We start from the raw sequence: 115,343 nt of genomic DNA on the forward strand, positions 1-115,343 counted from the left end.
CTAAAAACGGATTGAATATCGTATTTTCATTTATTCCGAGAGCGATTAAATATTGCTGTAATTGTTGCAATTCGTTTACTCCATCGGCAACGAGTTGGTTATTGAAAGCTTCTTTAAAGTCAACAATTGTAAGCTTTAGACAAGATAATACAGTATTACATATTGTATCAGCCATTTCTTCAGAAATGCCGCGCTCTAATACATCTTTTCGTACACCATCAATCCCAATCTTTTCGATTTTGTCTAATGATAAAATGACGTCACTTGTTAATTCAGTAGGGATGTTAATGGCCTGAAGAATACCATTTAACAATTTTCGGTTATTATATTGGATCGTTATCTCTAAGTTTAATGTTTGGAACAGCTCAAACGCCATGCTCATGAGTTCCGCTTCTGCCATGACTGATTCTACACCGACTATATCAACGTCGCATTGTATAAATTCACGAAATCTTCCTTGTTTAATTGGCCCATCTCGAAATACTTTCCCAATTTCATAACGTTTAAAAGGGAGGCGAATATTCGGATTCATTGCCACAACTTTTGCGAATGGAATAGTTAAATCGTATCGTAAGGCAAGCTCACGTTTTCCCTGATCCTCAAGTGTATATATTTCTTTTAAAATTTCATCGCCACCGCCGTACTTGTAAGACATAAGCTCATACATATTTAACGTCGGTGTCTCTAACGGTTTGCATCCGTATCGTTCAAACGTATCTTCACAAGCCCTTTTAATTTTATTTCGCAGCACTTGCTCCTCTGGTAAATAGTCTTTTGTGCCTTTTACATTTTTCATTTCCATTGTAATCACTCCTATTTTAAAATTTAAAAAAGCTATGCGGGTATAAAAATACCCACATAGCTTTATGAACGCTTCGTGGGTCAACAGGAAAAGCCCTGTACCCACGAAGAAAAATTTTTCTTCGGATACACGGCGTTACGTATGATGATGAAGTTGGAAAGAAGTATTAAAATTTCGCATTACAAATCTCTCCTTAACATAAGTTTTTCCAAATTATATCAGATGATTTTTGAATTATCAATATTTTTAGTTTTGAAATATACGTGAAGTTATGTAGGAGAAATGGAAAAGGGTGTATAATAAAACTTAATAATATGAAATAACCTTTTAAGGAGAACGTTATGAAAAAAGATAAAACAAATGCGATGCGAATATTAGATAAAGAAAAAATTGAATATTCGATGATGTCATATGATCCAGACGATGGGAAAATTGATGGCATATCAGTAGCCGAGAAAATTGGACGAGAAGTGAGAGAAGTATATAAAACGTTAATCGCTCAAGGGAATAGTAAAAATTATCATGTGTTTATTATTCCGGTAGATGAGGAACTAAATTTAAAAGCTGCCGCAAAAGCAGTAAGTGAAAAGAAGATTGAAATGATTGCTGTGAAAGATATTACGAAAGTGTCAGGATATATTCGTGGCGGTTGTTCACCAGTCGGAATGAAGAAGTTATTTTCTACATGTATTGATGAAAGTGCCCAATCACTTGAAACGATGATAGTAAGTGGCGGGAAAATTGGAATACAAATTGAGCTTAAAGTAGATGACTTGGCGAAAGTGACGAGAGCGCAGTTTGGTGAAGTAACGAAGTAAATATACGTAGGAAAAGAAGTTCTGGTTTTATCCCGCTATTCGCCGGGCAATAAGTAAGACCCTCACCTCAAAATTCAGCGGAAGCAAAGAAATTAGGTGGGGATTAACTGCCCGTAAAAGCACGATTGGTGAGGGCTGATAATCAGTGGGGATGAACAAAACCCCCACTGATTAAAGTTTCACTTTATTGAATTTAGATAATAATTTATAGGATAGTTAGTCCATTATGGGGCTGATTGTCCTTTTTTATTTACAAACTGGATAAAGATTGAATGTTTAGTTTGATATAGGCATGTAATCTGAATTGTTTGTTTGGCTTTGGGAGAAGGTAAATCCTCGATGTAAGAACTTGAAATAAACAAGCAGAGTTTATTCTTAAAGATAGACAAAGAACCGGAGAGTGTTTTAATAAGGGGTCAAGAAATATCCATAAGAAAGCACAAGTTGGGGGATGCCAGTATTTTTGAAAAAGCACGCTAAGAGTATGAAAGATTTTATACAGTTTTTTGGCTAATCCAGTAACAAACAAGAACACTAAAACCGCGTTAGGATAGGAATGTATAAAAAATGTCTAGATTCATAGAACTAAAAAAGAAGTTTCACTTGTGAGAGCAGGGTTCTCCTTTTTCATTGCTACTGATAATGAGACGTTATGTTAACTATTTTTGAATATCGTATACAGACTAAAAACAGAGAAAACTTCCTGTTGTGTAGGGTATTTTTTCTGTTTTTTTGATGATAGTTGTTAGCTGATGTCTCACATTTCAAAAAAACAACTTTTTTGTTTGCTTGTCCACACCATTTCACCTCTTTGTGAATTTTATAGTATTAAAGGAGGTGAAAAGAATGAATGAAGATATTATTTCAATTGGAGCAAATTGTATAGTGAGAATTAGAAACAGATTCTTTCTTCTAGTAGAAATTGAAGTGGAAGTTGGAAATGTAGCCATAGAGGAATTTGTTTTTATTCGAATATCTGAGCAAGAAGCTAGAACATTGTTAGCAGGGGGTATTCAACGTTGTACTATTTCCAATTGTATTCCTAGGTCTCATGATGATTTAGAAGTAGAATTCATTTGTGTTTTAATCGTAGGTGGGGAAGCATTTGCGGTTTTTGATGTAGAAGACGATGTTGATGAAGCTGTACTTGTTCCAATTTCATTAAGAGAAGCCGAGCGTTTAATCTGTAGAGGAGCAAGACGATGTACAGTTATTAATAGATAAGAGTAAGCCTTTTGGGTACTAAAGAGGTTTCATTTTGTGTGGCTTCTTGTAAGAATGATTATGTAAATATGAATATCCTCCAGAGTACTTAACTGGAGGATATTTTTTAGACTTCTAGATGTATTAACTACTGATAATGAGACGTTATATTAATTAGGTTTGGATATTGTATACATCGTCTTTTCTTCAACTAAGAGTGCAGATTCATACAGTAAAAATTACTTTTTTAACTATAAAATAAGAAGAAATGAACCTATATTACTACTGATAGAGCTATGTTATAATGAAAATAAGGGTTTTATCCTTATTTTCATTATATAGGAGAGTGTTGAACATGATTATCAAGTTCATTCGTTTACGTTAATTTTAAACACAATTCGTTATGCCTGACTATTTTTTTCAAAATGTGTGGGTTTATTTGGTTGTGTCTTTTTTATTAACTAAATACGAATGAAATGAGGAGTTAATCATGACTGAAAAGATTATTAAAATTAATAAAATTGATATATGTACAGAGAGCTTTGGAAATTCAGCAGATCCAGCAGTCTTACTAATTATGGGAGCCATGTGTTCAATGGTTTATTGGGATGAGGAATTTTGTCAACAATTAGCTGATACGGGCCGATATGTTATTCGTTATGATAATAGAGATGTCGGACGGTCAACTACTTATGAACCGGGGAGTTCCCACTATACTGTGGTAGATATGGCTGATGATGCGATTGGGGTACTCGATGCATATCATATTGACGAAGCACATATTGTTGGAATGTCATTGGGTGGAATGATTGCTCAAATTGTAGCCTTAAGGAACCCTGAGAGAGTTATAAGTATAACTTTGATTGCATCAGGTATTTTTGGTTCTGAAGATAACGACCGAAATTTGCCTCCGATCGATGAAAAGATACTCGCTTACCATACTAATGCGGCCAAACTAAATTGGTCGGATGAAGAATCTGTTGCAAATTACTTGGTTGCAGGATCAGCATTACTTTGTGGTTCAAAGCATAAATTCGATAAGAAGAGGGCTTATAAGCAGGTAGAAAACGAAATAAAACGGGCAAATAATCTACTCAGTATGTTTAATCATTCCCTTCTTAAAGGTGAGGATTCTTATGAGGGGAGATTAAAAGAAATCAATATACCTACTTTGGTTATCCATGGTACAGAAGATACAGTGCTTTCATACGAGCATGGTCTTGCTCTTGTTAATGAAATACCGCATGCTGTGTTACTACCCTTAGAAGGATCGGGTCACGAGATTCACTGTGACGATTGGAATCATATAATCAACGCTATTTTGAATCATACTTCAGTCCTGTAATCATTATAGAAATCGTATAAAACAAAAAATATTTGGAAAAAGGGTTACAATCGAATCTGTAACCCTTTTTTTCTATTAAAAATCAATTTTAGAACTGTTACTCATGTAAAGAATAGTAATACGCTTGGTTATTGGTATTCACTTCCAATAATGAAAATTATGTAAATAAGCTGTTCACTGGATTCCCATAGAAAACTGTGGTGAGATGAGATTTTTGATTTTGAAGTACTTCAAAATCTTAGCTAGATGGCTATGTAGCGGTACCCACATTAAAAATGCAGGAACATATCAAATATGTTCCTGCATTTAATTTTATTAAGTTTAATATCCATGATCTAAATATAATAGAATTTGGAGCTTCTTTTTATTTTAAATAAATTGGGTAATTAGATTATAACGTTAATGTGTACGATTGAATATCATAATAATATAATGGAGGTGATGTTATATGGCTCTTACTACAGGCCCAATTGAAAACGTAGGCAATCAACCTGCTAATGCAAATAGAGTTAGGGTGAAGATCCTTAACCGTACTGCTGGCCCACTTACTGGAGTAGCTAGAGTTTTTAGACTTGACGGTTCATTAGTATTAATTGAACAGGTAAACTTCAATGTAAATTCTAATGCTTCTACTTTTGCAACTCTAAGTTTAGTTCATCCTGCTCTTGGACAAGCATTTGAATATGAAGTTCAAATTGTTCCTAATCAACCTGGTGGACTATATAGTGTTTATGGACTAACAGCTGACAGTGTTATCATTACTGCACAACGTATTGTGAACTCAGAATTGACACAGTTTCTTTAATTAAAATAGATTGGTGCCTACATGGTATCCAATCTATTTTTGTACGTATTATTCAGAGAAAGAAAGGTTTTACACAAAAATAAAGACAGTTATGGAAAAAGGAAAAGTCGAGCTATCATCTTGATTTTTATCCCGCTATTTGCCGGGCAGTAAGACCACCACTTCAAAATTCAGCGGAAGCAAAGAAGTTAGGTGAGGGAGGAACGAAATCCCACTGATTAAAGTTTCACTTTATCTGTTTTGTGGCACGGTTTTCTTTGAATGCTTTTTATTCAAACTGTTTTTTTTTAGTATTTATCAAATATGCATTATTGCATAAATTAATTTAAATTTATAAGTTAATATTAAACTACTTTTTAATTGTAAAGAATATTTTAATAATCTTTACGGGAGAAGGATATTTCTTGTGAAAAGTAAAATTGTTTGGAAAGTAGATAAACAAAAAGTTTGGAAATGATATAAACTCAATAGAGTTTTGTATTAAATAAAAAGAAAAGGGTGGGTATGGGTTTCTAAAAGTTTTGGGGGAGAAAGCATTTTTTAGTTAGTAGCTTCAAATTATATTTTAAAGGGGAATGGGTATATGAAGTTTCGAAATACAAAGATTGCTATGATTACACTATCTTCATTTTTTATTTTAGGTTCTGCATCTCTATCATTCACAGATACTATACACGGTGAAGTAGCTTCTGCATCAGCACAAGAGATTATTGTAAAAAGTTATGACGATACATATTATAATAACGCAATAGGAAAAACGGGCTTAGAATTAAAGAAGGAACTGCATAATATTATTGATAATCATACAAAGTTATCATACAGTGCGGTTTGGGAAGCACTAAGAGATACTGATGAAGATCCAAATAATAAAAATAATGTGATACTCTTATATACTGGTCGTTCGCAAGGGAAGCTTACGAATGGATCAGGAGTAAATAACTGGAACCGTGAGCATGTTTGGGCAAAATCTCACGGTGACTTTGGAACGACTGCAGGACCTGGAACAGATCTACATCATTTAAGAGCGACGGATGTATCTGTAAATAGTTCACGAGGGAATTTAGATTTTGATAATGGTGGTGTGAATCATTCTGAAGCGACAGAATGTAAATATGATAGTGATTCTTGGGAACCTCGTGATAGTGTAAAAGGAGATATTGCTAGAATGCTGTTTTATATGGCTGTTCGTTACGAGGGGGACAACGGCGAAATAGATTTAGAACTAAATGAAAAAGTGAATAACAATAAAGATCCATACATGGGGAAACTATCGGTTTTATTAAAATGGAATGAACAAGACCCGGTCGATGATTTAGAGCGAAAGCGTAATGAAGTGATTTTTACAAAATATCAACATAACCGCAATCCTTTTATTGATCATCCTGAATGGGTAAATAAAATTTGGAACTAAGATTTTTAAAGGTATTATATTTTGATAGAAGGGATTGATCATTATGATCAATCCCTTCTTATATTTTTACTAGAATAAATGATTTTTATAGGATTGAAGAGGAGAATAGGATAGATATTTTATCAAGTTAATTATATATGGGTATTTTAGTACGGTCCCCACTCAATATTCACCCCAACAATAAGAAAAACAAGTCCAATGATAAACCAAATGAGTGCAAGTGGAGCCATGAAACGAATCCATTTTCCATAAGAAATCCCGCTTGCTGCGAGAACGCCCATTAAAACACCGGAAGTTGGATTTAAGCAGTTTACTACACCTTCCCCAAGCATAACAGCCTGTACTGTAACTTGGCGTGTAATGTGCATGAAATCAGCTAATGGAGCTAATATCGGAATAAAAATAACCGATTCTCCTGTCCCGGATGAAATAAGGAAATGTAATGCAGCACTACTTACGTACATACCGATAACGCCAAATACAGGGCTTTGTCCTTCAAGAGACTGTGCGAGTTGGTTAACGATAGTATCAAGTAATTTGCCTTGTTCTAAAATGACTGAAATACAACGAGCCATTCCAACGATTAGAGCACCGTAGATAAGATTTTGGCAGCCAGTTAGAAAAGTAGATGCGATATCGTTTGCTTTCATACCACCTATTATTCCGGCTGTAATTGCTATGAAAATAAAAGTAGCGGTCATTTCTGCGTCCGTCCAATGTAGACGAAAAGCGCCTATTAAAAATGCAATTAATGATAAAGCTGAAACGAGTAAAATTAATTTATGACGTATCGTCCAAGGGACTTCTTTTTTCTCTGTTTCTTTTTCGCTTGAAAGAGCGTTACTGGGAAACCAGTTGTCGCCAAGGATGCTTCCTTTATTTGATTTTTTCAAGCGTTTTACATACCAATTTATATAAAGGATAGTGGCAAGTAAAAAAGATATATAGATTGCGGTGCGTAAACCAATCCCGGAAAACATCGGAAGTTCTGCGATCTTTTGTGAAATGCCTAAAGGTGAGGGAGATAAAATAGTAGCATTAAAACCAGCATAAGTACCTAAATAAATAATTGCTACACCGACGATAGCGTCCCATTTTAACGTGCGTGCAACGATGATGCCGATGGGGATAAAACCGATAACTGAGTTAACGATAATACCAGTCGTTCCAAGAATAGAAAAAAGCGCAGCAACTATACAAATGAAAAGTAATTGCTGATTACGAAATTTGTTAATAACATGATAGATTAAACCGTCAAGAGCACCTGTTTTTTCAAGAATTGCAATGGCTCCACCTGTAAATAAAATTAGAAAGATAATAGGAGCAGCAAGTGTCATTCCTTTTTCAATAGCGGTAAAAAAAGAAACAAATCCTACGGGTGATTGCGGAACAGAATGGTAGCTACCTGGTATTGTCGTTGTAACGGTCCCGTTTGTAACCCTTTTAAATTCTCCAGCAGGAACGAAGTACGTAGCAATGGCGCAAAGTAAGGCAATAAAAAATAGTAGTACGTACGCATCAGGCATTTTAAACTTTGGTTTACTAGGTTGTTTTTTGCCTCAGTTTGTATTTGCATAAAATCCCTCCTTCTTCACTTTGTTAATTTTTAATATTCTGAATTTAATCTGTGAAATAGATTATAATAAAGGTAGCTTCTTAAGGCAATAGTTTTTGTATCCTTTCCCGTACATACAAATTATTGCAATATTAGACAGGGAAACGATAATAAGCCAAGAATATGTTATGTAGAAAGAAAAAGGAAAAGAGGGAACAAGATGTGGAAAACTACAGATCTATGTGATGAATTTGAAAAGGAATTACAAATATGTCGCCAGTCTTTTCGGTCTTTTGGGAAGAAAGAACAATTCTACGGAAAAATTGCAACTGTAAAAGTGAAAGATGATAATGTACTAGTGAAGGAAGGATTGCAAACATTACCAGAAGGAACAGTATTAGTTGTTGATGGCGGAGCGTCTACGAATTGTGCTTTACTCGGTGATAATTTGGCAGCTATTGCGGAAGAAAGAAAGCTAGCAGGAATTATTGTGAATGGGTATGTTCGTGATTCTAGTGAACTAAAGAATATTAATATTGGTATTTTAGCGTTAGGAACGATGCCAAATAGAAGTGTGAAAGAAGGAAAAGGAGAACGAAATATTTCATTGCACTTTGGACAAGTAGAATGGAATCCAAATGAATATGTCTATGCGGATGAAGATGGCGTCATTATTAGTGAAAAGAGTTTACATAGTTAAGAGTTAATAAGTTATTATTCTTAGAAAATAAATCCGATAAAGCATGGACAAAATTCTTTGTCAATAGTAAAATAATACAGAAATTTAAAATTTACAGAATGTATAGGTTTATCGTTTTATGATAACTTAAATGGGAGTAAGTTGTGCCAAGAAAAGTGAATGTTATCACAATGATACGTTCATAAACAAAATTATTTTTCCTATACAAATATAGCCGCGAATGATGCGGGTAGGAGGTGTTGTACATTTTTGTTCGACACTTACAAAAAGAGAGTGTCAATCGCACGCCCTTGAAGGGCCTTTTTTTGTGTAAATGGTAGTAAGGGAGGAAATTTTGGGATGGCAATGTTGAAAAAATGGCTGCTTACGTCGTTAATGGCAGTGACACTTGTATTTGTTTCTTTTGCGAATACAGTTCATATTACGTTTGCTGAAGGAAATACAGCAAAACTTGCAATTATTGGGGAATCACAAAAAGGCATTATGTTATGTCCGAAAGAAGAGCAAATTAAAGATGGGGAAACAGCTTTAAGTTTGCTGCAAAAGGTCATGGGGGACAAAGTAGAATCTGAAACGATGTCGTTTGGAACATATGTAAAAGGAATCGATGGTTTAATGGCCGGGGCTACAAGTGCTTGGCTGTATGATGTAAATGATAAGTCTGCAGAAGTTGGAGCAGATAGTTATAAATTAAAATCTGGAGATGTTGTTGTCTTTCGCTTTGTTTCAGACTGGAGCAATATGAGCCAGGAAACATTGAAAGAAACGTTAGATAAGTTCGGAACGTGTAAAACAGAAGAACCTAACGGTGGCAAAACAGAAGAACCAAAACCAGAAGGTCAAGACGGTAAAACACCAGATGGGAAAAATCAAGGTGACCAAGACGGTAAAACGCCAGATGGGAAAAACCAAGGTAATCAAGACGGTGAAAAACCAGATGGGAAAAACCAAGGTGATCAAGACGGTGAAAAACCAGATGGGAAAAACCAAGGTGACCAAGACGGTAAAACGCCAGATGAGAAAAACCAAGGTGATCAAGACGGTAAAACGCCAGATGGGAAAAAACCAGAACAACCACAGCAAGAGAACATTCAAGTTCCAAGTGGACAATTAAATGAAGCCATTTCTAAAACATCAGACAAGATGTTACAAGATGGAATTGAAAGTGATTGGGTAGCTGTAGCGCTTTCTCGTTCTGGAAAGAATGTGCCAATTGAGGCAAAATTAAATTATGTTAAGTCAGTAACTGAAAAAGTAGAAAAGCGCATTAATCGTTTTTCAGCGACAGATTTAGCTAGAACAATTATTATGATGAATGCAATGAGTGCAGACCCTAAAAATGTAGGTGGACATAATTTAGTTCAAAAATTGTATGAGTCAGATAAAGTGAATTCTGTTACAGGTTATGCATTTGCTTTACTTGCATTTGATACGAAGAAGTATGAGATTCCAGTTGAATCAAAATGGAACAGAGTTGCTCTAGTGGAAGCACTGTTAAATAATCAGCATACAGACGGTGGATGGACTTATAATAGTTCAGGTAGTAAAGATAGTGCTAGTAGCGTTGATGTAACAGGTATGGTTTTATCAGCATTAGCTCCTTATCAAGAGCGATCAGATGTGAAACCAGCTATACAAAAAGCTGTTGCGTATTTATATAACGAACAGCTGCAAAATGGCGGTTTTTCAGCTGATGGACAAGAAAATTCAAATAGTACTGCGCAAGCAATTATTGGATTATCACTTGTTAAAGATGTAGATCAAAATCGTCTTTATAAGGCAATGCAAAACCTATTATCATATCAACTTTCAAATGGTGAATTTAAATGGTTACCAAGTGATCAAAATGGTAACGGAATGGCTACAGAACAGGCTCTTTTAGCATTACTTCAATTTAAGGAAATGGGAAAATCTATTTATGATTGGTCTAATGTAGACGCTGGTGATGTAATTAAGCCAAAACCGATTGAAGAGCCAGAAAAGGTCGTTGAACCAGAAAATAATGTAGTAGAAAAAGAAGTTACTGAAGAACCGAAAGAACAAAACCAAGTACAACAAGAAACAAAAGATGAAAATCTAAAAGTAGTTGTAGATAACGAACCGGCTAAGAATAAAAAAATCGGAAACGGTAACAGTCTACCAAAAACAGGAGCATCTTCTCATAGTGCAGCAACAGAAGTAGGTATGGGTGTATTATGTATTGCTTCTGCATATGTATTATGGAGACGTAAAGCAGCTTAACAAAAAATTAGGAGCAATTATTTGCTCCTAATTTTCGTATGAAAGGTGAGAGATAGGATGAGTAAGGTGAAATGGTTCATTTCTTTACTGCTTTCGCTCGGGCTACTTGCCGGATGTGAAGAGGCAGCTGTAAAGCCTGAGAAGAAGGTAGAACCGAAGCAAGAAGAGGTAGCGAAACAAGAAGAACAAAAAGATGAAGCGAAGCCGGAAGAAAAAACAGAAGAAAAGCAAGCTGAATCAGAGCAAAAGCAGCAAGAAGAGCAGAAAGAGAAACAAGAACAAAAAGTAGAAGAGAAGCCGAAAGAGGAAAAGCCGCAGGCACAACCAGAGGTAAAGAAAGAAGAGAAACAACAGGAACAACCGAAAGAACAGCCGGCTGTAAATAAGCAACCAGAGCAGCAACAAGCACAAGAAGAGAAACAACAACCGAAAGCACCAGAAGTAAAAGAAGAAGCAAAGGTTGTGAATCAGCCGAAAGAAACACCGAAGCAGGAGCAAAAAGTTGATCCGAATAAAGGTGGAAAAGACGTAACTCTTCCAGCACCACCGAAACCAGTACCACCTAATCCACCAGCACCACCGAAACCGCAAGCAAAACAAGTAACAATCTCGGTAAAAGGAAATAACGGATATATAATGGGTGCGAAAAAGATGGATATACAAGATGGCGATACTGTGTATAAAGTATTACAACGTACAGGATTAGATGTTGATGCAAGCGGATCTAGAGATAGTATTTATGTAAAAGGTATTAATGATTTATATGAAAAAGATATTGCGGATACTAGTGGATGGAAATATCGTGTGAACGGTGCTTTTCCAAACCATAGTGCCGGTGTAGCTACGGTAAAACCAGGAGATACAATTGAGTGGGTATACGTATTACAATAAGAAAGGCATTCGGTAAAGGGCTATGAAAATAAGTTTTTCTTCTTTACATCCTTTTGTGAATTTTTTCTATTATATCGGGGTGATGATACTATGTATGATGTGTCTTCATCCTCTTTTTTTAATTGGAGCAATACTATTAATTGTTATTTTAAATGTGATGCAAGGAAATAGCGAAAAGATAAGAAAGATGTTACCAAGCACAATTGTTTTCTTTTTTATGGTCATTTTATTTAATTCGTTATTAACGCATAGAGGTCGAACGACATTATTTTGGTTAGGTGATAGCCGTATTAAGCTTGAGGCGATTATGTTTGGAATAGTAATGGGGTTATTACTAGTTGCAGTTATGTTTACGTTTGCGTCATACAATGATATTATTTCCAGTCATAAATTTTTATATTTGTTTTCAAGAATTTCACCGAAAGTTGCATTGTTAACGATGATTACAGTGAGATTTGTTCCTTTGTTTATAAGGCGATTAAAGAAAATCACACTCGTTCAAAAGACGAAAGGTGTGCAGGTAGATTCAGGTTCGATAATTGAACGCGTCAAAAATGGTATGCAATTGCTGCAAGTATTATTAATTTGTTCATTGGAAGATGCACTGCAAACGGCAGATTCTATGCAAGCTCGTGGATTTGGTGTAACGAAACGTACGACATATATTCGCTATAGAATGGAAAAACGAGATTGGTATACGCTCAGTTATTTAAGTATTCTATTTATAATTGCTATCATATGTAGTACGTATGGCGGAGGAAAGTTAATCATTTATCCGAAAGTCGAATCTATTTTATTTCAGCAATACGATGGGATGATGTTTATCGTATTTACGATGTTTATTAGTTTACCAATTATAATGGAAGGAAGGGAATGGTTATGGTGGCGCATGCAGAAATAAACAATTTATCATTTGTATATGCTGATGAAAACGAAAAAGCGTTACAGCATATTTCTCTTTCTGTTCAAAAAGGAGAGTTTATTGCACTTGCCGGCGGATCAGGATCCGGGAAGACGACTTTATTAAAACATTTTAAAAAAGAATTACTTCCAATTGGTAAGCGTACTGGGGATACATATTATGATGGTACTTTATTAGAAAATGTACCTGATTTGTTATCTGCTCAAGAAATTGGTATGGTATTTCAAAATCCAGAAAATCAACTCGTAATGGATACAGTTATTCAAGAATTAGCATTTTCTTTAGAAAATATTGGGTTACCATCACATATTATTCAAAAACGAATAGCAGAGCTTATTAGCTTTTTAGGATTTCAAGATTTATTGCATCAATCTGTTCACACGTTATCTGGTGGGCAAAAGCAACTTGTTAATTTAGCTGCGGTATTAGTTATGCAGCCGAAATTGCTATTATTAGATGAACCGACAGCGCAGTTAGATCCAATTGCTGCAAAAGAGTTTTTAGGATTATTAAAACGGATTAATGAAGAACTTGGAATTACGATTATTTTAAGTGAACATCGTTTAGATGAAGTTATCCCGCTTGCAACACGCGTTGTTTGTATGGATAATGGCTGTATTATGTATGATGGTAGTCCTAAAACTGTTATTACGAATATGTGGGGAGTAGAAACATTCCGTCCATTTATTCCGCAAATTCCAAGGCTATTTTTAGAGTGGAATGTGAGAGATATTCCGTTTACGGTGCGAGAGGCGCAAATGAAAATGAATAATTTTTCAGCGATATCATATGTAAATGAGCTAATAGCACAAAGTGAAAAGCAAGAGGTAATTTTAAGCGCAGAGCATATTTCGTTCCAGTACGAAAAAAATAGTCCGCTTATTTTACGTGATTTATCAGTTTCGATTGAAAAAGGAAAATGGGTAGCGCTCGTTGGAAAGAATGGGACAGGGAAGTCTACACTGTTAACGCTTTTAGCTGGTTTGCAAAAAGTGAGAAGAGGGAAAGTAAAGTGGAATGGGAAAGTGATACATAAAATTGATTCGAAAGAACGGTTTAAAAGTATTGGGTATGTATCGCAGCATCCATATTATCATTTTACATTTGATACAGTGTGGGATGAGGTGTATGAACGTGCACGTGAATTATACGGAGAACAAGGAAAAGAAATAGCAGAAGATACGCTAAAACAGTTTTGGTTGTACTCGCTTAAAGAACGCCATCCGCACGATTGTAGCGGAGGAGAGCAACAATTACTTGCGTTATGTACGACATTATTATCAAAGCCAACTTTATTATTACTTGATGAACCGACAAAGGGGTTAGATCCATGGAAGAAAGAAAGAGTAGGAGAACTATTTAGGGAGCTGCAAAAAGAAGGTACAACAATTGTAATGGCAACGCATGACATTGAGTTTGCAGCGAAATACGTGGATCAATGTATGATGTTATTTGATGGAGCAGTTATTATGAATGATGCACCGAAAGAATTTTTTAGTGGTAACTTCTTTTATACAACATCTATTAATCGATTCATTCGAAAAGAATTGCCATATGCATTAACGTGGGAGGATGTGTACGAAGCGTGTCCAAACGATATGTTGCATTCATAATAGGTATTTTTGCAGTAATAATAGGCACATTACTCTTTACTACACTTATTATGGACGGTTATTACATGTTAAGTAGTTTGTTTTTATTAGTTGTTATTATGTTACCTTTCTATATCCGTTTTGAAAGGAAGTCGTTTGTTTCACGTGAAATTGTTCTCGTTGCTGTATTAGCGGCAATTGCAGCAGTTAGCCGCGTACCATTTTCTATTTTACCGAGTGTACAACCAACTTCTTTTGTTATTATCGTTTCTGCAATTGTGTTTGGAAGTGAAGCGGGTTTTATGATCGGTGCAACAGCAGCGATTGTGTCTAACATCTTTTTAGGGCAAGGTCCGTGGACACCGTGGCAAATGTTTTCGTGGGGAATGATTGGTTTTATAGCAGGTTTACTTCGTAATACGTTTTTTATGAAAAAGCTATGGGGGAGACTTCTTTACGGAATAATTGTTGGTTTTTTATTTGGTTGGATCATGAATTTCTGGGGCCTTCTCGGTTTTATACGAGAAGCAACGTGGGAAACTGTCATTTCGTATTATATCGCAAGTTTTTACTTTGATTTAAGTCATGCGATTTCGAATGTTATTTTCTTACTACTATTTAGTACGTCTTGGATTACGATTCTCACAAGATTTAAAAAGAAATACGGTATATTAGATAAGCATAACATAGCATAGAAAAGCATACTCATATAAGGTAGGGTCGCGACTTACATATTCGTTTGCCTCTTTCATGCTTCTTACATATTGTAAGGAGCATTTTTTATTGTCAAAAAATAGTCCAATATATATCCGTTACTATATAAAATTATTTGTATAATAATAGGTGAGAACTATTTTCAAAAGGGAGGTGTATAGTTAATGAAGTTAGTTATTCCGAAGCAACATGGTGCATGGGCGATGCTTGCTATACCATTTCTATTAAGTGTCATACTTGGAAAACCTACTATATATCACATTCCATTGTTTATAGCTTGGTTCTTTATCTATTTAGCTACGTATCCATTCCTTATGTACATAAAACAAAAACGAAAAAAAGAGTATTTACATGCTTCAATTGTATATTTTATTATTGCGTTCGTATTTGGGATGATTTCTCTATTATATGAATGGCGCATTCTTTTATTCGTAATAGTCATGATTCCACTATTTATAGTAAATATGCATTATGCTCGTCAAAAAAATGAAAGGGCACTATTAAATGATATTTGTGCGATCATTGTGTTTTGTGTTGGTGGGTTAATTAGTTATTATTTTTCAATGAAACAAATCGATCATACAGCATTATTCATTGCACTTATTTCATTCTTATACTTTTTAGGAAGTACGTTTTATGTGAAAACGATGATACGTGAGAAAAATAATCCGAAGTATCGTTTTATATCTTGGGGTTATCATATTCTATTAACAATCATTGTATTTGCAATTAATCCGTGGTGCTCCCTTATTTTTATACCAAGTGTCATTCGAGCCATTATATTGTATGGCAAAAAAATTTCTATTATAAAAGTAGGGGTTTTAGAAATTGTGAATTCTGTATATTTTTTAATCATAACGGCAATAATTATGAAGTATGCCATTTGAAAAAACTTCCCACCTTATGATGGGAAGTTTTTTCAATCTTGTTCTAAAATGTGAACGGTGTAATCGCAGCGTTGAATAGCTTGTTCGATCGCATAAAGGGATTGCTCAATACGAGCGCGATTAAAATCTTTTTCAACAGTCTGTAGTGATTCTTCTAAACAATGTTTTGCTTCTTGTAATGATTGAAAAGAATCTTGTACATATCCGCGAGCATTTTGATGCATTTCATAATCCTCCTTGCATATTCATATATGTATAGTATGAACAGTAAAGAAGAAAATATTATTTGTTATATTTGTTTGACAATTAAAATGAAATTACGTATAGTAAGAATTAAGTGAATATTTCTTATCCAGAGAGGTGGAGGGACTGGCCCGATGAAACCCAGCAACCGCGATGCAGGTGCTAATTCCAGCAGAACATATTTGTTCTGGGAGATAAGACGAAGATATATACGTAACTTCTTCTTATCGGAGAGGTTTTTTTGTTGCAAAAAAACCGATTACGAAAATTTATATTAAGAAGAAAGGGGTTGCGCATTGCTGTGACACTCGAAAAATACGTAAAACTGCGTAGTACAGTTTATGAATATATGATAGAGCAAGATAAGCCAATATCATTGTTAGATATTCAAGAACATATCGTTTCGCATCATGAAGGAAAATTCACGAAAAAGATGTTACATCAATTTTATTTATCAAGACTATTAGATGAACTGAAACTGGATGGGAAAATTACATTAGCTGATGAATATCTCTATACTGAAAAAGGGGTATTTTATAAGGCGAGAAAAGGGAGCTAAGCTCTCTTTTTTTTAAAATAACGGAGTATGTAGAGTAAAAGACTGCTTAAGCAGCCTGATACAGGGAATGGTGTTGAGTGTGTAGTGTCAAAAATTGAATGTGCCTGAAAGAGGCAATTCGTATCGGCTGCAAATGAAAAGAGACACCTTCGCCGAATAGGTGTCAGTCGTTTTGTCACGTAGACTTGCTACTTAACAGTAATTAGAATAACATGCAGGATTTTTGAAGTCAAAAGGGAATTAAAGGAAGGGGTACAATTATGTACGCTTACTTATTAAAAGATATAACGAAATGGATCCCAAAGTACATTGTAGATAAGGGATATGAATATTATGAAGATGGACATGTAGAAGATGTTGAAATACAAGATAAAAAAGTGTTTGCTTTCGTTACTGGAAATGCAGGGAATTATGAAGTAGTTATCGATCTCGAAGATTTTTCAAAAAGTAGTTGCGAATGTCCGTATGAAAATTATTGTAAACATATGGCGGCAGTTGTTTATGATATTCAAGGTGCTGGTGAGAGTGCAGTTAAAGAGAAACTGAAAGATTTAGAAAAAGAAGAGTTACTTACTGTATTAAATCGACTGTTGCAAAGTTCGAAAAACGTACAAATTATAGAGAAGTTATTAAAGAAGGGGTAACTTTAACGATAGAGGGAGTTGTTTTGTAGTGAACGTACTGATTATATACGCTCATCCTAATCCTTCAAGTTTTAACGGGGCAATTTTAGAGCATGTGCAAAAAGGGCTACAGGAAACAAATCATTCGGTTACGTTGCTTGATTTATACAAGGAACAATTTGATCCGGTACTTGTATTCAATGAAGAGAAGAAAAGACGTGATTTAATAAATGAAGAAGAGACAGCGCGGTATAGAAAATTAGTGGAAGAAGCAGATACACTTCTCTTTATATATCCGATATGGTGGTGGGGGATGCCAGCTATTTTAAAAGGTTTTATTGACCGTATTTTCGTAGCTGGATTTGCTTATAAATATGAAGGGGCTCTGCCGAAAGGATTATTGCAAGGGAAAAAAACGTGGGTTATTAATACGTTAGACTCGCCTCTATGGTACGTCGCATTGTTATATCGATCAGCAGATTGGATTATGATGAAGAGAGGTGTTTTACGTTTTTGTGGCATTCGTGATATAAAACGGTCAGTTTTTCAATCTGTGAAAACGAGTAAAGTATCAAAGCGCGAAAAATGGTTATTACAAATAGAAGAAAAGGCTCGTACATTATGAATGAAGTCGATCGTATTATAAACTGTTGTCAGTATGATAACGAACTTTTTCGGAAGTATATTACGTGTTTACTTCAATTGAAAAAATGCAGCGATACATTTCAACAAATTCAAATAGAGTTAAGAAATGATTATTTAATAAGGGGAATTTGTGAAAGAGAAGTTGATGAGGTAGTACGGGGAAGTAAAGAATATGAAATGCATTTTCTTCCTAAAGTATTACAGTGGAATTTTTTGAGGGAACATCCACACCTGATTGGAAAAATTTGCGAAGATTTTTTTGCATTTGAGTCATTACATCTTAAGGACATAGAGTGGAATACAGTTATAAATTGCATGGGAAATAAATAATTTATTATGTAAAAAAGCTAGTATAAAACTAGCTTTTCGTTTAAATAAATAAGAAGCATAGACTAATGATAAAACCTGCATATAGTAAGTTCACAACGCAAAATCCCATAATATCACGAGCACCTAAACCAGCTATCGCTAATGCTGGTAATGCCCAGAAAGGTTGAATTAAATTCGTCCAAGCATCGCCCCACGCAATGGCCATTGCAGTTTTTGCAGCAGGTACACCAAGTTCAGCGCCAGCTGGAATCATAATTGGTGCTTGCACGGCCCATTGACCGCCACCAGATGGAACGAAAATATTAACGATGCCAGCACTTAAAAATGTAAAGAGCGGAAAAGTCGTTTCATTTGAAATGCTAATAAAGAAATTAGAAATAGCTCCTCCAAGTGAAAGTCCTTCACTATTTACTCCAATCATCATGCCCATAATTCCTGCGTAAAACGGAAATTGAAGTAAAATGCCAGAAGCACTTTTCGTAGAGTCTGAAAAAGCGCGAATATACTGAATCGGAGTACGGTGGAAAATAAGACCTGCAATTAATAACATAAAAATCACGATATCGAGAGTAAGGTTAAAACCTTTCGTATAAAAGTAATTGAAAATATAAATGAGACCTAACAATCCAACGAAAAGTGTAATAATAATGCTATTTTCCATCTTTTCAGCGAACGTATTATTTTCTACTTCTTGAGCAGCAGCTTCTTCATGGAACACGCTAGGATCTACAGTTATCGTATGTTTTTCATCTGGATGCATCGCTTTATTAATGAGAGGCATCGTAACGAGAAAAATAATAACTGGAACGAGAGCGTATGGTGAGAATAACGTTTCTGTTATCGGAATCGCCTCTTTAATACTTCCAGCAGTCGTTTTAATTAACGTTTCGCCGCCTGTTGCTAACGTAAGAGGAATAGAAGCAGAAAGCCCCGCATGCCAAATGAGAAATCCAGAATAAGAAGAGGCGATTGCTAGTCTATAATCTAATCCTTCTAATTGTCTTGCTACTTCCTTTGCGTATAAAACAGATACAACAATTCCAAAGCCCCAGTTTATGTATGCTCCTAGTAAACTTACGATTGAAATGGCAATAATACCTTGTCCATTCGTTTTTGGTAGCTTTGCAGCTTTCGTTAACCCTTTTTTAATGAGGGGCGCGTTTGCTAAAGCTGATCCTGTCACGAGTACAAGTGCCATTTGCATAGAAAAGGCGAGAAGCCCCCAAATTCCATTCCCCCAGTGATTAATCATTTCTACAGGTGTTTGGTGAGTCGCAAACATACCAAAGAAGATAACGAAAACAGTTAGTAAACATGATAAAATAAACGGTTCTGGCAAGAAGCGTTGCACTAAGGCGACGCAACCATTTGTAAAGGAACGAAACAAAATAGATCAACCTCCTTATGTATATGTATTACAATTATTCGAGGTGTTTCGTTCATAACCTTTTAGAATCGTAAAATTCTGATATTTTAAAATGATTGAAATATTTTCAATAAGAGTAGTACCATCATCACCCTGACAAAAAATGATGGTAGCGGCATATAAGCAAATATTCTATACCGTAAGTGCTGAGCTACCTAACAATCCATCCAATCTGTTTGATAATAGTGTTTACTTTTGATGAGTTAACTCGTAAAGGAGTAAGTCATTCAGCTCCACCTGTTATGGTTTCAAATGTAGCTTATGGTAGAACGATTTATGTAAAATTAGAAACAACATCTAAGAGCAAAGATGTACAAGCTGTTTTTAAATCCTTACTTAAGGATAACAGCGTTGAAACAAGTGGACAGTATAAAGATATTTTTGAAGAAAGTACCTTTACTGCTGTAGTATTCATATTTCTTATGGCTGTATCAATGTTTTTAATGATTGCATTTCCCATTATTAAATCCCCATAAATATAGCCTATCTTAGGTTGATAGTGATGCATGGTGCCTCCATGTATGTAAATGCATCTTGTCGAAATTATTAAAAAGGGGAATCTTTCTATTTGAAGAACTAATAATTGATTGTCAATATGTATTAGAAATCTCAATCTAAACTAAAGGAGAACAAAATGGGACAAAACAATAAGGGCTTTTCTGAAACAGGATTGCGCAAAATGCGCAATATATTGGCGCGGCATGTCGATTCTGGAAAGATTCCTGGGCTCGTCGCCTTAGTCAGCCGAAACGGCGAGACGCACGTCGAAGCACTTGGAACAATGAGGCATGATGGTGGTGCACCAATGCGTCGGGACACGATTTTTCGATTGGCGTCCACTAGCAAGCCAATCGCAGTTTCACCAGTAATGGTTTTGCTCGATGAGTGCAAACTGCATTTAGACGACCCAGTAGACAAATGGCTACCAGAACTCGCCGACCGGCAAGTGTTGAAACGACCCGATGGCCCGCTAGAAGAGACCGTCCCAGCACGGCGTCCTATCACTGTACGAGACTTGTTGACCTCCACATTCGGGCTCGGAGTGGATCTCACGTTGATGGGTTCTCCAATCATGAACTTGTTCTTCGAGAGTGGGATATTCGACACGCCAGGGCAGGATATGCCCGATCCAGATGAGTTTATGCGTCGCCTAGGTGCACTTCCGCTAAGCTATCAGCCCGGAGAGCGGTGGCAGTATCATATCAGTATAGAAGTAATCGGCGTTCTTGTTGCCAGGGTCACGGGCCAGACGTTCGAGTCGTTCTTGCACGAACGCATATTCGATCCGCTAGGAATGAAGGACACTGGATTCTACGTACCTCAGCTCAAGATTGATCGGCTTCCACCAGCCTTCACCCCCAATCCGGAGACAGGTGAATTCATCGTGTGGGATGAGGGGGCGGGTGGACGTTACAGCAAACCTCCAGCATTCCAAGCAGGCGGTGGTGGACTGCTTGGAACCGTCGACGATTATCACGCGTATTTGCAGATGCTTTTGAATAAAGGGATGCACGGCACTAAACGGATCCTGTCTAGGCCCGCAGTACAGCTGATGACCACCAACCGTCTTACTCCGGAACAACAAGTATACCGAGACGATTTGGCCAAAAATAACGTCCATTTGTCGTTCGGACAAGGGATCCAAGGTGGCTGGGGCTTTGGGATGGCGGTGCGTACCTATCTTGGAGACTACGCGTCTATCGGTCAATTCGGCTGGGATGGTGGAACCGGTACTTCAGCTTACGCTGATCCAGATAAACAGTTTATTGGAATTCTGTTCACACAGGTTGGGATGTCGACTCCGGCCCCATCGCATCTTATCCAAGACTTCTGGACCACGGCCTACCAAGCGATCGAAGACTAGGGTATCGTTTAAAGGAAAACGCCAAGACGGATAGATAATCATAGGCTTGATGGCCATGATCACCACCATGGTTAAAAGTTAGGATAGGACCGTGTTGGAAGTACTGCGGTAACAGTTAGGCATTATTAATAATAGCACAACAAAAACTCCTCTCGAATGCAAGAGGAGTTTTTTATTGGGAATAGTAAGGATGAGGGGAGGTGCATTACATATGGGAAAAGGTAGAAGTAATAATGCAGGTAAAAAGCAACCAAATTTCGATGATTCATCTAATTTCGCTAAACAAAGCCAACCGACAGAAAAGAAGAAGAAATAAAAAAAGGATCTCTCTATATCAAGAGAGATCCTTTTTTATTATATTGACGTTTTAGCACAACAGATTGAGTGTTCAATTAAATAGCCATAACTGTGCAAGGTTTAAACTCCTGCTTCCACTACCGTGGAAGCTTCTCCAAATGATGTGCAATATCAACATACATATTTGAGTAAACTGAATGTATTTCATTACTTGGCGTAGCGTTAGAAGAGAAGTGGACAATTACCATATTTGCTTTCGGATCAATGTAAAGTGTTTGTCCGTAACTACCTAACACTTCGAAAGCACCTTGTTCATTGTGGGGAATCCACCATTGATTATGATAAGAAATGGAAGCTCCAGGGCTAATTGCAAGTTCACCTTCTTGGACATTTTTTATATCTTCAGTAATAGAAGAAGGGAGAATTTGTTTTCCGTTATATTCCCCGTTGTTTAATAGTAATTGCCCGAATCTCGCCATATCTCTAGCAGTTGCATTTAAGCCAGCGCTTGCTTGTTCTATTTTCGTTTCATCTGTAACGTAATACGCGTTTTCTTTCATACCAATTTGAGACCAAATTCGTTCGCTTACATTTTCAGCTAGTGATTTACCAGTAATAGTTCTAATAATCCAAGCGAGCGTTTCTGTTGATCCGTTATTGTAAGAAAAGGAAGAACCAGGCGGTGCAGTTTCTTCGGCTTCTCGTAACATATCATAAATTTTCATCGGACCGTCGTAATTTTTGCCGCGGGGTAAAATATTGCTAGCTAAATATAATTGTGCATCTTGATTTTCTAGCCCAGGCTGCTCATATCCGTGGGTCGGGTATTCTGCTGAAACTTGCATGTCCATTAATTGCTGAAGTGTCGCTTTTCCGAACGGTGTATTTTTTAATTCTTTTATGTAAGTGTCAGCTGTTTTCTCTAAATCAATACGATTTTCTTCAGCGAGAGATTGTATAATTGCCCCGGTAAAGACTTTTGCTAATGATGCCATACCATGAGGTTCATTCTGTTTATACCCATTGAAATATCGTTCATAAACAAGTTGTCCATTATGTACAACGACAAAAGCATCTGTTTTGTTATCGTCTAAAAGTTTTTTTAGAGGAGTTGTATTTCCGAATCTACGCTCCACAGCAAAATCGTCTAAGTTTTGTAATGCGGAAGGGAAGTGAGCAGTTTGGTCAGGATTGATTTTTACGTCATTAACTAAAGTGAATTCTTTCATATGTGTATACGACCAACGTAAGTAAGGGTCATTTAACCAGTTTTCTTTTGTCACATTATGTTTTGATGGAGTCGTTTTATTTTGTTTGAAGTAAGTAAACCCAAGCCCTGTAATTACAAATATGAATGTTAGTATAAGTAAGAGTAGGGGAGATTTTTTTAGTTTCATATATGGCCCTCCTTTTTATTTCTACTATAAGTATACGCTCGTCTTGAAAGAAATACAAAATAAGGAAAGTAAACGGGGAAGTTTACTTTCCTTATTAACGTTAAGCGGAAATTTTTCCGTCTGTAGATTGTTTCTTGAATTTTTGTTTTCGTCCGTGTAATCCATAATATAAAAGTAAAGTGAAAGCAACGATAATAGCTGCGATAAAATACATATTATGATAACTGGATTTCGCTGCGACAATACCTAAAATGAAAGAACCAAAGCCAATACCACTATCAAAGAATGAGAAGTACGTAGCTGTCGCAGAACCACGTCTATGGTTTGGAGCGGCAGAAATCGCAATCGTTTGGAAACTTGGAATTAATGTTCCGTAACCTAAACCGATTAGCATACCTGCCCCAAGGAACCAAAAGGAAGTTTGTGCTTGGCTTAAAATGAACATTCCGATTGTGAAAATAATGATAGCAGGGTAAACAAGTACATTTTCACCGAAGCGATCAAAAATCTTTCCTGTAAATGGACGAGAAATGACAACAACAAGTGCGTATACAATAAAGAAGTAACTTGCAATTTCACTTAAACCGAGTTCTTTCGCATAAATAGGAATAAAGGATAAAATGCCACTATAAGAAAAGGCTAAAACAAATCCTGTAAGTGCAATCGGAATAGAAGATGGTTCGATTAAGTCTTTCCATTTCATTTTTTCACGTTTTTGTTTGCTAACAGGTGCTTCGTGCGGAATATCTACAAGTAGTCCTAATAAAAATGCAAGTAATGAAAATACGGAACAAACGATAAATAACACAGTAAACGAAAAATGAGAAATAATTGTTAAACCTAAAAAAGGACCAATTACCATCGGCAGACTCATAAATACGCCGAAATATGCAAGTGCTTCGCCTCGTCGATGAGCTGGCGCAACATCAGTTACGATCGTACCAGTAGCTGTCGTTGCCATCCCGAACCCAATACCGTGTAAGAAGCGAAGGGCAAGTAATAAGAATAAACTTTGCGCACCGAAATACATAACAGTAGCGGCTAAAAATAATGAAAGTGAAATAAATAATATTTTCTTTCTTCCTAAATCATCGAGCCATTTTCCTGTGAATGGTCTACATAAAACAGAAGAAATAAGAAACACAGTTGCAACTAAACCAATTTCCTCAGGTTTTCCTTTTAGGCCGTCTATTACATAGACAGGCAGAGTAGTCATAAGCATGTAAAATGTTAAGAAGAGAAATAGACTACTAAAACAAGTTCCGAGGAAATCCTTCGTCCAAAGTTTCTCACTTTGCATCGTCATCCCTCCAATTTAATCTAAATTTTTAATAATTTGTTGTAACACTTGAAATGCTTGATGTAAATCATCTTCGTTAATACCTTCTAGCGTTTTTTCTTCGAAAGTATCAACTTCTTCTTGCCATATTGGAATCATCTTTATCGCTGTTTCGGATAAAGAAATGAGCTTCTCACGGCGATCTTTACCTTCTGTACGAATAATCCATCCCATCGTTTCCATACGTGTTAACGTACGAGTCATCGTTGGTGATTCAACATTTAAATATTGGCATAATTCTGTTTGCGTACAAGAACCAGTTTGATTAATGCGGAAAATAACAGCCCACTGCGCACTAAATAACCCAGTTGGAGATACACGTTCATTAAATTTCTTCGTAAACTTTCGAGAAGTCTGGCTGACGATATGAAAAAAATGTTGTTTTTCGTCCATGTATTTTGATCCTTTCAAATTAGTTACCTAGCTAACTATATACTTTTTTATAATAATTGTCTAGTAATAGACATATTGATTTATGTGAAAAATTCTTATAGGTTTTATGTTGCGAACGTATATTCTACGTGCTATTCTTTAATTAAGTAAAGAATTTTCTTTCTATTAAATAGAATGGGGGAACTTGTGATGATTAAGCCTGCAACAATGGAGTTTGTTTCACTATCGAACGGAGAAACGATTGCATATCAGGAAGTTGGAAGGCGAAATACAGATATTCTTGTACTCATTCACGGGAACATGACATCGTCACAACACTGGGATTTAGTCATTGAAAAGTTGCAAGATCAATATCATATTTACGCTCTTGATTTAAGAGGATTTGGACAATCAACATATAATCAGTCGATAGATTCATTACAAGATTTTGCAGAAGATGTAAAATTATTTATCGACGAGTTAAAGCTAGAGAAATTCTCATTAATGGGCTGGTCAATGGGCGGTGGTGTTGCGATGCAATTTACAGCGAATCACCCAACTTTTGTAGAAAAGTTAATTTTAGTAGAATCAGTAGGAATGAAAGGATACCCAATCTTTAAAAAAGATACGAATGGGCAGCCAATCGTATCAAGTTTAGTAAAGACAAAAGAAGAAATTGCGCAAGATCCAGTACAAATCGCTCCAGTATTAGACGCGATAAAAAATATGAACAAACTATATTACCGTACAGTATGGAATCTATTAATATATACACATAATCAACCTGAACCGGACCGTTATGAAAAGTATTTAGATGATATGTTAACGCAACGTAATTTCGTAGATGTGAATTATGCGCTCATTACATTTAATATTTCGGATGAACATAATGGGGTTGTAGAGGGAAGTAAGCAAATTCATCATATTAAAGTGCCGACACTCGTCATACAAGGTGATAGAGATTATGTCGTACCGCAAGTAGTCGGTGAGGAATTAGCGAAACATTTGCCAAATGCAGAGTTGAAGGTATTAGAAGATTGCGGACACTCGCCGTTTATTGATTGTTTAGATGTATTTATAAAACATGTAGAGGATTGGTTAGAACAGAAATAATCCCCGAAATGAGAAGTGTTGCATATACTATAACATTTGTATGTATAAGGGGAGATTATCAATGCATAAACCATCCTTAATCGCTTATTCGCCATATGATCATCATATCTATACAAAAATAATGATAGATCCGATGTATATGCAAGTTTCACCAGCTGTAGTTCCTTTACAAATGCAGCAGCCACTAACAGCTCATATGCAACATTACTTATATGGACCATCATTTTATGAAAATCCATATTTTAAACATTTTCATTATAATGTGAAAGCACAAGTTTGGGAAGGATAGGAAGCTAAAAGGTTCATTCTTTTAGCTTCTTTTTTATTATGAATATTCGTACACGCATTTAAAAAAACAGTTTATAATGAAAAGTGGAAAGCGTGAGAAGGAGAGGGAAAGGGATGTCAATGCGTTTTACATTTTGGATTATGGTTGGGATTGTAGCAATTTCTGGTTTATCACAAGGAATGCTCTTACCTGCCATTGCAATGATTTTTGAACAAGAAGGGGTTAGTTCAAGTATTAACGGTATTCATGCGACGGCATTGTACATCGGGATATTAGTTATTTCGCCGTTTCTTGAAAAACCGATGCAAAGGTTTGGAATGAAGCCAATTATTGTTATAGGTGGGTTTCTCGTTATTATTTCATTATTCTTTTTTACACAAACATTTTCATTTTGGGTATGGTTTATCCTTAGATTTCTAGTTGGAGTCGGAGATCATATGCTTCATGTCGGAACACAAACATGGATTACGACAACATCGGACCCAAGTAAAATAGGGAGACAAGTATCGATATACGGTGTATTCTTCGGAATTGGTTTTGCCGTTGGTCCGTATTTAGCAAGCACTGTACAGTACGGTCTTGCAACGCCATTTATTATATCTACTATACTTTGTCTAATAGGTTGGCTTTTACTACTTCCAACAAAAAATGCATTCCCAGCGCAAGATGAAAGAGAAGTGAAGAGTGAATCATCATTTTCTCGTTATAAACAAGTTGTTGGATTAGGATGGATTGCGTTACTAGGACCACTTGCATACGGTGTACTTGAGGCGATGTTAAATAGTAACTTACCAGTATACGCACTTCGTAAAGGGTGGTCTGTTTCAGATGTATCCTTCTTATTACCAGCATTTGCAGTTGGGGGTATTATTACACAGATTCCGCTCGGTATATTGAGTGATAAATACGGAAGGGATCGTATATTAACCTGGACGTTTAGCATAAGTACGGGCATTTTTCTACTTGCCGCCGTATTTGATCAATATTACTGGATCGTCTTTGCCTGCATGCTTTTAGCGGGTATGGTTATTGGATCGTGTTTCTCTTTAGGGCTTGGATTTATGACTGATTTATTACCGAGACACTTACTACCGGCAGGTAATATATTATCCGGAATCGCTTTTAGTTTAGGAAGTATTATGGGGCCTGTATTAGGCGGCGTATTTATAGAAAAAATACAGTATACAAGCTTTTTTATTGCGGTTATGATTATAATGGGAATTCTAGCAATGTTATACATGGTCTACATGAAGAATCAATTCGCATCAAGAAAAATAGAAAGTAGGTTAGGGCATGACAAAACAACCTAATAAAAAGAAATTTGAAGTACTTGAAAATGAAACAATTACAGACTGCTTAGCACGTATGGAACAAGAAGGCTACGCTCCGTCTCGTCGTATGGAAGAGCCGATCTTTCATGAAGTAAAGAAAGACGGCAAAACAGTAGTTGAGCCGTGCGGTAGGAAGATTGTTTTTGAAGGGAAATTGAAGTAATCCAATAACAAATTCTCTTTATCGTATAGAGCCATCCAATAGCTGGGTGGCTTGTTTTTTTATTAATCAATGAAGGAAGGAATTAATTAAAATGAATCTCCCTTTCATTTCTCCTAATTGGCTTCATTATATGGGGCAAAAGATTGCTACTTTTTTCGTATATTGGTAAAATAAGTTCTTGGGTCTTACTTATTGTTATCGGTATAATGTTTGTCGCTTAACGTAAAGAAATTAGTTACAAAGATTCCATAATATTTAAAGGGGGTACAGCAACGATCCCCTCTTTTTGGAGCCACTCACAAACGTAAAGCAAGAGAAGAGGCTATATGAACTATTCTTCTATCTTGTTTAGATTAAACGAGTTACTGCAATTGGAACAGGTATATGAAACTAGTCGACATCCTGATGGATCATGTTTCTCTAGCAATCTATCAATTCTGATGGAATTGATAGATTGCTAGAGAATGGAAAATGATTATCTGTATATTCCGAAGCAGATGTAACAGAGTGTCCTTCCATAATTAAGGGTAAAACCAAAATACGTTGTTTTAAAGAATGATTTGTTAGAACTGGTTATAAGTAATAAAACAGAAAAGAGGATCACATGTTAGATACTTTACAGAGAAGTAAAAAGTTTTTTTTATTATGTCTTATTTTTTTAGTGCTTTTAACTGCTTGTGGTAATACAGATGTTAAGACATCTAAAGCTTCATTACCACCGGCTGAATCTAATATAGATACATCATTAAAAGCACCAAATTGGGTAAAGAAGAGTCCTATCCAACAGTCTCCTAATTTTGCGGAAGATAAAAAAGTAAAATCGGTTGTGAATTTACTAGCAACGGGTGATAATTTATATCATGACGCAGTAATTAAAGATGGCAAACAAAAAGACGGTTCATATGATTATAACTATATTTATGAAAATATCAAAAAAGCTGTTAAATCAAGTGATCTTACTATCGTGAACCAGGAGACTCCAATTGCAGGAAATAATCTAAAAGTACAGGGATATCCGACTTTCAATACACCTGAAGAAGTAGGCCAATCTTTAGTGGACACTGGATTCAATATAGTGACTCAAGCGACAAATCATGCTATGGATATGGGTATTAAAGGTGTTGCGAATACAAGAGAATACTGGAAGAAATATCCGGATGTTATCCCAGTAGGCATTAATGAGAGTCAAAACGAGCGTAATGAAATAAAAACGATTACAAAAAATGGTATTCGTTTTGCGTTACTAAATTATACATATGGTACGAATGGAATTAAAATTCCGGCTGATAAGTCTTGGGCTTTAAATTTAATTGATAAAAAAGCGATACAAAATGATGTGGAAAAGGCAAAGAATAGCTCTGATATGGTGATTGTTATGGTGCATTGGGGAGTAGAATATACATCTACACCTTCAAAGCAACAAAAAGAAGTTGCTCAATATTTAACAGATTTAGGTGTAGATGTAGTAATTGGAAATCATCCACATGTAATTCAACCAATTGAGTGGAAACAAAATAAAGATGGACATGAAACGCTAATCTATTATTCTCTTGGAAATCTTATCTCTGCGCAAGAAAAATTAGAAACATTGGTTGGAGGATTATCTTATGTACAATTTGTTAAGTATGAAGATAAAACTTTTGGTATACGACAAGCGGCAATCGTACCGACAGTAACCGACTACGCTGATGGTAAGAAACAATTTAAAATTCAATTTTTAAAAGATTATTCGGATGAAGATTCTAAAAAACATGGAATTAAAAAATTTGTCGGCCCCGTTTCTTTGAAGGATTTCAAGGAGATTCCTAGAGACGTGTTGGGAAATTGGTATATAGACTAATAAACAAAAAGGGAATGAGATACAATTAAAAAATTTATAATTTTAGCATTGGTATTGGCAATGGGATGGAGTCTTGCTGCTTGTAGTGGAAAGCAAACATCTCAGGAAACTACTAATAATAACGATAAAAATAAAAAAGAGATACATGCGAATAAAAAAGATGTTTTACCTATCTCTGATCCTAATGATTGGAGAATTATTCTTGTAAATAGAGAGCATATGTTATCAAAGGAATTAGGAATTGAATTAACAAGTATTACCCAAAATGCTAAGCCGAATATGAAAATAGATAGTAGAATTGCAACTTCCTATCAGGATATGGTAGCAGCTGCAAAAAAAGAGGGAATCAATCTTTATTTAAGATCAGGTTATCGAGCTATAAAATTACAACAAACGTATTATGATGCTTCAGTTAAAAGCTATAAATCTCAAGGTTTGTCGGACAAAGAAGCTAGTGCTAAAGCATTGGAATATCTTCAGTATCCTGGTGCAAGTGAACATCATACTGGATTAGCGTTAGACATTATTTCAGTTGAATGGCAGAATACTGTAGAAGATTTAAATGCAAAATTTGAAACTACCGATGCATTCAAATGGTTAGATAAGAATGCTGCAGAGTATGGATTTACTCTCCGCTATCCAAAAGATAAAGAGAATATTACTGGCATTAAGTATGAGCCATGGCACTATCGTTATGTAGGAAAAGAAGTTGCTGTTTATCTAAAAGAAAAAGGGTTAACTTTAGAAGAATATAACGAAAAAATTAAGTCTGGTAAGTAAAAATACACTTTGATTCTATTAAAAAGTCAGATTTGGAGGGTGTGTTAATCTTCCTCCTAGAATTGCGAAAACAGTGTATGATAATGTAAGCACGTATGAACCAGTTATCGTGTGAAACGATGTATGTATAAAAAAGTTACATTTATAAAAGAAGCAATGAAAAAGGATCTGATATTCATATCAGATCCTTTTTCATTCACAACATAGAATACTTACTTAACTAAGCCTTAAAGACTGCCTGCTTTTCAGGTACTACAATAGTAACCTCGCTTTTTTATTTTGGATGTTCGTTTTTCTTAGCTTGATAGACATGTGGAAGTAGTTCAAACAATGCGATTAGCATTTTTTTGTTTGGATGATTTGTGCACCGGATATTCACTATTGATTTCAGTTCAGTAATAACGAATTCTACAATAGATGACAGAACGTATATTTGGTATAATGGAAATATACTACTTAAAATAATGTACATGAGTTATAAAATCTATGTAAAGAGGTAAGGACTACATAACAATAACTAAATGTAAAAGTTCTAGTACATATAGGGTTCAGTTCATGTTAAGCAAATTCGTTATGAGAAAGGAAAAGATGTAATGAATCAAATTTCATTTGAAGATTTATTTGAAGACGAAAAAGAAGATAAAAAAGAAAAGGTAGAGGTAGCCGAAATACCTGCACCTTTATCAGCATTGCAAAAAGATATATTGGAATTAATGGATTCTGAAGAAATAAGTGCATTGGAGTTATGCGAACAATTAATACGATCTGGTAAAATATCAGATGAAAGATTTACAACGAATAAGCCAAAAGCATATGGACAAGTATGCTTAGCATTGGAAGGTTTTGTTACAGAAGGAAAGCTTACTTTTGTTAAAAACGATGAGAAAAGAGATAGGGTGTATAAAGTGAAAGAAGAAATTTCTAACATATAAGTTGTAAAGAGGGAAATGAATGATTTTTAGGGAGGTAGTTCATTTTCTACTTCTACATTAAAAAAGGTGCCAATCTTTCTTGATTGACACCTTTTTTAATAATTTAACATCTAACGTATTTACGTTTGAAACCAACTCTTCCTCTATCGACTTCTTTCTGAATACTTTCGGAAGCATTTAACAAACTGCTTTTTTTATTATCACGTTTTACTTCAACTATACCAACTTCTTTTGCAGTCTCGACTGCTTTTTCGTGTAGTGGAACATATGAAATTGCTACAGTATTTATAAAATTATTCATAGCAGATTTTGTTCGTTCTGGCGCAGCATGAATTGTATTTTTTACAATTTCAAGCATATCGGAAATTTTGCTTTCGGCAAATTCATTGTCTTTGCGATTTCCTAAAAGCCAGCAGTAGCAACTCCAGCCCGCTGACATTCGTAGCTCATCCCCACTTGCAATCCATTTATCCGCAACGTCTTGGGCGATAGTTGACTCCGATAAAGTTACTGCTACCACATAATCAGATAGCATATAAAAATATGCCCCGTCCATCCAGCGATCAAAATCAGACTCATTCATAGCTTTTGGATCTGCAATAATGCCTGCAAAGTACATAGCATCGTAGTTACCTGTAGCATAAAGTTCCTCAGCTAACTCTTGAATTACTTTTATTTTCTTAGCGATTGGTTTCATAGCACCTGTAGCTACGCCAAAAACCGGCTCGTGTGCACCGTTAGAGATGTATGTTTTTTTTGTTCTTTCCTTACCAAGGGCTTCAAGCTCTTGCATGACTGTTTTAAAATCCATAGCTGTGCACTTCCTTCCTTAATATAAGTAATCATCTAGTTTATATATTTTCAATTCTAATACTAATCGTATGTGAGTAGGATGTCTACTTTCTATAATATTCCCGTATTAATTTTGAAAGCCTAGCTATTCATACTTATGAGGGTACTATATTAATGTAAAGGGAGGGACAATACGGATGTAAATAATATTTTATCTTTGGCTCTTTCTCTGTATTATCATGTTATTTTATAATAAGGAAATAAATAGCATTTTAAATTAAGTATGTGAGGTTAGTTATAAATGATAAAGAAATTTACTAGAGTAGTATTAACTATGGTTATGCCAATCAGTCTTATTACAGGTTGTGGAGCTGCTGAAAAAACTGAAGCACAAAAGCCGAAAGGGGTACAAAAGGAGAAAAAGGACTATACGGATTACTCATATGGTAGCAAAGGTATACTAGTAAGCGGAAAAGCGAAAGAACGGCAACAATACGAGATTGGATATATAGATGATAACAAGTTAATTGGGATTGATGAAAATATTGAAGACTGCATTATTTTAGATAATAAAGATGAAGTAGGTCTCATTTGGAAACAAATAGAGCGTGGATCTATTATTGAAGTGCAATACGGTAAGGATCGCAATGATATTGTAGGCGTGCAATTCGTAGGAGATCGTGAGCCATACGAAATTAGTGATAAGTTTGATCGAAATACGATAAACGAAATTGTCGGACAAGTTAAAGGTAATTTGTAATAGTATATAATGTGAAAGAAATAGCATTTACTATAGCTATTAAAGTGTGGATTGTTGAAAATGCTTTTGACGGTATTGGTAATTAGTTGTAAAATAATTTTTGTTGACGGATTTTGTAAAAAGTATGTTAGATGAAATTCATTTGTAGGGATGACATATAAATATTTTCTTAACGGGCATAAAATAATATAATTTAAATATATAAATAAAAAGAAAATATATTAGAAGTACATAATAGATTCGTATTTTTAAAATTAATGTGACAACAAAAGGAGGTTGAGATATATACACGGCGAAAATGTGTGTATATCTATTTATAATAATGAATAAGACAATCAAACAACAAGTAATCGCACTATCAACAAGTCTAGTGATTTTAGGGAGTGTACCTTTATCAGCATCAGCAGAAGAGATAAACAAAGCTCAAACTGATCAACTAAATATTGCCCAAGGAGAACATGGAACGAGCGGATTAAATTATTCTAATTTCAAGTTGGAAGTTCCTGATTATGTACAAGTTAACGAAGCAGAAGTATCTGAAAATGAAAAAATGCTTTTAGAAGAATATAAGCATAAACATGATGAAACAGAAGAATTAAACAAAATGAAAGATGCAAAGAAGGGGCAAGTAGCAGAAAAGGAAGCTATTTTAAATATTGAAAAGGCATTTGAATCTGTAGATGGTCGAAATGATGGATCTGATCGTCAAATGAAACCTGTTGCAAAGCCAAGAGGTATTCAATATAGTGCACCGAGTACGAAGAAATATGGAACACTTGCAGGAGTTCCATTTGTAGAGTGGATTGTTCCAGCAGGAAACTCTGATATTCGTCCTGCAAATCCGATGAAAGCACGTTACATTACAATCCATGAGACGGCAAATACGGCCGCTGGTGCTAATGCTGAAAATCATGCGAAATATTTGTATAAACAAGCAACAGAGGGGACGTTCCGAACAGCTTCATGGCATTTTACAGTAGACGATAAACAAATTTATCAACACTTACCAACAAACGAAAACGGTTGGCATGCAGGAGATGGAGATGGATCAGGAAACAGGGAGTCTATCGGTATCGAGATCGCGGTTAACCAAGACGGTGATTACAATAAAGCTTTAGAAAATGCAAAACGACTTGCGGGTTATTTAATGAACAAAGAAGGAATTGGTGCAGATCATATTTACAAGCATCAACAATGGAGCGGGAAAAAATGTCCTGACATTTTAATTTCACGTGGTAATTGGGCTGGTTTCGTACAAGGAATTCAGTGGTATGCAAATATAAATGCGCAGATTGATACTCCTTTACAAGATAAAAATGACTCATTTAATCCAAATGAAAATAATCCAGCTGAACCTAGCATGGAACTAGTGGTAAATGGTAGTGGCATCAATGTACGTAGTGATGCGGGTATTGAACATCGTGTTGTACGTAAAGCTTCAAACGGAGATCGTTACAAAGTATTAGCGGTTAAAAATGGTTGGTATAAAGTAGGTAATGGAGAATGGATTTTCTATGACCCAAGTTGGATTAAAATTAACTACAATGTACCAAAGGAAGAGGTACAAAAGCCTAAGGAAGAAGTACAAAAACCAAAAGATGATATTACAGGTGGCTGGTTTGAAGGGCATATTCGTAAATTAAACAGTCTAGGTATTATGCAAGGCGAAGGCAATGGTGTATTTGCGCCATATCGAAATGTAACGAGAGCGGAGTTTGCGAAATTAATCTCGAATGCTCTTAAACTACCAGAGGGAAATAAGTCATTTGTAGATATTAATGAGGCACATCCATCACTTCATGACGGTATTAAACGTTGTGCAAGTGCAGGAATTATTAATGGTCGTGGTGAAGGGGTTTTTGATCCTAACTCACCAATTACTCGTGAAGAAGTATCTATTATGATTGACAAAGCATTACGATACAAAGGAATTACAGGTGAGTTAGTAGCATTACCATTTACAGATAAGCATTTAATAACATATAAAGAATCGGTTCAACGATTATACAGCTTAAAGGTAGTTAATGGTGTTGGAAATAATGAGTTTGATCCCCGAGGTACAGCGACTCGTGGTCAGGCAGCTGCTTTTATTGTGAAGATGTTAGATTCAATGCAAAAATAAAACTTTAATCAGTGGGGCCACTCGCGTTGCAATCGAGCAGTTTATTCACCGAATTTTGAAATGAGGGTTTTACTGCCTGCAAATAGCAGAATAAATTGTATGTAGAAGCTGACATTGGTAGAAGTAAAAAATAAGAAGAATTTGAAAGGAGCTATCCAAAATAATAATTTGGAATAGCTCCTATTTAGTAGGAAGAACAAATTGTATTTCATAGATTGTAATGCAGAATGCCCTTCCAAGCCCCTCATAAGCCCCTACCAAGTAATAAATCACTAAGAAAAAACAAAAACAAAAACAACTACAAGAACAAAACAAGCACGAAAAAATGAAACCGGCGTTGTAGTAGTAAAAAAAATTGTAATTCGAATGCCAAAACCATTCCCGCATTCCTATTTTTATAATGAAGGATTAAAATCTTCCTATTTACTAGCAAAGAGTGGAGGGAAACATATGGCGGTATACCGTAATGTGCAGGTGAACTTTTGGCAAGATGAATTCATATTAGATTTAACGCCAGAGGAGCGTTATTTTTACATATATTTGTTAACTGGTACGAAAACGAAGCAATGTGGTATTTACATATTACCGAAGCGTGTGGCAGAGCTTGAAACAGGTTATAGTATGGAGACTGTTGAGAAGTTGCTAAACAGGTTTGTTGAGTATGGAAAGATTTTATATGATACGGAAACGAAAGAGGTATTCATAATAAACTGGTTACACTATAACCCTATTTCAAATACGAATGTAGAAAAGTGCGTATTACGTGAGTTAAAGACTGTAAAAAATAATGAGTTCATACATATCTTTTTACGTAAATGCCTTGAAGAAGAATACACGATTCCATTATTATTGCAGCATTTTGGTATGCCAAAAGAAGAGGATAATAGTAGTTCACAAGTAGTTATTGAAGAGAAAGAAGAAGCGGAAGAGGTAGAAAGTATAGAAGAGAACGTTCCAAATAGTGAAGTTTATAAGTTTTATGAACAAAATATTAGTAGTTTATCCCCATATATTGTGAAAGAATTGAAGAATTGGATACAAAGACTTTCTGGAGAGAAAGTGTTAGAGGCACTTAAAATTGCGTTTGAAAATAATAAGAAAACGTTAGCTTATGTGAAGGGGATTTTGAGGAATTGGTGTAGCAAAAAGTTAAAGGATTTTAGTGGGGAGAAGTGTGTAATGGGAAGTTTAGAGAGAAGGAAATGTATGTTGAGTAGTGTATTTTAATTTACATTAATTTAATGTAGAATGTACGTTCGTTTTTTGTGGGTTTTATGCTATACTACCATTAAATAAGGGTATTTTTATAATAGATAAAAAGATGCGGGGGGTACAAAGTTTGACTACTAGTACATCTGAGTTGTTTCAATATATTAATATGACAGAAGAACAGGAACAATTATCACTACGATATTTACAGACAAAAGAAGAAGAGATTTTAAAAGATATTGAACTAACGACGATTCGTGATCAAAAAAGAAGCGATTTTGCGGAGCGATTTATAAACGATTTTAGGAAAGTACATAAACAAGATCCGGGTTTCTTTCGGTTATTTTATCATATACTCGAGGAGCAATTATTAAATGTTCTTGTAGTCCGTTTTGCGCATGTCAGTTTTTCTAAAATGAAGGTTTATTTAGAAAAAAGTGCACTACCTTTGGACAACCTTGTAGCAATTGCATGTAGGTATTTATCTAGTATTTCAAGTTACGTCAATGAAGCAGATGTTTTTCTTAGAGAGTTAACAAAAGAGAAACCGAACTATATAGAGGAACAATTACATACTTTACCAACTAAACAGCAATTAACATTACTTCTCGTAATGTTTGATGTAGAGTATGAAAAGTTTCGTACATATAGTTCTTTATTGAATGAGAGGTTAGAAGAACATACAGAATTTATATTGAAACTGCTAGGGGAAAAGGAAAAGGAAAAGGAAAAGGTTGAAGCAGTTAAACGGTATTTAAAAGGTGAAGATGATAGTGAAGTATTTATAGGTGGGAATTTACCGGAACATATTTGGCGGCTATTATTTTGTGTTCATAAACATTCGAATGTTGCGAGGCGATATATTGAGATATTGGCGAAGAAAAATGTTTGGGGTTTTATAAACTATGCAACACGTTATATGTGTCACACTCTCGGTCAGTCTCAAAACCACAAAAAAACTGGTAGTGTAAATAGAGAAACGTATGAAGAAATTCAAAGTTTTTGTACACAGTTTTGGATTTCTAAGGAAAGATTTTTTGCGCATCGTCTAAGGCAACATGATTTGAATAGTGAGGATTTTTGTAAGACGTATGAATATGAATTGCTATGCTTTATGTTGGAGGAAAACCCTGAATTTATTCAACAAACTTTGCAATATGTAAGTAAAATGAATTATCTCATCATCGCACGAACGCTAGCCGAAAAAGGATATGAGCTAAATAGAGGGAAAATGCGAGAAGAATTTTTTGTTGCTGCTTTGCAAATTAAATTGTCTACAGTGCGGGATACATATTGTGATTATTTACTAGGGAAGTTGTCACTTGAGGATATGGAGCAAATACTTAAAAATCCGAAATATAGAAGTATGTATTGGGGTATGCCGGTGTTAGAGGTTGCGCTTCTTTGGGATATAGATGATGTAGCGAAAAGGGAAGCTGTACTTACACTACAGTTTGGAGATGATGATAGTGTTAATTTATACGAACTTCTTTACGAATGTTCTGTCAGAGGAGTAGAGCCGAAACAAGTATTAGAAGATCTGCTTTCGTATGGGTTAAGTAAGGAAAAACTTATCGCTTATGCAGTTGAAGAAGCTGCATGCTACAGTGAAGAGAGAAATAAGGCGAAGGAAGCGCTTGTTTGTGTAATTGTAAAAGAACAAGCATATATAATTGAACGGTTTGATGAGTATTCTGCTATGGCAAAAGCATATATTTTAGAAGAGTTAGCAAAGGATAACATGGTTAAAATGCGTCCGATTTTAATTAAAAGCTTAGGAGATTCATCTAAAAAAATGCGTGAGTCTGTAGTTAAACTGCTTTCAAAAGATATAGAAGCTGCAGCAGATGTAGCAGTTGAACTTCATAATAAAAAGAAGATTGTTCGTGAAAATGTGATGAAAATACTAATAGAGTATAAGCTTGAAAAATATACGAAACTTGTACAGGAAGCTTTGCAAGAAAGTAAAAATGCATCTTTCGCAGGAAAATTGTCGTTTTTATTTCAAACGGAGGAAGAAAAGATCGAAGAACTATGTGCACGTATTTTAACGGAACAAACAAGAAATTCACTTCTGCAATTGATTGGGGATGAGCCACAAATCCGTTTACGTGACTCTAATGAAATTGCTGATGCTGCAATTCCGTTAGCCTATTTACAACAGTATATTTCAGATGCTGTTATTGAGAAGAAAGAAACGGCAGAAGTAATTGGTAGAGCTTTAAATGAAGAGGACTTAAAAGAATATGTGCAAACAATATATCAAATATGGATTTCTCAAGACGCAGATGTGAAGAAGCGTGGAATTCTTTCGTTATACGGAATGTATAGTGACGACAAAATGGTCGACATACTTATAAAGCAAATTGATGAATGGGTGCTTCAAATGAGAGGAAAGATAGCAGCGGATGCCGTTCGTGCTTTAGGTTTGTCTTCATCTAAGCTTGCACTTATGTCTATTCATGCAATAGCATTTAAATATAAACATAAGCAAGTACGTAATGCAGCAAAAGAAGCCCTAAGTCTTGCTGCGAAAACACGTGGTATAACAGAGGAAGAGCTGGAAGATCAATTGGTGCCGGACCTTGGCTTTACTATACATGGTGAAAAGATAATTGATTTCGGGAATCGAAGTTTTACTGCCATTTTAACTACAGAGTCAAAAATTGAATTAGAGACAGAGGAAGGAAAACGTATGAAGTCACTTCCAAAGCCGAATGCAAAAGATGATGTAGAAAAGGCTGAAGAGGCTAAAAAAGAATTAGCCTCTTTAAAGAAGGAGCTCCGAACTACTCTTTCAATGCAAAAACAACGATTAGAAGCGGCACTTTCGTTAAAGCGTTATTGGTCACATAATGCATGGAAGTCTGTATTTATGGATAATTCAATTATGAAGCAATTTTCTATTTCACTCATTTGGGGTGAGTATAAGGAAGGGAAGTTGCTGAACGCATTCCGTTATGCAGAAGGTGGCGTGTTCTGTACAATTGAAGGGAAGAGTTATGAACTTTCATTTGGCACTGTTATTGGTTTCGTTCATCCGTTAGAATTGTCTGGGGCGGAGAAGGAATTATGGAAAGAGCAATTAGAAAGTGCGGGAATTGTTCAGCCGTTCCTACAAATTGAGCGTCCAGTGTTTGTAGTAGAAGAGAATGATGAGAGTGCTATTGAGAGATTTGGTGGTATTTTACTAAATGGTCGTTCGTTATTCGGTAAGATGACGAAGCTTGGATGGATCCGTGGATCTGTTCAAGATGGCGGTGTGTATTATACATTTTACAAAGAAGATACTTGTAACGGATTAGGAGTGCAATTGTCATTTAGCGGAGCGCCGATTGGTTATGAAGATGAAGAAGATGTATGTGTATTTGACATTCAATTTTATAAAGCAGGTACAGTGAATCGTGGTTCATATGAATACGATGAAATTGATGATGAAAGACGCATTGTACCAAAAGAAGTAGATAAACGCTTCTTTAGTGAAATGTTATATGATGTGCAAGTAGCGACAGGTGCAAATCTTGGGCATAATGAAAGTTGGCGTAGCAAACGATAAGAAAGACCCCCTTCATTGGTAGGAAAATGAAGGGGGTTTTTTAATGTTTTTAAAAGGTTCATTCTCAAAAAGAAGCGAATAGTGTGAGAAAGGGGTGGTTATATGGAGGTAGTTATAAAGAAGAAACGAAAAAGGGGAAGAAGAATTTTTATTTGGGCTAGTAGTATCGTTCTCTTGTTAGTTATTTCCGCTGCGATTTTTTTGAATATATATACGCTGAAATCTATGCCAAAGATAGATGGAACGATAAAGCTAGAGGATTTACAACACGCTGTTACGGTGAAGCGGGATAGTAAAGGTGTCCCGCATATTAAATCGGAAAATGCACATGATTTATATTTTTCACAAGGGTATGTACAAGCGCAAGATCGGTTGTTTCAAATGGATTTAAGTAGAAGACAAGCTTCTGGTATGTTAAGTGAAGTTGTTGGGGAAGCAGCTGTTGACCGAGATAAATTGTTTCGAACACTCGGTTTACGGCGAGCGGCAGAAGCTTCAGTTAGTCAATATGATGGAGAAGCAAAATATGCCCTGCAGTCATTTGCTGATGGAGTGAACGCTTTTATACGTGAGGCGAAAAAGGAAAAGAAATTACCAGTTGAGTTTACTATATTAGGTTATGAACCTGCTGAGTGGTCAATTGTTGATACTTTAACGATCGGGAAGTATATGGCGTTTGACTTAGGAGGACATTGGCATGGACAGGCGTTTCGATATTGGGCGCTGAAAAACCTTCCGAAAGAGCAAGCAAATGAGCTATTTCCTAAATATCCGAAAGATGCTCCTAGATTGCTAGCTGAACTGAAAAATACAAATGTGGACGTAGCGCAAAGTTTTTCAAAAACGATAATTCCGCCGGAGTTTAACGGTAGTAATAACTGGGTTGTGAGCGGTGAGAAGAGTGCATCAGGTAAGCCGATTTTAGCAGATGATCCTCATTTATCTCTTGCGACGCCTTCTATTTGGTATCAAACGAGACTTGAAATGCAAGGTTTAAATGTGAGTGGCGTTATTTTCGCTGGAGTACCAGGTGTTATATTAGGACACAATGACAAAATAGCGTGGGGCGTTACGAATACAGGGCCTGATGTGCAAGATTTATATATTGAGAAGAGAAATCCTAATAATGAAAATGAATTTCTGTATAACGATAAATGGGAGAAAGCTACCGTTGTAGACGAGTCTATTAAAGTAAAAGGCGGGAAGACAATTCCTTATAACGTTACAATTACGAGGCATGGACCAGTAATTTCAGAGTTTGCGAATAAGGGGAAGGAGAAAACGAAAACCGTATTCTCTTTAAAGTGGACAGCTTTAGAACCGTCAGCTGAGTTAAAAGCTGTATTAAATATGAACAAAGCAAAAGACTGGACGGAGTTTGAAACCGCTCTTCAAGATTTCCATACACCAACGCAAAACTTTGTGTTTGCATCAAACGATGGCACGATTGCTTATAAAGCAAATGGAAATATACCAGTGCGTAAAAAAGGCGATGGTAGCTTGCCTGTTCCAGGATGGACAGATGAATATGAATGGGAAGGATATATTCCATTTGATCAGCTGCCGAAAGTTATAAATCCGAAAGAAGGTTTTATTTCAACTGCGAATAATAAAATTGTTGATGATGATTATCCGTACCATATTAGCAATACGTGGGCACAGCCATATAGGCAAATGCGTATTCAAGAATTTTTGCAAGAGAAGGAAAAGTATACGGTGAAAGATTTAGAAGAGTTACAGATGGATCAAAAGAATTTATACGGGAAAGAGTTTACTCCTATATTTTTAAAAGAGTTAAATAAAGCATCTTTAAATGAGGTAGAGAAAGAAGGTGTAAACCAATTAACAAAGTGGAATTTTTACGATAGTAAAGATGAAGCGGCACCATTAATATTCCATTTATTAATGAAAGAGATTTCAAATACGTTATTTTCAAAAGAAATACCGAAAGATGTAATGGAGTTATTTAAAGGGAAGTCACAAGTTGTGGATGAATTAATCCGGAAACAAGTAGCAGGAGAAAATAGTGCATGGTTTTCTAAGTACGGAGGTTTCACAAAAGTTGTGCATACATCGTACGAGAATGTAATGAAGAAATTGCAGAAGGAATATGGACCCGATGTTGGGGCCTGGAAGTGGGACGATTATCATCAACTCGCTTTTACACATCCAATTTCGAAATCATCTAGTATGTTAGCGTTACTCACTTTTAATCGTGAGAAACCAGTTCCAATTGGCGGAAGTCAAGTTACCGTTCAAGCAGCGAGTTACGGCGATAACGGCATTGTAAATCACGGGGCTTCTTGGCGATTTGTTATTGATACGAAAGATATGTCAAACGGTTATCATATCGTAGGGCCAGGACAATCGGGACATTTTAGAAGCGATTGGTATCATGATCAAATAGATGATTGGGTAAGTGGAACGTATCATACGACTACATTGAATACGGAGGGAATAGAGGGGAAGGTGCTAAATTTAGAACCGAAGTGATGGGGTGTTTTTGTTTGTGGAGGGACTAGTAATAATCTTTTTGATAATGAAAGCTTATCATTTAGAACATAACCCAGTTCTTAAATGATTTTAACAGCCAGCCTACTATCATTTAATTTGATAGTAGGCTGTTTCCATCTTCGAAATACGCTGTAGCAACTTCTTCAGGATTACGATTATTTCCACATGCTGCAAGTGCTGTAACAAATAAAGCCATTACAACTATTAACATGATTATTCCAGTTTTGAGGGGAATTAGTTAACAAAGACCAGGTATTATTTGCAACAGAACGGTCCCTCTGTACCCCTTGTTTCGTCATTTTTCTACGCCATCCAACTTGACAAATGTTTTTTTATCAAACTACAATGAAAATCATTATCAATAATATAGGGAGGATACTTTTGTCAATAAATGAAAAACAATATATTTATAGGTTAATAACCAGATCTTGTTAAGTCGTATGTACTATTTTTAGTTTAGCGTTGCCCAGAATGTACACCAATTAATCTCGCGAATTACAAGAAAACTATTATTGAAATGAGGCGTGCATTGTGAAGTTGGACGTGAATGAGTTAGCAGAGTATCTTGCCAATAATCCTTTCCGAGTAGAAGGAGTATATCGTTATGCTAAAAATCCAGGTGTGCCTTGTGCTGAGTCTACAGATTCTTTCCCAGGATTTGTATTTCCACTTACAGGGAAGACGCAATTTCAATTTAATGGTACGCCGTATATCCTTTCCCCAGGAAAAGTTATACATGGGGGTGCAAAAATGACATTAGCCCATAAAATGCTTGGTGAAATAAACTGGGAATATATTCTTGTTTTATATCAGATAAGCAATTCAGAACGAGAAGACTCTGGCTTTACTCATCAGCATTTTGAATTATTAACAGGACAATCTCCTCGTCTTGTCGAATTACTTATGCGTCTTTGGGATGTGTATAATCAGCGTGGAGGCATTTCGATGCTTCAGACCGAAATGCTGTTTCGCGAAGCGTTGAATGAAGCTTTATTAAGTGTTGTCAATAGAGAAAACAACTATGAGTCGCATACTTTATTCGAACGAATATCTAGTTACGTTCGCAAATACTATTATAAAGATATTACAATACATACGCTTACAGAACAAAATAATGTTAATCGAAATCGTCTTTCTTACGTGTTTAGAAAGCATGCAGGTATGGGGCCAGCAGAATATGTATTGAACTATCGTATAAAGATGGCTCAAAAAATGTTATGTACAAGTGGTGTGCCTGTACAACAAATTGCGCAGGCTGTTGGAATCACAGACCCTTTTTATTTTAGTAGAGTTTTCAAGAAGCGAGTTGGCATTTCGCCTACTAAATATCGCGAGAAGTTCATCAATAATCCATACTAATGTCAACAGGGGTCCATTCTTATTTGAAAATCACTGTTCTATACTTATGGAGAGTTAAAGGAAACATTGGATTGAAAGAACTTTCATTGAAATCACTCCTTTGTACTATCTGAATGAAAAGTTCTGGCCGGAGCATTTTCTTTTTAAGCGTAATGACGACTTTTTTACTTAGATTATTGTAATATAGTGGAAGTTAAAAATGAGGAGGGATTATTATCCATTACCAACCTATTAAACTAAATGACGAGTTATCTAAAATTAACGATTATTGGTATCCACGAGTGATTGGTGAAATGAATGATGATCAAATTCAGCTTTTTAAAGCTAATGGAGATTTTATATGGCATGAGCATCCTAATACGGATAAGCTATTTATTGTGCTTGAAGGGGAGATGTTCATCGATTTCCGTGATGGACAGGTGAAAATTTCTAAGGGCGAGATGTTTATTGTCCCGAGAGGCGTTGAGCATAAACCTTTCACTGAAAAGGAATCCCACATCATGTTGGTAGAGCCTAAAAGGGAAATGGATTGATAATCGTAAAAAGATAAAAAAGGAGCGGAAATCCGTTCCTTTTTTATTTATCTTACTATTTTTAGGAGCTTAGTATGAGTAAGATGTGAATAAAGGATGAATAGCATTTTTATCAATAAAAATTTATTGGATTTTTTGTGGAATATATATGAAACGTTGTATAAAATAATCAAGAAAGCCAAAAATTATAGGGGGGAAGTTGTGAAGAAAAATAAGAGTTTAATAAGTTTTTTAGGAGTGTTTATTATGTTGTTTTCTTTTTGTTTTCAAGGAAATGTACAGGCAGATGTAAATACTGTTCAATCTGGAAAAATCAAATCAGGAAACGTAACAGTATGGGAAGTTGGAAATGTAGCGAAAGTATTAGCGGATGTGGAGCGCTTAAATTTAAATACAGTAAATGTACCGATTCAAGTGGATATCCCGAATGTGACTTCTACGAATATGGTAATTAATCAAGCGCAAAAGCAACAAGCTATTATTTTAATTCAAGAATTATTAAAGCGTAATATTCAAGTTATAGTGGAACCGTTCCCGTATATTCAGCAGGGGAATGTTGGAGAGACAGAATGGAACCCAAGTAACATTAATGATTTCTTCTGGAATTGGAAGACGGTTATTCTGCAAGATATTTTTAATTCCATTACAAGTAAATACAATGTGTATGGACTAAAGATTGCTTCTAATTTCGTGAATATGGAGTATGCAGAAGGATACTGGAGCGATACAATTAATTTTGTTCGTAATCAGTATAAAGGAAATGTTTTGTATCAAATGAACTGGTGGTTAACAGCAAGCTGGGACCCTTCTTATGAAGCAAAGTTTAAAGAAAAAATCAATCGCCCGTATTTAAAAAAGGTGGATATTGTTAGTATTGATAGTTGGTTTGAAGTTTCAGGAAAAAGGAATCCAACATATGAAGAAGTGAAACAAAGTTTATTTGCGACAACAGTATATAATCGTGGGCAAAATGTTGTTCAGCAATTGGAACAATTACATAATGCAACAGGAAAGCCAGTTTACTTCGGTGGATTTAACGTTCCAGCGCGTGAACTTGGATTACAAAATCCATGGAATCCAGATGTTTCAAATGTGTTTTCGAAAGATGTACAATTAAATGGATGGCGTGCTTACCGCGATGTATTAGAACCGAAACCATATTTTAAAGGTTTTTCAATTTGGTTTATTGGCTCTAATGATAGTACACATCCGTATCAAATACATAGTAAAGAAGCAGAGGCAGTTATTAACGGGTGGTACCGAAAATAAATTTTATAAAATAGGTAAGTTTTAAAGTTTACTACATATATTTCTAGTGAAAGGCCTTTCACCATCTTATCACCTAGGGGGCAATCATAATGAAATTTTTGTCTTACCTTACAGTAATTTTGGTGATTCTTGGCGGTTTGAATTGGTTATTTGTAGCGTTAGATTACAATGTAGTTGAGAAATGGTTTGGTTCTATGCCGGCGCTTGTGGACACTATTTATTGGCTCATTGGTCTCTCTGCTATTTATCAAATTTTTGATCGGTTCTTTACGAACGATTAGCTATTATTCTTTCATTATTAGAGTGTTAAGTACGATTATGTACTTAACACTTTTTTATATGTTCATAAAAAAGTCTGCACTTGCAAGCGATTCCATCGCGTCTTGCGCCGTAATAATATAAAACAAATTGACCACATATTATATTTTAGGTTATAATTCAGAAAGTTTAAAAAATAATCCGATGAGAAATAGGGAGGTTATGAGGGTAATGGAGAGAGTCTATAATTTTTCAGCAGGACCATCAATACTCCCTTTGCCAGTTTTAGAGAAAGTGCAAAAGGAGCTATTAAATTATAACGGGACAGGCATGTCTATTATGGAAATGAGTCATCGATCTTCTTATTTTCAAAGTATTATAGAGGAAGCGAGTAACTTACTTCGTGAATTAATGAGCATCCCTGATGAGTATGATATTTTATTTTTACAAGGCGGTGCGTCATTACAATTCTCTATGATACCGTTGAACTTAATGAATACGTATAAAAAAGCTGGATACGTACTAACTGGCTCATGGTCTAAAAAGGCATTGCAAGAAGCCGAAAAAGTTGGGGAAGTACAAGTGATTGCTTCTTCCGAGCAAGAGAAGTTTACTACGATTCCTAAACTGGACGGTTTATTAAGTGATGAAAAACTAGATTATGTACATATTACAACGAATAATACAATTGAAGGGACAAAATATGTGGAAATTCCACATGTAGAAAGAGTGCCGCTCGTTGCGGATATGTCCTCAAATATTTTATCAGAGAGATATGATGTTTCGAAGTTTGTTCTTATATATGCCGGGGCGCAAAAGAATTTAGGACCTGCGGGTTTAACGATTGCTATTATAAAAAGAGATTTAATTGGGGGAGCAGATCGCTCTTGTCCGACAATGTTAAATTATGAAACTTACAGTAAAAATAACTCCTTATATAATACACCGCCATCCTTTAGTATTTACGTAACAAAACTTGTACTAGAGTGGTTGAAAGAGCAAGGCGGAGTATCTGCGATTGAAGAACAAAATAAAATGAAATCTTCACTTATTTATCATTTTTTAGATGAATCTAAATTATTTACTTCACCAGTTGACCCTGCGTATCGATCACTTATGAACATTCCATTTACAACACCGTCAGAAGAACTTAACAATGAGTTTTTACAAAAGGCGAAGGAACGCGGTTTCGTTACGCTAAAAGGACATCGCTCAGTCGGCGGTATGCGTGCAAGTATTTACAATGCGATGCCAGTGGAAGGTGTAAAACAATTAGTAGATTATATGAAGGAATTTGAGCTTGAGAATAGATAGGGAGATGGGGATATGTTTCGTGTTCAAACGTTAAATCAAATTGCAGAAAAAGGTTTACAAGTTTTTACTGAAGAACGTTATGAAGTAGGGGATAAAATCAATCACCCAGATGGGATTTTGCTTCGTAGCTACTCTTTACATCAAGAAGAGTTTTCAAAAGACTTAAAGGCGATTGCAAGAGCTGGCGCTGGTGTAAATAATATTCCTGTCGAGCGATGTACAGAAAAAGGAATTGTAGTATTTAACACGCCGGGGGCAAATGCAAACGCTGTAAAGGAACTCATTATTGCCAGTCTTATTATGTCTTCACGTAACATTATTAATGGTGTAAGTTGGACGAAAAACTTAGAGGGTGAAGAAGTACCACAGCTTGTTGAATCAGGAAAAAAACAATTTGTTGGATCAGAAATTGCAGGGAAACGTCTAGGTGTTATCGGACTTGGCGCAATTGGTGCTTTAGTTGCGAACGATGCGTTAGCATTAGGGATGGATGTTATCGGATATGATCCTTATATTTCAGTTGAAACAGCTTGGCGTCTTTCTACACATGTGCAAAGAGCATTTAGCCTTGATGAAATTTTTGCAACGTGTGATTATATTACACTGCATATTCCTCTTACGAATCAAACGAAGGGGATTATTGGGGAACACGCTGTAGAGAAGATGAAAAGAGGGATGCGTCTATTTAATTTCTCTAGAGGAGAACTTGTAGATGAAAAGGTTCTTCAAAAAGCATTAGAAGAAGATATTATTACACATTACGTAACGGACTTCCCAAATGAAAATGTAATAAAGATGAAAAATGTAACAGCGACGCCTCACCTTGGTGCATCTACGTCTGAATCAGAAGAAAATTGTGCAGTAATGGCAGCACGTCAATTACGTGAATATTTAGAGACAGGAAATATTCGTAATTCAGTAAACTATCCAAACGTAGAATTGCCGTATATCGGAAAGAAACGAATTACAATTATGCATCAAAACGTTCCAAACATGGTAGGACAAATTACAGGATGTTTAGCAGAACATCATATTAATATTGCCGATATGATTAATCGTAGTAGACATTCTTGGGCATACACAATGATTGATATCGATAACGGAATTGATGATATAATAAAAGAGAATATTGTAGAAAATATAAGCAAAATTACAGGTGTTGTAGCCGTTCGAATGATTGTGTAAAGGAGAGAGGAATGTGGCAAAAATACGACCGTTTCGGGCCATTCGTCCAGTAGAGGAAAAAGCGGCACAAGTGGCAGCTTTACCGTATGACGTATTAAATAGTGAAGAGGCAAGGGAAGTTGTAAAAGGGAATCCATATTCTTTCTTGCATGTTGATAAAGCAGAAATTGATTTAGATCCTGAACTGTCACCGTATGATGATCGCGTGTATGAAAAAGCGGGCGACAATTTAAAGCAATTTATACGAGAAGAAGTGTTCATACAAGATGAAGAGCCAGCGCTATATATTTATGAACTGACGATGCAAGGAAGAACGCAGTCAGGCCTTGTCGTTTGTACATCTATTGATGAGTATGAAGATGATACAATTAAAAAACATGAAAGAACACGTCATGAAAAAGAGCTAGATCGTATTCGCCACGTAGATGTGTGTGACGCAAATACAGGTCCGATTTTTTTAACGTACCGTACAAAAGATGAAGTAAAGCATTTAATTAGGAGCTGGAAAGAAGAACATACGCCAATTTATACATTTACAGCAGAAGACGGTGTTAAGCATGTTGTGTGGAAGATTGTAGATGAAGATGTAATTACGACTTTAGTAAACGCATTTGAAGATATTCCTAATCTTTATATTGCAGACGGGCATCACCGTTCTGCATCAGCTGCAAAAGTAGGACTTATGCGAAGAGAACAATATCCAAATTACACAGGAGAAGAGGAATTTAATTTCTTCTTATCCGTTCTATTCCCTCATGATGAATTATCGATTTGGGATTATAACCGAGTTGTGAAAGATTTAAATGGCTTATCAGAGGAACAGTTTTTAAATCAAATTACGCAGTACTTTTATGTAGAAGAAGCAACTGTTTCTCCGTATAAACCAAATGAGCCCAAATCATTTGGTATGTATGTAAATGAGAAGTGGTATAAGCTTACTGTGAAAGAGGAAACGTTTGATGCGAATGATCTTGTTAGAGGTTTAGATGTATCTATCCTGCAAGATCATTTATTAAGCCAAGTGCTTGAAATACATGATCCGCGATCTGATTCACGCATCGACTTTGTCGGAGGAATCCGTGGATTAGAAGAACTAGAACGTCTTGTAAATAGCGGTGAATATAAAGTGGCGTTTTCACTATATCCGACATCAATGGAAGCTTTATTAGCAATCGCAGATGCCGGAGAAGTCATGCCGCCAAAATCAACGTGGTTTGAACCGAAACTGCGTAGCGGGTTGTTTGTACATTCTTTAAAATAAATAGACTTCTTTAGTTAGAAAAACCGAAATGATTTTTAGTTTCGGTTTTTCTTATTTTACAAGTGTTTTTGAGGAGGGGGATTAATGAAATTGCAAGTAGGCGAAAAAATCAACTTTGAACGAACTTTTACGAAAGAGGATGTTGCGTTATTTACAGAAGTATCGAAAGATGAAGGCGTTCATCATGTTACACCAGATGAGCAGGGAAGATTTGTTGTACAAGGGCTGTTAACATCAACATTGCCTACAAAAATTGGCGGTGATTATAACGTACTAGCTCGCAAAATGGATTTTGAATTTTTACGTCCTGTTTTTAGCGGCGATACGATTCGTTGTGACGTAACTATTGAACAATTTGAGCCTGATGAAAAAAATCGTACAAAAATTATTGCGACGTTTATATGTAGGAATCAACTTGAAAAGGAAGTTATGAAGGGGAGTTTTTCGGGGATTATTCTTTAATTAGTAAAAAAAGAAATGAATAGGTGGGGGCATGATGTCTCTAGGGCGTAGATTTTTAATTCCCCCATGAAGAAAATTTTATGCATTGCTGAATACTGATAATATACTCTGTTCATTTTTAACTTGAATAAACTCGTCAACAAAAAGGACATTCCTAGTATTACAAGAAATGTCCTTTCCACTAAATTATAAGGTATTTTGCTGAAATTCAAACTCTAAAATTAGTTTACTAGTTTGACCTGTAAACTGATAATTATAGGATCCTCTCAGGTTTTCTAAGTTACCGGTAGCTTTAATAATTGTTCCTGGGGAATCTAAATTTCCTTTATCAAATATTCCTTGCTCTAGAGCTGTAAATGTTCCTTGTTGCCCCTTATAAATCCCTTCAAAGTGTAAAAATCGAGAAATTTTAGCAGTAGCTAAGTGACCATCATTTATATTTGAGTCTAAATAATATAATAAGTATTCAACAAAAGCCTTTCCTTTTAATTCCCCATCAATATCATATTCGACATGAGCAATATTAATAGGGAAATCTTTTTTATTATCATCGATTGGTTTTTCATCCCACTTACTTACTGTAAATGTTACTTCCATACACGTAATCTCCCTCCAATTATATACTTTTAAAAAGTACCAATTCACAGACATATCTCATAGGAGTGTTTTTATTCATTCCACGCCACTTTCCAAAATAGAGAAAGATTCATTTTCACAATTAATTTCTGCCATTGCACCGTAAGGCAAAATAAACTTCGGTTCAGTATGGCCAAAATTTAAATTATAAAGAATCGGCAAATCTTCTAAGTTATGTTCCTTCATAACCTGCAATATTTCCTGTTTATATTCTTCATAGTATTGTTCATCTTTCGGTTTACCAAAAATGATTCCTTTTGTTTTTTGCAGAATACCTTGTGCTGCATAATTTCGTAACCAATATTTTATATAACTTGGTTCTGGATGATCTTCAGAAGTTTCAAAGAAGAGAATACTATTCTCCCAATGTTTTTTCTCAGGCCAAAGTTCCGTTCCTTTTGCAAATTCCAATACTTCAATACAACCACCAATTAAGCGCCCCTGTACAGTGGTAGAGCCTTGAAGTAGCTCATATCCATTGTTTTGCTGCATCGTACGTCTTGTATCCTTATTTATTTCAATCCATTCTAAATGCTCACTTGTCCATTCATAAGCTGGTTGAATCTCTCCAATCGTTTCATTTGAAAAGAGAGTACGATTTACCATTTCAATTGTATATGGATCCATCTCTACATTTTCGGCAAAGTCGGTCAAAATTGCTGGACCGTATAAAGAGGAAAGCCCTGCTTTATGGCAAAATAAATGTGAAATAGTAACGTCAGAGTACCCCATAAAAATTTTCGGGTTTTCGCGTATCACATTAAAATCTATATAGGGAAGTAACCGGATGCTATCTTCACCGCCAATATTCGCGATAATTGCTTTCACGCGTGTATCTTTAAATGCTGTCATTATATCTTCCGCACGATCCTCTGGATTGTTATAAAGGTATTCGCTACCTTTTAAGCTATTTGGCATTGGGATAACCGTAAGACTAAAAACTTCTTCTAATCTTTTTACTCCTTGTTCATATCGCCATCTTATTTCAGAATCACCTGCACCGCCCCATGAAGGACTTACTGTTGCTACGATATCTCCTGGCTGTAATCTCTTTGGCTTTATTAACATATGAATCCCGCTCCTATATAATTTAATGAACTACGGCTATACAAACCGTAGAGTTGAAGAACATTGTACATGACATTAGTTTCTCCGCCTTCAATAAGTTCACCTGCTGTAATTTGAGAATTTAGTATTAGTGCTGAATATAGGAATAATCTACAAATATTTTTTGCTAAAATTTATATTTGAAAATCACAGTATGCATCATTGCATAAGAAAGATGGTTGCTATTTTCTATAACCTGTAACTATAATGATTACAGGTTGGTCGATACCAATCAAAAAAATAAAATCATCATGAATGGAGATGTTACATATGGGTATGAAAAAAATAATTTTAGCAGGTGCTTTAGGGATCGCAGCATTATCAGGAACAAATGTACCAGGATTAGAACTAACAAAAGCAAGTGCAGCTTCTATTGAATCGAATTTCTCGACGTTAGAAGGACGAGTAGTAGAAGTAGATAACGGTGTGATTGTTGTAAAATCTAAGCAATATGAGGAACCTGTTAGTGTGTATATTGATTCACTTTCAAACGTGAAAGTAGGAGATGAAGTAAAAGCTATTGGATCTATGATGCGTAATTTTACAGAATATATGGTTGCAACTGCAGTTGAAAATACAACAAACAAGTTAGGTATGCACATGAAAGAAGATGGCTCGCCCGATTATGTAATTGGAGAAGTATCAAAAGTAGGAACGATGGAAGATGAGGGAGACGGTGCTACTAAATATGTTGTAGTTGAGTATCCATCGCTAAACGGGAAGAAAGATATTATTGATGTTTTCTTAACAAAGGGACAAGTATTTAATGTGGGTGAGAAAGTAAAAATTGATATGAAGTATGTAGGCTGGGGCGGTAGTTCTATTAACTGGAACACAGTTGACCATATTGAAAAAGTTCATGAAGCAAAGACGAACGTTGAAAATAATGATAATGTATGGATTTGGTCTTAATAAGGCGAGTATAAGTCGTTATTTGCAATTTTCTCCAAACAATACATGTACAAACTAAATGTATCATGCAGTACCCATCTAATTATCATTGCGTATGACAATTAGGTGGGTACTTTTTTATTTGAAATTTGTGCAAGTCAATGTTCAGCATTTCTTTTTAAGAGTAAATTACGGATGAAATCAAAACTTTATTTGCAGTACATAATAAATAATGTTGATTTTTTATCTTATATTAAAATAAAAACAAACCACTGTTCGATTTGAATATTCCACGATATAATAGTGAGAGTTTATGGCAGAATAAATATTTACATAAGAAGTGAGGTACTGTATGAAAAAAAGAACGACAGACATTATTTTTATTATTATCGGTGCATTTCTTTTTGCGTTAGGTGTCAATTTGTTTGTTATCCCGAATGAGTTTGGTGAGGGCGGGGTAACAGGTATCACGATTATTACGTACTATTTATTTGAATGGTCACCGGGTTTAGTTAACTTAATTTTAAATGCGATTTTGTTAATAGCCGGTTATAAATTTTTAAATAAGATTACAACAATTTATACAATCATTGCTGTAGTTACAAACTCACTATTTCTTCATTTGACAGAAGGTTGGACGATCGCTTCGGATGAAATGCTCGTAAATGCCATTTTCGGAGGAATATTTATTGGATGCGGGATTGGTCTAATCATTCGTGTTGGCGGAACAACTGCAGGTACTACCATCTTAGCAAGGATGACACATAAATATTTAGGATGGAGCATTAGCTACGGTCTACTGTTCTTCGATTTAATTGTTGCGTTTTCATCGTATTTCATCATTGGTGCAGAAAAACTGATGATAACAATTATTATGTTATATGTAGCAACGAAAGTGATGGAGTTTGTAATTGAAGGTTTAAATCCGAAGAAAGCCATTACGATTATTTCTGATAATCCGAATGAAATTGCCGGGAAGGTAACTACCTTAATGGGCAGAGGGGTTACTGTGTACTCAGGTCATGGCTATTACACGAAAACTCCGAAGGAAATTCTTTATGTTGTTATTAATAAGCAAGAAGTAGTGAAGCTAAAACGGATTGTTCAAACTACAGATCCGGCTGCGTTCATCGCTATACACGATGTTCGTGACGTATTTGGAGAAGGATTCGTTGATATTTCTAAAGCATAGAAATTATTTTTCATTAAAATAATCTTAATACTAAAACGTAAGAATCTATTTTGAATAATCTTTTTTCAAAATAGATTCTTTTTCTTTTTCTTGCAAAAAATTCAATTGTTTCTTAATGTAGTGATGTAGAAGGATGAACGAGAGAGGGTTTAATGAAGATGATACATATTTTATTAGCTGATGACGATAAACATATTAGAGAGTTGTTGCATTATCATTTACAAAAAGAGGGATTTCAAGTTTTTGAGGCGGAAGATGGAAAGGTAGCGCAAGACGTATTAGAGAAGGAAAATATTCATCTTGCGATCGTAGACATTATGATGCCATTTGTTGATGGCTATACGTTATGTGAAGAAATACGGAAGTATCATGATATTCCTGTTATTTTATTAACTGCGAAAGACCAGTTAGTGGATAAAGAAAAAGGCTTCATTTCTGGTACAGACGATTATATTGTGAAACCATTTGAACCAGCTGAAGTGATTTTTCGTATGAAAGCTTTATTACGTCGTTATCAAATGCTGAGTGCAGATATTATTACGTTGCACGGAACGACAATTGATCGAAAAGGTGTGGAAGTAAAGTGTAACGGTCAAACAATTTTGCTTCCTTTAAAGGAATTTGAGCTATTATCACAACTTGCTAGTTATCCTGGAAGAACATTTTCAAGAGAAGAATTAATTGAATTAGTATGGGGAATGGATTTTGAGGGAGATGAACGAACAGTTGATGTTCATGTGAAGCGACTACGAGATCGTTTCTCAAGACGAACGGATGATTTTCAAATTACGACAGTGCGCGGCCTTGGGTATAAGTTGGAGTTGAAATAAGATGAAATCACTATATTCTAGATTTGTATTTATGACGGTCGGCATTATGCTACTTAGTAGTATTATCGGCTTTTTATTAACGAACGTATATTATCAAGTGAAGTTAAAACCGTATAACAGTGAAAAGATTTTAAAGTATGCTGAAGAAGTTAAATCGTTATATGAAAAGCAAAGTGAAGAAAATCAAGAGGCGTACTTACATTCTATCGCAAAGTTAGGGTATGAAATTTATATTGTCGATGATCAAAAGAATGGAAAGCGTATTGGCAATGCGTTTCGTAAGACGTCTATTAGCGATGCTACTGTTCATAAAGTATTGCAAGGAGAAACGTTTAATGGTGTTTCCACCTATCCAACTCGTCTCTTTATTACAGGGTTTTTCGATAATGAATTAATTAATAGCGTCGGTGTACCAGTGCAACACGGTGATAAACAGTACGCTTTATTTATTCGTCCTGACATTCAGAACCAATTTGGCGAAATGCGAATTTTCTTAGCGGTATTACTTGGGTTTATCGTACTATTAAGTATTATTTTTATAGCGATTGCAGCAGGTTATATCGTTCGCCCAATCCGTAAATTTACGAAGGCTACGCAAAAAATTGCGAGTGGGGAATATAAAATTGAATTAGACGTAAAACGAAAAGATGAAATAGGAACGTTATCTACGAGCTTCCAAAAGATGACGAAAAGTATTAAAGAACTAGATGAAATGAGACAAGAATTCGTTTCGAACGTTTCACATGAATTTCAGTCGCCGCTTTCTTCTATACAAGGTTTTTCGAAGACGTTGCAAACAGAAAAGATGAGCGTGGAAGAAAGAAACCATTACTTACAAATTATTGAGGGTGAAAGTAAGCGAATGTCTAGTTTATGTAAACAGTTACTCACGCTTGCATCACTAGATAAAGAAGAGAAAGTTCTACAAATAAAAGAATTCAATTTGCAGAAGCAAATTAAAGACGTTATTTTTATGCTCGAATGGAAATGGCGTGAAAAAGATATCGCTGTTGAATTTGATGTGCCAGATATCACTATAAAAGGTGATGAAAACTTACTTCATCAAGTATGGAGTAATATCTTTACGAATAGCATTAAGTTTTCAAACGATGGTGGAACGATTGAGTTTTTCGTGGAAGAGTTAGAGTCTAGTGTCATTATCTCTATATCCGATAACGGAATCGGAATGGAAAAAGAAGAGATGGAACGTATTTTTGATCGTTTTTACAAAGTAGATACAGCAAGGGCAAGAAACGTAGAAGGTAGCGGTTTAGGATTATCAATCGTGCAGAAGATTGTTGAACTGCATAACGGAAACGTTTCGGTATATAGCACGAAAGGGGAAGGGACGACTGTTCGGGTGGAGCTTCCGAAATAGATGTAAGGGAAGAGGCTGTTTGGAGCGGCCTCTTCTTTTTTGATCGTTAGTATACATGTAAAGTGAAAAAATGTGAGTCATTTTAATTACATAATCGGATGAGTTTGTGGAGTGAGATTAGCAGGAAGTTTATTTGAACATGTAGAATCCCTACAGAGTTATAAGGGTCTGATGAGAACTGTAACTATTTAGGGGGAGATTATTTTGAAACGAATTGACTTGTTATTAAACGTACTAGATTCAACATTCGATAAAGAGAGTTGGTATGCACCGTTTAAACATGCTATAGAAGGACTTACAGCTGAACAGGCTATGTGGAAACCAGCTGGAGAGATAACGAATACCATTTGGGAGAATGTTAATCATCTCACTTATTACAAAGAAAGACTTGCAGCAAACTTGGAAGGACGTGAATGGACACATAATCTTGACGGTAATGACACCTTTTATCTTACTAAGCAATCTAATAATGATACGGAATGGAAGAAAGTCGTTGAACGTTCTGAAAATGCTCAACGTAATTTAAGACAGGTATTGAGTGCAATTTCTGAAAAAGAGCTTGAACAAAATTCACTTGAGGGGAAATTACTGGATATCATGCTTCATGATGCCTATCATACGGGCCAAATTATTCAATTAAGGAAAATGCAGGGGGCATGGCCATCAAAGCGTTAACGGCACCTTTTAGTTGGTGCTATTGTTGAATAAATTTTAGATATTCAAACGACTTCATTGTTATATTTTTAGTGAAGTATTTTACATCCAAAATGAAATAATTATATTTTTAACCCCGTCCCCAATTTAGAACGGGGTTATGTTTGTTCTGTTATAAAGCCGCACCTTTCCCGCACTCTTCTTTAAACCGAAGCTCAAAAGTATCCGCTGTAATTTCATCAGCTTTTGGAAAAGCCCGTAATTTCGGATGAAGTAGCCATACGAGGGAAATGAATAAAATCCCAATGCTAGCAAGCGCGAAAATAAGTTGGCTACTATATACATTCGCAGTGTATCCGCCAATTAAAGAGCCGAGCGGCATAGCAATTGTGCCCATGCTCCGTGTGACTGAATTGATGCGCCCAAGATATTGGTTTGGAATTACAATTTGACCAATTGTCGCAAATAATATGTTGGTCGCACCAATTGGTATCCAAGCTAAGCCGAATAAAAAAATGGATAACCATTGAAATGGTACAATCGTAGAGAGAAACCAAAAGAAAGCGCCAGTTGCGAAGCTAATAATGGAGACACGGCCAACATTATGTTTACCAACCCATGAACTGAATAGTGCTCCAATTAAACAACCGGCTGAGATAGCGGCTAAAAAGAACCCATATAATTTTACACCGCCTAAAGAATCAGCGAAAGAAGGGAGTATGGCCATCGTCATACCGATTGAAAAATTAGCGACAACGGAACCGATTAAGAAGACGCCCATTAAGGAACGAAAGACGATTGAAAACCCTTCTTTTAAATCAGTGAAATATTGCTTAGTTGAAAGTACTGTGTTTGCTTCGGTTTGTTTTGGCATTTTCAATGAAAAGAACAAAAGGGCAGTAATCGCGAATGTAAAGGAGTCGATTACATATAAAGTAATGGCGCCAAATAGTGCTACTAATATTCCAGAAAGAGTCGTACAAATTAAATCAATGCCTTGATATGCAAATGAGAAGAGTGAATTTCCTTTTAATAATTGTGTTTTATGCAGTAGAAGTGGTAAAGCTTTTGATTGTGCGGGATAGGCGAATTGTTCAATAAAGGCTACGACTGGCATGATGATGAGTAGTAGGTGGACTGTTAGTAGGTCGAAGTAGTGTGTAATAGGAATGATTAAAATAAGAATGCATTGCAAAACTTGTGTGATGACGAGGGTGTTTTTAATGGACCATCTATCAACGAATGGACCAGTAAGAAATTGTAGTGCAGAAGGTAATAACGTAAGGGAACCAGCCAATCCAGAATAAAAAGGACTACCACTTAATTTGTATACGAGCCACATCGCGGCTACATAATACAAACTATCTCCTATGTTGGTGAAAATTCTTCCTAAAAATAATAAGAGGAAATTCCGGTTTTTTAATATGTCCACTTTATCTACTCCTTTATAATAAATTTATTCGGTAAAATAAATTTGACCGTTTATGTAAAAAAAATCGTATTACGATTTTTCTTCTTTTTTAATAAATTGCTGCATTGTTCTCTCAGCGATTTGAAGTGCAGTAGTAGAAATATAATAAGGTTTACTATTCGGATCTTTATCTGCACCTTTTGTAATTTCGTTTAATTCAGCCATCAATTGATGAAACTTTTTCACCCACACTTGAAATTGTTCTGGCGTAGCATCAAATTCCCAGCAGGATGAAACGTAATTCCACTTAGCTGGATCTTCACTTGCATTTCGTAATGTAAAAGCTTCTTCTGGTGCAGCGAGAATTTGGCTTTTCGTTCTTTCTATCATTTGTAAAAAGATTTGGCGACCTGATTCGCTTAATATTTCTAAATGAGGTAATAGATCTGTAGCAGGGGTGAAGCCTTTAGCGACAGATTGATAAAACTTTTGAATAATCCCATTCTTTTCTTCTGTATAAACGATCTCTATAAGACTATTCTTTTCTAATTCTTTTAAATGATAATGAATTTTCGCCCTTGAAATGCCGAATTTCTCAGAGAGTAATTGTCCAGTATAAGGACGTTCGCATAGACGTATCATCATTTCGGCACGTAGTGGATCGCTTAATGCTTTTAGTTGGCTATAAGTAGTTAGTGTTAATACGGGCTTCAACATGATCAACTCCTTGAATTAAATTACTCGGTCAATATTATTTGACTGAATTGTATCAAGGATTCTATTTATTTTCAATACTTTCAGAAAATTTATTTTTTTACTCTGTAATCTTCTGTTCATATTCCGTTCATATTTCTTTTTTATGATTAGTGCATAGAAAGAAAGAGGAAGGAGCGAGCGAAATGTTTTTAGCTCTGCGCGAATTGAAACAATCAAAATTAAGATACGGATTAATCGGACTCATTATGGTGTTACTATCATTTTTAGTCCTTGTTATTTCAGGATTAGCAAATGGATTATCATATGATAATGCTTCATCGATTCAAAATATGGAGGCAAATAAGTTCGTTTTAGCAGATGATGCGGAAAATAAATTACTTCGTTCACAAATTAAGAAAGACGATGTAGATAATGTAGTAAGTCAAGTAGGCGAGAAAGAGGCAGTTCCGTTTCGTGTGAAAGTTTCAACATATGAAAAGAAAGATAGTTCGAAAAAGGTTGATATCGCTATTTTTTCAAGTGAACGCGATTCATTTTTAGAACCGAACATTGTAAAAGGTGAGAAATTAGGTACAGCAAATAATGAAATGGTTGCTGATGAATCAATTAAAGAAAAAGGAATCGATATTGGGGATACAATTATCGATCCTGTTTCAAAGAAAGAATTTACAATCGTCGGATTTACGAAAGATCAAATGTTTAGCCATACACCAGTCGTTTATGTAAATGAAGACGTATGGGGATCTATTTCACAACCAAACCAAAAAGATTATAGTGCAATTGCACTTAACACAGATAAAGAAATTAAAAATGCTCACGTTATCGATAAAAAAGAAGTACTGCAAAGTATTCCAGGATTTAAAGAAGAGCAAGGAACTTTAACGATGATCATTGCGTTCTTACTTGTGATCGCTGCGTTATTAATCGGTGTATTCTTCTATGTTATTACACTACAAAAAACACAGCAATTAGGTGTATTAAAAGCAATTGGTACGAAGAACTCGTATTTAGCAAATAGTTTAGTCGTACAGGCGTTATTCTTATCAGTCGTTGCGATGGTAATTAGTATCGTTCTTGTACAAGGGTTAGAACAAATTTTACCAGCAGGTATGCCGTTCTTATTAACAACACCGATGATTGCACAATACGCAGCAATCTTTATCGTAATTAGTATTTTAGGAACACTTATTTCGTTATACCAAGTATTAAAAGTTGATGCATTAGAAGCAATTGGAGGCGGGATGTAATGACTTCATTATTGAAATTAGACAAAGTAAGTAAAGTGTACGGAGAAGGGAATACGGAAGTAACAGCCCTTCATCCGATGTCGCTTGATGTGAAAGCTGGAGAATTTATCGGAATCGTTGGTCCTTCTGGATCAGGGAAAAGTACGTTGTTATCGATCGCGGGTGCTTTATTATCACCGTCAAAAGGAGATATTTACATTCGTGAGCAAAATATTACGAAGTTATCGGAAAAGGAAATGACAGACATTCGTTTGAAAAAAATCGGCTTCATTTTCCAGTTCGCAAATCTCGTTCCATATTTAAATGTGAAAGAACAATTGCTTTACATTGCAAAGCTTAAAAAAGAAAACAAACAAGAATCAGAAAAGCGTGCGGATCATTTATTAGCAGCATTTGGATTAGGAGAAAGAAAAAATCATTATCCAAATCAACTATCTGGTGGGGAAAAACAAAGGGTAGCAATTGCTCGTGCGTTCATGAACAACCCAGATTTAATATTAGCGGATGAGCCAACGGCAAGCTTAGACTCAAAACGCGCACGTGAAGTTGTTGAAATGATGAAACGTGAAGTGAAAGAGAGCCAAAAAGCAGCAATTATGATTACACATGATGAAAGAATGCTTGATGTATGTGATCGTATATTGACGCTTCGAGATGGACAGTTAATATAAAAAAAGGAAAACCGTACCTGTATGTGCGGTTTTCCTTTTTTTAATGGATTTATTTAGAGAATAACGTTTTAATTTTATTACGAGTAAGTAATAAAATCCCGCCTAATACAGATAGCATTCCTAGAGCCATATTGTTTGATTGCTCGCTACCAGCGTTAGGAAGTTCTTTAGCGTTATTGTTTTTAGTACCATTATCTGTTTGCGTTTGTTTAGACTGTGATACTTCATTAATCTTGTTATCAACATTTTGCTTCGTTGTATGTAACTCAGCTAATTTGTCGTCAATTTTTTTCTCAGTATGCTTAAAGTCGTTGATTTTAATATCTAAGTCTTGTTTTTTCTTTGTTAAATCGTCTGAAACAGTTTGTTTCGATTGTTTAATTTCGTTAATTTTATTTAGTAAATCTTCTCTAGCCTTTTGTAATTCAGCTAGTTTGTTTTTTACATCTTGTTTAGCTAGTTCTAAGTTAGCGGAAAGACTGTCTAAATTGCCTTTAATTTTCTTAAGTTCCTCTAACGTGTTACCAGTATTCGGCTTGTTTTCTTTTAGTTCAGCGAGTTTGTCTTCAGCAGTTTGTTTCGCTTTCTTTAACTCAGCTAATTTTTCATCTACTTGTTTTTTAACTTCCTTAAGTTCATTAACCTTTTGATCAATGTTCTCTTTATGTTGCTTCATTTCATTCACTTTTTCATCGACAGTTTGTTTATGTTCTTTAATCTCATTCACTTTGTTATCGATATTTTGTTTATGCTCTTTTACTTCAGCAACTTTATCTTCTACTTGTTTTTTATGCTCTTTAATTTCAGCGATTTTATCTTCGGCGATTTGTTTGTCTTGCTGAAGTTTTGCATCTAACTCTTGTTTATGTTGTTTAATCTCGTTAATTTTTTCATCAGCAACTTGTTTACGTTCATGTAGTTCATTCACCTTAGTATCAACATTTTCCTTAACTTTGTTAAGTTCATTTAATGTTTGATCCACGTTTTCTTTGTGTTGCTGTAATTTCGCATCTAACTCTTGTTTATGTTGCTTAATTTCAGCTAATCGATCTCCCGTACTTTGCTGAGGAGTAGCATCATTTACTTCCGCATGAGCAGAGTTCGCGCCAGCAATCATTGCTAAAGCTAGTGTAGACGCAGCAATTGTTTGTTTTGTTTTCATATTTTTGTACCTCTTTTCTTTCATATGCATGAGCTGTTTTGTGTAAAATTGAGCATATAGAAGTAGATTCTTCCATCATTATATACCATCTGCGCCGTCTAGAGGAAGTATTTGCATAATAATCTATGATTATGTAATTTTTATAGTCTCTTATTTTGGAGTAGGGGAGAACTCTTTAGCAAGATGGACAATTTTTAATATAGTAGAGTTTACATCCTTACTGTTACGAATAACAAACAAATAATCAGCTTCATTTTCTATAGGATCTACTACATCATCGTGAAGTAATTCAGTTTGTTGTCGATCAAGTACTTCTTTGAAACTAGAATAGCCACCTCTAAAAATATTCGTATTTCGCGTGCTTCTAGCCACTCTTTCGTAAAGTACATCATCTGGAATGGCAAAATGAACGAGTATGCGTACATATTCATTCTGTGGAAATAATTCGTTTAGTAAATAGAATCTTCCGTTTTTACTGCGATTGGAATTACAAATAATAAGGTGTAAATTTGAATGTTCTTTCGCATAATCAACAATGAATTTTGAAAGACCGTGCTTAAATGTATTAGGGCCTTTAGCCGGCTGTAATTTTTCGTAATGCGTGTTAATAAATTCAGCTTGATTATCTTGATCCATAACGAAAGAGTGGGGTAACTCTTTTTCTAATGCTCTTGCAAATGTAGTTTTTCCACTGTGTGTTTTTCCAACTGTAATGATGACTAATCTTTTCATGACGCCCTCCATTTGTGTTGTTATGAACTGGAATATTCGGTGTAGATCGAAATCTTCCTGCTAGAGATTACACAAATTATTGGAGCGTTAGTAGGCTGAAAACTTGACAAAAAAACTTATTTATGCTATAATTTACCAATATAAAAATAAGGTGTATAATAGGGTTCTCCTGGCCAGGGGAACCCTATTTTTGTTGTGAAAATGAAGGAGAGTGTATGTGCGTGAAACAAGGTGAAGCAAGTGTAACGTCGTTAGTATCGGCTTTCAGCAGAGTATATCATAGTGACTTTGATAATTCTAAAATCTTTGATGATTATGTAGCTAAAGATTTCATTTCACAAAAAGAACGTAACGATATTGAAACGAACATGGTTAAAGGGATACACTTTTTCAATAAAGATATCGCAGAGCAGTTTCAAGACAATCCAAAAGAAATATTAAAATGGATTACACAAGTTCAGTTATCACCAACACCTTTAGCACGTGCGGCATATTGTGAAAGAGTATTCCTACATGAAATTACATTAGGAGCGAAACAATACGTCATACTCGGTGCAGGCTTAGATACGTTCAGTCTTAGACACCGAGAATTAGAAAATAAAATAGAAATATTTGAAGTGGATCATCCTTCTACGCAAGCGTCTAAGAAGGAAAGAATAAAAGAAGCAGAACTTGAAGTTCCAAATAACCTTCATTTTGTTTCAATGGATTTTACGAAAGAATTTTTCTATGAACAGTTACGCAATGAAGGATTTGAAAATAAAAAGACTTTCTTTAGTCTTTTAGGTGTTTCGTATTATTTAACAAAAGAAGAGCTTTCTAGTTTAATAGAATGTTTATTCGCTATGGTTCCAGAAGGGAGTTCTATCGTTTTCGATTATCCCGATGAAAACTTATTTACGGAAAAGGGACTGTCCAATCGAGTTGAAAATATGGTGAAAATGGCTGAGGTAGGCGGAGAACCGATGAAATCATGTTATTCTTATGCCGAAATGGAAGCACTGTTAGAGAAGGTGGGCTTACTTATTTATGAGCATTTATCACCAGAGGACATAAATACATTATATTTTGAAGGAAGAAATGATTATTTGAAAGCTTTTGAGACGGTGCATTATGTACATGCGGTGAAAAGGTAAGAAATTAGTAGGCATGGAGAGGAATCTCTGTGTCTTTTTTTATAAAAAAGGAAATGAGCTGTAGTGGTGGAAAATATAATTATAAATATATAATATATATAAATTAATGTTTTGTAGAAACTAAAGGAAAGGGGAAATAGAAGATGTTGAAATTACGAGGAAAATACAATGAAGCGAAAGTGTATACTACGAATGTAGAAGAAACGGCAGCAGGTCAAATTATTGATCTTTGTAACCAAGAATTCGTAAAGGATAGCAAGATTCGTATTATGCCAGATACACATGCGGGCGCAGGTTGTACGATTGGGACAACAATGACAATTCAAGATAAGATTGTTCCTAATTTAGTCGGGGTTAACTAATTGGCTCAGACTTTAAACTACTCACTCAATTGACTGGGAACCCTAACGATAAAAGGCGAGGGCAATCAGCAGCCAGTGGTTATGGTGACATAATCGAATGGTTCAGAGACTTGTACCATGTTAGCAGACTAAGGTACAGAATTATTCCTCATCCATTTTGAATTGAAGAGGAATAATTAATACGGTGAGCCTACAGTAGAGACTGCATATCTCGATGACTGTAGAGAAGGTATAGTCCACTCTTTCAGGAAACTGAGAGGTAAGTACGATATTGGTTGTGGCATGGAAGTTGTTATGATTAATAAGAAAAAAGAGGAAATCAACTTCGATCGCTTAGACGAAACGATACGTAAATTTGTCCCAAGTGGTTTTCGTATTCGAGATAAGGAACATAGATTTTCAAAAATGATTGATTTTGATAGTGTAAGAGCCCCGTTTACATTGCAACGTGCTCAAAAAAGTATTGGTACACTTGGCGGGGGCAATCATTTTGTCGAACTGAATGAGGATGATAAAGGAAATGTATACATTGTCATTCATAGTGGTTCGCGTAATTTAGGGAAACAGGTAGCAGAGTATTATCAAAACTTTGCTTACGAGCAACTTATAAACGTTAAATCTATTAAAGAAGAAATCATTGAACGTTTAACGAAAGAAGGTAGACAACAAGAAATACATGAAGCTTTACGTGAAATTAAGAAACCGGTGATTCGCAAAGAATTAGCTTATTTAGAAGGACAAGGATTTAAAGATTACATGAATGATATGAAAATTGCTCAAAAATATGCGGAGTTAAATCGTAAAGCAATGATTGATGAAATCGTCACTAAAATGGATTGGAAAGTAACAGATCAATTCACTACAATCCATAACTACATCGATATGGACAATATGATTCTACGAAAAGGTGCTATTTCAGCTCAGAAAGATGAACGAGTAATCATTCCAATTAATATGAGAGACGGTTCTATCATTGCATTTGGTAAAGGGAATCCAGATTGGAACTTTTCTGGCCCGCATGGAGCAGGGCGTATTATGAGTCGTAAGAAGGCGAAAGAATTACTTAACTTAGAGAATTTTCAAAATACAATGACAGAGGTTTGGACTACATCTGTTGCAGAAAGTACTTTAGATGAAGCACCAATGGTATATAAGCCAATGGATGAGATTGTTGAGAATACAAAGGACACAATTGATATTAAACATATTATTAAGCCACTTTATAATTTTAAGGCTAATTAAAAGAGGAGTAACGTTTATTAAATGAAGAGAACTTGAAAAGAGAGCGTATTTTGTGGCGGTTATATAACAAAGATTAAAAAGACAACATATCAAACGAAGAGATTCATCATATTCATTTACATTTATGTAATGTTAAAGACTAGAAAGCTAGATTGGCGCGAATTACTAATTGTGGAGTGTGAAAAAAAGACAAAATCTCTTAAAAAACACTTAATTTTTTATTCCATCTATCTTTACAATCCCTCCTTATAATGTGAATTGGACAAGCACCTAAGAGAAAGCAGAACATGTCAGTTTGTACATTCTATTATTAGGGGGAGAATTTGTATGAAAAAGACAGTTGCTTCGTTAGCAGTTATGGCGGCATTATTATCGACGTTTTCAGTGCATGCGGAAGGGAAAGAGCAAGTCCGAAAATCAGCTACAACTTTTAACGTTATTAGTGACATTCAAGGTGATTTAGGAGATTTTGATCATGTATTAAAAGATATGAATAAAGTAACGCCACTTTCTAGAGCGCTTATTATGAATGGGGATATAACGCCGACTGGACAACAGTCACAATATGATGATGTAAAGCGTGTGTTAAATAAAAATAAGCATCCAGAAAATGTATGGTCTACTGTTGGGAATCATGAGTTTTATGCTGGTAAATGGACAGAAGATGGGAAACTCTCTCAAAGTACATGGCCAAATGGTGTAACTGAGGAAACTTTATTTAACCGCTATCTGAAATTTAGTGGACAAGAAAAGGTATATCATAAAAAAGAATTAGACGGTTATCCGCTTCTATTTTTAGGAACTGAAAAATATATGCAATACCACGATTCAAAAATGTGGGATGAAGTATATATGAGTGATGAGCAATTAGGTTGGTTAAAACAAAATTTAGAAGAGTACAGTCAAAAAGATAAAAATAAGCCAATCTTCATTTTCTCTCATCACGTTTTACCTGATACAGTATCTGGATCAAGACAATCACCATATTTACAAGATTATTTAAACGTCGATAAATTGTACGATATATTAAAAGACTATCCGCAAGTTGTTTTCTTCACGAGCCATACGCATTGGGATTTAAACTTACCTGACTGGGCTGGTAAAAAGAAAATTAAAGGCGGAGATGAAAAAGGTTTCACTGTTGTAAATACGGGCGGGATTGAAACAGGTTGGATGTCAGCAGGACCAAATGGAGGAGAGAAAACTGCTCCAGATGGCTATTCATTTAAACAAGGGTTACAAGTGAAAGCATATGGTAACGATGTAATTGTGACAGCTTACGATTACAAACGTGATAAGGATATAAAGAAGTTATTAATTAGTGATTCAAAAATTGCGCAGATGGCACCAAATGTAACGGCAAATGATCGTAAAAATATAATTGTCGGTGCAAATGAATATATGGAGTATTCTATAGAAGGAACGAATGAGTGGCATACGTATAGTCAAGCAAATCCTCCGAAATTTGATGGAGATAAAGTCGTATACGTACGCCATAAAGGTGAAATGAATTTAGAGCCGGGATTAACGCAGTTACTTCGTTTTTCGGTAAATAAGTGATTGGAGGGAGTCCACATTTGAATGTGTGGGCTCTTTTTTGTTGATGAGAAAGGGGGTGCCTGTCTGTCGTTTTTTGTCGATAGATCGATATATTAAGAAAATCGTTGATATATGGCAAGTTACAATCGATATATTTGAAAAATCGTTAATATATTGTAAGTAATGAACGATATATTTAAAAAATCGTTGATATAAATTTCATGTACCGAATTTTAATATATTTTTAACCCAGAAAGATGACTTCACCATTTTTACATGTAATAATAGTAACGTTACATATATTGTGAAAGAAGTACAAAAGGAGCGTTACAATGAATTTAGCTAAATTCCCGAGAAAAAAATATACAGAATCATATACACCAATTGAAAAGTTAAACAATTTTTCAGAAGCACTTGGTGGCCCGACTATTTATTTTAAACGAGATGATTTACTTGGTTTAACAGCCGGTGGTAATAAGACGAGAAAGTTAGAATTTTTAGTTGCGGATGCACAGGAAAAGGGTGCAGATACGTTAATTACAGCTGGTGGTATTCAGTCAAATCATTGCCGCCTGACACTTGCTGCTGCAGTAAAAGAAAAAATGAAATGTATTCTTGTATTAGAGGAAGGGCTTGAGCCAGAAGAGAAGAGAGACTTTAACGGAAACTATTTCTTATATCACTTATTAGGTGCTGAAAACGTCATTGTTGTACCGAACGGAGCAGACCTGATGGAAGAGATGCATAAAGTAGCACAAGAAGTAAGTGAAAAAGGTAGTACACCATATGTAATTCCAGTTGGTGGATCAAACCCTACGGGCGCAATGGGATACGTTGCTTGTGCCCAAGAAATTATGGCGCAATCATTTGAGCAAGGAATTGATTTCAGTTCAGTTGTTTGCGTAAGCGGTAGCGCTGGTATGCATGCGGGTTTAATTACTGGTTTTTCTGGAACGCAAAGCCATATTCCTGTAATCGGGATTAACGTAAGTAGAGGAAAAGCTGAGCAAGAAGAGAAAGTAGCAAAACTTGTAGATGAAACTTCAGCACACGTTGGTATTCCAAACTTTATCCCGCGCGACGCTGTTACGTGCTTTGATGAATATGTAGGACAAGGCTATGCGTTACCAACGCCGGAAATGGTAGAGGCAGTTCAGTTACTTGCGAAAACAGAAGGTATTTTACTTGATCCAGTGTATACAGGTAAGGCAGTAGCGGGATTAATCGACTTAATTAGAAAAGGTAAATTTAATAAGGAAGACAATATTTTATTCGTACATTCAGGTGGTTCACCAGCTTTATATGCGAATACGTCTCTATTTGCGTAAGTGTAAAAAGCATTGGGTATCCAATGCTTTTTTTGTTATATACTGGAATTACCGAGAGGTAGGAGGATGATATGAATTCAAATTTAAAATGGATTATATATACGGCACTCGGCATTTCTATTCTATTAATCTTATTTGTGGCTTATGGGGTGTATTCTTATTTTACATTTTAAAAGCGTAATGGAAGTGAACTATTATATACACTAAAGGCGGAGAGCGCTATGCAAATTAGAAATTTGTATTTAGTCTTCAGCGTGATTTGTTTATTTGTAGTAACCAGCTGTTCAAATAATATAGGAAATCATAATCAAACAATCGAAGTGCAAAAACATGCTGGTGATAATCATTATGAGGATTTGAAGGTAATTACAGACAAGAATAAAGTATTGCAAGTAAAGAAAATATTAAATGATACTAACTTTGAAAATAAAAAGGTGGAAATGTCTCGTTCAGCTGATTATCAGTTTGTTTTTCAGTTTAAAAATCCGAAAATAGAAGCGAAAGCTGTTTTATATCAAATGTGGATTAGTCCTAATAAGGATAAAGTAGAAATAATGGCGGGGGATAATCAGTACGCTCAATTAGCAGAGAAAGACGCAGCTGCTTTTATGAAGATTGTTACTGGTGAGAAGTTAGCTGAATAAAAGTATATGGTAGATTTTGCTCTCTAATTCCCCGCTTATTTTTCGCTTTGGGGGATAATTAGTGAGAAATATCGAATGAGAAGTAATCGTGAAATAGTAAAGAATATATTCACTGCTAAAAGAAGAGTTGTTTAAAAAACTCTCCGCATCGTTATGTAATGTTAATAAGAAGAAGTAGAAGGTAGAAGTAAATCTAAATAAAACCCAAAAGGGATAAATAGGAAAATGTAGAATCTTTATATATAAGATGTTCTGAATTTTTAGATATAAGGTAGAGTGGAGGAAGAAAGATGATTCAATTTCCTATGGAAGATGCTGAACAATTTTTTAGATCCTATAGTATTGGTAGGTTTACAGTTAGTGAAGATGAAGGAAAATTAATTTTTAGTACAAACTTAAATGGTCATTCTAATTTATGGGCGATGGATTTACCCAATTTATCCCCTTATCCATTAACATATTGTAATCAATCAAGCAATTTTATTAAAATGGATTCTTTAAATCGATTTATTTTAGCTGGATTTGATAAAGATGGGGATGAAAATTATCATATTTATGCATTAAAACCAGAGGGTGGTGGATTGCTTGAATTGATTCCAGCAGGAGAGACAGAAAAGGATTACTTTGTGCATTTAACAGAGGATGGGGAACGATTATACTATGTCACAAGTAAAGATAACCCAATGTTCTTAAACTCTCGTTGTTATAATATACGCACAAAAGAAGATACGCTGTTGTTAACTGGTGTGGAGACACCTACATATGTAGAGGCAGTAAGTCCGAATGAATCAAGTTACATTGTTTTAAAGTCATATAGTAATACATATAATGTAGGATATGTAAAAAAAGGAGAAGAACTTATTTGTTTAGTACCTTCCATTGAGAAAGAACATACTGTAGGCTCCATTTCTTATATTGATGAAAATACAGTGATTTTCGTTACAAATTATGAAGAAGAGTTTTCCTATGTAGCTTCTTTTGATTTAAATAAACAGGAATTCAAACCAATCTGTAAAATAGAGAAGGAAGATATTTCCGATATAAAATGGCATGCTGAAACAAAAAATGGCTACATTGTTTCGTCGAAAGGTGTTACAGATAGGTTATATAAATTTGTATGGGATAAAAAAGAGTTAATTCTATTGAATTCTCCGGTAGATACGATAAGTCAAATTGAAATTACAAAATCGGAAAATTTATATTTACTAGGTGAAAGTGCGAAGAAAACAGCAAACATCTATTACAAGAAGAATAGAGATACAGAATGGGCAGCATTAACAAAAAACTATGTTATTGGTCTATCTGAATCTTCTTTTGTTGAACCGGATGTTATAACATATGCCTCTTTTGATGGGTTAAACATAGAAGCATTATTATTCCGGGCGAAAGGAGAAGTACAAAACGGATATACAATATTTTGGCCTCATGGTGGTCCACAAAGTGCTGAGACGAAAGATTTCAGAGCATTATTTCAATATTTATTAAGGCAGGGATATAATATTTTTGCGCCAAACTTTAGAGGTAGTACAAGATATGGTTCAACGTTTACAAAAATGATTGAAGGTGATTGGGGAGAAGCACCGCGTTTAGATTGTGTAGCAGGGATCGAATGGTTATTTGAACAGGGGATATCAACTCCTGATAAATTATTTGTTATGGGCGGTAGTTATGGAGGATATATGACCTTATTGCTTCACGGGCGTCATTCAGAGTATTTCCGTGCAGCCATTGACATTTTTGGACCTAGCAATTTATTTAGTTTTATCGAATCTATGCCTGAAAATTGGAAACCGCTCGCAGTTAATTTAATAGGTGATATTAATAATGATAAAGATAAGCTTATACAAGATTCACCAATTACTTACTTAAATCAAATGAATAAACCACTCCTTATCATCCAAGGGGCAAATGATCCACGAGTTGTAAAGGAAGAATCGGATCAAATTTTTCAAGCGTTGCAAAAACAAGGAGTAGATGTAGAATACCTAGTATTAGACGATGAAGGGCATGGATTTTCAAAAAAAGAAAATGAAATATATGTATATCGTCGCATAACAGAATTTTTAGCAAAGCATAAGTAAAAGAAATGGCATTTTACGGGTTATGATCATATCGCTATCAGGCTAAAAATGCAGAGAAATGACAATGAAATTATTGAATAAACAAGAATGAAACAACTTAATTGTTACGTAACAAAAACGCTATTCTTTCCCTAGAATCATAGGAAGAGATGGCGTTTTTGTTATGAACTTATCGATTTTTTATGAACTGGAATTGTTGTCTAAAGAGTTGCAACAGATTTTTTTATAAATTGAAAGACAAGGAGACGAACTTGGATGGAGTATTGGAAGCACACAATAAATATATTGAGGAGTACATGTTTGAAAACATTAAATCAATGGAAAATGAAATATTTTGTTGGAATGTCTGAGCTGCGGACCAATTCTATCACTTTAATTAACTAAAAGAAGAACTTCCCCATCCCGATTAGACTACTGATCATTCCTATTCCACTCATGGTGCCTTTTCCTGCTGTAAGTAAGTTTCCAAGCATTCCTGGCTGACCGTTACCTCCGTTATTTCCCCATCCCATTGGGGCCCACGGACTACCCCATCCTGGAGGGTTTCCAAAAACACCCGAGTTATTGGTATTGAAATGAAAAGGCTTAGTTGGCGGCGATAGTAAAGCGGCAAGATGCCCTTGTGCGAACATCCCTGTATGATTGAATGGTTGCGCCCAGGGGAAGGAAGGTTTTTGAAAATTAAAACCTTCATGACCTGGTAGTGGAGTCCAATTATCGGGATGTCCTTGGGGCATCATCCCTGCATAATTGATTGGCTGCCCCCAAGAGAAGGGAGGGGGTTGGGGACTGAACCCCGTATAATTGGCTGGTGAATCCCAACTAACTGGATAGACTCGGTAACTCCAATTCTCAGGAAGCTTCAAATCATTCATTACCTCAGATTTAGTTATTTCGGGCTGTGAATATAATGAAATTTGGTTAGTATATTGTTCCCCGTTTCCCTTTGAATTCAAATACCAATATTGGTGCATACGCTTATTCTCCTCACTTTAAAAATGTAATGTTAGACTTAGCCTATGTAATATTCCTTTTTATGGATGGTTACATAACTAGATCTACAAGCCTGTATTTAAAGGAATGGGTGTGTGGACTTGTTGATTTAAAGTTTCACTTTATTTTAGAAGGGTATTTTCAGTTGCTTCTTTTATATATTTCAGCCTAATTTAAATTTCGTTAACAAACATTTTTATAAAGGTTTAATCAACAAAAAGATTTTAAAATGTTATGTTGGGCAAGTGGAATTGCTAAAAAGAGAATATCCATTCGAAGAGTTTGGCAAAATACTGCAAGGGTAATGTTTTCTTGTGCAAATATGTAAACGATTTAAACGAATCAATGAAATTTATAATGAAGGGGCAATTAAATATATGAGTGAAACATTACATAAAAGAAAACCACCATATTTAATGCTTGTAATTCTTTTTATTGGGGCATTTGTTTCATTTCTAAATAACTCGCTTTTAAATGTAGCCTTGCCATCAATAATGAAAGATTTAGACATTCAAGATTATTCAACGATCCAGTGGCTTTCTACAGGGTATATGCTTGTAAGTGGTATATTAATTCCGGCATCAGCATTTTTAATAACGCGTTTCTCGAATAGAAGCCTATTTATTACCTCTATGGTGATTTTTATTCTTGGTACTGCCTTAGCGGCTGTAGCGCCGAATTTTGGTTTATTACTTACTGGTCGGATGGTTCAAGCGGCAGGCTCTTCAGTTATGGGGCCTTTGTTAATGAATATTATGCTAGTAAGCTTTCCGAGAGAAAAAAGGGGAACAGCAATGGGGATTTTTGGACTAGTTATGATTACAGCTCCAGCAATTGGACCGACACTATCAGGTTATATTGTAGAGTATTATGACTGGCGTTTGCTTTTTGAAATGATTTTACCGTTAGCAATCATTAGCTTACTGTTAGGGATTTGGAAATCTGAGAATGTCATGAAACAAAACAAAAATGCAAAACTTGATTATCTCTCATTACTATTATCTTCTGTCGGTTTTGGCGGTTTGTTATATGGATTCAGTTCTGCAAGCTCCGATGGTTGGACAAATAAAGTTGTCTTAACAACCTTAATCATAGGTGCTATTGCCCTAATTGCTTTCATTATTCGTCAATTAAAAATGGATGAGCCGTTATTGGATTTACGTGTTTACAAGTACCCAATGTTTGCACTTGCGTCTGTAATTGCAATTGTTAACGCGGTGGCCATGTTTTCGGGTATGATTTTAACACCAGCTTATGTACAAAACGTCCGTGGTATTTCGCCGCTGAGCTCTGGGCTGATGATGCTTCCAGGTGCGGTTATAATGGGGATTATGTCACCAATTACAGGTAAACTATTTGATAAATATGGTCCTCGGATTCTTGGCATAGTGGGGCTTTCCATTACAGCTGTTTCAACTTATATGCTAGCAAACCTGCAACTCGACTCTAGTCACACACATATTATTCTTATTTACACACTGCGGATGTTTGGGATGGCGATGGTGATGATGCCACTTATGACAAATGGTCTTAATCAATTACCAACTCGTTTAAATCCGCACGGTACAGCTGTTAATAATACAGCTCAACAAGTGTCCGGTTCGATTGGTACTGCTATCCTTGTTACGATTATGAACTCTGTAACAAAAACAAAAGCTGAAAGTTTAATGTCTGATATAGATCCAACAACCTTTACAGAAACTACGAAGGCAATAGTAACTCAGAAGGCTTTATTATCTGGAATTCAATATTCATTTTATGTAGCGCTTGGCATGAATGTTGTTGCACTACTATTAGTTTTTTTCGTTAAACGTGTAGATACAAGTGCGGAAGCTGTCGAGAAGTTAAATCGGTAGAGAAGAATAAAACGCTAGATAAAGATTCCTACAAGTTTTTTTGCTGCTAAGGCGCCGGTATTTAAAGCTAGAAAAAACTAAAAGAAGCAGGGAAATAATTATATAGTAAAAGAGGACCTGATGTTCATATCAGGTCCTCTTTCATTAATAACAAGGTATACTTGCTTATCGTATTGGTTTAACTAAACTACTGATTTTTCGAATACTACAATCTTAAGCTCGTCAACTTCTCTATTTTTGGGTGTTTTAGAAGAAAATGAATCAAAATAATCTTTTTTATAAACAAATACAAGAGATGAGATCCGTTTGCAATTTCTCATAAACATTACAAGTTTAGATTATCTTTTAACACCAACATTAAAAGGCTCCAATTATATTTATTCGCTTCATTTTAATTTAGTATTTTTCTACAAGTTATAAATCTAATTGCCAAGCTTATACTCAATATCATAATCATGAATAATTAGGGAAAAGATAAAATAAGGTAATCAATTACATATCTTTATCCCAGGCGATTAGTTGCTATTTCCTCTTTATTAAATGGGATATTTTATTTCATGCTTTTTTGAAAGGGTGTTTTTAATGGAAAAAAAAGTATCTGCCATTCCTCAGCCGAAAACATATGGACCGCTGGGTAATCTCCCATTAATCGATAAAGATAAACCGACCCTATCCTTTATCAAGATAGCGGAAGAGTATGGTCCCATTTTTCAAATTCAAACTTTAAGTGATACCATAATTGTCGTTTCTGGACATGAACTGGTAACAGAAGTCTGTGACGAAACGCGGTTCGATAAAAGTATAGAGGGTGCTTTAGCAAAAGTTCGTGCCTTTGCTGGGGACGGATTATTTACTAGCGAGACTCACGAGCCTAACTGGAAAAAAGCTCATAATATTTTGATGCCTACATTTAGCCAACGGGCAATGAAAGATTACCATGCCATGATGGTCGATCTTGCTGTACAACTCGTTCAAAAATGGGCACGGCTTAATCCGAATGAAAACGTAGATGTTCCGGAGGATATGACTCGCCTTACGTTAGATACAATTGGTCTATGTGGTTTTAATTACCGATTTAATAGCTTTTATCGTGAGACCCCTCATCCTTTTATCACTAGCATGAGCCGTGCTCTAGATGAGGCGATGCACCAATTGCAGCGGCTAGATATAGAAGACAAACTTATGTGGAGAACGAAACGTCAATTTCAGCATGATATTCAATCCATGTTTTCTTTAGTAGATAATATTATTGCTGAACGTAAAAGTAGTGGAAATCAGGAAGAAAATGATTTACTTTCCCGTATGTTAAATGTACAAGATCCGGAAACTGGTGAAAAACTAGATGATGAAAACATTCGTTTCCAAATTATCACTTTTTTAATAGCTGGACATGAGACAACAAGTGGATTGTTATCTTTTGCAATTTACTTTTTATTAAAGAATCCGGATAAGTTGAAAAAAGCCTATGAAGAAGTAGACCGTGTTTTGACAGATCCTACTCCAACATACCAACAAGTTATGAAACTGAAGTATATACGGATGATTTTAAATGAATCGCTACGTCTATGGCCTACCGCTCCAGCATTCAGTCTCTATGCAAAAGAAGATACAGTGATTGGCGGGAAATACCCAATTAAGAAAGGAGAAGATCGTATTTCTGTTCTTATTCCACAGCTACATAGGGATAAAGATGCATGGGGAGACAATGTGGAAGAATTCCAACCTGAACGATTTGAAGAGCTGGATAAGGTTCCTCATCATGCTTATAAGCCATTTGGAAATGGTCAACGAGCATGTATCGGTATGCAGTTTGCACTTCATGAAGCCACTCTTGTAATGGGAATGCTTCTTCAACATTTTGAATTAATCGATTATCAAGACTATCAGCTGGACGTAAAACAAACATTAACGCTAAAGCCCGGTGATTTTAAGATTAGGATTCTACCCCGAAATCAAACTATTAGCCATCCTACTGTTCTTGCACCTACAGAGGACAAGTTGAAAAACCATGAAATTAAGCAGCAAGTTCAGAAGACACCTTCTATTATTGGGGCCGATAATCTTTCACTTCTTGTTCTGTACGGCTCGGATACAGGTGTAGCAGAAGGGATTGCAAGAGAATTAGCAGATACAGCTAGTTTAGAAGGAGTTCAAACGGAAGTGGTAGCTCTTAACGATCGAATTGGAAGTTTGCCAAAAGAAGGAGCGGTACTTATTGTGACTTCTTCTTATAATGGAAAACCACCAAGTAATGCAGGGCAGTTTGTGCAATGGTTGGAGGAACTAAAACCGGATGAGCTAAAAGGTGTTCAATACGCAGTTTTTGGTTGTGGAGATCATAATTGGGCTAGTACCTATCAACGGATTCCAAGATACATTGATGAGCAGATGGCTCAAAAAGGAGCAACAAGATTTTCTAAACGCGGAGAAGCAGATGCAAGTGGTGATTTCGAGGAACAGCTTGAGCAATGGAAACAAAACATGTGGTCTGATGCGATGAAGGCATTTGGATTGGAGCTCAACAAAAATATGGAAAAAGAGCGCAGTACTTTGAGTCTGCAATTTGTTAGTCGTCTTGGAGGATCTCCTCTTGCACGAACATATGAAGCAGTTTATGCATCTATACTAGAAAATCGTGAACTCCAATCACCCAGCAGTGATAGAAGTACACGACATATCGAGGTATCTTTGCCAGAAGGCGCTACATATAAAGAAGGAGACCACCTTGGAGTGTTGCCAGTTAATAGCGAGAAAAATATCAACCGAATTTTAAAACGTTTTGGATTAAATGGGAAGGATCAAGTTATACTGAGTGCAAGTGGACGAAGTATAAATCACATACCTTTAGACAGTCCTGTTAGTTTATTGGACCTTCTTAGTTATAGTGTTGAAGTTCAAGAAGCTGCCACTCGAGCACAAATACGAGAAATGGTAACATTCACAGCATGTCCTCCTCATAAAAAAGAATTGGAAGCATTATTAGAAGAAGGAGTTTACCATGAACAAATACTAAAGAAACGGATTTCAATGTTGGACCTTCTTGAAAAGTATGAGGCTTGTGAAATCCGATTTGAACGCTTTTTAGAACTTCTTCCTGCGCTCAAACCGCGTTACTATTCTATTTCAAGCTCTCCACTCGTTGCACACAATCGTCTGAGCATTACGGTCGGTGTTGTTAATGCGCCTGCATGGAGTGGAGAAGGGACATATGAAGGCGTCGCTTCTAATTACTTAGCTCAGCGTCATAGTAAAGATGAGATTATCTGTTTCATTCGAACGCCACAATCAAACTTTGAATTGCCTAAAGATCCAGAAACACCAATTATTATGGTTGGGCCAGGTACTGGAATTGCACCATTCCGTGGATTCTTGCAAGCGCGTCGTGTTCAAAAGCAAAAAGGTATTAACTTAGGACAAGCGCATCTATATTTTGGTTGTCGTCATCCTGAAAAAGATTATCTCTATCGTACAGAACTAGAAAATGATGAAAGAGATGGATTAATCTCTTTACACACAGCTTTTTCTCGTCTAGAGGGACATCCAAAAACATATGTACAGCATTTAATAAAACAAGATAGAATCAATTTAATTTCGTTATTAGATAATGGAGCTCATCTTTATATATGTGGTGATGGAAGTAAAATGGCTCCGGATGTAGAAGATACCCTTTGTCAAGCGTATCAAGAAATTCATGAAGTCAGTGAACAAGAAGCAAGAAATTGGTTGGATCGTGTGCAAGATGAAGGGCGATATGGAAAAGATGTTTGGGCTGGTATATGAATGTTTCTTAATTAGTTACGTATTAACTAATGAATTTCTTTCGAATAAATTTCACTTTATTAGTATAGTGTATTTAGATGAATAGTGATTAACCGGACTATTTAGTATCTACTAAATAAAAAACAGGACCTGATATTCATCTATCAGGTCCTGTTTCACATAGACATTATACATGGATATTTTCCACACATTATCAATGTTTGTAATGTAGTTAGTCTTGTGGGTCAGCAATAAAATCAGATATTATTTTTTCGATATCGAAAGGAGTAATCCCTTTATCCAAAGAAAAAATGCTTTCTGCTTCTTCGATTTCTTGAACGAGTTCACCTCTAGCTTCAATATGTAATCGGAACAAGTCATATAAATTCGGTTTAACTAAATTAGTTAAAGCCTTTCCAACTAGTATCATACCTTTTTGATTAGCCTCGATGGTATTATCATAAGTTAGATCTCTTGTAAGAGACAAATCTGTCCAAATCAATTTTCGTTCCTTTAAGTCTAAAATAACTGGAATAGAGATTTGGGTGTCGGCAGTAATATCCACTTTATCTTGAACAGTAGAAGGTTCAAATACTTCACCTGAACCAGGATATTGACGAACCATCCAACCAGTAAAGCATTCTGGTAAATCTTTATATGGTTGGTCTGTGTAAGAAAGCAAAGTCATAACTACATAGCGTCCACCATATTTCAGCACAGACGGAATATCGAAATCAATGAATTCAGATGCTCCCTTTGGTGCAGAAGTAATATCTCCGCTATGGTAGGCTTTGAAATTTTTTGAACGTAAGTTCGTGAAGGATACATGTTCTTTGTATTGCCAATCTTCGTCGTACATTGCAGCAGACAAATCAATGTCAACACGTCCTGTATGTTGTCCATTCACATAGCCTTCTTTCCACCATAGGAAAAAACGAATCGTATCTCCTTCTGGCAAATCTACTTTACTTCCTCGAGATAATGTGCGAAGCGCTTTGCTGGCTGAACGTTGAGAGAAGGGAACTAAGTGATTTTTTAACTGTTCATCCAAAAATACTTTTCCGAGACTTGGAAGTTCTGCGAAGCGATTTTTTAAAGTATCTTCACACATTTTTACAATCATTAAACAAATATCCTCTGAGATAAATGGAAGTGTATTTTCAATACCTATAGCTTTTGCTACATTTCCCTTTGGAAAAAAGGTACGAAATTCATTTTTATCATTTCGATGCTTAAAATGAGCCGTGAGTTGAAGTAATACAGGAGTAGAAACGTTTCCTATTATACTTAGAAAATCTTCGAGAATATTGAAAACATCTGTTGACTTATCACTACATAAACGGATTAAATGATCCAAGCGTCTGGCAAATTCCCCCGGGCGAGTTTTTAAAAGATTTTTCGCTGTCATGATATCACGATTCAACAAAGCTGCTTCTATTTTTCCATTAAATGTTTCAACTTTAATGTTGTTGCGAAGCATCTCAAATGCTCGGTGGGTTTTTGGGAAACGAGTATGATATTCTGCTGGATGAAGAATTTCACCTAAACGAATCCAACGCTTTTTGTATCGAATCATATCTTCGGTAATGTTTCCGCATTGCTCTAACAATCCTAAAAGGAAGCGTCTTTCGGCTCGGTTAAACTTCTTGAATCGAACGGAGGATACTAAACTCACATCACCTTCAGATAAAGCAACTGCAAGGCGAAGAACATCAGTTGCTGTTTTAAAATACTTTGCAGCAGCATCGGCTGATATTTTTCTGTTTATTAATAAAACCCCAAGTATAAAAGACATATTTTCCTTATGAGGAATTACATTAGGTAGAAAACAGGAAACATCTTCAGTGTGTGTAATAGCCCATTCTACATCTGTCTTATCAGTTGAGGAAATAGAGCTGTTTGCACTAATCAATTGAGAAATCATTTGATTGAAATCTTCTTCACTTCCTAAGTCAATAACTTTCAAATCAACGCTATCTAAAAGAGGAAGTCGTTCTTCTACTTTTGATACAGGTAGGCACAACGTCACATAGTGAATAACGGCATTGATGTATAAATCAGCGTCACTTAAATCCATCATTTGTTGCGGAAAGTTGGGATACATAGGAGTAAACTGAATATGTGCACCAACCATTTCTTTTAAATGTTTTACCAACTCTTTGTAAAACGATGTGAATGCATCAACCGAAAGTGTTTGCAACTCTTCTATTAAAGGCTCGGAAAAAGTAAATCCTAAACTTTCCAAGTTTTTTAAAACAGTGGCTAAATACATGTTCGGTAGTTTATTTTCTTCTCTTTTTATAATTACTTTCAAACTTCTTCTTATATAAATAGAATTTTTCATGAGAACGCCATCTATTCACGCCTTATAAAAGAGGGGAATAGTCTGACTGTCCTCCTTTCAGTGGTAGATTTTTATTTTTATATGTATAAACACAATAATTGTAGAAAAATGCACAGAGGGTACATAGCTATTTTTTAGTGAAAAATTAGGGGTATAACATTTAGTTGTTAAGTGGTAATTTGTTAATTAAGAAAAGAAAACCTCTACATCAATGGTTGATAAACTAAAGTTTATTCAATCCCAAAGAAGAAAGAGGTTTTATAGTCTAATTATTTTTCATAGGGAATTGACAACTCTAAAACAATTTGAAATTTCTACAAAGAAGGAAGAATTGTCATAGCCTATGTGTTTAGCAGGAAAGTAACATCCCTATTTCGCCAAAGAAGTTAGAAGGAAGGAACGTCATAGCCTGCTTTATTAGTATATTCTCTTGCGAAGAGCAATTCAAGTATACTGTCTGATTTTTTATATTTTTCTTAAAGGGGAATTTTCATGATTATCCCGCATTAACGGGCAGCCAGATTGGTGAGGGTGATTAAAGTTTCACTTTATAAATAGGGAGACCATCACATGCTCTTTTTATAATACTATTACGGGAGGATTTTTATTTTTGATATATTATACCATTTATTTAATGGTATAATATGGTATGTGATCTGTGGAATGGAGTTGAATGAGTATTATAAATACAAAAGGTGAAATAAAAAAAACAAAAAGAAAAGTATTACTAACTATACTTACTATGTTAGTAATTATAATTGGATTTGGATATTGGAAACTTTTTAGTTTGCAAGGTGTTCCAAAAGGGGAATTAATTCGAACAGTGAAATCTCCAGATGGAAAATATCTCATCAAGACTTATTTTCATAATGCAGGATCATTAAGTGCGGATGCTGTTAGGGGTGAATTAGTTAACCTTGATACAGATTCAGAGAAAAATATATATTGGAATTATCCAGATACCGATCCATATATTGAATGGGTAAATAAGAATATTGTTAGAATTGGAGATCAAACTTTAGATGTTTCGCAGAAAGAAACCTATGATTGGCGTGATGATGATAAGCACGTTAAAGAAATGCCTAAACAGTTTATTAGATAAAACAAGAAAATTTAAATGTATTTAATCTTATTTGTTTAACTATAGATAGTATTATATGAGTGAAAAAGTCCATTTAAATCTTCTAAATGGACTTTTTTAGGTTTCTAGATACGACTACTGATAAAAATGGAACAAACTTGTTACTTAGGTTGTCTATTAAGTATACGTATAAAACAGGTGTTCATGATAGTTCAATCATTTTATGAAAAGTGAGATGCAAGAAGAGTGATATCCGATACACTCTTTAATTGTATCGATATGTATAACACCTAGAAAAACTATATATTCTTGAAAGAGGTTGAAAATATATGATAGTCTTAAACAAGTTTTTTAACATTTTACATTACAAAAAGATGGTACCTGTAGTATTTCTTTCATGTGCAACGCTTATAGGCTGTTCCGATGGCAATACTCAGTCTGAATTACCTAAACAAACGAAACAAACAAATCAAACCAAACAAGAAACTACTGGTAATGATTCTTTTGCTAAACTTGAAAAAGAATTTGATGCTAAACTCGGTATTTATGCATTGGACACTGATACGAATCAAACCGTTACGTATCAATCAGATAAACGGTTTGCATACGCATCTACCCACAAAGCTTTAGCTGTGGGAGTACTTTTACAAAAGAAATCAATAGAAGATCTAAATCAAAGAGTTTTGTATACTCGTGAAGATCTTGTTAATTACAATCCAATTACAGAAAAGTATGTTGATAGGGGAATGACTCTGAAAGAGCTTGCAGATGCTTCTCTTCGATATAGTGATAATACTGCCCAAAATCTTATTCTTAAACAATTAGGTGGACCTAGTGAATTCAAAAAATCACTGAGAGAAATAGGAGATACCGTTACAAATCCTGAACGTTTTGAACCAGAGTTAAACGAAGTGCATCCAGGAGACGTACATGATACTAGTACCCCAAAGGCATTAGCTACTAGTCTTCAGGCTTTTGCGCTAGGAGATGTACTTTCAACTGAGAAACGGGATTTATTAATAGATTGGATGAAAAGGAATACTACGGGAGACAACTTAATTCGTGCTGGAGTTCCAGGAGGATGGGAAGTAGCTGATAAGACGGGCTCGGGATCTTATGGAACCAGAAATGATATCGCAATTATTTGGCCACCAAATAAAAAGCCAATTGTTCTTGCGATACTTTCTAATCATGATAAAGAGGATGCTAAATACGATGATAAGCTTATTGCAGAAGCAACCAAAATAGCGCTGGGTGTCTTAAAAGCTAAAAATAAATAATAATAGTATTAGTTATTGAAATTTTCCTGTTTTTCCGTCACAATACTGTGACGGTCTTTTTGTGTATTTTACAAAAGATCGTCTTAAGTAAAGAAAGAAGATAGAAACCATCTCTATTAAGTTTATTAACTAAGTAACAACAAATATATGCTTTATTGAATACTTATTGCATTTAATGTGGAGGAATAAAATGGAGTCAAAAATTCTTATTGTTGATGATGATAAAGAGATTAGAAATCTTATCTCGGTATATCTGGAAAATGAAGGCCTAAAAACTCAAAAGGCAGAAGATGCTATACAAGCTTTACAACTGTTAGAAGAAAAGGACTTTGATTTGATTATTTTAGATATTATGATGCCGAATATGGATGGCATTGAAGCATGTATGAAAATTAGGGAAGATCGCAATATGCCTATCATTATGCTATCTGCAAAATCTGAGGATATAGACAAAATTCAGGGCCTAGCCTCTGGTGCAGACGATTATTTATCAAAACCGTTTAACCCACTAGAATTAATTGCTAGGGTAAAATCCCAATTAAGAAGGTTTAAAAAATACAATACGTCCATAGAACATAATAAAAGTATTCTAGAAATTGGTGACTTAACCGTGAATACAGATACTCGTCAAGTATGGATAAGGGGAAAAGAAACAAGGTTAACTCCAAAAGAGTTTGCTATTCTCGAACTACTCGCCCGCAACAAAGGGATTGTCCTGAGTGTAGCAAAAATATATGAAGCAGTTTGGAAAGAGGTTTTTTATAAATCAGATAATACCGTCATGGTGCATATTACAAAAATAAGAGACAAAATTGAAGAAGATTCTAAACATCCCATTTATATTAAAACTGTTTGGGGAATTGGGTATAAAATATGAAGAATGTTAGTTTCAGAAATAAGATTATTATAAAACTTCTTGGTGCTGTTGCAATTAGTTTTTTTATTTCATTTGGTTTAACAATCCTCATTGTGCAATACGTCATAGATCCATTTTTTATAAAACACGAAGATTTTGGCATGTTTGAAGTGAGACTCGCAATGTTGTTCTTATTTACGTTCGCAATCTTAAACTTTATAGTAATCTTTTTGCTATTGGTTCGAAAGAAAATAGTATATTTGAAGCTCATTTCGGAAAATGTGAATGATATTGCAAATGGAAAACTGGGTTTAACAATTGGGATTAAGGGGAAGGACGAATTGACCCAACTTGCTCAAAATATCAACTATATGTCCAAGGAATTGGAGAATACATTTGAAGAAGAAAGACAATTAGAACGTACAAAAAATGAACTTATCACCAATGTATCTCATGATTTACGCACACCTTTAACATCTATTATTGGCTATATAGATTTATTAAAAAGAGGGCAATACAACAGTAACATACAATTACAGGAATACCTTGAAACCACGTATTCAAAGTCACAGAGACTGAAATGTTTAATTGATGAGCTGTTTGAGTATACTCGTTTATCAGGTATAGATGCTAAGTTAAACCTTAATGAAGTTGATTTATCAGGTTTGTTGGAACAAATAGTTGGAGAATACATACCTATATTTGAAAAGGAAAGTTTAATCGTTCAAAGATCTATCGCGGAAGAAACAATACCTATCTTCATAGATGTAGAAAAAATGGTACGTGTATATGAAAACCTCTTTATGAATGCGATAAAGTACAGCATGAAACCATCCGAATTATTCGTATGTCTTGAATTAATGGATAACAAAGCAATTTTAAAAGTATCAAATAAAGTCGAGAGACCGCCTGTTAGCGATCCAAATAAATTGTTTGAAAGGTTTTTCAGGGGTGATAAGGCAAGAAAAAATGATCAAGGAAATGGACTGGGACTTGCTATCTCAAAAAGAATTGTTGAACTTCATGATGGTAATATACATGCAGAATATAAAGATGGCTGGATGTCTTTTATTGTTGAACATCCAATCAAATAGACTGGCTTATGGAATTACAGGTTCCATAAGCTTTTTTTTTAAAACTTAAGAATTCTTAAGGATTTTACGGGGTGTTTTCTAATTTTCATAGTTTATCATGGATGTATTCAAAGTGATGGGGTGAGCAAAGAAGATAAAAGGAAAGATTTCATTGTAGCTTTAGGGTGAATGCAACGTGTCTATTTTGTTAGTAGTAAACAAACATAGTAGCTTATTGTAATGAAATAAAAAAGTAGGAGGATATAAATGATAAAACCAGTTGTAGATGTAAAAAACATTCAAAAATTGTACGGTAAAAAAGGTGAGAATCAATCACATGCATTAAAAGGTGTATCATTCTCAATTCAAGAGGGAGAATTTGTTGGTATTATGGGACCTTCTGGTTCTGGTAAAACAACATTATTAAATGTAATTTCAACGTTAGATAAAGCGACAGGCGGCGTTGTTGAAATTGCAGGAACGGATATTACGAAAATGAAGCAAGGTGAACTTTCTGATTTTCGTTCACAAAAGTTAGGGTTCATTTTCCAAGACTTTAACTTATTAGAAAATTTATCTATCTATGAAAATATCGCACTCCCACTTTCACTTCAAGGTGTTTCATCTCGTAATATTGGAAAGAAAGTAGAAAAAGTAGCTGATATGTTAGGCATTACAGCTATACTTCAAAAATATCCTTCTGAAGTATCTGGTGGACAAAAGCAACGTTCCGCAGCAGCACGTGCGTTAGTTCATGAACCAGCAATTATTTTGGGAGACGAGCCGACTGGAGCTCTAGATTCTAAAAATGCAACGAGTTTACTTAATGCTATGACAAGCTTAAATAAAGAGCAAGGTGTATCCATTATGATGGTTACGCATGATCCTTACAGCGCAAGTTACTGTCAGCGTATTTTATTCATTCAAGATGGTGAGTTATATAAAGAAATTCATCGCGGTGGTACCCGTGAAGAATTTTATAAAGAAATTTTAGACGTGCTTGCAAACTTAGGCACACAAAAAGCGTAAGGAAGGAAGTTCAATCATGTTATTTAAGCTTTCTATGTCAGGCCTAAAAAGTAAGTTGCAAGATTACATTGTTTTACTTGTTGGTCTTATTGTCTCTATTTCAACTTTTTATATGTTTCAAACGCTAGCATCCAATAAAACGTTCCTTGAATCTAACTCTTCTATTAGGGATATTGTGGCTGTCTTTAAAATTGGTTCCGTTTTGTTAGCGATTATCACATTTTTCTATATTTTATATGCAAACTCTTTCTTATCAGCTCTTCGTCAAAAAGAATTTGGTATGTATATGATGTTAGGAGCAAAAAAGCATAAAGTTACATTACTTATGTTTATCGAAACAATCGTATTAGGCGCTGCGTCTCTTTTGATTGGAATTACAATTGGTGTAGGACTTGCAGAAGGGATCGGTCAGTTATTAATGAAACAACTCGAGTTTGCTGGTGAAGGTTATAAAGCATTTTATCTGCCATCAATAGCTATTACTTGCGTCTTCTTCTTTGCACTATTTGTATTATCTGCAATTATGAATAGTATTAAATTATCGCGTATTTCTGTACTGCAACTTGTACATGCAGATGCACAAACAGAACGTGTTGCCATAAAAGGAAAAATGACAGTTGTAATTGCATTCCTTGGTATTTTTTTATTAGGTATTGGTTATGCATCACTGATCTATATGTCATATGCAAATCCGCTAATTGCTTTGGGATTAATGGCCGTTGGATTAATCTCAGCAACCGTGGGTACTTACCTTATATTTGGATCCCTTCTCCCAGTTATGATTAACAAGCTAAAGAGTAATAAAAAACGTAGTGAAAAAGGCCTCAATGCTTTTACTTTTGCACAATTAAATTTCCGCATTAATAGTCTAACAAATGTGCTTGCAACAGTAGCAATTTTAGTGGCTCTTGGTGCTGGTGGAATTGCTTGTGGTATGGCATTTAAAAACAACATTATAAACATGACAGATCAAATGCGAATTTACGATTCAGTCATTCATAATCCAACTGCGGAAGAAAAGACAATTTTGGGTGATATCTTATTTCAAGAAAAATTCGAATACCATTACAAAGTTGATGATAGGTATGTTTATTATCTTAAAGAAGATGTAGAAAAAAATCGCCCTTTCTTGCAAGGTATGAAAATAGAGAAAGTTTCAGAGGAAATACCAATTGGTGCATTTTCAATAAAATGGGTTAAAGGAGAGATCGACACAAAACAATGGATTCAGGCTTTCAGAACAATCCAGCCAAATTATATGTATCCTGATTATGAAATCAAAATTGTAGAACAAAACATATACGATAGGTTGAAGGGTAAAGAAAGTACTGTGTTTATAGGGAAAACAGATGATTTTGGATCATACATAAAAGAATGGAAAAAACTTGATGAATTACAGATAGCAAAATATAAAAATGTGAAAGCGGAAGAATTGGATAGTAAGTATCAAAAATATATTACGAGTCATGATTTTTCCAGCGGACTAATGTTTATGGGCTTTTTCGTTGGAGTTGCATTTTTAGCAATGATGGCAAGTTGCTTAATGTTTAAAGTTCTGTCGGGAGCATCAAAAGATGTAGCACGTTATCAAATGCTTCGTAAAATTGGTGTTCGCCGAGAATTATTAACAAAATCAATCTATAAAGAGTTATTCTTCATATTCTTATTCCCAGCAATTGTGGGGATTACTCACATATTAGTTGGTATGAACATGTTTGGATCGCTTTTAATCGATCCGTACTTTCGTATTTGGTTACCACTTGTTATTTTTGTAGTAATTTACTCGATTTATTACTTGATTACAGTTCAATTATATAAAGGGATTGTACTCCCTAAAAAAGATTAATGTAATGATGTTGTTTATCCCGCATTAACGGGCAGCACGATTGGTGAGGGCTGATAATCAGTGGGGGATGAACAAACCCCACTGATTAAAGTTTCACTTTATCTTTTACTGTACCTTGTAACTACATTTTGCCTTGCTGTAGAGAAACAAAAAAACATTTTTCTTATTCAATAATTCCAATTTCTAGAGCCTTTTGCACAGCTTCTTCTTTGTTGCGGACTCCTAGCTTTGTATAAGCTGTGGAAGCATAATTTCTGACCGTACCATTTGATAAATATAACCTTGATGCTATGGTAGTGTATCGAAGTCCCTTTGCTACTAGTTGCAATATTTCTATCTCCCTAGCTGTTAGCTCATAAGCGGTTGCTTTTGATTGTGGTGTCTCTTTTTGCTCATCAAATTTCTCAAATATTTTGTGAGACATTCCTTGATCAATCAGTGTCCCACCTTTGTGAATAAGTCGGATCGTGTTAGCTAGCTCCAATGTTTCAATGGATTTGAGTAAAAAGCCATCCGCACCGTTGCGAAGCGATTCCAACGCCTGTTCGGTATCCTGAAAAGTTGTGAAAATCAATACGCGGATATGTGGCCATTGTTGCTTAATCTTTTTGGTTGCTTCAACTCCATCCATGTGCTGCATATCTAAATCCATAAGTATAACATGGGGTTGAAGACGTCCACACAAATCGATGGCTTGATTGCCATCCTCAGCTAAACCGACTACATTTAAATCTTCATATCTATCGAGTAGTGTCCTCAAACTTTCCCGAACAAATGGTTGATCGTCTACAATTAACAAACGAATAAGTCCATCTTTTATTTCAGTTTGTCGCGGTATGGTACATGTAACAAGCATTCCTTCCTCTGGCTTTGTATATACAGACAATTGCCCTTGTAAATTCATTGCTCGTTCTTTCATCGCATTCAGACCGAAGCCTTCCTGCCATTCTACATTTCCTTTTCCATTATCTTGAACTTCTAATCTCGTATATTGTTGTTCAAACTGCAATGAAACTATAATTTCAGTTCCCTGACCATGACGTACTGCATTCGTAAGGGACTCTTGTAAACAACGAATGAATGCGATCTTCGCTTGCCGAGACAGTGGATATTCCTCTCCGAATGTCCTAAAACTTACATTTACCTGAGCGTGCTCCTGAAATTCGACTCCAAGATTTTGTAGAGATTGAATCAAGGAAGGCGATTGACACGGAGACTCCATTTGATGTAAGTAACCTCTCACATCCTCGATGCTTTTACGTCCCATTTCAAGCAGAGAATCTAGCCTCTGTATACCCATTTCAGTAGCAATTTCGGTACGCAACGTTTCCATCCCCATAATAATAGAAGTATAAGCGTGACCAACTGTATCATGAAGCTCACTCGACAGTCTGTTTCGTTCTTCCGCCAGTGTAATGCGTTCAATCTGAGACATATATTGCTCAAGTACCGCGTTTTGTTTACGAATCGCTTCATTTTGCTTATGATTGACGATTAATAAATGGAAAGCGAAGCCCATTACATAAGCAAGTCCATAGTAGGTAACTAAAATCCAATAGCTATTACTTGGCGCAACCGCATAGAGAATTCCAGTTGTTATAAAAACTGTTGTTGGAGCTGTCCAATAATAGGACAAATGCTTACTATTCGCAGCAATTAGAAAAGCGGATATCAGAAATGTAACGTTAGCTTCCGGAAATAAAGAGGTTAAATATATACACAGTCCACCATATAGCAGTATTTCTGTGAACAAGTAATATTTGTAATTGAACAGTAAGGCTACCCATGGAATCGAGAAGGCAACAACCTCCCAAAAAATAACAATCCAAAGTGGCAATGTTAAACTATCCTGAAAATCGAATGTGGTTATGGCGATAGAGACACTAACAAGTATACGGACTCCTAACATAATCCAATCGTACCAAAACCAATACTTAACCATATCTAACAAGTCATTTACCCCCTAAGTAGCCTACCTTTTTACTTCATATATTATAATTTAATTCTTCATGCCTATTATACTTTTAAATTTAAAACTGCGATACTACTCACAGATTGCAAACTTCTATCGATTTAGTTGCCGAATCATGATACGTGTATAGCCCCCAAATTTCTTTGTCAAACCATCTACTATTCTAATACTTATGGCGATACATACTATACCCATAAACATTACAAAGAGTGACTTGGCAAACGTATCTATCTGTATGAATATAATATTCATTTCAATGTGGCGATACAGTAGTGGTGCCAACAGCAACATAAGTGGCATTACATAAAAAATGATTGCACTAATGAGACTGAAAATGCCAATTACTAATTTCTGCATTAACCAATAGACAGCACACCAAGTGCGACGATCAGTAAGCACTAATTTCACCTGAGCCCAGTTCGATGTATCTATTGTTATACTTCTATCATAAGGGTCTGTTGAAATATCTGTATAAATTTTCGTCTGTATACGCTCGAATTGGATAAAAGGTGTAGTAGTCTGTAGTACACGTATAACTAGTGGAATCCCAATTACAGTAAATGAAAGGGTGAAACTGAATAGCAGAGCTATTAGATAAAAACAAAAATAAAAAAATCCTGTAACGAAAGTTAGCAATAAAAAATAACCATTCTGGATGAATCTTGATTTCATAAAGTTCTCGCTCCTATCTATGTAATAACCGAATTGTACTGCTTTTTTTGTCATTCTCACTAGTGTAAAAGTGTCATATGACATTTCTAAATGATGATAAAAAGGGGGAGAGTAACCTACTTCTGGTTAAAAAAGATGCTTATATCAATCACCATAAAACAATCCCGTTCTTGAAGAACGGGATTGTTTTATACTTTTATTTAATATGAGATGGACTTGTTTTTCGAATATGAAACATAATATCAAACTGCTGGTTAAAAAAGATGCTTATATCAATCACCATAAAACAATCCCGTTCTTGCAGATGCAAGAACGGGATTGTTTTATACTTTTATTTAATATGAGATGGACTTGTTTTTCGAATATGAAACATAATATCAAATTGCTCAAGCAATGACGTATCAAAGTATGCCGATTCGTTCGGGAAGATTTGTCCCCCTATACTTAGTAATGGTCTTTTTGCTTTAACCCATTTTTCTGCTTGTCCTTTAAGGTGACGGTTATCCAATAAAAACATGTTATATGGTACTTTTCCGAGAGTATAATTGAAACTTTTTACATCTTGTGGAATAGTGTCGGTTGTAATCTTACCTCCAGTGGAAGGATCATATTCGCTGTATAAGGTAAAATTCCCCTCCGTAGTTGTACTACCAATTGTGACATAATTATTGTCTAAACGTTCCTTCAAAAATTGCCCCGCAACATAAGGGTATAATTTCTCATCGATAATTCCTTTAGCTATATGAATATTGTGTGCCCATACCATCGTTTTACCACCAAATGTTTCTTGTGCCCACATTGCATGATCGGCCAAGTATTGCTCATGTAGCTTTAACATACTTGGATAGTCGTTAGGAATTAGCATTGTGGTAAATTTCTCTATTGCACTTGCCGTTGCTTGCGCCCAGATGTACTCGGGTGAAGCTATTTCTGTGTTGGCTTGCCCATTCTCATCTTTTAGTAATTGGGCTACTCTCTCAGCGTTTGCTTTGAACTTTTCTTTTATTTCAGGAGCAAGGTCCATATATTCCTTTGTACTTCCATTAAAAGCCGACAATTCTTTATAATTTCCTTCTACTTCTGCCAGCAAATCTGGTCGATGTAGTCTTACATAATCAATCACTTTATTAAAGCAACCTTGGTCCAACTCCTTTAAGTCGAGCCCAATAAATTGGATCTTTTTTTTATTGGATGGATCAGCATTATAATCTTTCATCCACTCAATCATGGCTATAATTTCATCAGTAGGATATAACAAGTTTAAAAATTCCCTAGGGTTTCCTTTTCCTGTTTGGATATATTCATTTAGTTTTAAGCCGTTTCCCCAATCTTCTTCCATTGTGAAATTTGTAAAACCCATCTCAGTAACCAAATATTTCACAAGGCGAAACTTCATAGTGAAAATTTCAGAGCTTCCATGAGTATTCTCTCCTAATCCTACATATTGTGCGCTCCCAATCATTTTCTTAAGTGGTTTTAAATCCTCAAATGATTTTGACGGCTCTATCGTTTTTAATGGGTAAGCCTGTGATTGTATGGATTTAACTATATTTTTTTGTATTGATTGACCTGAATTTTCGACTGCTACTGTTTGAGCCTTTCCTACTTCCGCGCATCCTGTGACTAATAAAGCTGTACTAACCATTGCAATTATGCTTTTCTTATTCATTTTTTCCACCTCAATTGAATTATTTGTAAAGCAAGATTGATTCATTGTACTTGCATGAATCAATTGTCTTAATTCAATTGTTATCTATTCCATATCATATTTTCTAGTTACATATTGTCATAAGGTTAATTGACACAGGTCATAGACTAATCATTACACTTTTGTACTATCGGTTATGACAACTTATAAATAATAATTACATTGATGAGTCGTAAGTAAGACTAGACTATAAATTGGGGAGGGATTTTAAAGTTGAATGAATCTGTATACAAAAACATTTTTATTCTAAGTTGTGTCTGTGGAAATGACAAGAAGTAAATTCGATAAACAAGTGAATGAAAGGGGAAGGGCGGATTAAAATGATATTACACGCAAAATCGTTCCACAATAAAGATAAAATCCAACGTGCTAAAATAGGACTTCAACTCTTTTTGAGTATCTTAATCATTACTTCTATTATCCTAAATGTAGTAGTAATAATTACGAAAAGTATGCCGCTTATTGTGGTATATATGTTTACCCCAGCATTTTCTTCTATTTTGACTCGCATAATACTGAAAGAAGGGTTTAAAGATGTATCTTTTAGTCTCGGTAACTTAAAGATATGGAAGGGGATTGGGTTTGCTCTGCTAATACCTATGATTATTTGTGGAATTACTTATTCTATCGCCTGGTTGAGCGAAATTGCGGGGTTTCAGCATCCCGAAGGTGGTATGTTAGAACCGATCTACAATATACTTGGACTTCAGTATGTACCGGAACCATTCAGTTTTATTTATCTAGTAGTATTGAGCGGCGTTTTAGGAAGTTTGCTTAACTTAATCCCAGTTTTAGGAGAAGAAATGGGTTGGCGAGGTTATATGCTTACAAGGCTAGTCAATGCAGAGTTTTCACGGCCTATCCTTATTAGTGGATTAATTTGGGCAACGTGGCATGTTCCAATTGTTATTGCTGGTCTATATGTAGAGGGATCATCTGTCCTACTTTCAGTACTTGGCATCTATTTTTGTATTGTGCCCTTCAGTTATATTACAGCTTATTTACGACTTATCACAGGTAGCGTTTGGCCTTCGGTTATCATCCATACTACTTGGAATGCCATTATTCAAGGACCTTTCGCACGTGCAAGTACAGGATATCAAACTGAGATTTGGATTGGAGAATCTGGCTTGATAACCGCTATTATTATCTTGGTTACTGCAATAATTACGTCTCGAATCGTAAATTTTACTAAATAGCATACGGATGTGTTTTAAATTCAATTAGTGAAATATGACGAGGCGAAATAAGATGCACTTAAAAATATTAGAAAAAATCTAGTTGAATGGACTCTTACTTAATCTTAGGCTGCTGGATATATGGTAGGCATCAAGCTAAGGGTTTAATTTATAAAAATAAACTTGGTTGCCATAAAAAACATAATGTTTTCATTTAAAGGCTATGAGATGAAATTTCATCATCTTCATCAAGTTTGACCTTCAGGAAATAAAAAGTTAAACGATTATACAAATACTCTAACTGAAAAAACGATAGTCCTTTTATCAAAAATGTAGAAGGACTATCGTTTATTTTTTTGACAAAATTAGGGGTTGATGTTCATAAAAATGGATAATATAATTCGTATTTTACGTAAAGAGAAAAATTTTCCCCTAGAATATTAAGCTAAATCTCTTGGTGTGACGGTTAATTTAAGTTTCACTTTATGACTTGTAAAGGGCTGTTCAATGCATCGTACTATTAAAAAATCTAAATTAAATCATTAAATTGCGATAAAATGTGGTCGGAAATAATGAAATTTTAGGAAAAATAAGGTACACTAGTCTATGATTTTAGTTGAAAATCGTTTGACGTTAATGCATACGGGGGAAAGATTGATGAACAACAATACAACAAATGAATCAGTTGAAGAAATTGATCAAAAACGAGTAAGATCAAAAAAACGTTATACAAATTGGAAGTTTATCGCAGCGGGTATTGGTGTAATTGCACTTCTTATTGGGGGAATGAGTTATTATCAGGCAACTCACTTCAATTCGAATGTTACAATTAATGACACAAAAGTTGGTGATCTGAGCGCTGATCAGGCAATACAGAAATTAAAGACATCTGGACTAGCAAACAAAGTCTATGTTGATCAACAACAAATTTTAGATGAAAAAGATACAAAAACGGAACTTACGGAAAAAGATTTGCCTCAAGTTAAGAAACTATTAAAAAGTCAGTGGACATTTTTCCCTTCCTCAAAGGGAGAAAATTATTCATTGCTACCAGAGAAGGCAGATCAGTATCGTAGTGAAACGATGAAGAAACTTGTAGAAGAAACGCTCATCTCTATGAATGAAAAATTAAAAGCGCCTCAAGATGCTATGGCGAAGCTAGAACAAGGGAAAATTGTTATCTCGAAAAGTGTTGAAGGAAAACAGTATGATGTTACTAGTCTACTGAAAGATTACGATAAGCAAAAATATAAAAGCGAAATTCATCTGAAGTCTGCATACATAAAACCTATTAAAGAAGACGATCCGATTGTCAAAAAAGAGGAGAAAGCACTACAGAATCTTCTTGGGCAGTCTGTTGAGTATAAAGTGCAGGATGAAGTTTATCCTTTAAAAGCGAAAGATTTAATTCAAAATGCCTCTATGTCAAAGGATATGAAAGTTACAATTGATGCGAGTGACATTAAGAAGAAAATTACTGAAATTAATAATGCCAAATCAACATTAAATAAAGATTTCTCATTTAAAACGCATTCCGGTTCAGTCATATCAGTAAAAGGGCAAGGATACGGCTGGGCACTAGATGTTGAAAAAGAAACTAAACAAGTTCAACAAGCCTTTGAGAAAGGCGAAAAGTCGCTTTCTGCTTCTAATATTCACGGAAATGGTTGGGAGAAGGAAGGTATCGGTTATAAAACAACAGCGAATAATGGCATCGGAGACACGTATGCGGAAGTTTCAATTGCAGAGCAACAAATTTGGATTTATAAAGATGGAAAATTAGTCGTTACAACAAATGTAGTAACGGGTAAACATAGCACGGGTGAAGATACATCACCAGGTGTTTGGTACGTCCTATACAAACGAACACCATACACGCTAAGAGGTAGCGCAGTAGGGAAAGCTGATTATGCGGTTAAAGTAGATTACTGGGTTCCATTCACAAATAGCGGTCAAGGATTCCACGATGCCGGCTGGCGAAAAGACTGGGCAAATAATGCTTATTTAACAGGTGGATCAGGTGGGTGTGTGAACCTTCTTCCTAATGTTGCAAAAACTGTATATGATAGTTTGAACACGTATGATCCAGTTATCGTGTACTAGAAAATAGCTACGTATCAAGAAATAAACAAAGCAGGAAATCTTATCTGATGGTATATGAAAAAACACCTCTTGCATTCGCATACTAAGTGTGCAAATGCAATGGAGGTGTTTTTGTTTGAATACAAGAGTGTATTGCTTATAAGAAACAAAGTAGAAAGAGATTAAGAATAAGTATTCAAATAATCAATAAAATTGACAATGAATATCATTTTCACTTAATATAGAATCGTCGCATTTAATTAGACATGAATTTTTTGTTAATATAATAGATTTCTATTAAGTTGTCATATTTACGAACTATTATTAAATATTTTAAGAATTTAAACGTAGGAAAGGGTAATATAAAATGAACTGGAAAAAAGGCGGGTTATGGGTTATTATTTTTTTCGTTGTAAAAGGCACGATTTCTACACTTTTAATCGTTACAGGTGCTAAATATTTTGATTTATCATTTATGCAACTTATCTTATTAATTCTGACCTTATTAGTGATTTCTCTAATAAGTCGAAAGTTACTGTATAGACATAAACAAAACAAAAAGCAAAAAGAGCTAAATATATAATGAAGCCCCAGAGACCCTTGGATTTCTGGGGTTTTATTTTGATAGTTTTTTCGCATGTATATTAATTTAACAGAATAGGTTGTCCAAAATGATAAAATCGATGATGTTTAAAATGCGTCAGTTATTTTTACATAAGGATTGTAGAGAGCCTTTGAATCAATCTTTATTCTGAAGCGACAGACACGTATAAATTATGCTCTTTTTTCAATTGGTAGTTTAAATGTAAAAGTACTGCCTTCTCCTAATTTACTTTCAACCGTAATTTCTCCTCCATGTAGTTCGACAATCCATTTTACCATCGACAATCCTAAACCTGTGTTTCCGATGTTTGAAGATGTTCGTGCTGCGTCAACTCGATAGAAGCGGTCCCATATTTTTGTAATATGTTGCTCGCTGATGCCGATGCCATTATCGGAGACTTTACCTATTATGTTGGTTTCATCACGGAATAGTTGCATATGCACAGTTCCGCTCGCTTTACTATAAGCAATCGCATTCGTTAGTAAATTCATTAATAAACGCATCATCAATGTTTGATCTGCTTTAATAAATAGGTCTTCCTCTATATTAGTTGTTATATCAATCGAAGCTTCTTGAACCATTAATGAAAGCTCTTCTACAACGATTTCCGTTAATTCACTCATATTGATACATTCAAATTGGAAAGTATTATGGTTTCCTTGGTCAGCTCGTGCTAATAATAAGAGTTGTGAGATTAAAGCGGACATTTTACGTGATTGTTTTAAAATTACTTCTAACGATTCTTCCATTTCTTTCGGATTATTTCTCTGCGATAAAGCGTATTCGCATTGCGAAATAATAACAGATGTTGGTGTTCTTAATTCATGAGATGCGTCAGATGTAAATTGTTTTTCACTTTCGAATGATGTCTCCAATCGCTCAAACATTTTGTCAAAGGTTTGTGCTAAATGATACATTTCGTCTTTCGGTGAACCTTGTAAATTAATTCTCTTCGAAAGGTCTTTACCATCACCAATTTTACTGGCTGAATCACTCATTTGTTGCACAGGTCGAAACGCTCTTTGCGTAATAAAATATCCCCCGACTGCCGCAATGAGAATAAGTAATGGGAATGAGATGATTGTTACCACAATAAGCGTATTCATCGTTGAGGATAATTGGTTCATAGTCATTATTCCACGAACCCAGACTTGCTCATCGCCGCCTGTATTATGGAGAAAATCATATACTATCCATTCTTTATTACCGTCTTTAATAGTTTGTATTTCATCAGATTTAAGCGATATCTGTTTATTAAAGCTTGTTGGACTATTTCCTGCTAGCAGCTCACCTTGTTTACTATAAATACTAATATTTACTCCATATTCTAAGGCTTCAAAATCATCGTCCATCTTTAATTGTCCATGCTTATATTCGATATCTTCCATGCTTTCTTTTACTGTGTTCTTCAATTGATCTTTCATATTAAAAAGCAAAACTTTATCTGAAGAAGTTAAAATAAAAGCTAACACGAGTGCCATAATAATTACAATTAGCCCCGTATACCACAGAGTTACTCTCATTTTTATTGATAGTCTTTTCATGATTCTACTCGCAATACGTAACCAGTTCCTCGTACTGTATGAATTAACTTCGTTTCAAACTGGCTATCAATTTTTTTGCGAAGATAGCGGACGTAAACATCAATAATATTCGATCCGCCTTCATAGTCGTAATTCCACACATGTTGCTCAATTTTATCTCGTGTCAGCACAACTTCTTTATTACGAATCATATATTCTAAAATAGCAAATTCTTTACTGGAAAGAGTGATAGCTTGGTCTCCCCGTGTTACTTTATGCATATTGCAATCTACCACTAGATCAGCGATTTCAAATACATTAGATGTATTTCCTGTTTTTCTTCGCATTAACACTCGAATTCTTGCTAACAGTTCATCAAAAGCAAACGGCTTTACTAAATAATCATCTGCACCTAAGTCGAGTCCTGTTACACGATCATCAATTGTATCTTTAGCTGTAAGAAGCAAGACAGGAGTTGCATTATTGTCCGCGCGTAATCTTTGTAATACTTGTAAACCATTTATTCCTGGAATCATAATGTCAAGCACAATCAAATCGTAGGTAGCCATGTTTATATAATCCAAGGCATCTTCTCCATTCCCACATGCATCGACACTATAATGTTCTGCATTTAATCGTTTCACCAATATATTTTGTAAGTCTTGTTCATCTTCGACGATAAGAACTCGCATTAACATTCTCCTTTTCTTCTTATTGATATGTATCACTATAATTTCAAAACATTAAAGAAAGATTAGAAACTAGTTAATTATATCATTTTATCCCGCATTAACGGGCAGTACGACTACTCCCTCAAAATTCGGTGAATGCGAGGTAGGTAGGGATTAACTGCCTGTAAAAGCCTTCACTTTATTTTTTTGTACATTAATCTTCCTTTAATGTTTGTTCAGTAATATAAAGGCAAGGATAAGGTGCACCTGTAAAGGGAGGAAAACAGAATGGGAAAATGGATGCTGATTGGAGCAATGTCCTGTTTATTCTTAACAGCTTGTTCTACTCAAGCTGATAACAATACAGAAGTACAACAACTGAAAGTGGAAAATGATAAATTACAAAAAGAAGTTGCTCAACTACAACAAGAACCAAACAAAACACAAGCTGCTACAAATGATAAGAAACAAATACAAGATTTCAAAAACGAAGTCTCATCTATTGTAGAAAAGGCAAATAACACGAAACCAGTTGGAGCAAAAGAAGATAACTTAAATACGTACTTAGCAGCAAAAAAAGAAATTGACCAATTGGATGACAAGATAGATCTATCTGATAATCAGCTAGAAGCAGATTATCACGCTGGAACGATAACTGTTGAGCAATATCAAACGCAAGAAAAAGAACACGATATACTGGAAGATCAATTAGAGCAAGCAGAAAATGCACTTGAAGCAAGATTTGGAATAGAGGATTAATCATTAAGGAGTGGATGAAAATGTTAAAACATAAAAAGAAAATAATTATAAGTGTAATTACTATTTTAGTAAGTGGTATTGCTATTGTTGGTGGATATTATGGTATGGGTTACAATTATGCAAAAAAGAATGAAAACTACACAGAGAAACAAGTTCGTGAAATTTCTTTAGCTCATACAAATGGAGAAATTATTAATGTGAAAAAAGAATTTGAATTAGAAGATGACAACTTAGCACAATCAAAATTTGAATATGAAGTGGAAATCAAGACACCTGATAATCTGTTAAATATTTTAAAAGTTAGTGCTAGAACAGGTACAATAGAAATCAATAATGAAGATTAAATAAATATCGCGTATTTGAAAAAACTCCGAACAAAATTTGTTAGGAGTTTTTTCATGTTTATACTTTACTATTTTAAAATGTGGAAAATCTCCATACTTCTACAATCTATATAAATGACTCAAGCTTCGCATCTTTTGAATGCCCTGAAGTGCTAAACCTAAGTAAAATAATGAACTATCCTATGGAAGAAAGTTGAGGGAGCTAATCGCATATGTTTTATTGAAAGGATGTGATTGAATTATGGAACGGCCGAATTGGGGAATTGGAGGATTAGTATTCGTTGGCTGTATGTTTCTTGGTGGAGGAGTGGGATCTATGTTAGGTAATGCCCAAACTGGATGGCTAATAGGAATGGGCATTGGATTTCTTGGGATGGCTTTAACGAGACTAATGAGAAAATAATGTAACAGGGATTCTTCTTCCGGTAAATAAGGAAATATGTAAGTAATTCATGGCATAAGAGCTCTATAAATTATAGTTAGAAGCTTCTCTTTTGTATTTGTCTTTTCTAAATTTCTCCATACATAGATACGATTCTCAAGTCGGAGGATGGCACCTTAGGGTGTCTTTTTTTATGCTCTTTAAAAATGTCTTAACATATATAGCTGAGTTAATTTAAATAATCAAGAATAATTGAGCTAATAGCTCTCGGTAGATTGCCATCATTTTTTTAATAGATTAGATTCATTACCGTTTCAGACCTATGTATTCATTCATAACTTAACAGTAAAAGGGGGGATGATTAAAGGTATGGCGTTTAATGATGAATTAATTTGTCAACAGTTTGCAAGAATTATCGGCGGGCAAGAAGGATTCGCCGGTGGGAAATGCGTGGCAACAATAAACAGGGATGAAATACGAGCAACAATCTTAGGAAAACGTTTTAGAGTAACAACTTCCTTTTCATTCGAATCACGAGACAATAAAACTGGACGGGCATTATGCCTAGGCCGAGTAGCACTCTTACAAAAAGAAGTCACTGAATTTGTGGCGACAATTATTAAACAAGGAATAATCGTTTCGTCTATACACAATGAGTGGTTATGTGATGATCCAAATTTGATTTACGTTAATATCGAAGACGTTGATGATCCACTAAATTTTGCAAGAAAAGTGAGAAGAGCGTTATGCACGTAATCAATTTCTTTAGTTAAACGAGTGATTATATTAAATTGAAAAGTTCAGCGTGTTGGATGGTTTTATAAAACGAAAGAAGGTGTTTCATATTTGGAATGCCTTTTCTTTATGTTTTCGTTACTAATGTGGGTGGTTAACGGATTATATGCTGTTTATCTTGCAACAGCAAAAACTGGACGAGGTATCTTTAAAAGTTTTTGACTGTCCGTATATACCATATTTTATCAAATGTTATTAGCATATCATAAAACGACAGGGGAGAAATCGCCAGAGAAATACGTCAAATTAGTCATTCCTTCTATAATCTAAGGGGACGTTTTTGTTTTCGAAAAATAATAGGTAAATCATTTGACAATTAAAATAATCTACTTTAATATATATGCCATAGCATATATATGGTGAAACAAATACATTCATTGTGAATGATTGACTGGTATGCTATATCCTTTTATATCTTAATTTATAGAGGTGATATATGAACTTACATGATTTAATAGGCTATCTTGTTCATCGTACTGATGTGAAAATGACCAACTATTTTACGAAGAAATTAAAGCCTTATGGAGTTACGCCAGAGCAGTGGGGGATTATTAGTGTTCTTTGTAGCCAAAGGAGCACTACTCAAAAAGAGTTGGCGGAAGCTATTGATAAAGATCAAACTACTGTTGTTAGAATGATACAGTCAATGGAGAGAAAAGGGATTGTAAAGAAGGCTTTGAATGACCAAGATAGGCGTTCACATAACCTTTTTTTAACTGAAAAAGGTGACGAGTTAAAGAAAACAATCTTGCCTATAGTGAAAGACGCTCACCATTTCGTTACGAGTAATTTGAGCGAGGAAGAAATTAAAGTATTACAATCGTTATTAAACAAATTGTATGATACACACTATTAATATTTGTTCCTTATTGATGCTACGCTATTCATAAGGAACAAACTTTGTTTTAGGTATTACATATGCTATAGCATATAATTTTTGTTTGGACGAATGGGAAGATAACTTTATTTTGTATGATATCTGATTCAGGGTCACTTTTTTGCCTAGTACCAGTCAAATTTTTGTATTATATATGCTATAGCATATAATTTTCGGCCCTTTAATATTGAGAAGGGTAATGTAAATTGAAGCGACTTCCATACGGGTAATCTCAGGAAATAGGGTAAAGGTAGTGACTACTACCTGAACAATACTGAGTTTTTATCAAATAATAAGAAAGGTGTGATTACTATTTTAATTTTCATCAATATTGTAAAAGTAGTGTTGTTTCTGTTCTTTTTAATGACAGGAACGAAAATTATATCCGGGAAAATGGCAGATGAATTCAAACGATTTGGTTTACCTTCGTTTTTTAATTTCTTAACTGGAGCTTTTGAGATTGTAGGAGCGATTGGAATGTTGATAGGAATTTGGATTCCAACAGTAGCTTTATTAGCAGGATTGTTATTAGGCGGTACGATGCTTGCAGCCGCATTAACTCTAATTGTATTAGCGAGAGATCCCTTTAAGAAAGCAATACCTGCACTTGTTTTGTTTGTCCTTAGTTTAGGGATAAGTTTGTATCACATTTTTTAAACATAACTGAAAACTATTAAACTTTCACTTTATGCGTTCAAGTTACTAGCGTTTTGTGATTATGTTACAAATAGGGGGATTCTCCAATTAGTGCTTGAATAATAATAGCAATACGAATTTAGACATTACGATCATTCGGATCATAATCAGTAAAAGAATGGCAAGAATTTTATATTAAAAATAGGAGTGAGTGAAAATGGCATATTTATTACAAGTTGATTTTCCGTTTGAAGGTCCTTTTGGTGAAGAAATGGAAAAAGGATTTTGGCATTTAGCAAATAGTATTAACGAAGAAGAAGGATTCCACTGGAAAATATGGACTGAGAATGAAGAAACAAAAGAAGCTGGAGGCATTTATGTATTTGAAGAAAAACAAGATGCTGAAAAATACGCGGAAATGCACAAGAGCAGACTTGAAGCAGCTGGTGTTAAAGATATTAGAGTAAGAATTTTTAACATCAATGAAAAATTAACGGAACTGAATCGTGGGTATATTAAATAATTTCGACAGTTGGAGCAAGCGTAAAAAGGAGGGGGATAATCCCCTCTTTTTTTAATTCTTAAATTGATGGTAAGGGGGCTCACATAAAAAACAATCAATTATAAAAGTGATTTTGAACGTAAGGAATTTGTAAGGAAGAGGTAAGAAAAAAGAGATTTTCCTTGTGTAAGATGAAAATGGAAAGAAGAGTGAGAGGAGAAAAATACTATATATTTCTATAAAAAACAAATCAATTAATAAGACTTGTTTGGAGGAAAAGAGACATTACAGATTCAATGTCGTCCTTTTGCAGTGGGTTAAGAAGAAAGCTGTGTGATTAGTTCCAAACAGCAAATAACCATTTATACAATATGAATAGGGGAGAGGATTATTTTGATGAAAAAGCATCGTCAAATTACATGTACAGGTTTAGCCCTTTTAATAACTGGAGGTTCCCTGTTTTATACAACTCCAACCTCAAGTGTAAAAGCGGAGTCCATTCAAAATGTATCTAGTTCGTTACAAACAAGCAACCAAAGAAATCGAAATTCCGTCAAAGAGGCCATGCAGGATACATTGAAACTTGGATATCCAGGGATACTTGCTAAAACTTCTGAGGGTGGAAAAACATGGAGTTATGCGGTTGGTGTAGCTGATCTGAGTAACAAGAAAGCAATGAAAACAGATTTTCGTTTTCGGATTGGCAGCGTGACAAAGACGTTCACTGCAACAGTTGTGCTTCAATTAGCAGGAGAAAACCGCCTAAATCTAGACGATTCTATTGAAAAATGGTTGCCTGGTGTCATTCAAGGGAATGGATATGATGATAAACAAATTACTATCCGGCAATTATTGAATCACACAAGTGGTATCGCTAATTACACAAGGTCAAAGGATTTTAATATGATGGATACAAAAAAATCCTATACTGCTGAAGGATTAGTAAAGATGGGAATATCCATGCCTCCAGATTTTGCTCCAGGAAAGAGCTGGTCGTATTCAAATACAGGATATGTATTACTAGGAATTCTTATTGAAAAAGTAACTGGGAACAGCTATGCGGAAGAGATTGAAAATCGAATTATTGAACCACTTGAATTAGCGAATACATTCTTACCTGGAAATTCAAGCGTCATTCCAGGAACCAAGCATGCCCGTGGATATATCCAATTAGACGGAGCAAGTGAGCCGAAAGATGTTACTTATTATAACCCAAGTATGGGGAGCTCGGCCGGAGATATGATTTCTACAGCTGATGATTTAAACAAATTCTTTTCTTATTTACTTGGGGGCAAATTATTGAAAGAACAGCAACTAAAGCAAATGCTTACAACAGTCCCTACAGGAGTAGATGAGCTTGGTGATTCCGGGCTTGGAATTTTCAAAATGAAGCTTTCAAACGGTGAATCGATATGGGGGCATGGAGGAACCATTCCTGGTTTTTTAACTTTTGCTGGGGGCACACTTGGAGGCAAGCATACATTGGCCGTCAATTTAAACAGTATTAAAGCTGATAGTCCTGATCCTTTTAAAAATATTTTACTTGCTGAATTTAGCAAGTAGGTCAAAGAGGAGAACGGATAAATTTTATCATATTTTCATAGTGGAACAAACAAATGATGAAAACGGTCACTTATCTAAGGAGGTAATTCCGTGATGAAAAATAAGCTAACTGGTGTGTTAGCCACTGCATTAGCGGTAACTATGATTCTACCAACAGGAGTGAAAGCATTTTCTGAAAGTGAGACTACAGTTGTAACTGGTGAAGAAGTAGCTAGTCAGGAACTGAAGAAGATTGCAGCAGAGAAGGCGGAGCTACTTACAAAGTCTTATGAAGCGAATAGCGTGCAGTATGCGCTAATTGATAATGGAAAACTTATTTTGTCGGGTCAGGCTGGCAAGAATGATTTGGAAGGGGAAAAGCCGCTAACCAAAGATACTCAATATGGGATTGGTTCAGTCAGTAAAATGTATGCAACAGCGGCTGTAATGAAATTGGTCGATGAAGGAAAAGTCGATTTGGATGCTCCTGTTGTCCGCTATGTTCCTGATTTTAAGATGAAAGACGGTCGATCCAAACGTATTACACCGCGTATGTTATTGAATCACTCCTCTGGATTGCAAGGTTCTACGTTAGGTAATGCATTTTTATTTAACGATAATGATACCTATGCCCATGATACCTTGTTACAGCAATTGTCAAATCAAAACTTGAAGGCGGACCCTGGTGCTTTCTCGGTATACTGTAACGATGGCTTTACGCTGGCCGAAATTTTGGTGGAAAGAGTTAGTGGTATGAGTTTTACTGAATTTCTACATCAAAACTTTACAGGACCTTTAAAGATGAATCATACGAAAACACCGCAGGACAAATGGAGGGATGAAAATCGGGCTGGACTATATTTCCCGGCGTACCAAGGACAACTTCCAATTGAATCGGTGAATGTTATTGGTACGGGAGGCATATCTTCTACGGCAGAAGATATGGTGCGATTCTCACAACTATTTATGGGACAGGGAAAAGGAATCCTCTCTGATAAGGTAGTTAAGGCAATGGAGCAAGAGGAATATAAAAAAGGAATGTGGCCGGGGGCTGGCGAGAATATTTTTAACTATGGTCTTGGCTGGGATAGTGTAAAACTATACCCATTTAGTGAATATGGGATCAAAGCTTTGGCTAAGGGCGGCGATACGGCATTGCAACATGCTATATTAGTCGTGCTTCCGGAACAGAAAATAGCAGCGGCTGTATTGACATCTGGTGGACGGAGCTCTACAAATCAGCTAATGGCAACTGAATTGCTGCTCGCTACGCTTAAAGAAAAAGGTACTATTAAGGAAATCAAGCCGAACAAATCCTTTGGTAAGCCGGTCAAAGTCAAAATGCCTCAAGGCGTAGCAAAGAAAGCAGGATTTTATGGCAATAGCGAAACTCATTTCAAAATTGAAATTACGAAGAACGGTGAACTATTCTTACCATCTAATCCAGAAGAAAAATATGTATATACTGCTGATGGAAGCTTTATTAATGAGGGGGGTACTTCCAAGCTCAACTTCGTAACCGAGAAGAATGGAAGAACTTATTTGAAGGAGAGCGCATATAAATCTCATCCAGGTTTAGGGCAAAGTGTGATGACCCACTATTTAGCTGAGAAATTAGAAGACAACGTGCTTTCGAAGAAAACCGCTGCTGCATGGGCAAAGAGGGAAGGTGTCAAGTTTTATCGTGTAAACGAGAAATTTAGTTCTATTCAATATCTTGTTCAATCGAAACATCTTAGTACTCAAATTACTCGCAAGGAAGGCCCAGCAGGCTATTGGGATGGCAGAAAAATTACAGGTCCGAACACCGCGGTGCATCAGATCCAAGTACCCGTGATGAATGGTCGTGATACGACGGAAACGCATTTCTATACAGAAGGCGGCAATGAATATATGGAGATGGCTGGATTGTTATACGTAAGTGAATCTAATGTAAAACCAATTGATGTAGGCCAATCATCCAAAGTTACGTTGGATGCAAATGGGCATGCGAAATGGTTTACAATTCCACAAGCGGCAACAGACAAAAGGATGACCGTGACGCTGCCATCAAATGGTTCATTTGCGGTGTATGATGAGAAGGGAGTTTGCGTCAACTTTACCATTGTGAGTGGCAATAACAAGGTGGAACTTCCGAAGAACGGAACAATCGTATTCGCTGGGGCACCGAAATCGGAATTTGCAATCTCGGTGAACTAGCTACAATTTAAGATGATCTTAAACAAAACCAGTACGGCACAGAAAAGATGTATTACTGGTTTTGTTTGTATTTATGCATTCTCAATGAAAAAACTTGAATAATATCACGCTCAAGCACTATAAAAACATCAAAACTAGAAAATTAGTATCTCTAGAAGATGTACAGTTTTTTGGGAGTTGAATAATTTTAACAGCGTAGAGAGATTAAATTTCTACTCTTTTTCTTCTTAATTGGGGTACGACCTCATGCCCATCAAGCTAACCAAGTAATTTACTAGGTACGAAATGATCCTTGTTTCAAAACTAGCAAGTGATAAAAAAGTAGGCATACTAAATAAGCCTATTAAAACGCGATTTTTTCGCTAGGCAGCTTGTCTATGCTTCACCGTCGTTTTATACACAATCCCTAGAATATCAAAGACGGTCATCTTCTTATGTCTATGACATTTACGACCGTTCTTTTTGAGCAGTTGATAAAGGCGATGCAAAATTTTTAAAAGTTCTTCTGTGCCAACAGCTATCGCTTGAAACAGTAACGGGAAGTAATCTTTAATCATATAAATCGCTTTGTATTCACTCAGCTCCTGCTTTTTCTTTTTAAGCAGAAACTGACGCATTTGAAACATCGTAGAAGAACAGAGGAGAATGCCGATGAGTTGTCCATATAAATGGCACTCTAGGCGTTCTCTTTTTATATTTTGACATTCATCTATTTCAAAGAATGACTTCCACGTTTTAAACAAAATTTCAATCTGCCAACGAAGTGAGTATAATGAATGCACGTAGTTCGTCGGTACTTCTTCTAGCGACGTATTCGTGATATATACATTCATGCCCATTAAACGTTTACTTTTATCCTTCATGACAATGCCTTTCTTCTTTTCGCGTATCGCTTGGTTTTTCAGACGTGTTTGTGTTTGATCATCGGTTAAACGATGTATAATGACACGTGCTGGAAGTTTCTGATTTTGGCCAATGTATGCCTCGGGGATTTCCATCGTTTCACCGGGGATTAGACCAGACATCATTTGTGTCATATCAAGTTGGATGTATTCTGTTTGCTTTTTTAACGTACCATTATCGAAGTATTCTGGTTCAGGGTTCTTGATATAAATGCGTGTATTCAACTTCAACCGTGAGATATAGCAAGCCTCTTTATCATGAATGGTTTGTAAGTCTCCTAAATCGAAGTAACCAAGATCACGTAAACACAAATCGCCTGCTTCTACGGTTTCAAGACAGATGGTACCATATGTTTTATCATTATTCTTTCCTGATCCAAGCTGCACGTTAAGGAATTGACCACTAAGTAAATCATATTCCAATTGGATTTTCACGCCTGCTTTATTACTACTCCCACCTGAACCTTGATAGTCAGTGGCGAATTGATCAGGTAGTTGAAACACTGTTGCATCTAGAATACGGATACGATTGAAAGTAGAGATTATATGTGCAGAAAGTGAGTGATTTGAACAGAGTTTTTGTGTGAGAAGAGAAGTAAAGACTTCTCGAAGAAATGTGACAGCTGCTGGATTAAAGCGTTGATTCAGTCCTTCTGGACTCATGAGTGTAGCTGTATTTGCATAAAGCTGACTACATAATCGAGTGAGAGAATCACTTGCTACGTGTTGACTAATCCAAATACATAAAGCGGCCAAATCTCGTGCGCCATACTTACTTTTACGTTTTACAAAACCTGTCTCTTGTGCGAGTTGTTGAAGAATATGTGGAGATAGATATCACTGTAACTCTTCAGCGAACAAATGAAACTCATCCTGAATCGATAGATTCATACAAAAACGCCATCCTTTCTGTATACTTCTACAAAAACGCCATCCTTTCTGTATACTTCTACAAAAAGAATAACGTTTTCTGTGAATTATGGATATAAATTTATCTGAGGTTGATAATGATGTATGGTGACCCAATAGCCATCAATGTCAGATTTTGAAGTATCTCCAGAACAGTAAAACAATAAGTAATTACGTTTTTTGTGCTTTTAAGGGGTAATTGAATAAATGAGATTATTTTGCAAAAGTATCTGCAACTAAATTTTGTGCTGACTTGCAATAATAAAGCTCATTTTTTTCTTTTTGGGATGGTTCTGTTTTCTTAAGTTAATGGGCATAGGGGGTACCCCTTGATGGTCAAATGGCGAAATATTTTACTAGAAAATTTTATTTTTATTACTTTTTTAAATTATTTATATTTATATATTTTTAAAATAAATATCGTATATTCCAGATTATTATTATACAATATATCAACTGAACTATATATAAGAATGGAGAGTTTTTAGTTGAAATTATTGAGAAACAGTAAGGTTGGTACAAAACTAAACATACTAATAGGCATATCAAGTATTGCCTGTATAGTATTATCCCTAATAGGATTTTGGGGATTAGAAAGAGGAAAGAGTGCTTCTTCTAATATGTATGAAGATAATTTAAAATCAGTTGATTGGATAGGAACGATAGAATCTAACTTTTATCATGTTAATATGAACTTTATGGAAATAATGGTATCCAAAGATGAAAAAAGAATGAATGATTTGATAAAAGAAATGGATGGAATTCGTAAAGAAAATGATCAGTTATTAAAGCTGTTCAAAACTAAAGTTATTTCTAATAAAGAAAAAGAGCTATTTAGCAAATTTCAGGAAGAGTTTCATGAATTAAGAAAAAAGATGAAAAAGGCACAAGAATTAGGAAAAGCTAATAATGAAGAAGCCTACACTTATTATCTAAAAGAAATCGAACCTAATATGCAAAAAACAATTCAGTCCATTCGTGAACTAATTGTATATAACAGTAATAATGCAGAGCAGTTACAACAAGTTAATAATAACAGTGCTCAAAATACAATGATAATGTTTGTAGTCCTTTCAATTTTAGCAATTATCATAGTAATATTCATCGGATATCTTATTAGGTTAACTATACGACAACCACTATTATTATTGCAAAATGATATGAAGAAAGTAGCTGCAGGTAATTTAACAATACGTACTTCTTATAAAGCAAATAATGAGATAGGAAATATTGTACAGTCTTTTAATAGTATGTTAGATAATCTACAACAATTAATTGCAAGTGTTAAATCGACAACACAAGAAGTTATTTCTTCTACAGATGGTGTTTTACAAGATACAAAGCGAGCATCTAATATTTCGAATGAGGTTGTTCAGACGATTTCTGAAGTAAAAGAAAAAATAGCAGGACAGGTAACTAGCATTCAAGAGAGTTCATCTTCAATGGATGAAATAACAATTGGTGTGCAAACAGTAGCTGAGTCTTCAGCTGTAGTTGCTGAGGTAGCAGTAACTACTACAGAACAAATACACATTGGTAGTGATGTGATAAAGCACTCAATTCTTCAAATGAACAGTGTTCATGATGTCGTGGAGGAAACATCAAAAGTAATAGATAGACTTGTTACACGTACACAACAGATTGATACAGCTTTGGATGCAATTACTAATATTGCCGATCAAACTAACCTTCTTGCCTTAAATGCTGCTATTGAAGCAGCACGTGCTGGAGAGAATGGGAAAGGGTTTGCAGTGGTTGCAGCAGAAGTGAGGGATTTGGCTGAAAAGTCTAAAGAATCCGCGAATGAAATTAACCATTTAGTCAAATCTATTCAACAAGATACTCAAGACACAGTTCATGTCATGCAAAAAGGAGAACAAAAGGCAGCAGAAGGAAAGGAAGCAGCCCACCAAGCAGATCAAACATTCTCATCTATTATGAGAGATATTGACAAAATCACAAGTCAAATTCAAGAAGTCTCTGCAGCAACAGAAGAGATGTCTGCCGGTACAGAAGAAGTAAATGCGTCTCTTTCACTAGTATCTGATACTTCAACACAAATAGAAAGAGAAACAATTCAAACAGTACAATCAATTCAATTACAAGCAGTTTCAATTCAAGAAATTTCAAATCAATCTAACAAGATGAAAGAAAAGGTGAATGCATTAACAGAATTGCTTTCTAAATTTATTATTGAAGAGCAAAAAAACGAGAAATAAAATATATATAAAGAAGTACAGGTCCTTAATTAAGGACCTGTACTTCTTTATTATGACTAACTGTAAGTTGTAAAATAAATTTCTATTTTGTAAACAATTGTGAACAGAATTCTAATTTTTTGTTTTATTTATTTTTTCTGAATAATACATATTGACAAAACAATAGTAGCGATATAGAATTGGTTTTGTTCACCGGTGAACATTATGTGGGGTTTTTGTTTAGTATTATTTTTATTCATTATTTCTAACATCAAGATATTCTATCTCTTTTTTATGTAGTTTGAAAGATTATTGGCTATTTAAAATCAATAAAACGGTTTATATTGATAAAATTATTTAAAGGGATGATTGTATGACGAATGCTATAGCGGTAAGAAATGTACGAAAGTTTAGTTCTCAACCCTTATCTACTAATTGTGCTGAAATATTAAAACGTAGTAAGCATGCAATAATAGGTATTAGTCCGTTTAATAGTAGATTTTCTGATGAATATATTAATAGACTCATTGAATGGGCATTACATACTTTTGATGATGTTAGTGTTTTATTAGCTGGAAAAGAAGCTGCAAATTTACTTGAGGCTCTAGGAACACCAAAAGGTAAAGCGGAAAGAAAAGTTAGGAAAGAAGTATCTCGAAATAGAAGATCAGCTGAAAAGGCACTTAAAGAGCATGGTGGTAATGTAAATGCTATCCATACTTTTTCTGATTTTAATGACAACAATGCATATAGCTGCATGAGGGCAGAAGCAGAACATATTTTTTTAAGCGAAACTGATTTTCGAAATGCTTGCTTAGAAATGTCACATGCAGCCATTTTAGGTAGGGCAAGGGGTACTAATATAGATATTGATCAAATATCAAATGACATGCTAAATATTGCAGTAGAATATGTAATTGCAGAACTCCCATTTTTCATTGGTGGAGCTGAAATTTTAGGAGCTCAAGAAGCTGTACTTATTTATCATAAACCATGGGAGCTTGGTGAACAGATAGTTAGAAATGATTTTTCTATCAGGATGAAACCAAATCAAGGATATTTAATGGTACAAGAAATGGAAGATTTATCTTAGCAAATAGTAAGTATCCAATACAAGGGGGAAGAAATATGTCAAATACTATACAAACGGTAAATATATTAACAGAGGAATTTCAAGAAAATCCATATAAGTATTTTTCATACCTACGTCAGAATGACCCAGTACATTATGAACCTGAGATTGATAGTTATTTTATTAGCAGATATCAAGATGTCCGTAATATATTGAATGATACTGAAACATTTACAACAAAATCATTAGCTGAACGTGCTGAGCCAGTAATGCGTGGACCAGTACTAGCACAAATGCGTGGAAAAGAGCATGTTGCGAAAAGAAAAATTGTTTTAAGAAGTTTTATGGGAGATGCTTTACAAAAATTAATGCCTTTAATTAAAAAGAATGCAGAAGATTTACTATTTCCACACCTTCCAAATGGAAAGATAGATTTAATTAATGATTTTGGCAGAACATTTGCTGTTTATGTAACAATGGATATGATTGGATTAGATAAGAAAGATCATAAGAAGATAGGAGAATGGCATAGCGGTGTAGCTGACTTTATTACCAGTATAAATCAACCACCAGAGGCAAAAAAACATTCTCTTTGGTGCAGTGAACAGTTAGCTAATTATTTAGAACCAATTATTAAAGAGCGAAGATTAAACCCACAGGAAGACTTAATTTCTAAATTATGCAGTGCAAAATATGAAGGAATAGCTATGACTAATACTGATATTCTAGCATTGATTTTAAATATATTATTAGCTGCAACAGAACCTGGTGATAAGACTCTTGCTTTATTAATCTATAATTTAATTAACCAACCGAAACAACTGCAAGATGTATTAAGTGATCGTTCATTAGTACCATTAGCTATTGCAGAAACTTTACGTTACAATCCACCAGTGCAATTGATCCCACGTCAATTGTCAAAAGATACGGACATAAGTGGTATCCAACTATCCAAAGGAACTACGGTATTTTGTATGATTGGTGCAGCGAATCGTGACCCTAATGCATTTGAAAGACCTGATGAATTCAATATTTATCGTCCGGATCTTGATATTAAAAAGGCATTTAGTGGTGCTGCAAGACATCTTGCATTCGGATCAGGTATTCATAATTGCGTAGGAGCAGCGTTTGCTAAATCAGAAATTGAAATAGTTGTAAATGTAGTCTTAGATAATATGAAAAATATTAAATTAGAAGAAGATTTTCAATATGTTGAAAAAGGACTTTATACACGTGGACCTATTTCCATGCCTATTCTTTTTGATAAGTTAGTTTAAAAAAACATGGCTATTTTAATTATTAATATAATTCAATTTTTACTAAGGGGCTAAAACCCCTTAGTTTTTCTATTTTTATGAGAAGGTCAACATATATACCTTCTAAGCTGATATAACAAAAAATTAAATACATTGTTTCCATGCTTCTAAAAATTTTGTTACAACTTGTAACTCGTAATCATTAAATTGTTGGAATAACTCACTGTAACGCTCATGTGCAATTTTGTGTAACTTTTTATGAACAATGGCTAACTGTATTCCCTTATCAGTTAAAGTATAAAAGATTTCCTTCTTATTATCTGTATTTTGATGCGTCAATAAAATTTTATTATCAATAAGAACGCGAATAGCTTTAGAGATGGTTGCTTTAGAAATATTAAGTTCCATAGATAGTAGAGTGTTATTCATTTGTTGTTTACTCTCATGAATAACCGAAACAATATGTAGTTGCGTTAGAGTCCAATTTTTATTTATATTTTCATATTCACTAACTAATTCTTTTATCATCTCTTGAGATGCATATTTTTTCTTTTCTCTTGTTATGACAAAGTCTTCAATAGCTTTTAAGGTTTGTTCATGGACAAAATTTGTCATAATAATTTCCCCTATCTAGAATTATTGTTTACCGGTTAACAATATAAAGTTTACCAGTAAACAATAATTAGGTCAACAATTTTAAAAAAGACTTTTATGCATTGAAACTAACTCTTTAATATAATAGGGCTTTATTAGGGTAAATTATGAAAAACAGATACATTAAAGGTTCTTACATAATTAGTTAAATTCCAATTTAGCAATTGACAATTGCTAAATGAGGATATAAAATCAAAATAGTTTACCGGTAAACAAAAACAAAATAGACAAAGAGGGGTAGAAACATTTAAATGAATAAGGGCATAAAACAGAAAATTTACGATAATTATCTACATTTGTTACATCTCAATGAACAAAAGGCAGATAAGGATATTGAGACTTTTTTTAAGCAAGCAAAACTGGAAGAAATAGAACATGTACCGACAAATATGACAAGTATACACGTAATTGCCTGTATTGGTGAGAATCAACCAATAAATAATATTACAATTGCAAGGAAAATGAATTTATCTAAAGCGAATATCACAAAAATTAACACCAAATTAATAAAAGAAAATTTAATCACTCGTTTTCAGTCAGTTGATAACAAAAAGGAGGTATATTATCAACTTACTCCGGCAGGACAATCACTTTGTGAATTACATCAGAAAATTCATGACCAGAAAGAAAATGAATTTTATCAGTTCGTTGATCCATTTTCTGAAATTGAACAAAACGCAATATTGAAGTTTTTACAAAATATAAACGATAAAATGTTGGGGAAATAAATTTATTATAACTTAAATAAATTAGCTAATTATTAATAATCTTTTAGGAGGGATAGCATGAAACGTGTTAAATCAAGTGCTTCTTTTCTTTTATATTTGTTGTGTATTAGTGCTTTTTTCGCTTCGTTAAATCAAAACATATATTCTCCAATAATTCCCATAATTCGGGATTCATTCCAAGTATCTATAACAATGGTTAACCTTTCCGTTTCCATATTTATTTTTATTACGGCAATTATGCAAATTGTTTTTGGTTCTATAATTGATTTTAAAGGTGCTAGGGCTATTCTTATTCCGAGTATTATTTTAACAATTATAGCGAGTATTGGTTGTGCAATTACAAGTAACTTTACAGTATTTTTAATATGTAGAATTTTACAGGCTGTAGGGACAGCTGCAATACCACTTATTGCTGCAACTACAATTGGTACTGTATTTCAAGGAGAACAACGAGGAAGTGCAATGGGTACATATCAAACCATGTTATCCATTGCACCTGCTGTTGCACCTGTGCTAGGAGGTTTTATTGGGGAAAAATATAATTACCCAGGTGTTTTCTGGCTACTTGTGGCAGTCTCTTTAATTCTATTTGTAACTAATTGGATATATTTCCCTAAGGATCGTGTAGGAAGTAAAAAAGAATTGAGTGGGAAAACACTTATATCTCACTATGCTTCTATATTTAAAAGCAAAGTGGGCAGTTCCATATTAATATTAAGTTTCTTTGCATTTTTTCTTTATTTCTCCTTCATTGTTTACTTACCAATTTTATTAACTGATCATTATCAATTAAGTTTACAGGTAGTGGGTTTACTTTACTTACCAATGGCTATTAGTTTAATGATTGGCAGCATGACTTTTAAAACAATTCAATCAAGAATTTCACAAAAAAAGCTTTTTATAACTGGAAATGTAGTCTTAGCTTTGAGCGTTATATTATTTGCTGTGACACACTCGAAAACTTTAATTGGCGTAACAGTTGCTTTAATTCTTCACGGAATATCAATTGGTATCCTTACTCCTTTATTTGCTACTATGATTGCAAATGAATTTGAACATAATAGAGGAAGTGCAATGGGAATGTTTAACTTTATTAGATATATGGGAATGGCTGTAGGACCTATTGTTTCGGGGGTATTATTAGCACATTTCAAGCCTACAATTGTATTTACTCTTTTTGGCGGATTTTGTATCTTTCTCTCTTTTGGTATGCTTATACGGATTAGTAAGAGATCTATTAAAATTGTACCAAAACAAGAAAATCTAAAATAAGAAAATGATTTCATCATAAAGAATGAATAGTATATAAACTATGCAGTTAAATTATTATCCATAATAAAATTAAGGTAAACTAAAAGTTGATTTTATTCATAATAAAAGATGAAATATATTGTTTCTTTTGTAATTTTGAATAAGGTAATTAGAAATTTCAATAAGAGAAATTATATTTAGTTAAGTAATAAAAAAGTGTAGAAGGGTTTTATTTCTACGCTTTTTTATTTTGGGGTATTTCGGAATTCTTAGGTTGATGGGTATGGGGTACGACCTCAATTAAGAAGGTTTCTTCAATTAATAGAAATGTATGTACATACACATTGTATTTTCATTCCATAACTTTTAAAATTTTGTTCACGATAGTTTGATATTGTAAAAAAAGAAAATATGTGGCACGACATCACTTTGTTTTTTATATAGCTTTGTAATTAAACTATAGTATTATATTTTTTCTTCATTATTGAAATTAGTAATAATAAAATGTATTATTGAAAAGCACAATTTATAATTCAAGTAATCAAGCATATGTACCTATAATAATTTGAACATTCAGAAATTATAATATTGTCTAAAAACGAGGTGAGATTCATAGAAACAGTACATATTAAGTGGTATGGCATGTATAGTATAAATGACTTTTATAATAGGGAAGAAGCTTCTAAGAAGGGGATATTTGCAATCTCTAGAGTATATGCTAAGAATGTAACATTGCTCTATATAGGACAAACCAAAAGAAGCTTTATACAAAAGATAAGAGAACTTAATAAAGAGTGGACTTTTGATGAGAGCGAATTAAAGATTAC

99 protein-coding genes, 2 pseudogenes and 1 riboswitch (2 of these 102 cut by a window edge) are annotated in these 115,343 nt (G+C 35.0%); of the genes and pseudogenes, 78 read left to right on the forward strand and 23 right to left on the reverse strand.

Going from position 1 to position 115,343, the window contains the following annotated elements:
* On the reverse strand, positions 1 to 802 hold the 5' portion of the coding sequence (locus tag DN400_RS01685; protein ID WP_098015238.1) for a histidine--tRNA ligase. 476 nt of this gene lie to the left of the window's left edge; 802 of the gene's 1,278 nt are visible here — the first part of the coding sequence; the start codon lies at positions 800 to 802; its stop codon lies beyond the left edge, outside the window.
* A 341-nt stretch (positions 803 to 1,143) separates the two neighbouring features.
* On the opposite strand from DN400_RS01685, the gene ybaK reads away from it, so the two are divergent.
* From ybaK to DN400_RS01710, 5 genes are all read left to right on the forward strand, one after another.
* Positions 1,144 to 1,620, forward strand: coding sequence for a Cys-tRNA(Pro) deacylase (gene ybaK / locus DN400_RS01690; RefSeq protein ID WP_147801499.1), 477 nt, complete (start codon positions 1,144 to 1,146; stop codon positions 1,618 to 1,620).
* 846 nt (positions 1,621 to 2,466) lie between these two features.
* The gene (locus DN400_RS01695) at positions 2,467 to 2,844 is read left to right on the forward strand and encodes a hypothetical protein (protein ID WP_001001284.1); all 378 of its coding nucleotides are present in this window, start codon (positions 2,467 to 2,469) and stop codon (positions 2,842 to 2,844) included.
* A gap of 469 nt (positions 2,845 to 3,313) precedes the next feature.
* A complete protein-coding gene (mle, locus tag DN400_RS01700) occupies positions 3,314 to 4,168 on the forward strand; it encodes an alpha/beta fold macrolide esterase (RefSeq protein ID WP_025708764.1) in 855 nt (284 codons plus the stop codon).
* 448 nt (positions 4,169 to 4,616) lie between these two features.
* Complete coding sequence (locus DN400_RS01705; protein WP_001229424.1) at positions 4,617 to 4,973, forward strand: hypothetical protein; 357 nt, start codon at positions 4,617 to 4,619, stop codon at positions 4,971 to 4,973.
* A gap of 583 nt (positions 4,974 to 5,556) precedes the next feature.
* A complete protein-coding gene (locus DN400_RS01710; protein ID WP_000672183.1) occupies positions 5,557 to 6,384 on the forward strand; it encodes an endonuclease I family protein in 828 nt (275 codons plus the stop codon).
* Between the two features lie 146 nt (positions 6,385 to 6,530).
* On the opposite strand, the gene DN400_RS01715 is transcribed toward DN400_RS01710, so the two are convergent.
* Positions 6,531 to 7,910: a YfcC family protein gene (locus DN400_RS01715; RefSeq protein ID WP_147801500.1), complete on the reverse strand. Its 1,380-nt coding sequence runs from the start codon at positions 7,908 to 7,910 to the stop codon at positions 6,531 to 6,533.
* Positions 7,911 to 8,159: 249 nt separating this feature from the next.
* Here DN400_RS01715 and rraA point away from each other — a divergent pair, with 249 nt between their 5' ends.
* The 7 genes from rraA (at position 8,160) to DN400_RS01750 (ending at position 15,886) form a co-directional block, all read left to right on the forward strand.
* Positions 8,160 to 8,639, forward strand: coding sequence for a ribonuclease E activity regulator RraA (gene rraA / locus DN400_RS01720; protein ID WP_000266049.1), 480 nt, complete (start codon positions 8,160 to 8,162; stop codon positions 8,637 to 8,639).
* 339 nt (positions 8,640 to 8,978) lie between these two features.
* On the forward strand, positions 8,979 to 10,880 hold the full coding sequence (locus DN400_RS01725; RefSeq protein WP_065229108.1) for a DUF4430 domain-containing protein: 1,902 nt from the start codon (positions 8,979 to 8,981) through the stop codon (positions 10,878 to 10,880).
* Positions 10,881 to 10,937: 57 nt separating this feature from the next.
* Positions 10,938 to 11,771, forward strand: coding sequence for a DUF4430 domain-containing protein (locus DN400_RS01730; protein WP_000048891.1), 834 nt, complete (start codon positions 10,938 to 10,940; stop codon positions 11,769 to 11,771).
* A 22-nt stretch (positions 11,772 to 11,793) separates the two neighbouring features.
* The gene (locus DN400_RS01735; RefSeq protein ID WP_002152639.1) at positions 11,794 to 12,672 is read left to right on the forward strand and encodes an energy-coupling factor transporter transmembrane component T; all 879 of its coding nucleotides are present in this window, start codon (positions 11,794 to 11,796) and stop codon (positions 12,670 to 12,672) included.
* Positions 12,645 to 14,306 (forward strand): ABC transporter ATP-binding protein, encoded by a 1,662-nt coding sequence (locus DN400_RS01740; protein WP_016512560.1) that lies wholly within the window; start codon positions 12,645 to 12,647, stop codon positions 14,304 to 14,306. Before DN400_RS01735 ends, DN400_RS01740 begins: the two co-directional genes overlap by 28 nt.
* Positions 14,279 to 14,980 (forward strand): ECF transporter S component, encoded by a 702-nt coding sequence (locus DN400_RS01745; protein ID WP_097913465.1) that lies wholly within the window; start codon positions 14,279 to 14,281, stop codon positions 14,978 to 14,980. The genes DN400_RS01740 and DN400_RS01745 overlap by 28 nt, the downstream gene beginning before the upstream one ends.
* Positions 14,981 to 15,163: 183 nt before the next feature.
* Entirely contained in the window at positions 15,164 to 15,886 is a 723-nt protein-coding gene (locus tag DN400_RS01750) for a YwiC-like family protein (protein WP_000779946.1), read from the forward strand.
* Positions 15,887 to 15,918: 32 nt separating this feature from the next.
* Here the strand turns inward: DN400_RS01750 and DN400_RS01755 are convergent, their stop codons facing one another.
* A complete protein-coding gene (locus DN400_RS01755) occupies positions 15,919 to 16,110 on the reverse strand; it encodes a hypothetical protein (protein WP_097945819.1) in 192 nt (63 codons plus the stop codon).
* Positions 16,111 to 16,231: 121 nt separating this feature from the next.
* Positions 16,232 to 16,330: riboswitch (SAM riboswitch) on the forward strand.
* Positions 16,331 to 16,370: 40 nt separating this feature from the next.
* Here DN400_RS01755 and DN400_RS01760 point away from each other — a divergent pair.
* The 4 genes from DN400_RS01760 to DN400_RS01775 all read left to right on the forward strand — a co-directional run bounded on the left by DN400_RS01760 (position 16,371) and on the right by DN400_RS01775 (position 18,286).
* A complete protein-coding gene (locus tag DN400_RS01760; RefSeq protein WP_002094089.1) occupies positions 16,371 to 16,688 on the forward strand; it encodes a hypothetical protein in 318 nt (105 codons plus the stop codon).
* Positions 16,689 to 16,948: 260 nt separating this feature from the next.
* Entirely contained in the window at positions 16,949 to 17,332 is a 384-nt protein-coding gene (locus tag DN400_RS01765; RefSeq protein WP_147801501.1) for an SWIM zinc finger family protein, read from the forward strand.
* Positions 17,333 to 17,360: 28 nt separating this feature from the next.
* Positions 17,361 to 17,936 (forward strand): NAD(P)H-dependent oxidoreductase, encoded by a 576-nt coding sequence (locus DN400_RS01770; protein WP_001101578.1) that lies wholly within the window; start codon positions 17,361 to 17,363, stop codon positions 17,934 to 17,936.
* A complete protein-coding gene (locus DN400_RS01775; protein ID WP_001006466.1) occupies positions 17,933 to 18,286 on the forward strand; it encodes a hypothetical protein in 354 nt (117 codons plus the stop codon). The genes DN400_RS01770 and DN400_RS01775 overlap by 4 nt, the downstream gene beginning before the upstream one ends.
* Before the next feature lie 40 nt (positions 18,287 to 18,326).
* Here DN400_RS01775 and DN400_RS01780 read toward each other — a convergent pair whose 3' ends face one another.
* Complete coding sequence (locus DN400_RS01780) at positions 18,327 to 19,673, reverse strand: short-chain fatty acid transporter (protein WP_098850966.1); 1,347 nt, start codon at positions 19,671 to 19,673, stop codon at positions 18,327 to 18,329.
* Between the two features lie 136 nt (positions 19,674 to 19,809).
* Here DN400_RS01780 and DN400_RS01785 point away from each other — a divergent pair.
* Positions 19,810 to 20,122 (forward strand): annotated as a pseudogene (locus DN400_RS01785) (thiol-activated cytolysin family protein); the annotation flags it as partial.
* A 224-nt stretch (positions 20,123 to 20,346) separates the two neighbouring features.
* Positions 20,347 to 21,576 carry a serine hydrolase domain-containing protein gene (locus DN400_RS01790; protein WP_065229103.1) on the forward strand — a complete coding sequence of 410 codons (1,230 nt, stop codon included), beginning with the start codon at positions 20,347 to 20,349 and terminating at the stop codon, positions 21,574 to 21,576.
* 434 nt (positions 21,577 to 22,010) lie between these two features.
* On the opposite strand, the gene DN400_RS01795 is transcribed toward DN400_RS01790, so the two are convergent.
* The 3 genes from DN400_RS01795 to DN400_RS01805 all read right to left on the reverse strand — a co-directional run bounded on the left by DN400_RS01795 (position 22,011) and on the right by DN400_RS01805 (position 25,002).
* The gene (locus DN400_RS01795) at positions 22,011 to 23,270 is read right to left on the reverse strand and encodes a serine hydrolase domain-containing protein (protein ID WP_147801502.1); all 1,260 of its coding nucleotides are present in this window, start codon (positions 23,268 to 23,270) and stop codon (positions 22,011 to 22,013) included.
* Positions 23,271 to 23,370: 100 nt separating this feature from the next.
* Entirely contained in the window at positions 23,371 to 24,570 is a 1,200-nt protein-coding gene (locus DN400_RS01800) for an MFS transporter (RefSeq protein ID WP_001190321.1), read from the reverse strand.
* Between the two features lie 15 nt (positions 24,571 to 24,585).
* Positions 24,586 to 25,002 (reverse strand): MarR family winged helix-turn-helix transcriptional regulator, encoded by a 417-nt coding sequence (locus DN400_RS01805; RefSeq protein ID WP_000343675.1) that lies wholly within the window; start codon positions 25,000 to 25,002, stop codon positions 24,586 to 24,588.
* Positions 25,003 to 25,191: 189 nt separating this feature from the next.
* Between DN400_RS01805 and phaZ the strand changes: the two genes are divergently transcribed.
* The 7 genes from phaZ to DN400_RS01840 all read left to right on the forward strand — a co-directional run bounded on the left by phaZ (position 25,192) and on the right by DN400_RS01840 (position 31,429).
* Positions 25,192 to 26,094 carry an intracellular short-chain-length polyhydroxyalkanoate depolymerase gene (gene phaZ / locus DN400_RS01810; protein ID WP_097997790.1) on the forward strand — a complete coding sequence of 301 codons (903 nt, stop codon included), beginning with the start codon at positions 25,192 to 25,194 and terminating at the stop codon, positions 26,092 to 26,094.
* A 61-nt stretch (positions 26,095 to 26,155) separates the two neighbouring features.
* Positions 26,156 to 26,383 carry a hypothetical protein gene (locus DN400_RS01815; protein ID WP_000549496.1) on the forward strand — a complete coding sequence of 76 codons (228 nt, stop codon included), beginning with the start codon at positions 26,156 to 26,158 and terminating at the stop codon, positions 26,381 to 26,383.
* Positions 26,384 to 26,496: 113 nt separating this feature from the next.
* Positions 26,497 to 27,693 (forward strand): MFS transporter, encoded by a 1,197-nt coding sequence (locus DN400_RS01820; RefSeq protein ID WP_000062798.1) that lies wholly within the window; start codon positions 26,497 to 26,499, stop codon positions 27,691 to 27,693.
* The gene (locus DN400_RS01825) at positions 27,677 to 27,877 is read left to right on the forward strand and encodes an NETI motif-containing protein (RefSeq protein ID WP_000166303.1); all 201 of its coding nucleotides are present in this window, start codon (positions 27,677 to 27,679) and stop codon (positions 27,875 to 27,877) included. The genes DN400_RS01820 and DN400_RS01825 overlap by 17 nt, the downstream gene beginning before the upstream one ends.
* 604 nt (positions 27,878 to 28,481) lie before the next feature.
* The gene (locus tag DN400_RS01830; RefSeq protein WP_147801503.1) at positions 28,482 to 29,717 is read left to right on the forward strand and encodes a CapA family protein; all 1,236 of its coding nucleotides are present in this window, start codon (positions 28,482 to 28,484) and stop codon (positions 29,715 to 29,717) included.
* A 48-nt stretch (positions 29,718 to 29,765) separates the two neighbouring features.
* A complete protein-coding gene (locus DN400_RS01835; protein WP_000241993.1) occupies positions 29,766 to 30,497 on the forward strand; it encodes a M15 family metallopeptidase in 732 nt (243 codons plus the stop codon).
* A 593-nt stretch (positions 30,498 to 31,090) separates the two neighbouring features.
* A complete protein-coding gene (locus DN400_RS01840; RefSeq protein ID WP_001071898.1) occupies positions 31,091 to 31,429 on the forward strand; it encodes a DUF3895 domain-containing protein in 339 nt (112 codons plus the stop codon).
* A gap of 103 nt (positions 31,430 to 31,532) precedes the next feature.
* On the opposite strand, the gene DN400_RS01845 is transcribed toward DN400_RS01840, so the two are convergent.
* Positions 31,533 to 32,240 (reverse strand): DNA alkylation repair protein, encoded by a 708-nt coding sequence (locus DN400_RS01845; protein WP_147801504.1) that lies wholly within the window; start codon positions 32,238 to 32,240, stop codon positions 31,533 to 31,535.
* A gap of 282 nt (positions 32,241 to 32,522) precedes the next feature.
* Here DN400_RS01845 and DN400_RS01850 point away from each other — a divergent pair, with 282 nt between their 5' ends.
* The 13 genes from DN400_RS01850 to DN400_RS01920 all read left to right on the forward strand — a co-directional run bounded on the left by DN400_RS01850 (position 32,523) and on the right by DN400_RS01920 (position 50,023).
* Positions 32,523 to 32,981, forward strand: coding sequence for a hypothetical protein (locus DN400_RS01850; protein WP_000591650.1), 459 nt, complete (start codon positions 32,523 to 32,525; stop codon positions 32,979 to 32,981).
* 322 nt (positions 32,982 to 33,303) lie between these two features.
* Positions 33,304 to 35,103, forward strand: a complete 1,800-nt coding sequence (locus DN400_RS01855; RefSeq protein ID WP_025117791.1) for an S-layer homology domain-containing protein — start codon at positions 33,304 to 33,306, stop codon at positions 35,101 to 35,103.
* Positions 35,104 to 35,553: 450 nt separating this feature from the next.
* Complete coding sequence (locus tag DN400_RS01865) at positions 35,554 to 36,330, forward strand: DnaD domain-containing protein (RefSeq protein WP_086422622.1); 777 nt, start codon at positions 35,554 to 35,556, stop codon at positions 36,328 to 36,330.
* Positions 36,331 to 36,442: 112 nt separating this feature from the next.
* Entirely contained in the window at positions 36,443 to 39,868 is a 3,426-nt protein-coding gene (locus DN400_RS01870; RefSeq protein ID WP_147801505.1) for a DUF4132 domain-containing protein, read from the forward strand.
* 102 nt (positions 39,869 to 39,970) lie between these two features.
* Positions 39,971 to 42,361 (forward strand): penicillin acylase family protein, encoded by a 2,391-nt coding sequence (locus DN400_RS01875; RefSeq protein ID WP_147801506.1) that lies wholly within the window; start codon positions 39,971 to 39,973, stop codon positions 42,359 to 42,361.
* 552 nt (positions 42,362 to 42,913) lie between these two features.
* On the forward strand, positions 42,914 to 43,741 hold the full coding sequence (locus DN400_RS01880) for a helix-turn-helix transcriptional regulator (RefSeq protein ID WP_147801507.1): 828 nt from the start codon (positions 42,914 to 42,916) through the stop codon (positions 43,739 to 43,741).
* A 293-nt stretch (positions 43,742 to 44,034) separates the two neighbouring features.
* Entirely contained in the window at positions 44,035 to 44,274 is a 240-nt protein-coding gene (locus tag DN400_RS01890; RefSeq protein ID WP_000997182.1) for a cupin domain-containing protein, read from the forward strand.
* 201 nt (positions 44,275 to 44,475) lie between these two features.
* On the forward strand, positions 44,476 to 45,543 hold the full coding sequence (locus DN400_RS01895; protein WP_141550718.1) for a glycoside hydrolase family 113: 1,068 nt from the start codon (positions 44,476 to 44,478) through the stop codon (positions 45,541 to 45,543).
* Between the two features lie 89 nt (positions 45,544 to 45,632).
* Positions 45,633 to 45,824, forward strand: a complete 192-nt coding sequence (locus tag DN400_RS01900; RefSeq protein ID WP_000670804.1) for a DUF378 domain-containing protein — start codon at positions 45,633 to 45,635, stop codon at positions 45,822 to 45,824.
* Positions 45,825 to 46,032: 208 nt separating this feature from the next.
* Positions 46,033 to 47,115: a 3-phosphoserine/phosphohydroxythreonine transaminase gene (serC, locus tag DN400_RS01905; protein ID WP_147801508.1), complete on the forward strand. Its 1,083-nt coding sequence runs from the start codon at positions 46,033 to 46,035 to the stop codon at positions 47,113 to 47,115.
* 12 nt (positions 47,116 to 47,127) lie between these two features.
* Positions 47,128 to 48,300: a 3-phosphoglycerate dehydrogenase family protein gene (locus DN400_RS01910; protein WP_147801509.1), complete on the forward strand. Its 1,173-nt coding sequence runs from the start codon at positions 47,128 to 47,130 to the stop codon at positions 48,298 to 48,300.
* Positions 48,301 to 48,313: 13 nt separating this feature from the next.
* Positions 48,314 to 49,561 (forward strand): DUF1015 domain-containing protein, encoded by a 1,248-nt coding sequence (locus tag DN400_RS01915; protein WP_001063081.1) that lies wholly within the window; start codon positions 48,314 to 48,316, stop codon positions 49,559 to 49,561.
* A gap of 84 nt (positions 49,562 to 49,645) precedes the next feature.
* Positions 49,646 to 50,023, forward strand: coding sequence for a MaoC family dehydratase (locus DN400_RS01920; protein WP_000776354.1), 378 nt, complete (start codon positions 49,646 to 49,648; stop codon positions 50,021 to 50,023).
* A 186-nt stretch (positions 50,024 to 50,209) separates the two neighbouring features.
* On the opposite strand, the gene DN400_RS01925 is transcribed toward DN400_RS01920, so the two are convergent.
* Together DN400_RS01925 and DN400_RS01930 are read right to left on the reverse strand one after the other, a co-directional pair.
* A complete protein-coding gene (locus tag DN400_RS01925; protein WP_147801510.1) occupies positions 50,210 to 50,620 on the reverse strand; it encodes a DUF3224 domain-containing protein in 411 nt (136 codons plus the stop codon).
* 75 nt (positions 50,621 to 50,695) lie between these two features.
* Positions 50,696 to 51,727 (reverse strand): S66 family peptidase, encoded by a 1,032-nt coding sequence (locus tag DN400_RS01930; protein WP_147801511.1) that lies wholly within the window; start codon positions 51,725 to 51,727, stop codon positions 50,696 to 50,698.
* 309 nt (positions 51,728 to 52,036) lie between these two features.
* Here DN400_RS01930 and DN400_RS01935 point away from each other — a divergent pair, with 309 nt between their 5' ends.
* The 5 genes from DN400_RS01935 to DN400_RS01955 all read left to right on the forward strand — a co-directional run bounded on the left by DN400_RS01935 (position 52,037) and on the right by DN400_RS01955 (position 56,732).
* On the forward strand, positions 52,037 to 52,678 hold the full coding sequence (locus tag DN400_RS01935) for an ATP F0F1 synthase subunit alpha (protein ID WP_065229088.1): 642 nt from the start codon (positions 52,037 to 52,039) through the stop codon (positions 52,676 to 52,678).
* Positions 52,679 to 53,009: 331 nt separating this feature from the next.
* A complete protein-coding gene (locus tag DN400_RS01940) occupies positions 53,010 to 53,849 on the forward strand; it encodes a YitT family protein (protein ID WP_000747488.1) in 840 nt (279 codons plus the stop codon).
* Between the two features lie 152 nt (positions 53,850 to 54,001).
* Entirely contained in the window at positions 54,002 to 54,679 is a 678-nt protein-coding gene (locus tag DN400_RS01945) for a response regulator transcription factor (protein ID WP_016512569.1), read from the forward strand.
* 1 nt (position 54,680) lies between these two features.
* The gene (locus DN400_RS01950; protein ID WP_065229087.1) at positions 54,681 to 56,057 is read left to right on the forward strand and encodes a sensor histidine kinase; all 1,377 of its coding nucleotides are present in this window, start codon (positions 54,681 to 54,683) and stop codon (positions 56,055 to 56,057) included.
* Positions 56,058 to 56,261: 204 nt separating this feature from the next.
* The gene (locus DN400_RS01955; protein WP_065229086.1) at positions 56,262 to 56,732 is read left to right on the forward strand and encodes a DinB family protein; all 471 of its coding nucleotides are present in this window, start codon (positions 56,262 to 56,264) and stop codon (positions 56,730 to 56,732) included.
* A 151-nt stretch (positions 56,733 to 56,883) separates the two neighbouring features.
* Here the strand turns inward: DN400_RS01955 and DN400_RS01960 are convergent, their stop codons facing one another.
* Both DN400_RS01960 and DN400_RS01965 read right to left on the reverse strand, forming a co-directional pair.
* Positions 56,884 to 58,143, reverse strand: a complete 1,260-nt coding sequence (locus tag DN400_RS01960; protein ID WP_065229085.1) for an MFS transporter — start codon at positions 58,141 to 58,143, stop codon at positions 56,884 to 56,886.
* Between the two features lie 69 nt (positions 58,144 to 58,212).
* Positions 58,213 to 58,836 carry an ArsR/SmtB family transcription factor gene (locus DN400_RS01965; protein WP_065229282.1) on the reverse strand — a complete coding sequence of 208 codons (624 nt, stop codon included), beginning with the start codon at positions 58,834 to 58,836 and terminating at the stop codon, positions 58,213 to 58,215.
* A gap of 185 nt (positions 58,837 to 59,021) precedes the next feature.
* On the opposite strand from DN400_RS01965, the gene DN400_RS01970 reads away from it, so the two are divergent.
* Both DN400_RS01970 and DN400_RS01975 read left to right on the forward strand, forming a co-directional pair.
* Positions 59,022 to 60,086 carry an ABC transporter permease gene (locus DN400_RS01970; RefSeq protein WP_000477773.1) on the forward strand — a complete coding sequence of 355 codons (1,065 nt, stop codon included), beginning with the start codon at positions 59,022 to 59,024 and terminating at the stop codon, positions 60,084 to 60,086.
* Positions 60,086 to 60,757 carry an ABC transporter ATP-binding protein gene (locus tag DN400_RS01975; RefSeq protein ID WP_016512575.1) on the forward strand — a complete coding sequence of 224 codons (672 nt, stop codon included), beginning with the start codon at positions 60,086 to 60,088 and terminating at the stop codon, positions 60,755 to 60,757. Before DN400_RS01970 ends, DN400_RS01975 begins: the two co-directional genes overlap by 1 nt.
* 49 nt (positions 60,758 to 60,806) lie before the next feature.
* Here the strand turns inward: DN400_RS01975 and DN400_RS01980 are convergent, their stop codons facing one another.
* Complete coding sequence (locus DN400_RS01980; protein WP_065229084.1) at positions 60,807 to 61,919, reverse strand: LPXTG cell wall anchor domain-containing protein; 1,113 nt, start codon at positions 61,917 to 61,919, stop codon at positions 60,807 to 60,809.
* A gap of 150 nt (positions 61,920 to 62,069) precedes the next feature.
* On the reverse strand, positions 62,070 to 62,651 hold the full coding sequence (locus DN400_RS01985; RefSeq protein WP_098255893.1) for an AAA family ATPase: 582 nt from the start codon (positions 62,649 to 62,651) through the stop codon (positions 62,070 to 62,072).
* Between the two features lie 215 nt (positions 62,652 to 62,866).
* Between DN400_RS01985 and DN400_RS01990 the strand changes: the two genes are divergently transcribed.
* The 7 genes from DN400_RS01990 (at position 62,867) to DN400_RS02020 (ending at position 70,983) form a co-directional block, all read left to right on the forward strand.
* A complete protein-coding gene (locus DN400_RS01990; protein ID WP_098211401.1) occupies positions 62,867 to 63,787 on the forward strand; it encodes a class I SAM-dependent methyltransferase in 921 nt (306 codons plus the stop codon).
* A gap of 143 nt (positions 63,788 to 63,930) precedes the next feature.
* On the forward strand, positions 63,931 to 64,149 hold the full coding sequence (locus DN400_RS01995) for an RtcB family protein (RefSeq protein ID WP_000916247.1): 219 nt from the start codon (positions 63,931 to 63,933) through the stop codon (positions 64,147 to 64,149).
* A gap of 282 nt (positions 64,150 to 64,431) precedes the next feature.
* The gene (locus DN400_RS02000; protein ID WP_147801512.1) at positions 64,432 to 65,391 is read left to right on the forward strand and encodes an RtcB family protein; all 960 of its coding nucleotides are present in this window, start codon (positions 64,432 to 64,434) and stop codon (positions 65,389 to 65,391) included.
* 327 nt (positions 65,392 to 65,718) lie between these two features.
* Positions 65,719 to 66,951, forward strand: coding sequence for a DUF4073 domain-containing protein (locus DN400_RS02005; protein ID WP_098255892.1), 1,233 nt, complete (start codon positions 65,719 to 65,721; stop codon positions 66,949 to 66,951).
* Between the two features lie 311 nt (positions 66,952 to 67,262).
* Complete coding sequence (gene cuyA / locus DN400_RS02010) at positions 67,263 to 68,258, forward strand: D-cysteate sulfo-lyase (protein ID WP_147801513.1); 996 nt, start codon at positions 67,263 to 67,265, stop codon at positions 68,256 to 68,258.
* A gap of 221 nt (positions 68,259 to 68,479) precedes the next feature.
* Positions 68,480 to 68,902 (forward strand): YhfM domain-containing protein, encoded by a 423-nt coding sequence (locus tag DN400_RS02015; protein WP_001167092.1) that lies wholly within the window; start codon positions 68,480 to 68,482, stop codon positions 68,900 to 68,902.
* A 290-nt stretch (positions 68,903 to 69,192) separates the two neighbouring features.
* Complete coding sequence (locus tag DN400_RS02020) at positions 69,193 to 70,983, forward strand: S9 family peptidase (RefSeq protein WP_097822309.1); 1,791 nt, start codon at positions 69,193 to 69,195, stop codon at positions 70,981 to 70,983.
* Positions 70,984 to 71,363: 380 nt separating this feature from the next.
* On the opposite strand, the gene DN400_RS02025 is transcribed toward DN400_RS02020, so the two are convergent.
* Positions 71,364 to 71,957 (reverse strand): hypothetical protein, encoded by a 594-nt coding sequence (locus tag DN400_RS02025; RefSeq protein WP_000554433.1) that lies wholly within the window; start codon positions 71,955 to 71,957, stop codon positions 71,364 to 71,366.
* A 396-nt stretch (positions 71,958 to 72,353) separates the two neighbouring features.
* Between DN400_RS02025 and DN400_RS02030 the strand changes: the two genes are divergently transcribed.
* On the forward strand, positions 72,354 to 73,832 hold the full coding sequence (locus DN400_RS02030; RefSeq protein WP_016098696.1) for a DHA2 family efflux MFS transporter permease subunit: 1,479 nt from the start codon (positions 72,354 to 72,356) through the stop codon (positions 73,830 to 73,832).
* A gap of 582 nt (positions 73,833 to 74,414) precedes the next feature.
* Complete coding sequence (gene cypD / locus DN400_RS02035) at positions 74,415 to 77,612, forward strand: bifunctional P-450/NADPH--P450 reductase (protein WP_147801514.1); 3,198 nt, start codon at positions 74,415 to 74,417, stop codon at positions 77,610 to 77,612.
* A gap of 211 nt (positions 77,613 to 77,823) precedes the next feature.
* Here the strand turns inward: cypD and DN400_RS02040 are convergent, their stop codons facing one another.
* Positions 77,824 to 79,935 carry a TerD family protein gene (locus DN400_RS02040; protein ID WP_147801515.1) on the reverse strand — a complete coding sequence of 704 codons (2,112 nt, stop codon included), beginning with the start codon at positions 79,933 to 79,935 and terminating at the stop codon, positions 77,824 to 77,826.
* A gap of 673 nt (positions 79,936 to 80,608) precedes the next feature.
* Between DN400_RS02040 and DN400_RS02045 the strand changes: the two genes are divergently transcribed.
* From DN400_RS02045 to DN400_RS02070, 6 genes are all read left to right on the forward strand, one after another.
* Entirely contained in the window at positions 80,609 to 81,037 is a 429-nt protein-coding gene (locus DN400_RS02045; RefSeq protein WP_000022542.1) for a DUF5412 domain-containing protein, read from the forward strand.
* Positions 81,038 to 81,345: 308 nt separating this feature from the next.
* A complete protein-coding gene (gene bla, locus DN400_RS02050; protein ID WP_016512586.1) occupies positions 81,346 to 82,296 on the forward strand; it encodes a class A beta-lactamase in 951 nt (316 codons plus the stop codon).
* A 190-nt stretch (positions 82,297 to 82,486) separates the two neighbouring features.
* Positions 82,487 to 83,173 (forward strand): response regulator transcription factor, encoded by a 687-nt coding sequence (locus tag DN400_RS02055; RefSeq protein ID WP_065229073.1) that lies wholly within the window; start codon positions 82,487 to 82,489, stop codon positions 83,171 to 83,173.
* Positions 83,170 to 84,246 (forward strand): sensor histidine kinase, encoded by a 1,077-nt coding sequence (locus DN400_RS02060; protein WP_097997773.1) that lies wholly within the window; start codon positions 83,170 to 83,172, stop codon positions 84,244 to 84,246. The genes DN400_RS02055 and DN400_RS02060 overlap by 4 nt, the downstream gene beginning before the upstream one ends.
* Before the next feature lie 246 nt (positions 84,247 to 84,492).
* Positions 84,493 to 85,254 (forward strand): ABC transporter ATP-binding protein, encoded by a 762-nt coding sequence (locus DN400_RS02065; protein ID WP_000595167.1) that lies wholly within the window; start codon positions 84,493 to 84,495, stop codon positions 85,252 to 85,254.
* 16 nt (positions 85,255 to 85,270) lie between these two features.
* The gene (locus DN400_RS02070; RefSeq protein WP_097997772.1) at positions 85,271 to 87,100 is read left to right on the forward strand and encodes an FtsX-like permease family protein; all 1,830 of its coding nucleotides are present in this window, start codon (positions 85,271 to 85,273) and stop codon (positions 87,098 to 87,100) included.
* A 163-nt stretch (positions 87,101 to 87,263) separates the two neighbouring features.
* Here the strand turns inward: DN400_RS02070 and DN400_RS02075 are convergent, their stop codons facing one another.
* The 3 genes from DN400_RS02075 to DN400_RS02085 all read right to left on the reverse strand — a co-directional run bounded on the left by DN400_RS02075 (position 87,264) and on the right by DN400_RS02085 (position 91,413).
* Positions 87,264 to 89,051, reverse strand: coding sequence for a helix-turn-helix transcriptional regulator (locus DN400_RS02075; RefSeq protein ID WP_000886414.1), 1,788 nt, complete (start codon positions 89,049 to 89,051; stop codon positions 87,264 to 87,266).
* Between the two features lie 114 nt (positions 89,052 to 89,165).
* A complete protein-coding gene (locus DN400_RS02080) occupies positions 89,166 to 89,744 on the reverse strand; it encodes a sensor domain-containing protein (RefSeq protein ID WP_065229070.1) in 579 nt (192 codons plus the stop codon).
* A 331-nt stretch (positions 89,745 to 90,075) separates the two neighbouring features.
* Positions 90,076 to 91,413, reverse strand: a complete 1,338-nt coding sequence (locus DN400_RS02085) for an erythromycin esterase family protein (RefSeq protein ID WP_016512591.1) — start codon at positions 91,411 to 91,413, stop codon at positions 90,076 to 90,078.
* 359 nt (positions 91,414 to 91,772) lie between these two features.
* On the opposite strand from DN400_RS02085, the gene DN400_RS02090 reads away from it, so the two are divergent.
* The 3 genes from DN400_RS02090 (at position 91,773) to DN400_RS02100 (ending at position 95,295) form a co-directional block, all read left to right on the forward strand.
* Positions 91,773 to 92,651: a CPBP family intramembrane glutamic endopeptidase gene (locus DN400_RS02090; protein ID WP_097914599.1), complete on the forward strand. Its 879-nt coding sequence runs from the start codon at positions 91,773 to 91,775 to the stop codon at positions 92,649 to 92,651.
* A 636-nt stretch (positions 92,652 to 93,287) separates the two neighbouring features.
* On the forward strand, positions 93,288 to 94,733 hold the full coding sequence (locus DN400_RS02095) for a L,D-transpeptidase family protein (protein ID WP_142951781.1): 1,446 nt from the start codon (positions 93,288 to 93,290) through the stop codon (positions 94,731 to 94,733).
* A 346-nt stretch (positions 94,734 to 95,079) separates the two neighbouring features.
* The gene (locus DN400_RS02100) at positions 95,080 to 95,295 is read left to right on the forward strand and encodes a hypothetical protein (protein WP_001104104.1); all 216 of its coding nucleotides are present in this window, start codon (positions 95,080 to 95,082) and stop codon (positions 95,293 to 95,295) included.
* A gap of 191 nt (positions 95,296 to 95,486) precedes the next feature.
* Here DN400_RS02100 and DN400_RS02105 read toward each other — a convergent pair whose 3' ends face one another.
* Both DN400_RS02105 and DN400_RS02110 read right to left on the reverse strand, forming a co-directional pair.
* Positions 95,487 to 96,860 carry a sensor histidine kinase gene (locus DN400_RS02105; protein ID WP_147801516.1) on the reverse strand — a complete coding sequence of 458 codons (1,374 nt, stop codon included), beginning with the start codon at positions 96,858 to 96,860 and terminating at the stop codon, positions 95,487 to 95,489.
* Positions 96,857 to 97,531 (reverse strand): response regulator transcription factor, encoded by a 675-nt coding sequence (locus tag DN400_RS02110; RefSeq protein WP_001264534.1) that lies wholly within the window; start codon positions 97,529 to 97,531, stop codon positions 96,857 to 96,859. Before DN400_RS02110 ends, DN400_RS02105 begins: the two co-directional genes overlap by 4 nt.
* 267 nt (positions 97,532 to 97,798) lie before the next feature.
* On the opposite strand from DN400_RS02110, the gene DN400_RS02115 reads away from it, so the two are divergent.
* The 9 genes from DN400_RS02115 to DN400_RS02150 all read left to right on the forward strand — a co-directional run bounded on the left by DN400_RS02115 (position 97,799) and on the right by DN400_RS02150 (position 105,546).
* Complete coding sequence (locus DN400_RS02115) at positions 97,799 to 98,269, forward strand: hypothetical protein (protein WP_098284651.1); 471 nt, start codon at positions 97,799 to 97,801, stop codon at positions 98,267 to 98,269.
* A gap of 20 nt (positions 98,270 to 98,289) precedes the next feature.
* A complete protein-coding gene (locus tag DN400_RS02120; protein ID WP_065229065.1) occupies positions 98,290 to 98,613 on the forward strand; it encodes a PepSY domain-containing protein in 324 nt (107 codons plus the stop codon).
* A gap of 241 nt (positions 98,614 to 98,854) precedes the next feature.
* On the forward strand, positions 98,855 to 99,016 hold the full coding sequence (locus tag DN400_RS29310; RefSeq protein WP_000441010.1) for a hypothetical protein: 162 nt from the start codon (positions 98,855 to 98,857) through the stop codon (positions 99,014 to 99,016).
* A gap of 336 nt (positions 99,017 to 99,352) precedes the next feature.
* Positions 99,353 to 99,751: a DUF1259 domain-containing protein gene (locus tag DN400_RS02125; RefSeq protein ID WP_000589730.1), complete on the forward strand. Its 399-nt coding sequence runs from the start codon at positions 99,353 to 99,355 to the stop codon at positions 99,749 to 99,751.
* A 475-nt stretch (positions 99,752 to 100,226) separates the two neighbouring features.
* The gene (locus DN400_RS02130; protein WP_065229064.1) at positions 100,227 to 100,646 is read left to right on the forward strand and encodes a MarR family winged helix-turn-helix transcriptional regulator; all 420 of its coding nucleotides are present in this window, start codon (positions 100,227 to 100,229) and stop codon (positions 100,644 to 100,646) included.
* Positions 100,647 to 100,973: 327 nt separating this feature from the next.
* Positions 100,974 to 101,324: a DoxX family protein gene (locus DN400_RS02135; protein WP_033657524.1), complete on the forward strand. Its 351-nt coding sequence runs from the start codon at positions 100,974 to 100,976 to the stop codon at positions 101,322 to 101,324.
* 196 nt (positions 101,325 to 101,520) lie between these two features.
* Positions 101,521 to 101,826: a monooxygenase gene (locus DN400_RS02140; RefSeq protein ID WP_065229063.1), complete on the forward strand. Its 306-nt coding sequence runs from the start codon at positions 101,521 to 101,523 to the stop codon at positions 101,824 to 101,826.
* 375 nt (positions 101,827 to 102,201) lie between these two features.
* On the forward strand, positions 102,202 to 103,368 hold the full coding sequence (locus DN400_RS02145) for a serine hydrolase domain-containing protein (RefSeq protein ID WP_098205408.1): 1,167 nt from the start codon (positions 102,202 to 102,204) through the stop codon (positions 103,366 to 103,368).
* Between the two features lie 93 nt (positions 103,369 to 103,461).
* A complete protein-coding gene (locus tag DN400_RS02150; RefSeq protein WP_098015692.1) occupies positions 103,462 to 105,546 on the forward strand; it encodes a serine hydrolase domain-containing protein in 2,085 nt (694 codons plus the stop codon).
* A gap of 362 nt (positions 105,547 to 105,908) precedes the next feature.
* Here DN400_RS02150 and DN400_RS02155 read toward each other — a convergent pair.
* Positions 105,909 to 107,339, reverse strand: a pseudogene (locus DN400_RS02155) (IS4 family transposase).
* 506 nt (positions 107,340 to 107,845) lie between these two features.
* Between DN400_RS02155 and DN400_RS02160 the strand changes: the two are divergent.
* The 3 genes from DN400_RS02160 to cypX all read left to right on the forward strand — a co-directional run bounded on the left by DN400_RS02160 (position 107,846) and on the right by cypX (position 111,904).
* On the forward strand, positions 107,846 to 109,576 hold the full coding sequence (locus tag DN400_RS02160) for a methyl-accepting chemotaxis protein (RefSeq protein WP_061660839.1): 1,731 nt from the start codon (positions 107,846 to 107,848) through the stop codon (positions 109,574 to 109,576).
* A gap of 352 nt (positions 109,577 to 109,928) precedes the next feature.
* Positions 109,929 to 110,648: a tRNA-dependent cyclodipeptide synthase gene (locus DN400_RS02165; protein ID WP_061660838.1), complete on the forward strand. Its 720-nt coding sequence runs from the start codon at positions 109,929 to 109,931 to the stop codon at positions 110,646 to 110,648.
* Between the two features lie 35 nt (positions 110,649 to 110,683).
* The gene (cypX, locus tag DN400_RS02170) at positions 110,684 to 111,904 is read left to right on the forward strand and encodes a pulcherriminic acid synthase (protein ID WP_000072386.1); all 1,221 of its coding nucleotides are present in this window, start codon (positions 110,684 to 110,686) and stop codon (positions 111,902 to 111,904) included.
* Positions 111,905 to 112,027: 123 nt separating this feature from the next.
* Here cypX and DN400_RS02175 read toward each other — a convergent pair whose 3' ends face one another.
* Positions 112,028 to 112,498: a MarR family transcriptional regulator gene (locus DN400_RS02175; protein ID WP_061660837.1), complete on the reverse strand. Its 471-nt coding sequence runs from the start codon at positions 112,496 to 112,498 to the stop codon at positions 112,028 to 112,030.
* Positions 112,499 to 112,788: 290 nt separating this feature from the next.
* On the opposite strand from DN400_RS02175, the gene DN400_RS02180 reads away from it, so the two are divergent.
* The 3 genes from DN400_RS02180 to DN400_RS02190 form a co-directional block, all read left to right on the forward strand.
* Positions 112,789 to 113,265 carry a MarR family transcriptional regulator gene (locus DN400_RS02180; protein WP_147801517.1) on the forward strand — a complete coding sequence of 159 codons (477 nt, stop codon included), beginning with the start codon at positions 112,789 to 112,791 and terminating at the stop codon, positions 113,263 to 113,265.
* Between the two features lie 57 nt (positions 113,266 to 113,322).
* A complete protein-coding gene (locus tag DN400_RS02185) occupies positions 113,323 to 114,537 on the forward strand; it encodes an MFS transporter (RefSeq protein ID WP_147801518.1) in 1,215 nt (404 codons plus the stop codon).
* Positions 114,538 to 115,119: 582 nt separating this feature from the next.
* Positions 115,120 to 115,343 carry the 5' portion of a hypothetical protein gene (locus DN400_RS02190; RefSeq protein WP_002094078.1) on the forward strand. The gene runs 211 nt beyond the window's last position, so the window shows 224 of its 435 coding nt (coding positions 1–224); its start codon is at positions 115,120 to 115,122; its stop codon lies off the right edge, out of view.

This window comes from Bacillus sp. AR8-1 (genome assembly GCF_008042345.1).
In the GTDB taxonomy this organism is placed as follows: domain Bacteria; phylum Bacillota; class Bacilli; order Bacillales; family Bacillaceae_G; genus Bacillus_A; species Bacillus_A cereus.

What these genes read in the sequence shown, in the direction of transcription:
- ybaK (WP_147801499.1), top strand. Translation starts at nt 1,144, where the DNA reads ATGAAAAAAGATAAAACAAATGCGATGCGAATATTAGATAAAGAAAAA.
- DN400_RS01695 (WP_001001284.1), top strand. Translation starts at nt 2,467, where the DNA reads ATGAATGAAGATATTATTTCAATTGGAGCAAATTGTATAGTGAGAATT.
- mle (WP_025708764.1), top strand. Translation starts at nt 3,314, where the DNA reads ATGACTGAAAAGATTATTAAAATTAATAAAATTGATATATGTACAGAG.
- DN400_RS01705 (WP_001229424.1), top strand. Translation starts at nt 4,617, where the DNA reads ATGGCTCTTACTACAGGCCCAATTGAAAACGTAGGCAATCAACCTGCT.
- DN400_RS01710 (WP_000672183.1), top strand. Translation starts at nt 5,557, where the DNA reads ATGAAGTTTCGAAATACAAAGATTGCTATGATTACACTATCTTCATTT.
- DN400_RS01715 (WP_147801500.1), bottom strand. Translation starts at nt 7,910, where the DNA reads ATGCCTGATGCGTACGTACTACTATTTTTTATTGCCTTACTTTGCGCC.
- rraA (WP_000266049.1), top strand. Translation starts at nt 8,160, where the DNA reads ATGTGGAAAACTACAGATCTATGTGATGAATTTGAAAAGGAATTACAA.
- DN400_RS01725 (WP_065229108.1), top strand. Translation starts at nt 8,979, where the DNA reads ATGGCAATGTTGAAAAAATGGCTGCTTACGTCGTTAATGGCAGTGACA.
- DN400_RS01730 (WP_000048891.1), top strand. Translation starts at nt 10,938, where the DNA reads ATGAGTAAGGTGAAATGGTTCATTTCTTTACTGCTTTCGCTCGGGCTA.
- DN400_RS01735 (WP_002152639.1), top strand. Translation starts at nt 11,794, where the DNA reads ATGAAAATAAGTTTTTCTTCTTTACATCCTTTTGTGAATTTTTTCTAT.
- DN400_RS01740 (WP_016512560.1), top strand. Translation starts at nt 12,645, where the DNA reads ATGGTTATGGTGGCGCATGCAGAAATAAACAATTTATCATTTGTATAT.
- DN400_RS01750 (WP_000779946.1), top strand. Translation starts at nt 15,164, where the DNA reads ATGAAGTTAGTTATTCCGAAGCAACATGGTGCATGGGCGATGCTTGCT.
- DN400_RS01755 (WP_097945819.1), bottom strand. Translation starts at nt 16,110, where the DNA reads ATGCATCAAAATGCTCGCGGATATGTACAAGATTCTTTTCAATCATTA.
- DN400_RS01765 (WP_147801501.1), top strand. Translation starts at nt 16,949, where the DNA reads ATGTACGCTTACTTATTAAAAGATATAACGAAATGGATCCCAAAGTAC.
- DN400_RS01775 (WP_001006466.1), top strand. Translation starts at nt 17,933, where the DNA reads ATGAATGAAGTCGATCGTATTATAAACTGTTGTCAGTATGATAACGAA.
- DN400_RS01790 (WP_065229103.1), top strand. Translation starts at nt 20,347, where the DNA reads ATGGGACAAAACAATAAGGGCTTTTCTGAAACAGGATTGCGCAAAATG.
- DN400_RS01795 (WP_147801502.1), bottom strand. Translation starts at nt 23,270, where the DNA reads ATGAAACTAAAAAAATCTCCCCTACTCTTACTTATACTAACATTCATA.
- DN400_RS01800 (WP_001190321.1), bottom strand. Translation starts at nt 24,570, where the DNA reads ATGCAAAGTGAGAAACTTTGGACGAAGGATTTCCTCGGAACTTGTTTT.
- DN400_RS01805 (WP_000343675.1), bottom strand. Translation starts at nt 25,002, where the DNA reads ATGGACGAAAAACAACATTTTTTTCATATCGTCAGCCAGACTTCTCGA.
- phaZ (WP_097997790.1), top strand. Translation starts at nt 25,192, where the DNA reads ATGATTAAGCCTGCAACAATGGAGTTTGTTTCACTATCGAACGGAGAA.
- DN400_RS01815 (WP_000549496.1), top strand. Translation starts at nt 26,156, where the DNA reads ATGCATAAACCATCCTTAATCGCTTATTCGCCATATGATCATCATATC.
- DN400_RS01820 (WP_000062798.1), top strand. Translation starts at nt 26,497, where the DNA reads ATGTCAATGCGTTTTACATTTTGGATTATGGTTGGGATTGTAGCAATT.
- DN400_RS01825 (WP_000166303.1), top strand. Translation starts at nt 27,677, where the DNA reads ATGACAAAACAACCTAATAAAAAGAAATTTGAAGTACTTGAAAATGAA.
- DN400_RS01830 (WP_147801503.1), top strand. Translation starts at nt 28,482, where the DNA reads ATGTTAGATACTTTACAGAGAAGTAAAAAGTTTTTTTTATTATGTCTT.
- DN400_RS01840 (WP_001071898.1), top strand. Translation starts at nt 31,091, where the DNA reads ATGAATCAAATTTCATTTGAAGATTTATTTGAAGACGAAAAAGAAGAT.
- DN400_RS01845 (WP_147801504.1), bottom strand. Translation starts at nt 32,240, where the DNA reads ATGGATTTTAAAACAGTCATGCAAGAGCTTGAAGCCCTTGGTAAGGAA.
- DN400_RS01850 (WP_000591650.1), top strand. Translation starts at nt 32,523, where the DNA reads ATGATAAAGAAATTTACTAGAGTAGTATTAACTATGGTTATGCCAATC.
- DN400_RS01855 (WP_025117791.1), top strand. Translation starts at nt 33,304, where the DNA reads ATGAATAAGACAATCAAACAACAAGTAATCGCACTATCAACAAGTCTA.
- DN400_RS01865 (WP_086422622.1), top strand. Translation starts at nt 35,554, where the DNA reads ATGGCGGTATACCGTAATGTGCAGGTGAACTTTTGGCAAGATGAATTC.
- DN400_RS01875 (WP_147801506.1), top strand. Translation starts at nt 39,971, where the DNA reads ATGGAGGTAGTTATAAAGAAGAAACGAAAAAGGGGAAGAAGAATTTTT.
- DN400_RS01890 (WP_000997182.1), top strand. Translation starts at nt 44,035, where the DNA reads ATGAATGATGATCAAATTCAGCTTTTTAAAGCTAATGGAGATTTTATA.
- DN400_RS01900 (WP_000670804.1), top strand. Translation starts at nt 45,633, where the DNA reads ATGAAATTTTTGTCTTACCTTACAGTAATTTTGGTGATTCTTGGCGGT.
- serC (WP_147801508.1), top strand. Translation starts at nt 46,033, where the DNA reads ATGGAGAGAGTCTATAATTTTTCAGCAGGACCATCAATACTCCCTTTG.
- DN400_RS01910 (WP_147801509.1), top strand. Translation starts at nt 47,128, where the DNA reads ATGTTTCGTGTTCAAACGTTAAATCAAATTGCAGAAAAAGGTTTACAA.
- DN400_RS01920 (WP_000776354.1), top strand. Translation starts at nt 49,646, where the DNA reads ATGAAATTGCAAGTAGGCGAAAAAATCAACTTTGAACGAACTTTTACG.
- DN400_RS01925 (WP_147801510.1), bottom strand. Translation starts at nt 50,620, where the DNA reads ATGGAAGTAACATTTACAGTAAGTAAGTGGGATGAAAAACCAATCGAT.
- DN400_RS01930 (WP_147801511.1), bottom strand. Translation starts at nt 51,727, where the DNA reads ATGTTAATAAAGCCAAAGAGATTACAGCCAGGAGATATCGTAGCAACA.
- DN400_RS01935 (WP_065229088.1), top strand. Translation starts at nt 52,037, where the DNA reads ATGGGTATGAAAAAAATAATTTTAGCAGGTGCTTTAGGGATCGCAGCA.
- DN400_RS01940 (WP_000747488.1), top strand. Translation starts at nt 53,010, where the DNA reads ATGAAAAAAAGAACGACAGACATTATTTTTATTATTATCGGTGCATTT.
- DN400_RS01945 (WP_016512569.1), top strand. Translation starts at nt 54,002, where the DNA reads ATGAAGATGATACATATTTTATTAGCTGATGACGATAAACATATTAGA.
- DN400_RS01950 (WP_065229087.1), top strand. Translation starts at nt 54,681, where the DNA reads ATGAAATCACTATATTCTAGATTTGTATTTATGACGGTCGGCATTATG.
- DN400_RS01970 (WP_000477773.1), top strand. Translation starts at nt 59,022, where the DNA reads ATGTTTTTAGCTCTGCGCGAATTGAAACAATCAAAATTAAGATACGGA.
- DN400_RS01975 (WP_016512575.1), top strand. Translation starts at nt 60,086, where the DNA reads ATGACTTCATTATTGAAATTAGACAAAGTAAGTAAAGTGTACGGAGAA.
- DN400_RS01980 (WP_065229084.1), bottom strand. Translation starts at nt 61,919, where the DNA reads ATGAAAACAAAACAAACAATTGCTGCGTCTACACTAGCTTTAGCAATG.
- DN400_RS01985 (WP_098255893.1), bottom strand. Translation starts at nt 62,651, where the DNA reads ATGAAAAGATTAGTCATCATTACAGTTGGAAAAACACACAGTGGAAAA.
- DN400_RS01990 (WP_098211401.1), top strand. Translation starts at nt 62,867, where the DNA reads ATGTGCGTGAAACAAGGTGAAGCAAGTGTAACGTCGTTAGTATCGGCT.
- DN400_RS01995 (WP_000916247.1), top strand. Translation starts at nt 63,931, where the DNA reads ATGTTGAAATTACGAGGAAAATACAATGAAGCGAAAGTGTATACTACG.
- DN400_RS02000 (WP_147801512.1), top strand. Translation starts at nt 64,432, where the DNA reads ATGGAAGTTGTTATGATTAATAAGAAAAAAGAGGAAATCAACTTCGAT.
- DN400_RS02005 (WP_098255892.1), top strand. Translation starts at nt 65,719, where the DNA reads ATGAAAAAGACAGTTGCTTCGTTAGCAGTTATGGCGGCATTATTATCG.
- cuyA (WP_147801513.1), top strand. Translation starts at nt 67,263, where the DNA reads ATGAATTTAGCTAAATTCCCGAGAAAAAAATATACAGAATCATATACA.
- DN400_RS02015 (WP_001167092.1), top strand. Translation starts at nt 68,480, where the DNA reads ATGCAAATTAGAAATTTGTATTTAGTCTTCAGCGTGATTTGTTTATTT.
- DN400_RS02020 (WP_097822309.1), top strand. Translation starts at nt 69,193, where the DNA reads ATGATTCAATTTCCTATGGAAGATGCTGAACAATTTTTTAGATCCTAT.
- DN400_RS02025 (WP_000554433.1), bottom strand. Translation starts at nt 71,957, where the DNA reads ATGCACCAATATTGGTATTTGAATTCAAAGGGAAACGGGGAACAATAT.
- DN400_RS02030 (WP_016098696.1), top strand. Translation starts at nt 72,354, where the DNA reads ATGAGTGAAACATTACATAAAAGAAAACCACCATATTTAATGCTTGTA.
- cypD (WP_147801514.1), top strand. Translation starts at nt 74,415, where the DNA reads ATGGAAAAAAAAGTATCTGCCATTCCTCAGCCGAAAACATATGGACCG.
- DN400_RS02040 (WP_147801515.1), bottom strand. Translation starts at nt 79,935, where the DNA reads ATGAAAAATTCTATTTATATAAGAAGAAGTTTGAAAGTAATTATAAAA.
- DN400_RS02045 (WP_000022542.1), top strand. Translation starts at nt 80,609, where the DNA reads ATGAGTATTATAAATACAAAAGGTGAAATAAAAAAAACAAAAAGAAAA.
- bla (WP_016512586.1), top strand. Translation starts at nt 81,346, where the DNA reads ATGATAGTCTTAAACAAGTTTTTTAACATTTTACATTACAAAAAGATG.
- DN400_RS02055 (WP_065229073.1), top strand. Translation starts at nt 82,487, where the DNA reads ATGGAGTCAAAAATTCTTATTGTTGATGATGATAAAGAGATTAGAAAT.
- DN400_RS02060 (WP_097997773.1), top strand. Translation starts at nt 83,170, where the DNA reads ATGAAGAATGTTAGTTTCAGAAATAAGATTATTATAAAACTTCTTGGT.
- DN400_RS02065 (WP_000595167.1), top strand. Translation starts at nt 84,493, where the DNA reads ATGATAAAACCAGTTGTAGATGTAAAAAACATTCAAAAATTGTACGGT.
- DN400_RS02070 (WP_097997772.1), top strand. Translation starts at nt 85,271, where the DNA reads ATGTTATTTAAGCTTTCTATGTCAGGCCTAAAAAGTAAGTTGCAAGAT.
- DN400_RS02080 (WP_065229070.1), bottom strand. Translation starts at nt 89,744, where the DNA reads ATGAAATCAAGATTCATCCAGAATGGTTATTTTTTATTGCTAACTTTC.
- DN400_RS02085 (WP_016512591.1), bottom strand. Translation starts at nt 91,413, where the DNA reads ATGAATAAGAAAAGCATAATTGCAATGGTTAGTACAGCTTTATTAGTC.
- DN400_RS02090 (WP_097914599.1), top strand. Translation starts at nt 91,773, where the DNA reads ATGATATTACACGCAAAATCGTTCCACAATAAAGATAAAATCCAACGT.
- DN400_RS02095 (WP_142951781.1), top strand. Translation starts at nt 93,288, where the DNA reads ATGAACAACAATACAACAAATGAATCAGTTGAAGAAATTGATCAAAAA.
- DN400_RS02100 (WP_001104104.1), top strand. Translation starts at nt 95,080, where the DNA reads ATGAACTGGAAAAAAGGCGGGTTATGGGTTATTATTTTTTTCGTTGTA.
- DN400_RS02105 (WP_147801516.1), bottom strand. Translation starts at nt 96,860, where the DNA reads ATGAAAAGACTATCAATAAAAATGAGAGTAACTCTGTGGTATACGGGG.
- DN400_RS02110 (WP_001264534.1), bottom strand. Translation starts at nt 97,531, where the DNA reads ATGCGAGTTCTTATCGTCGAAGATGAACAAGACTTACAAAATATATTG.
- DN400_RS02115 (WP_098284651.1), top strand. Translation starts at nt 97,799, where the DNA reads ATGGGAAAATGGATGCTGATTGGAGCAATGTCCTGTTTATTCTTAACA.
- DN400_RS02120 (WP_065229065.1), top strand. Translation starts at nt 98,290, where the DNA reads ATGTTAAAACATAAAAAGAAAATAATTATAAGTGTAATTACTATTTTA.
- DN400_RS29310 (WP_000441010.1), top strand. Translation starts at nt 98,855, where the DNA reads ATGGAACGGCCGAATTGGGGAATTGGAGGATTAGTATTCGTTGGCTGT.
- DN400_RS02125 (WP_000589730.1), top strand. Translation starts at nt 99,353, where the DNA reads ATGATTAAAGGTATGGCGTTTAATGATGAATTAATTTGTCAACAGTTT.
- DN400_RS02130 (WP_065229064.1), top strand. Translation starts at nt 100,227, where the DNA reads ATGAACTTACATGATTTAATAGGCTATCTTGTTCATCGTACTGATGTG.
- DN400_RS02140 (WP_065229063.1), top strand. Translation starts at nt 101,521, where the DNA reads ATGGCATATTTATTACAAGTTGATTTTCCGTTTGAAGGTCCTTTTGGT.
- DN400_RS02145 (WP_098205408.1), top strand. Translation starts at nt 102,202, where the DNA reads ATGAAAAAGCATCGTCAAATTACATGTACAGGTTTAGCCCTTTTAATA.
- DN400_RS02150 (WP_098015692.1), top strand. Translation starts at nt 103,462, where the DNA reads ATGAAAAATAAGCTAACTGGTGTGTTAGCCACTGCATTAGCGGTAACT.
- DN400_RS02165 (WP_061660838.1), top strand. Translation starts at nt 109,929, where the DNA reads ATGACGAATGCTATAGCGGTAAGAAATGTACGAAAGTTTAGTTCTCAA.
- cypX (WP_000072386.1), top strand. Translation starts at nt 110,684, where the DNA reads ATGTCAAATACTATACAAACGGTAAATATATTAACAGAGGAATTTCAA.
- DN400_RS02175 (WP_061660837.1), bottom strand. Translation starts at nt 112,498, where the DNA reads ATGACAAATTTTGTCCATGAACAAACCTTAAAAGCTATTGAAGACTTT.
- DN400_RS02180 (WP_147801517.1), top strand. Translation starts at nt 112,789, where the DNA reads ATGAATAAGGGCATAAAACAGAAAATTTACGATAATTATCTACATTTG.
- DN400_RS02185 (WP_147801518.1), top strand. Translation starts at nt 113,323, where the DNA reads ATGAAACGTGTTAAATCAAGTGCTTCTTTTCTTTTATATTTGTTGTGT.